Origin of the sequence: Rhizobium binxianense (assembly GCF_028994275.1) — a bacterium.
GTDB classification, from domain to species: domain Bacteria; phylum Pseudomonadota; class Alphaproteobacteria; order Rhizobiales; family Rhizobiaceae; genus Rhizobium; species Rhizobium binxianense.
Map to the genome: position 1 here is coordinate 3,044,500 of NZ_CP118713.1, position 114,560 is coordinate 3,159,059.

Here is a 114,560-nt window from a genome sequence, read left to right on the forward strand (position 1 = left end):
AAATCCGGCAAGCAGGCAGTCATTTCCAACTCCCGCCGCGCCACCTACGGCTACGACCAGCGCATCGAAGTGCATGGCGCCAAGGGCATGGCCGCAGCCGAAAACCAGCGCCCGGTCTCGATCGAAGTGGCAAACGGCGACGGCTACACCCGCCCGCCGCTGCATGATTTCTTCATGACCCGCTACACCGAAGCCTACGCCAACGAAATCGCCGCCTTCATCGCCTCGATCGAAAAGGGCACGAAGATTGCGCCTTCCGGCGCCGATGGCCTGGCAGCGCTGGCGCTCGCCGACGCCGCGGTGCAGTCGGTCAAGGAAGGCAAGCTGATCAAGATCGGCTGACGGTCCTCTCCCGACCGGAAGTCGTGCATGAGATGGCCGGGCACTCGCCCGGCCGTTTTGCGTTTGGTGGCGTTTTCCGTGAGGCCCGCAGTGGGGCCGACGCAATTCCCCTCCCCACAAGGGGGAGGGGCTTAACGCGCGGCCCTCGCCGCATTCATTCTTGAGCGCAGCATATGCAGCCGTCTTGTTGGTATGCGAGCCGGTGCCACAGCTTAACCCCTCCCCGTTACGGGGAGGGGTTGGGGAGGGGTCTTTTTCTGCCGCGACCTCTCGATTCCCTCTTCTCCCCACCCTCTCCGTGCCTCACCGGCCTCTCGCAGGACACCTCCCCCTCGCCCCGCCATTTCGCATTCAGCGATGCGTCCTCATTCCCCGCCCTGCACGCCCGTAATCACGATATCCTGGTCAATCACCGAGAGCGCCCGGTTGAGGTGGCCTTCGAAGACGAGGATCGGTTCGTCGGCGACCACGCGGATCTCCGGCATGCCTTCCATGCGGACGACATGCGACTGGCCGAGGCCCTCTTCGATGCCCTGGCGGAGGAGGTCGTAGTAGCGGGTGCCGGGGCCGGTGATGGCGATCGGCATGCGTTCGGTGAGGCTCAGCATGCGCGACAGGCCGTTGCCGAGCGCCAGCCCCGCCTGGCGGAAGGCGAAGGCTGAGGTGCGGTGGCCCTGGCGGGCGCGGGCGGCGATCTTGTCGAGTTCGGCGACCGGCACGAATTTGGCCGGAATGGTATCGAGCGGCACTTCGAAGGCGCTGCGCAGGATGGCGTAGAAGCCGGCATAGGCCTCGATGCAGCCGCGGGTGCCGCAGCGGCAGAGGCCGCCATTGGCCATGTGCAGCATGTGGCCGAAATTCGGGGCCGAGATCTCCTGGCCGGTCTGATTGCCGCGTCGGACGATGCCGAGGCCGATGCTGTGGCCGAGCGACAGGGCGGCGAGCGAGCGGAAATCGGCGCCCTTGGCGATCTCTTCGCGCGCACCGAGGGCGGCGGCGACGAGCAGCGTCTCGTTATCGAGGATCACCTTGGCCTGCCATTGCGGCCGGAGCGCTGATTCGAAATCGATCTGGTCGCTGCCGAAGATCGGCGACCACAGAAGCACCGGCTCGGTGGAATTGACCAGCCCCTTGCTGCTGATCGAGATCAGCAGCACTTTTTCTTGGCTGATCTTCGAACGATCGAGAATGCGTGAAAGGCCGGCGCGCACGCCTTCTACGAAGCGGGCCGCGCCCGAGGGGTCATGCGAACGCTCCTCGCTGAAGCGGTCGATCAGCTTGCCGGCATAATCCACCAGCGAATATTGCACCGCATCCGAAGAGATGATGACGACGATGAGATAGCCGCAATCGCGCCGCTGGCGCAGAAGCACACGCGGCCGGCCGCGGCCGCTGGCGGCCTGCTGCTCGGATTTTTCGATGATCTGAGCTTTTTCCAGCTCCGTGGTGATCGCCGAAATGGTGGCCGAGGAAAGGCCGGTGAAATCCGATATCTCGGTATGCGCCAACTGACCGTGGCGGCGCAGCACGGACAGCACGAGCACGCTGTTTCTCTGCCGGACCAGCTCCGTGCTCGACTTGGTCAGCATGAATGCCGCCCTCTCCTCCTGCTTGTTCACCCTTGCTTTCCACTGCATCTCCGGCCGCTGCTGCGCAAGGAAATTAAGCCGGCAGTCCAGTGTTGACAGCTGAAAAAATCTCTGACATCAAATTTCTCGACTGTCGAGAAAATAATCCGAACTTTCCTCGACAGCTTTACGCGGTGGCCGGAGGAAGCATGGGCTGGGCCGGTCGCAACTCACTCGGGAGGACATTATGAAGTCTATTTTGAAATTGATGGCCGGCGCTGCCATCCTCGTTTCCATTCATACCGCTGCCATGGCTGCCGATCTCGTCGTCGGCGTTTCCTGGTCGAACTTCCAGGAAGAACGCTGGAAGACCGACGAAGCCGCCATCAAGAAGGCTCTCGAAGCCAAGGGCGCCAAGTATATTTCCGCTGACGCGCAGTCCTCAGCCGCCAAGCAGCTCACCGACGTCGAATCGCTGATCTCGCAGGGCGCCAACGCACTGATCATTCTCGCCCAGGATTCCGACGCCATCGGCCCGGCGATCGAAAAGGCCGCTGCCGAAGGCATCCCGGTCGTCGGCTACGACCGCCTGATCGAAAATCCGGCCGCCTTCTACATCACCTTCGACAACAAGGAAGTCGGCCGTCTTCAGGCTGAAGGCGTCTTCAAAGCCAAGCCGGAAGGCAATTACGTCTTCATCAAGGGCTCTTCTTCCGACCCGAACGCCGACTTCCTGTTCTCGGGCCAGCAGGAAGTGCTGAAGGCCGCCATCGACGCCGGCAAGATCAAGAATGTCGGCGAAGCCTATACCGACGGCTGGCTGCCGGAGAACGCCCAGCGCAACATGGAGCAGTTCCTGACCGCCAACAACAACAAGGTTGACGCCGTCGTCGCCTCCAACGACGGCACGGCCGGCGGCGCGATCGCCGCGCTCGACGCCCAGGGCCTCGCCGGCTCCGTTCCGGTTTCCGGCCAGGACGGCGACAAGGCGGCGCTGAACCGCATCGCTCTCGGCACGCAGACGGTTTCCGTCTGGAAGGACAGCCGCGAACTCGGCAAGCGCGCCGCAGAAATCGCTCTCGACCTCGCCGGCGGCAAGGACATGAGCAAGATCGACGGCGCTCAGGCCTTCAAGGGCGGCCCGAAGGGCGTGGAAATGCAGTCTGTCTTCCTGAAGCCGCTTGCCATCACCAAGGACAATCTGAACGTCGTCATCGACGCCGGCTGGATTTCCAAGGCTGAAGCCTGCCAGGGCGTCAAGGCCGGCACGGTTGCCGCCTGCAAGTAAGCAGCGCCTGAACTGAACTGCCGGCGCCGCAGCGGAAAGACCGCTGCGGCGCCGGATGCGGACGCGAACTCCAACGACGAAGTTCCTCCGCCTCGCCGCGCCATCGCGGATTTTCATTCCCTGCCGGAAGGGTGTCGCGACGCCACGCGTGCGGTTTCCGGGAAGCATCGCGATGGTCAGTTGAAGAACAGACGCCGCCGCCGGCAGCCTTGAGCACGCCGGCGCATCCGTCCAAACACAATGGGGGAACGGCAAACCCATGGCCGAAATGGTAAAATCAACGACGTCAAGCGGACCGCGAACGGCGGAAGCCAGTCCGGTGGCCCGCTTCTTCCGCGCCACCGAGATCGACACGCGCCTGCTCGGCATGATCGGCGCGCTCGTCATCATCTGGATCGGTTTCCACATCATCACCGGCGGCCTGTTCCTGACCCCGCGCAATCTCTGGAACCTCTCGGTTCAGACGACCGACATCGCGATCATGACGACGGGCATGGTGCTGATCATCGTCACCCGCAACATCGACCTTTCGGTCGGTTCCGTGCTCGGCCTCTGCGGCATGATCATGGGCGTGACGCAGGCGAAAATCCTGCCTGAATATATCGGCTTCGACAGCCCTTTCACCTGGGTGATCACGCTGCTCATCGGCCTGATCGCCGGCGGCCTGATCGGCGCTTTCCAGGGCATGATCATCGCCTTCCTCAACGTTCCCTCCTTCATCGTCACGCTTGGCGGCCTGCTCGTCTGGCGCGGTGCCACCTGGCTCGTCACCAGCGGCCAGACGGTTGCGCCGATGGACCAGACCTTCCGCATCATGGGCGGCGGCGCTGAAGGCTCGATCGGCGCCACCTGGAGCTGGGTCGTCGGCATCGGCGCCTGCCTCTTCGTCATCGCCAGCATCATCGGCTCGCGCCGGCAGCGCCGCCGCTTCGGCTTTCCGCAGCGGCCGGTCTGGGCGGAATATTTCCTGGCGACGCTGAGCTGCGTGCTGATCCTCGGCGCCGTATCGATCGCCAACAGCTATTACTGGCCGATCAATATCGCCAAGAAATATGCCGAGACCAACAATATCCCCTGGCCGGAAACCGGCCTGGATATTCCCTACGGCATCGCCGTGCCGGTGCTGATCGCCATCGTCGTCGGCATCATCATGACCTTCATCGCCACACGCCTGCGCTTCGGCCGCTATGTCTTCGCGATCGGCGGCAACCCCGAAGCGGCCGAACTCGCCGGCATCAAGACCCGCTGGGTCACCGTGCGCATCTTCGCGCTGATGGGGGTTTTGGCCGCTATCGCCGCCGCGATTTCCACCGCCCGCCTCAACGCCGCGACGAACTCGCAGGGCACGCTCGACGAGCTCTACACCATCGCCGCCGCCGTGATCGGCGGGACGTCGCTGGCAGGCGGCACCGGCACCATCGCCGGCGCCATGCTCGGCGCGCTCGTCATGCAGTCGCTGCAGTCGGGCATGGTGCTGGCCCATGTCGACACCCCGCTGCAGAGCGTCGTCGTCGGCACCGTCCTTGTCGTGGCGGTCTGGCTCGACACCGTCTACCGCGCCCGTGCCAAGTGAGAGGAGCCCCAGATATGGCTGATCAACGCACTCCCCTCGTGGAACTGAAAAACATCTCGATCTCCTTCGGCGGCATTCACGCCGTGGACAATGCCTCGGTGGATCTCTACCCCGGCGAAGTGGTGGCCCTGCTCGGCCATAACGGCGCCGGCAAATCGACACTGATCAAGATCCTCTCCGGCGCCTACAAGCGTGACGGCGGCGAGATCCTGATCAATGGCGAGCCGGCCGACATCCGCAATCCGCGCGATGCCAAGAAATACGGGATCGAGACGATCTACCAGACGCTTGCCGTCGCCGACAATGTCGACGCCGCCGCCAACCTCTATCTCGGCCGCGAGCTGAAGACTCGCTGGGGCACGCTCGACGACGTGGCGATGGAAGCCTCGGCGCGGCAGGTGATGGGGCGGCTCAACCCCAACTTCAAGCGCTTCAAGGAGCCGGTGAAGGCGCTTTCGGGCGGCCAGCGGCAATCGGTGGCGATTGCCCGGGCGATCCTCTTCAACGCCCGCATCCTGATCATGGACGAGCCGACGGCGGCGCTCGGCCCCCAGGAGACGGCGCAGGTGGGCGAGCTGATCAAGCAGCTGAAGAAGGAAGGCATCGGCATCTTCCTCATCAGCCACGACATCCACGACGTGTTCGACCTCGCCGACCGCGTCTCGGTGATGAAGAACGGCCAGGTCGTCGGCCACGCCCGCACCGAGGACGTGACCAAGGATGAGGTGCTCGGCATGATCATCCTCGGCAAGGTGCCACCCAAAGCCATCCCCGGCCCCGGCGCCATGCAGATCTGACCGCAAGGCGACAAGCCCACGACAACCCACTCCGCCGCCCGCAAGGCCGGCGGAGTTTTTTATGCGTTCTCGGAGACTGACGGATAAAAACACGAGCCAAACCGCAAGCATCGGTATTTCTGAGAATTTCGCGATTGAAGCCGGCCGCAAGCTAGGCTAAGAACCACCCATCGGACAGGCGATTCAAACCGCCCTCGGCATGCACCCGTAGCTCAGCTGGATAGAGTGTTGGATTCCGATTCCAAAGGTCACAGGTTCGAATCCTGTCGGGTGCGCCATTTCCATTTGACAAATCGCTGCCCGCCCCGCCTTGGCTGGTGAATCCGCGTAGGTTCGCGCCTGAGCGCTTTGGTCTGGTAGTTTTTCCGCGATAGGTGTGAGCCTGAAGATTTAAACGGTGAGCTTGCCCCTGGCCTATTGATGGCGATCGTTGAAAGCGGTCGCGGCATCCGATGCTCGAAAATCTTTGGTTCGTTCACGACCCTGTGGATTGCGGTGGGCCCCCGGTATTCTATCGTCGCGGCAACGCGGGCGGAAAAGACTTGATACGGATGCTTTGCATCACGGGCTCTTTGGCACTCGTCCTCGCAGCCTTCCACAGCCGACGCTAAGACGCGATCAAGGCAATGGATCCGGTACACCCCGCCTTCGGTCCTAAGCGGCGGAAGAAACGGCCGGTAATTTCAGTGGGTCCCGGCTACAGCCACAAACGCTTCAAGAACGCAAATGCACGTCTAAATCAATCTCTCGCCTCATCTGCACAACTAGACCGAATCGTTTGCCAAGAAGACTATCGAGCAGTTCGACATGCTGCTCGGGGAATCCGAGGCGGATCGATACGTCATTACTGGGTGGATCGAAATGAGCGAACGGTGGTTGGGCGTGCAGGTTTCCGGCGCAGGCGTCATCCTGGTGGATGCCGAGGTCCCCGCGGATGGTCCAATCACGATCGTGCTCGATGACTCTCTGAAGCTGGCGAGCGGCGACCGCGCCAAGGCATTCTGCACAATGTACAGCCGCCTCCATGACTACGCCAAGGAGAAGGGCATCAAACGCGCGTTCATCAAGGACAGTGCAGTCAGCAAGGGCAGGAAGTCTGGTGGCAGTTGCTACCTAATTCCGCAGTTTTTCCCAATACAAGCGACAGGCAGTGCCCGATTACTAGACCCACGGCAGATGCGATAAGTTGCTGTGCGGGCCGATGCGCGCCGCTGCCCGCTTTGCATTCAGATCGATTTCGGTACGGCCTGAAGCGCCTCGGATTCCTTCAATTGCATCTCGAGATCAAGGCGCACTGCGAGCGTCCTGGAATCCTCGTCGCCATCAGTACGCTTTGTATCGCAGAGTTCGCAATCCTCTTTGGATGCTCAGGTGCGAAACAGGACAGGCAGAATTCGAACGACAGATGCCCGAGGGCAGCAAAGGTAATGGTGGCGTCGTCGAAGTCCGAAACAGACTGCTGCAGACGCGGCCGGCTAATTAACCGTCCCCCCGCTTGTTGCAAGCGACCCTTCAGGGCATTCCTCTCTGGCGGCTCCCCGAAGGCGGATGAAGTAGCAGCACCGTAGCGCTGTCCAGCGCGTCTTCGATCTCTTTCCCCAGCCCGGCAATGAGCTCCTCGTATTCGGAGCAGTGTTCGTCGCGGTGCGGGTGGTCCGACGCGCGCCACTTTACGAGTTCTCTCTGCGCTTCTGCAAAGTCGTCGCAGATCTCGCAGAAGACGTGGTCCCGTGACGCGAGTTCCTCGATCACCTTCGCCCGTACCGGAAAGTGCAGCGTGACAGCCGCAACGCCTTCGTCCATCGCCCACTCCCCTTCGCGGCACGTCTCGATCGACCTGCTTCCAGTGCATGTTCGCTGAAGATTGATCCTCCGGGCAGTATGTTACCGTAACATACGGATACGGACCGGCCGCGGCTCCAAGACTACGTAACATACCAGATGTTACGGGTAAGTCCGCGCGCGCTCGCATAGCTTTCTGCTCGGCTAGGACCGTTTCTGCAGATGCGGCTCCGTGCCAGGGGCGAACTGCAGCGGGGAAGAAGCGTGATCAGATTGAACTTTGTCGGCGACCGTCTACACGGGGGCATTTCACTACGCGTGCCTTCGTTTTTCGCCATAGCGATGTTGGTGGCAGTGGCAGGATGCGGCGGCCACCCGAAGAACGTGCTCATTCCGGTAGCCGACAGTTCGCCGCAATCGACGAAGGTGGATATGCTGGTAACCACCACCCGCAGCCGGTCCACCGTGAAGGGCGAGATGTTCAGCGGCGAACGTGCACTTGCCCCGGCTTTTGCCGACATCACGGTATCCATTCCGCCCGCGAGCGCCCGAAAGGTCGGGGAGGTCGCTTGGCCGAAGCGGCTTCCATCCAATCCCGCAACCGACTTCGCGACCCTGAAGGCCGATGAAATTACACGGGACGATGCCAGGAAATGGCTCAGCGCCTCAGTCAGAAAGAGCCGCGACGGAAGTGTCCTGGTATTTATCCATGGCTTCAACAACCGTTTCGAGGACTCCGTCTATCGATTTGCCCAGATCGTCCAGGATTCCGGCGTTCATAGCGCGCCGGTGCTCGTCACGTGGCCGTCGCGCGGCAGCCTTCTCGCTTACGGCTACGACCGCGAAAGCACCAACTACACACGCAACGCATTAGAGACGCTCTTCCAATATCTCGCCAAGGACCCGGAGGTAAAGGAGGTCTCGATCCTGGCGCACTCAATGGGAAATTGGCTGGCGCTAGAAGCATTGCGCCAAATGGCGATCCGAAATGGGCGCCTTCCCGCCAAGTTCGAGAACGTGATGCTTGCCGCGCCCGACGTCGATGTCGACGTCTTCCGCCAGCAGATCGTCGACATGGGGAAGCAGCATCCGAAGTTCACGCTGTTCGTCTCACGGGACGACCGCGCGCTTGCCGTCTCCCGCAGGGTCTGGGGCGACGTCGCGCGCCTCGGCGCGATTGATCCGGAACAGGCCCCGTTCAAGAAGGAACTTGCCGACAGCCAGATCACGGTGATCGATCTCACCAAGGTGAAGGCGGGCGACAGTCTGAACCACGGCAAATTCGCGGAATCGCCTGAAGTCGTTCGCCTAATCGGTGCGCGGATCTCCGACGGCCAGACCTTGACCGACAGCAAGGTCGGTCTCGGGGACACGATCCTCGCCGCGACAACTAATACAGCCGCCGCAGCCGGCAGCGCCGCCGGATTGATCCTTGCGGCACCCGTCGCCATCGTCGACGCCAACACCAGGGACAACTACGCCACTGAAGTCGAAGGTCTTACTGGAGCCTCCGGCCAGAAGGCGAAGCGGCCGACCTGCACGAGTGACGATGCTTCACGGACGACGTGCGTACGATAGCCCTCCAGCCGCCAATGTTTTCAAATCCGGGAATTACGATGGACGTTCTTTCGAAGCAGTCTCCGCCGAAGACCATCATTCAGGCCGTTGCTCTCCTGGGGGCAATGGCGTGGGGCGGGCTGCCGGTGGCGGCGCAGGTTGCCTCGCCTTCGGTTTCTCAGCCTGGCCAGCAGGCGGCGACGCCCCCGGAAAGCGTCCGACAATTTACTGACCTTCTCAGCAAGCCAGAGGTCCAGACCTGGATTCGAGGACAGGTGACCTCCCCTGTCTCCGCCGCGCCCCCTCCGGTCGCGCAAGCGAGCGACAAAGTCTCCTTCGCCGAGACTACGATGCGCCTTCGAAACCATGCCGCCGGTCTTCTCGCCGGGACGCAGGCCTTTCCCTCGGAGGCCGTGCGCGGCGCCGCCCTACTTGAGCGGGACGTCGAGGCGAATGGCGGAACGCGACCCATCTTCCTGGTGATCGCCTTCGTCGCAGCCGGACTGGCAACGCAATGGCTGTTCTGGTGGATCACCGCAGGATGGCGCACATGGATGGCCCGAGCATCTTTCTCAACGGTTCGCGAGAGGATCGTCGCCGTGGTCGCGCGTTCGATATGGGCGGCGGGCTACGTCCTTTCCTTCGGGTTCGGCAGCATCGGCTTCTTCCTTCTTTTTCAATGGCCACCCATCATCAGGGAGGTCGTTGTCGGCTACCTATTTGCCGTCGTCGTCTTTCGGCTGGCAAGTGCTGTGTTCGATGTGTTGCTTGCACCGCACCGGCTGGTCCAGAACCAGTTCCGCGTGGTTCCCGTTTCAGACCAGGCCGCCCGCTTCTGGGCGAAGCGCCTGAGCTACGCTGCCGGCTGGTATGCGTTCGGCTGGGTGACCATTCGTCTGCTTGGCACGCTTGGGTTTTCCGTGCCGTCCCAGCAGCTCGTAGCCTATGCACTCGGGCTCATCTTGCTCGCCATCGGCATAGAAGCCGTCTGGCGACGCCCGGTCGCGGACGACCCGGTCGAACAACCGCGCCACATCGGCCTGCGCGCCCGACACTGGTTATGGACCGCCTACTTCGTCGGCATCTGGCTGCTATGGGTGATTGGGGCCGTGAAGCTGTTCTGGATAGCGGTAGTCTGTGCGGCCCTTCCCGGAGCGGTCGCCCTCACCAAGGCCTCGGTGAACAATCTCCTGCGTTCGTCCGAACACGTTGAAGACGGTCACAAGCGAGGCACGGTGGTCTCCGTCGTCGTCGAGCGCGGCATCCGGGCAGCTCTCATTGTCGGAGCAATCCTCCTGCTCGCTGAAGTCCTTGAGATTCAGCTGACGGAAATGACCATGCAGGATTCACCCGTCGTCCGCCTTGTGCGCGGAGCGCTCAGCGCAGGAGTCATTCTGCTGGTCGTGGACCTTGCCTGGAATGTCGTGAAAGTCCTGATCGACCGAAGGCTTAGCGACACCGAAGCGGCGCTGGAATTTGGCAGTGAACGGGAGCGACGGCGCACCCGCTTGAGAACCTTGCTGCCGATCCTGCGTAACTTCGTGATGATTCTCTTCGCCGCCGTCGCAATTATGATGGCGCTGTCGGCGCTTGGCGTGGAGATCGGGCCGCTGATCGCAGGCGCGGGCGTCGTCGGCGTAGCGATCGGCTTCGGCGCGCAGACGGTGGTCAAGGACATCATCAGCGGAATGTTCTATCTGCTCGACGACGCCTTCAGGGTTGGCGAGTATATCCAGAGCGGCAGTTACAAAGGGACGGTCGAGTCCTTCAGCTTGAGATCGGTGAAGCTTCGGCACCAGCGTGGCGCAGTCTACATCGTGCCCTTCAGCGAGCTCGGAGCGGTCCAGAACATGAGCCGAGACTGGGCGATCGAGAAGATGACGATCACCGTCGCCTACGATGCCGACATCGAGAAGGCGCGAAAGATCATCAAGAAGATCGGGTTGGAGTTGTTTGAAGATCCCGAGTTCAAACCGACGACGATCGAGCCGTTGAAGATGCAGGGCATCGACAGCCTGGGCGATTCCGGACTTCTCCTCCGGATGAAGGTGATGACGCTCCCCGGTCAGCAGTTCACGCTGAAGCGCCGTGCGCTGCGAATGATCCATCAGGCCTTCAACGAGAATGGAATCAAGATCGCCGTGCCAACCGTGCAGGTTTCGGGCGGGAAGGACGAAGGCGTCGCCGCTGCCGCCCAGCAGGCGCTCGCCGCACACAATGCTGCGATCGCGGCCGGCACCCAGTGAAGTTTTTGCCAAGCAACTAAGAGATATCGGAGGAACGGGAATGAAAGCACTCACCATCCCAAGTCACCTGCTCGCGGCCCTGGCCTTGTTGATGCTTATCTTCGCGCCTCTCCTCGTGCCTTCGACTGCCGAGGCCCGACGTGGCGTAGCGGCATGCGGTCCGAGAGGGTGCGCGGCGGCGGCGTGCGGCCCGCGCGGATGTGCCGCCGCCGGTCGGACAGGACCAGGGTATCGTCCCGTCCATCGCCCGGCCGTACCCCCAGCATACAGACCTGCCCGAGGTGGGGTGGTCGTGGTCAGCCCACGTCGCTACTGGCGGCCGGGAGCAGCGATCGCAGCAGGCGCGGCCATCGGCTTCGTTGCAGGCGCCGCGGCAGTCTCTCTGGCGGGCACGCCACCTCAACCGGGCCAGTGCTGGTATTACACCTCGCCTGCCAAGACGACAGGGTTCTGGGACGTCTGCCCGCATTGAGAGCTCCCCAACGGAGCTGGACGGGCCAACGCGACCTCCTCCAGCCTCTGTTATATTCAGTGCGCCGCATATTCGTGGACGAGGACGTTTTCCGGGTGTACGGTTTTTCCCGCACAAGCCCCAACGCCAGTCCCGGACATCCGGGATCGCGGGCGGGCGGCGCATACGGGGAGAGGACCGTGACAGCATCGACCAGGGACGACCTGCCGTGCGTCGAAGAGGTTCGGGCACAGCTTCAACGCATACTTGCCGACCCCGAATTTCCAGCGGTCGGACGTGTCGCATCCTTTCTACGTTACGTCGTGGAGGAGACGCTCGAAGGCCGTGGCGGCCGCATCAAGGGCTACGCGATCGCCGTGGAGGTATTCGGTCGACGCGACACGTTCTCGCAGGACGATCCGGTCGTCCGCATCGAAGCCGGCCGGCTCCGCCGCTCCCTCGAGCACTACTACCTTCTCGGCGGCAAGAACGATCCGGTCAGGATCGACGTTCCGAAGGGTGGCTACGTTCCATCCTTTTCATGGAACGACCCGCCCCCGCAGAAACCCGACAACCAGCCACTGCAAGCGGAAGTTCCCCGGTCTCCCGATCCATGGTGGCGCGGGCGTCGTGCGGCCTTCGCAGGCGGCGGAACCGTTGCCGCCCTGGCCGCGCTTCTTATCGTCTTGGGTCTAGCCTCCCCTTCGCCGCCTGCAACCGTTGCCGACGCAGTGCCTGATCGTCCAACCCTCGTCGTCGCTCCGTTCGCCAATCTGGGCAACGATTCAAACGCGCAGCTCTATGCCATCGGGCTCACCGAAGAGCTGCTGACCGCACTTCCCCGGTTCAAGGAAGTCAAAGTCTTCGGCCGCGAGACGTCGAAGACGCTGCCCTCCGACGTCGACGCCTCGCGGGTGCGCGAAAAGCTCGGAGCACGATATCTTTTGGCCGGCGGCGTGCGCGCTTCGGGCACCCGGCTTCGCGTCACCGTTCGCCTTCTTGACACGTCGGACGACGCGATCGTCTGGTCCCAGGACTACGAGAACGATATCGCGTCAGACGACCTTTTCGCCATCCAGACCGACGTCGCACGAAGGGTCGCGACGACGATCGCGCAGCCATATGGCGTGATAGCGCAGGTCGACGTCGCGAACCAGCCGCCGGACGACCGTGGGACCTATGCATGCACGTTGCACTTCTACGCCTACCGGTCGGAATTGAGCGTCGACGGGCATTTGAAGGTACGCGAATGCCTGGAGACCGCAGTCGCCCGCTACCCTACCTACGCCACCGCCTGGGCGATGCTCTCGATCGTCTACCTCGATGAGGACCGGTTCAAGTTCAACGTCCAGAACGGAACCGACCCGCCGATGCAGCGCGCGTTGAGAGCCGCCCGGCGGTCGACGCAGCTCGATGCCGGCAATACGCGCGGCCTTCAAGCCCTGATGATGGCGTTGTTCTTCAACCGCGAATTCGATGATGCCATGCGGATCGGCGAGCAGGCCCTCGCCACCAACCCGAACGACACCGAGCTCATGGGCGAGTTCGGGACGCGGCTTTCCATGGGGGGCGATTGGGCGCGGGGCGCGGCCTTGCTCGACCGAGCCATAGCCCTCAACCCCGGAGGCGGCGGCTACTTCCACGGTACGCGCGCGCTAGCCGCCTATATGCTTCATGACAACGCCACCGCCGTGCGTGAAATTGATCAGGCCGACCTGCAGAAGTTTCCCCTCTTCCATGCAGTAGCAGCGGTCATTTATGCCGAAGCGGGAAAGACTGAGATGGCTCGGCGCGAAGGAGAGGCATTCGTCAAGATGCGCACGGACTTCCTGCCCAACGTCGCTTCGGAACTCGCGATTCGCAATCTGCAACCTGCCGACGCCGCCCGGCTGATCAACGGGTTCCGCAAAGCTGGAATGCCGGTTCCGCAAGATGTGGTCGCCAGCGCCACGCTGGGCGTGGCCGCATCAGACCTACAGCCCCGCTAGCCCGGGGAAGCAACTTCTTCACGCCTGAGGTCTACCTGACTGGATGGAGCCTCGCCGGTGCGGCTGGGGCCGACCTCGACTGAGACGTTGCGCTTGCCGTGGGTTATAAGTTCACGGACACCATATTGGCGTCGCGGGATATCGCCCCCTCGGAGTGAACTACGAAAAGTATGGATTCGTCTTCGACGTCGTCCAGCAGAGTCCGATCATCGGCGTCGCCATCCGTTTCTGACGACACTGACAGCGTCGTGCAATGGAGAGGTGCGACCGAGCACTCGAAAGCCGCCGCCTGGGAGTTCCTGCTTTGCGATCAGACCCTGGGGTCGTCTACCTTCCCTGAATCGTCTTCCCGGTGTTCCACGAGGTCAGGAGGCCCTGGGAGAGCCGCAGAGGATCACCCAGTCGACGTATGTCTCGGTCCTATGCTGCACGCTGTTCCCGCAGGTCTGCTACCGGTCGAGGGTTCGATGGGTGGCCGTCCGGGTTCCGTTCAACAACATGGTCGCCGCACATCTGATATCGTTCGTGGCCCGGCTGAGCTTCCTATTCGGCGCTTTCTTCTTGACGATCATCTTCGGCCCCCTGCCAGAACTCGGTGCATTTCCACCGCGGGGAGAGCGATCCCGAGCGGGGTGTCCATCGCTGCGGTTTGTTCGGCCCTATTGCTGTTCGCTCGAGCTTGAGAGATTTGGATGAGTCATCGAAAGGGAGGATCAGGTCGGTGAGAAGCCTCCACGAGATCGGAGGCGTCCCTCGTTGCGCCGCAAGCGGCGATAACGGATAGCACTTATGTGTTTCCGAAGATGCCGGCTCGCGACGCCTAGCGCCGCGGGCCGGCGTTTTTTCAATGTCCGGATAGAACCAGCGTCTGAACCGGGAGAAGCGTCGCCTGCATCCGCAGGATCATCGCATGCACGAGCCCGACGGCGTCGACAATGTGCAGAAGGAGCCACTTGCCCGAGCTGATGTTCGGATCGGCCAGCGCATCGTGATTGTTCGTATAGGCGTTCGCTATGCAACTGCTCCCCGGAGGAACGGCGTCGAGGCCGCCCTGGAAGAGTGGCTCCAGGAATACCGTCAGTGTTCCCGGCTGCCCCATCTGTTGGACGTCGACCAATTGGTCGGACGCCCGCAACTGTCCGGCGGCGATGACGTCCTGCACTTCGGTGACCACCATCGGGATGATGGTAAAGGGCTTTCCGATGCACGTCGCCTCGGCGATCATGCCGCGCTTCATGACCTGGGCCTCGATCTGCCCGAAGCCGGCGACAAGCGTCGTGCGGCCTGCGTTTTCCGGCACCAGAATTCCGGCGGGGCGCAGCATCGCGTTGACGACGTCGCCAGGCCGCAGTGTGAACTGCTGGACCGTGCCCGTCACGCCTGCCCGCACCGTCGTCTTGTCCAGTTCGACCTGCGCCTGCGCCTGAGCGGCTTCGGCGCTTGCCTTCTGGGCGGGGAGCAGGACGGCGATCTGCGTCTGCAATGTCTGCTTCTTAGCGAGGACGGCGTCGACCGCGCCCTTGCGGCTGTCGATCGTCGTGGCGAGTCGGTCGACTTCGCGCTTGGCGACGGCGTTGTTCGTCAGAAGCTCCGACTTCATCTCGTATTCGTCGACGGCGGTCTGATACGCGCCCTGCGCCTCCCTGATCTGTCCGTCGACGCCCGCCAGCTCGGTCTGGGCGACGGTCATTGCCGCGTCGGCTTCGGCGATGCGTCGACGAGCCGTTTCGAGTGCGGCCTCCTGCTCTGACGAGTCGAGGCGGAAGAGCGGGGTTCCAGCTTCGACCTTCTGGTTGAGGCCGACGAAGACCTCTTCGACCCGGCCGGTCGATTCCGGAAGGATGCTCACGGTTCTGAAGATCGCCGTGACGTTCTTGGTTGAAGGATGAAAGTAGAAAATCATCGTAATCAGCGAGACGGTCAGCACCAGGCAAGCCGTTATGCCCCATCGCAGTTCGTACCAAACGGTGTATAGGGTGATGTCATGTCCGATCCTCTTTCCCTGTGCGTAGCGGCGGAACAGATAGTCGGGGAAAATCGTCAGCAGAGAGCAAAGCAATAGTTCGAACATCTCAGATACCTTCCCCATGCACGGTAGTTTTGGCCGGCGCCATCGCAGGCTTGGCCGTATCGGCCGCCTCGAAGGGTTCCGTCATAAGCGCAGGATCGCCCGTCGTCGCGGCGTCGCGGCCGGAGAGCTTGCCAAGTGACTGAGCGATCGAATAGAGCGGCGAGGAAAAGTCCGGGATTTGCACGAACGCCAGTAGCAGGCCCGCGATCCAGAACAGATGATTATGGGTGAACAGAGAGATGAGCGCGAGAACTGCCACCACCTCCATCTGCACCTTGCTCGTACGATGGGCCATGCGTTCAGGAACGGCATGAAGTTGAAAATAGAGATTGCCGACCGCAAGCACAGCCACGACCAGGAAGATGATCACCGCGACGAACAGATAGTCCGTCTGTCCGGGTTGAGAAATGAACACAGGTAAATGTTCGATTGCGGCTGGATTGACTGCTGCGTCTGTCATTCGACCACCTCGACAAAGAAAACGGTTTAACTCGCATGCGTTTCAAAAACATGCGCGTTGCTGTGGTCTAGTGAACGAATGGAGATGGTGTGTAGTATGTTACAGTAACATACGGTTGGAGACGCCGTGGGAACTCGCCCGGAAGGCCCCCGTCGAAGCACGTTGGCGACCCTTACTGCGCATTGTTTGGCGCCTGATGAACACATCGAGGAAACTTTGCCGACGACTGTGGCACAGAAGTTCGGTTTCCAGTCGATGCAGAATCCGGCCACGCGATGCCGACGCGTCAGGATCTTGAACCGTAGCTAGCACTCAGCATCGTCGAACGTGGACCGAAGCGTTTCGAGGGTCGCAACTCGGCATCCTTGTCACCGATGGCATCGGTGCCAGGCTACTCAAGGGCCACATCATCGGCGACCATCAAGCAGAAGGCCGTCTTCATTATGCGAAGAGATGGCCGTTGCCACTCGCACGAAGATTCGGAAGGCGAGGAAAGAGAAGACGGGGTACGAAGACCTGCTCCGAGAACTCCATCACCTCGCTCAAGCTAACCGCGCCACCAGCGTCTGGACAGGAAAGCGGTTCCGTGGCATCAAAAAAGACATGAACAGCGCGTGCACCAATTCAAAGCTCCTACTCGCCATCATTCCGATGGTGGGTTAGCACGCGCTTGCGTTTTAAAGATGCAGCAACCCGCCGAAGAGGCGGGTTTTTTGTTGCCATTCCTCTTCGGTCGGAATTTCCGGACAGAAGGGAGTTCGCAATGCCGTATGATCCCAAGACGATCGAGCCGCGATGGCAGCGATACTGGGAGGAAAACCAGACGTTCAGGACGGAGGACGACCAAAGCCGTCCGAAGTATTATGTCCTGGACATGTTTCCCTATCCGTCCGGCGACGGCCTGCATGTCGGTCATCCGGAAGGCTATACCGCAACCGACGTCGTGGCCCGGTACAAGCGCATGATGGGCTTCAATGTCCTGCATCCGATGGGGTGGGATGCCTACGGGCTGCCCGCCGAGCGATACGCAGTGCGGACGGGCGTCCATCCAGCGATCACCACGCGGCGCAACATCTCGAATTTCAGGAAGCAGGTCCGGCGTCTGGGCTTTTCCTACGATTGGAGTCGGGAGATTTCGACCACCGATCCCGAGTTCGTACGATGGACGCAATGGATCTTCCTGCAAATGTATAAGGCTGGCCTGGCCTACCAGGCAGACGTTGCCGTCAACTGGTGCCCGGCACAAGGCACGGTCCTCGCCAACGAGGAAGTGAAGGACGGCCGCTACGTGGAAACCGGAGACCCGGTGGAGCGTCGCACGATGCGTCAGTGGATGCTGAAAATCACCGCCTATGCCGATCGCCTGCTCGCCGATCTGGACGAACTGGACTGGCCGGAAGGCGTCAAGGCGATGCAGCGCAACTGGATCGGCAGATCAGAAGGCGCTGAGGTGACCTTCGACGTCGAGGATGGAGAGAGTTCCCTGACAGTTTACACCACGCGTCCGGAAACGATCTTCGGCGCTACGTTCATCGTCCTGTCCCCTGAGCACCCTGCTATCGATGCCATCGCTTCCGCCGGCCAACGCGGAGAGGTCGACGCCTACCGCGCCCGCGCGGCGGCAATGAGCGTGATAGAGAAGTCGCAAGCTCAGTCGAAAAGCGGAGTGTTCACCGGAGCCTATGCGATCAACCCGGCGAATGGTTCGCGGATTCCGGTGTGGCTGGCTGACTACGTGCTGATGGCCTACGGCACCGGAGCAATCATGGCCGTTCCCGCCCATGACGACTGCGACCGCAATTTCGCGCAGGAGTTCGGGCTGCCGATCGTCGAAGTCGTGTCGGCGTCTGGCTCCCCCTCCGGCGATGTGCCGTCCGCTGCGCAGACTGGGGAAGGCTCGATGGTCAACTCCGGCTTCATGGATGGAATGGAGACGCAAACGGCGAGAACGGCAGCGATCTCATGGATGACCGAGCAAGGCGTCGGTGTGGAACGCATCGAGTATAAGCTGCGCGACTGGCTGTTCTCGCGGCAGAGATACTGGGGAGAACCTTTTCCTATCCTGCATGCAGCCGGCGGCAGTATCGTGCCCCTGCCGGAGGACGCCCTGCCACTGCTGCCTCCGGAACTCAACGAGTACAGGCCAACGCCGGACGGGGAGCCGCCGCTGGCACGGGCGGGCGATTGGGTCCGGACGGTCGATCCGAAGTCCGGCATGGACGCTCTGCGGGAAACCAACACGATGCCGCAATGGGCGGGATCGTGCTGGTATTACCTGCGCTTTGCCGATCCCTGGAACGGGACCGCGCCGATTGATCCAGAGAAGGAGAAATACTGGCTGCCCGTCGATCTCTATGTGGGAGGAGCCGAGCATGCGGTGCTGCATCTGCTCTACGCGCGCTTCTGGCACAAAGTCCTGTTCGACATCGGCGTCGTGACCTCCAAGGAGCCGTTCCGCAAGCTGTTCAACCAGGGAATGATCCTGGCCTTCAGCTACAAGGACGCGACCGGCAGGTACTATCGACCCGAGGACGCGGCCGAGCGCGACGGTCGCTGGTATGTCGGAGAAATCGAGGTCGAGCGCCAGGTCGAGAAGATGTCGAAGTCGAAGTTCAATGTCGTCAATCCTGACGAGGTGGTCGAACGATACGGCGCCGACGCCATGCGTCTGTATGAACTCTTCATGGGGCCATTGGACGTTGCCAAGCCGTGGCAAATGTCCGGCGTGGCCGGGGTCAGCCGCTTCCTCCACCGCGTATGGCGGATCGTCATTGGAGAGGATGGCATGGTGTCGAGCAAAATTATCGATGCGAAGCCGTCCCCGGAGATCGCCCGCGTTCTTCACAAGACGATCATGGCTGTCGGCAACGACATCGAGGCCCTGCGTTTCAACACGGCGATCTCAAAGCTGATGGAGCTGTCAAACGTATTGACGGGACTGGGCATCAAAGCCACGGTCGGCAGTCGAATCCTTCGTTCTGCTGCTGGCGCCGTTCGCGCCGCACATTGCCGAGGAACTCTGGAGAATGCTGGGACATCCGGAAAGTCTGTCGCATGAACGCTGGCCGACATACGACCCCACTCTCGCCGACGATGATATTCGCGAATTTATCGTCCAGGTCAACGGCAAGCTGCGAGGCAGGATTCAGGCTCCCTCGACGCTCGCCGCTGATGAACTCGTCAGACTGGCTGCGGAGGAGCCTGACGTTCGGTCGAGGTTGACGGGGAAGGCAGTGCTGAAGGAAATCGTTGTCCCTGGACGGCTGGTGAACTTCGTGCTTGCGCCATAGCATCGAGCCGCTCTGGAACGTGGTCGAGACTGTCGCCACCGCTTCGCGTGGAATCTGAAGATCCTGCTCAGCTTCTTCACGCATCATCGGAGGTGCGGCAGCAATCCGTCCCGTATCGACTCTATACTCGCCCCTGTCCTTGAGAGGTCATCGAGAAAAACTCTTTGTTTTCAATGTCACGAATTGCAGCCAGAGTTGGCGTTAGCACAGTGTTAGCGTGAGCCATTTATCGTTGCGACACCATTGGAAACCCGCCACGGAACATATCAAGGATCGGCTGCAACAGCGACAGGCAGAATGGTGACGGGCTCTGAAACGCCGGCTTACGGAGATGACATGAAACTGGTTCTAGGCAGCGTGATATTGGCGTCTGGCATACTGCTATCCAGCCCGTCGGGATTTGCCGCTTCCGGCGGATGGCAGTCGGATGGGCAAGGCACGAGATACTGGCACGTCACTCCACCGCCCGGGCAATGCAATATAAGCCAGGCGAGAAACCGGGCGCTTCGGGCCGGCATCTATCGCAGCGAGATTATACAGCAGGATGAGAATATCATCGTGCTCAGAGGTCTGGATGAATCAGGCGACCGGCGAACGATCGGTTTCGGCAACATCAGGGGATGCCCTGAGTTGGAAGGCTATGAGGATCCCTCGCACTTCTGAAGGCATGCTTAGAATTTGTTCAGCGAACTTTTCCAGTTCCGACCGGGGTGCGCATTTCTGTGCAAACGTCGCGCCTATACCGATCAGCGAGGCTGGCGGTTAGTAGCTACTTGCGGACGCCGGTTGCGATTGCGCCTCGGATGGGCCGCATCCTCAATTCGCCAAGCTTACACATCCGCTCGTTTGACCATAATCTGGCTCTACGCAGCCTGATGGATGCGGAAGTCCCCGCACGTCGTCGAATGTTTGGTGTGGGCGGGATTGTTCGTGTTGAAGTATCCAGTGCAAGGATTATCGGGCGCAGCCTTGAGCGGAATTGCCAGGCTCCTCTCGCGTGCGGAACGCTTCGCAGCGCAGACCATTCTGCCGGCTCTGTTTGCGCTGCCGGCACTTGTCGGCTCCGCATCATTTGCCTCGGCGGAAGATCGGGCGCTGAAGCTGTTCTTTACCCATACGGGCGAGAGGGCGACGATTACCTACAAGCGGGATGGAAAGTTCGATCCGAAGGGTCTTGCCCAGATCAATCGGTTTCTGCGCGACTGGCGACGGAACGAGCCGACCCGGATGGATCCGCGGCTGCTCGACCTGGTCTGGGAGGTGTATAAGCACAGCGGCGGCAAGGATTATATCCATATCGTCTCCGCCTATCGCTCTCCGGCCACCAACAACATGCTGCGCAACCGCTCGCGCAGCACGGGTGTCGCCAAGAAGAGCCAGCACATGCTGGCAAGGCGATGGACTTCTACGTTCCCGGCGTCAAGCTCGCGACGCTGCGGGCAACGGCCATGCAGTTGCAGGTCGGCGGTGTTGGCTATTATCCGACTTCGGGATCGCCCTTCGTGCATCTCGACCTCGGCAACGTCCGGGCCTGGCCGCGCATGTCGCGGCAGGAACTCGCGCGCATATTCCCGAATGGGCAGACGATGCATCTCCCGGCCGATGGCCGGCCGCTGCCGGGATACAATCAGGCGGTTGCGAGCTGCAAGAAACGCGGCGGCGCCAGCTCGATAGAGATCGCCAGCACCGCTGGAGAAGACGAAGATGTGGCGGGGTCGAGCAGGCCTGACGGCGACACTGGAGATAGCAAGCTGGTGACGGCGATGCTGCCGACGCCGAAAAGCCGCGCCTTGAATGCGCTGGCGCGCCAGACCGGCGCGGTCGAGCGGAATGAAAAAGACCTCGCTGGGGATGTTCCAGCTTTCCCGGTTCCGATACCGGCCATGCGCCCGGTCGCCATGACGCATGATGCGGGCGCGGACGACTCACTGGTGACTGCGTCGATCGGCCCGATCGAGGCGCTTCCGGAACGACGGCCGCCGGCATTGCCGGCCCACGCCCGTTTCCATCCCCTCGCAGCTGCACAGGAAAGCTCCGAGCGGGGCGCAGATATGATCGCCTCGCTGCCGATGACTGCATCCTGGGAAGAAGCGGGCTTCTTGGGATCGACCTCCGAGGCGGCGCTGATGAAATGGGCGCTGCATTCTCCGGGCGAGGCGATCGGGTTGAGCGCGCCTCGCGTCTCGCCCCGCACGGTTCATCGTCAGGCGAATGTTGCGACTTCGGGTGAGGCTGTCATTCCGGTCGCCGCCGCAGGACCATTCGATGCCGGCCGGTTTGTGTCGCCTCCGGAGGGTTGACGTCATCAGCGGTTGATCCGACGGCAATCGCTGCCGAGGTCAGCAGGCCGGGTTCTCGCTTTCTTTTCAGTCATCCGCGTCTGCTGGCGGATAGATTGGCGCGCCGGACGACGTCATCTTCGCCACCGTCCACCCCCGTCGGAGAGCGAGGTGACACCAATGACAAGCGATAAGGTGCCGAATAGCGGATGGGGCCGAAGCGTGCGAAGGTGCGAAACCGGTTCAGCGAAGACTATCGCGAGGCTTCCAGGCGGCTACCCCCGCGCAGAAGGTTCAGCCAGGCCCGCGACACTTTCTCCGCGCCAGTGCCGCCGATATGGCAATCGTCGTAGCGGTCATCCCCATCGAGCAACGCGTCAGAATTTACTCCCTCTCGGATACCATGGCCGCTTTTTGACAGGGCCAGCTGCGCCCGTACAATTGGATTGTCTGGAATATGCTCCTTGAAGCCGCCGTTGCTCGGTTCCAGGCATTTCGATGCGATCGAAATGTAAACGGGTGCCTCGACGCCGTGCTGACGCAGCGTGTCAACCATCGACATGAAATGGTCCTGGTAGGCCTGCGCAGTGGTGCCCAGAACGAGGTCCGCCTCTCCTTGCACCCAGAGGACGCTCGTTATTCGATAGTTGGAATCCTGAAGCTGTTTCATTGTATCGACCAGCACAGGATTGATGTCGCCACCGGGCGCCCACCGTGCGACCTCAGATCCGGAATAAGCGAGAGGCGCGAGGACGACGCTGTCATACTGTCCCGAGGCAATCAAATTGTTCGCAAGGAGCGTCCAGTATTCTCCCTTGGTATCGGTCGATCCAAGAAGTGGCGACGCTGCGACGAAGCACCGTTTGTCAAAGGCGTTGACGACGCGAGCGCCATAATGCGACCTGTGTCGTTGTCCACCGTCGTTGGCCGCGTTCGATTGGCCAAGAATGAGCAAGACAGCCGTTCGATCGGTTTGAGTGGGGCAGGTCACAGAGGTTTTTGATTCATCCCCGATGAGGCGTTCCTTGTCGTCGAAACTATATCGGCTTGGGGCCGCCGGCTTCTCTCCAACAACCGTTTTCCTCAGCGCGGAAAGTTGTGGCCACGGAAAGATCTCATGTCTCGCGCTCATGCCGCCGACGAAGTATATCGCGATTAAGGCGGCCCCGCCGACTGTTAGCGTCTTACGCATCTCGTTACCCTTTACTCCATCACCCGATAGCATGGAGCCTATTGGACTAATCAAGGCCGGTCCAGTTATGCAATAGGGGTAACCCAAGCATCACTCGATATTGACGTCATTCATCGGAGGGTTGACGTCATAGCGGTTGATCCGACGGCAATCGCGGCCGGGGTCAGCAGGCCGGGTCCTCGCTTTCTTTTCAGTCATCCGCGTCTGCTGGCGGATAGATTGGCGCGCCGGACGACGTCATCTTCGCCACCGTCCCCCCGTCGGAGAGCGAGGTGACACCAATGACAAGCGATAGGGTGCCGAATAGCGAACGGGGGCCGAAGCGTGCGAAGCTGCGAAGCTGCGAAAACCGGTTCAGGCAAGTCTATCGCGAGGCTTCCGGGCCGCGATCGCCGCGCAGAAGGTTCAGCCAGGCCCGCGACAGTTTCTCCGCGCCTGAGCCGCCGATATGGCAATCGTCGTAGCGGTCGTCTCCGTCGAGCAACGCGTCAGAATTTACTCCCTCTCGGATAGCGTGGCCGCTTTTTGACAGGGCCAGCTGCGCCCGTACCACCGCATTGTCCGGAATATGCTCCTTGAAGCCGCCGTTGCTCGGTTCCAGGCATTTCGATGCGATCGAAATGTAAACGGGTGCTTCGACGCCGTTCTGACGCAACGTGTCAACCATCGACATGAAATGGTCCTGGTAGGCCTCCGCAGTGGTGCCCAGAACGAGGTCCGCCTCTCCTTGCACCCAGAGGACGCCCGTTATCCGATAACCGGGCTCCTGAAGCTGTTTGACTGTATCGACCAGCACAGGATTGAGGTCACCGCCTTTCGCCCAGCGTGCGACCTCCGATCCGGAATATGCGAGAGGTGCGAGGACGACGCTGTCATACTGTCTCGATGCGATCAAATAATTGCCAAGCAGCGTCCAGTACTCTCCTTTGGTATCGGTCGATCCAAGAAGTGGCGACGCGGCGATGAAGCACCGTTTGTCAAAGGCGTTGACAACGCTAAGGCCATAATTTGACCGATGCCGTTGTCCCCCATCATTGGCCGCGTTCGATTGGCCAAGAATGAGCAGGACAGCCGTTCGATCAGTTTGAGTCGGGCAGGTCACGGGCGTTTTCGATTCATCGCCGATGAGCCGCCCCTTGTCGTCGAAAGTATATCGGCTTGGAGCCGCTGCCTTCTCTCCGCCAACCATTTTCCTCAGCGCGGAAAGTTGTGGCCAAGGAAAGATCTCATGTCTCGCACTCATGCCGCCGAGAAAGTACACGGTGATCAAGGCAGCCCCGCCGACTGCCAGCGTTTTGCGCATGGTCGTGACCTTTAATCATCATCCGATGACTCATCGAGGCTGGTCCAGCCACGAAGGTTCCTTGACACCAGCCACATCTGCTTGCTCGGGCACGATCCTTTGAAAAGAGGTCGTCGTGAAGATCGAGCCCGGTCGCTGCTTCAACTATAGCCCGGGCCAGTGATTGCAATCATCCGGTTGGGTGAGGGATCGCGCCCGCCAGTAATCCCGCGTGCGGCGACATGAAGAAAGTCCCTTTGCGCGTGGGAAGGCGATCACAGATTGGCGCGGCGAGGACAACGTGGGAGCGGGAGCACCGGTTATTCCTCTTCGCTGCCCTGATCATTTGGATCGACGGACACAGGATCTCTGTGTTAGGCAGCCCAAAAGCGCCACTCTTGCGCGCGACCAGAGTACGCTCTCGATATCGAAGGCAGGCGCTAGCATTGAAGGTTTACAGACCAGAGATTGATGGCTTACGGGCCATATCGGTGATCGCGGTTATTCTTTACCACGCCGCTTTCACGGTTGCCGGCCACACGTTGCTTCCTGGTGGATACATTGGCGTCGATGTATTTTTTGTGATCAGCGGCTTCCTGATTTCCCAAATTTTGCTGACGGAAATCGAAGCAACGGGGCGTATCGATTTTCTTAAATTCTATGCCCGGCGCGCGCGGAGAATTCTGCCGGCGTTGTTCGCAGTGATTTTCGCGACAATTCCCCTCGCCTATTATTTTTTGTTACCACTGGAACTCACAGACTACGCGAACTCCATAGGGTCGTCGCTCCTATTTGGATCGAATATCTATTTTTATTTTACCGCGGCTCAGTACGGCGAGCCCAATACCCTTCTCAAGCCTTTTCTTCACACCTGGTCGTTGAGCGTCGAAGAGCAGTTTTATATCGGCTTTCCGGTCTTATTGCTCCTCGTGCGCCGATACCTGAAATCAAGGTTTTTGCCCTGCGTGTTGCTCGCGGCATGCCTCAGCTTTGTATTGTGTATCGTGACGGTGCGGCATGATCCGCAACAGGCCTTCTACTCGCCGCTCACCCGGGCCTGGGAACTGCTGGCCGGAACACTTCTCGCCTATTACGAGGTCAAGCGTGGACGACCTCGCCCTCAGCCGTTGCTCGCGGCGGCCGGGCTTATCCTTGTTCTTGGTTCGCTTATCCTGTTTGGAAAGGATACGGTTCATCCTGGCCGGTTGACTTTGATCCCAGTCATCGGGACCTGTCTGGTGCTCGCATTCGCCGGTCAGCAGAACGCAGCCGGGCGCCTGTTGGCGTCTCGGCCTGCCGCACTCACCGGATTGGTGTCCTACTCTTTATATTTGTGGCACTATCCGGTCTTCGCCTTCTGGCGGTTGACAAGCCTGGATTTCAACAATGGTGACAAGCTTCTCGCCATCGCAATGACGGTCCTGGTCGCGGTCGTCAGCTTTGTCGTCATCGAAAAGCCCTTTCGCCACACCAGGAGAAGCCGCGCCCTCTGGATCACCCTGAGCTCATCCGTTGTCACCATCGCGGCTGCTGTCCTGTCAGCAATCACTATGGCCGGTTTTCCTCACAGGCTGGATGAAGTCTATCCACCTCTGGCGCAGGCGAACGAAGCACGGCTCGAAAGCACTTTTCTAAGCCTGAACGACAACATTCAAGCCGGGAAACCCATTATCTTCATCATCGGGGACTCGCACGCCAGAAACTGGTCGATCGCGCTGAAAAATTACATCGATACCGACCGATATCAAATCGTGGCACTCAGCTACTTGAACTGCATGGTCGAGATCAACAACGATATTGTTAAGGCCCCCTCTCGCGCCAGCATTTACGATAAATACTGCATTCCCTTTGAAAAATATATCAACGACAAATCATTGCTTAGGCGAACGAAAGCGATCTTCCTCACGAGCCTTCGGCCCTTCGAGTACACCGTCAACCCCTTCCGGTTCGAGCTTCTTTCCTGGATGAAAAGCCACTCGGATAACGCGCGCATTTTCGTTTTCGGAAATTATTTCCAGCTCGATGAATCGCACTCGTGCCTGGGGCTGATGTTTCAGAGAAAATCCGATGCCTCCATATGCCTGCGGGAAGCGAGCTATCCGCCGGCCAACCAGCCTTTGGCGCAACTGCCATTGTTCCCATCCGATCTTGCGTTCACCTACGTCGATATCGTTAAGCTTCACTGCGATTACGACAAGGAGAAATGCCTCACCAGCAGCAGGGGTGTTCCGTTCATCACAGACTGGAACCATATGACAGCGGAATTTCTGACGACCCTGATTGGTGACATTCTGGAAAGGAGAACCGCTGACTTGCGGGGCGACGGTCTCCTCGACTTCCTGGTACCGCCGCATGCCGGGCAATCCGAACGAACTGCAAGTTCTCAGCCGAAGGCTGGTGGCACGTCTTCCGCTTCTCCATCGAATTAAGCGGCCGGACACCGGGAAAGACGAGGATGCCAACATTGATGGGGAAGCTTGATTGAGTGACGATCGAATTCAACTGTGGATCGGTCTGTGCGTCGTGGGCGGCTTTTGCGCTTACAACTGGTATTGGTACATCCGATCCATCATTTTCTACCGGAAGAATGGCTTCGATTTCAGTAAGGATTTCGGGCCCGACATCTATTTTTCCCAATGGCAGCATGAGCGCTTCTTAGCAAAGCCGAAAGCAAAGTTCTTCTTCGCCATGCCCTTTGTGCTGGTGGTGACCTCCTTTATATCGATCTTCATGATTTTGAGTCTGATGGGAATTATCAAGCCTTGCATGGGTTGCAGCCGGTAGCGGTTGGGAAGTTAATCTAACTCATAGACCGCGACATTATCCTGCTCCTCCCGCAATCCCTTATATGAGGCGTGGCGCAACCGACCGCCCTCCGTCCAAGCTCGACAATCGATCTCGGCAATGAGCAATGCTGGAGCCAGATGAGATCCTTGCAGCGACCGGCATAGCTGACTCGCTTTCGCTTATCCGATCTCGGTCGTCGCCTAACCGCCGACCGGCGGGAAGGAAAGCTCGCGCATCCGCTTATTAGGAATTTATTGACCATAAGCTGGCTTTACTGAGCGTGATGGATGCGGAGTTCCCGCCCGTCGTCGAGTGTTTGGTGTGGGCGGGATTGGTCGTGTTGAAGTATTCAGTGCAAGGATTATCGGGCAGAGCCTTGGGTGGAATTGCCGCGCTCCTGTCGCGTGCGGAACGTTTTGCCGCGCAGACCATTCTGCCGGCTCTGTTTGCACTGCCGGCACTTGTCGGTTCTGCATCTTTTGCCTCGGCGGAAGATCGGGCGCTGAAGCTGTTCTTTACCCATACCGGCGAAAGGGCGACGATTACCTACAAGCGGGATGGAAAGTTCGATCCGAAGGGCCTTGCCCAGATCAATCGGTTTCTGCGCGACTGGCGACGGAACGAGCCGACCCGGATGGATCCGCGGCTGCTCGACCTGGTCTGGGAGGTGTACAAGAAGAGCGGCGGCAAGGACTACATCCACATCGTCTCCGCCTATCGTTCCCCCACCACCAACAACATGCTGCGCAACCGTTCGCGCAGCACCGGCGTCGCCAAGAAGAGCCAGCACATGCTGGGCAAGGCGATGGATTTCTACGTTCCCGGCGTCAAGCTTGCGACGCTGCGGGCGCTTGCCATGCAGATGCAGGTCGGCGGTGTCGGATATTACCCGAGCTCGGGATCGCCCTTCGTGCATCTCGACGTCGGCAATGTCCGCGCCTGGCCCCGCATGTCGCGGCAGGAACTCGCGCGAATCTTCCCGAATGGGCAGACGATGCATCTCCCGGCCGATGGCCGGCCGCTGCCGGGATACAGTCAGGCGGTGGCGAACTACAAGAAGCGCGGCGGCCCCAGCTCGATCCAGATCGCCAGCAGCGCGGGAGAAGATGAAGACGCGGGAACCTTGACTAGGCCGAGCGGCGACACCGGAGATAACAAGCTCGTGACGGCGCTGCTGCCCGCGCCCCGAAGCCGGGCATTGAATGCGCTGGCGCTGCAGACCGGCGCGGTCGAGCCGGATGAAAAACCGCCGGCTGGGGATGTTTCATCTCTGTCGATTCCGATACCGGCGATGCGGCCGCTCGCCCCCGCGCCCGACGCTGATGTGGATGACAAACTGGAGACTGCATCGATCGGCCCAATTGATGCGCTTCCAGACAAACCGGCGTCTGCATTGCCGGCCCACGCCCGCTTCGAACCCCTCGTTGTTGCACAAGGGGCCTCCAAGCAGGGCGCCGATATGATCGCCTCCCTGCCGATGACCGCTTCCTGGGAAGAAGCAAATTTCCTCGGATCGACGTCCGACGCAGCGCTGATGAAATGGGCGCTGCATGCTCCCGGCGAGGCGATGGGATTGAGCGCGCCTCGCCTTTCTCCCCGCACGGTTCATCGGGAGATCAATACCGCGTCAGGTGAAGATATCATTCCGGTCGCCGCCGCTGACCTGTTCGATGCGAGCCGGTTTGCGTCGCACCCGGAGGGCTGAGCTCCATCGTCAAGGCGCAATGGGTTGTGCCTGCGACGCCGATCAAGAGCGCTGAACATTGATTCTACTGACGAATTCCGCCCCAAGAGATCGCCGCGCGCCCGACATCCGTCTGCCGCCACCTTCTCCCCGCTTGCGGGGCGGAGGGACCATGCCGCGACGTCCGCTTTCTCACCTCACCCTCGCAGGGCACGTCCCCTCGCCCCGTTTACGGAGGTCCGAAGGACGGGGCGAGACCAGTGGCTCGACCCCGAATGAACTCTTCCGAATATGGCTGATCCGGCTCGACGACTGGCTCGGCTCTATATCGCCTTCATTGCCCAAGAGCCTCTCGGCATCGTCATACCGGCCAATAAAAACTATCCTAACGAGAATAGCGTCGCCTCGGCCTGTCAAATCTTGACCGCATTCTCGGCCGACGGAGTGCAATAGGCTTCTGTGGGACCCGGCAGAAGCCGGCTTTCAAGACGCACAAAGGATGCCATTCAGCTTGAAACGACGGTCGTGCTTTTCCCGATATCGGGTCGGACTTTGGCCCGATGCGCCAGCCAGCGACCGCATGATACAAACTCGTTTGAGTTTGACGGACATGCTGTGGGCGTAATTGGGCACAATTCATAGCAGCGAACGGGCCGCAGACATCGGAGAGGCAGCCCATGTTCTGCACCCGCAATGTCTCTCGACGCCGAACAGAGGATACCACCATAAGTAAAGGAATTAATAATTAACAGTAATGTTAGAGTATTTCCTGGAGTTTTTCTAGGTAATTGCCACATGTAACAGGTGATGCTAATACAGCATCCACCTCTTCCCCAAGTCACGAGGCGAATGTAATGAGAAGCGTATTGGTATCTGGCGGAGCTGGGTTCATCGGATCGCATTTATGTGACAGGCTTTTGCTTAGAACTGACATCGAAAAGCTGGTCGTTGTTGACAATCTTTGGACCGGACTTTTCGAAAATATCTCCCACATCAGGGACCCCCGTTTTCACTTCGTGAAATCGGACGTCGAGACGTTGCGGAGCTCTGAAAAATTCGACGAAATCTACCATCTTGCGTCCCCGGCATCGCCGCCCTGGTATATGAAGGAGCCGCAGAGGACGATTTCGGCCAATCTTCTCGGAGCATTCCGGCTGCTGGAGCTGTTGAAGAAGGGCGGGCGTTTCGGCTTCACCTCCTCCTCGGAAGTCTACGGCGACCCCTTGGTATCGCCGCAACCGGAATCCTATAAGGGCCAGGTCGACTGTACCGGGCCGCGCTCGTCCTATGACGAGAGCAAGCGGTGCACGGAGTCGCTGCTGTTCGAGATGCAGCGCACCCGCGGGCTCGACGTCAAGGTGATCCGCCCCTTCAATATTTATGGGCCCCGAACACGCGCCGACGACGGCCGCGCGGTCTCCAACTTCCTCACCCAGGCGCTTTCCGGCCGGCCTATCACCGTGTTCGGCGATGGCCTTCAGTCCCGCAGCTGGGGCTATGTCGACGATATCGTCGATGGCTTCGCCCGATATTTCTGGATCAACGAAACCGACTACAAGGGACCTCTGAACATCGGCAATGATCGTGAGATTTCGGTTCTCGAGGTCGCGCAATATATTTCCAAGCTCGCCGGCGGCGTGCCGATCGTCTTCAAGCCGTCACCGCCGCAGGACCCGACGAACCGGCGGCCGGACCTGACCAATGCGAACTACGTCATGCCCGAGTGGTCGTGCAAGATCTCCTATGAACAGGGCGTGGCCATGACACTCGACTGGTTCAGGCAAAAAATGACGGCGGGCGCGGCGGAATAGACCATCACGGCTTTGCGGGCCTCCCGTTTCGATGCCGGCGCGTTTGTTTTACGGTGCGATTGAGAGAGTGATGATGCAGGAACCCATTCCGTCCGATCTGAAGAGCATCCGTTTTCCCGTCCCCATCCACTATCTCGATCTCGCATCCGACCACGCCGATGCCGTTTCGCACGCCGTTTCCGACGGGCTCGTGGTTTTTCTCGCGGATGGTCTTCCCGTCGGGCAAGCCTATGTCGAAAAGCCCGAGACCGCGGCTGTCATCGCCGCGCGTGTCGTGCAGGCCGATACGCTCGAGCATGCGCGCCAGGTCGCGCAAACGCCGCTCAGCAATCGCGACGTCAGCATTCTGATCTGCACCAAGGACCGGCCGGAGGAACTGCGCCGGTGCCTAGCCTCGATCCCCGAACAATCGCTCCGCCCGGTCGAGATCATCGTCGTCGACAATGCCTCATCCGGCGATGCGACGCGGCGCGTGGTAGAGGAAGCCGGCGTCACCTATGTCCGCGAGGACCGGGTCGGGCTGGATCATGCCCGCAATGCGGCGGTTCGCGCGGCGAAAACCGAATTCGTCGCGTTCACCGACGATGACGTGGTCCTCCACCGGCAGTGGCTGGAGAACCTGATGAAGGGGTTCGATCAGCCTGAGATCGCCTGCGTCACCGGGCTGGTCCTTCCCGGGGAACTGGCAACTCCGGCCCAGTTCATCTTCGAAAAACATTGGAGTTTCGGCAGGGGTTATCTCAGGCAGGATTTCGACCGGGATTTCTATCGACTGCACGAACGTTACGGCGCGCCGGTCTGGACGATCGGCGCCGGTGCGAGCCAGGCTTTCCGCCGCAAGGTCTTCGACGAGATCGGCCTGTTCGATGTCCGCCTGGATATGGGCGCGGCCGGCTGCTCGGGCGATTCCGAATATTGGAACCGGCTGCTCCATCATGGCCATGTCTGCCGCTACGAGCCGACGGCGGTCTCCTGGCATTTTCATCGCAAGGATATGAAGGGGCTTTCCAAACAGATCCATCAATATATGAGCGGCCATATCGCAGCGCTCCTCGTCCAGTATCAGAATACCGGCAATGGCGGCAATCTCAGGCGCATCCTGGTTTCCTTTCCGAAATATTATGCCGGCCGGCTGCGCCGGCGATTGCGTAAGGGTGCGACCTCGAACGATTTCTTCTTGAAGCAGGAGATGCTCGGCAGCGTCAACGGCGCGCTCTATGTTCTCAGGCGATGGAAGATGCCGGCATGGTGACAGCTGCGACGCCGGATATATCCTTCCTCATCCCTGCCTATAACGCCGAGGATACGCTTGCCGAATGTCTCGCCAGTCTGCAGCAGCAGACGCGATCGAACTGGCAGGCTGTGGTGGTCGATGACGGTTCGAGCGATCGCAGCTGGGAAATTCTGCAGGGCATGGCGGAAACCGACAGCCGCATTCTCCCCGTCCGGCAGCCGAATGCGGGTGCGGCCGCGGCGCGAAACCATGCCGCACGCCTGGCGGCCGCGCCGCTGCTCTGCATGCTGGATGCCGACGATTGGGTGGACTCGCGCTATATCGAAAACATGCTGCCGGCGGCGGATGCAGCGCTGCCTGTGATCGCTCATTGCGCCTACCGCCGGGTGGCTCCGGACGGGCGGATGATGCCGGTGGCACAGGCCCCGATCCTGACAGGCGATCACGCCCGGCGCGAATTCTCCTCTTTTTGCGCGATCGCCATCCATACGGCCGTCTTTCCCAAGAGCCTTTTCGAGCGGATCGGAGGCATGGACGAGACCCTGCAGACCGGCGAGGAGTGGGAACTCTGGCTGCGCATGGCCTTTGCCGGCGCCGAATTCCGCCGCGTCGACCCATGCCTTGCCTTCTATCGCATGAAAGCGGGTTCGCTGTCCGGCGACCCGAGGAAACTGGTGCGTGACGCCGTCCGCGTGACCACGAAGGCGCAAGCTCTCAGGATTCAGCAAGGCATGTCGGCCGAAGGCCTGGAGGCCGGCTGGGTGACGCCGGCTTTCAGCCAGCTGCGCATGCTCGTCTGGGCCGCCTGCGCCAGGCTCGATCCAGCCGCCGACGTTGCAACCCTTGCGGCATTGCTGCCCGAGATCCCCGACGCCGCCGGACACGAGCGCTTTCTTGTCGACGTCGTCATGCATGGGCTGCGGACCGGCCTGCTCGCCGATCGGGACGAGGACCTCATCGATGCACTCGCCAAATGGCAGCCGACTTTCCTTTCGCTCATCCGCCTGATCGAGCGGCATTCCTTCCCCGGCACCGGCCGCAAGATCATCGAAACCCTCGGCTGGCGGCTGACCGCCGAAAACCCTTTGCGATCCTTCACGCTGGGCAATCTCCAGGTGATCAGCGTCGAGCTTGGCAGGCTTGCCAGAATCCCCAAAGCCGCACAGGCCGATACGCTCGTCATGCACGCCTTCTCAGGCAAGGAGCATGTCGGCTCTTTTGTCGGGCCGTTCTGGGGCGATCTGTCGATCCGGGCGCAGGTCCGGCTGATCATGCAGGAGATGCAGGCGGAAGAGCACCTGCAGACGCCGCGCTCGCTCGCCTATGCCGGTTCGTGGACAAGGGAGGCGCTGCGCGGCTACCGAGCCTTCGGCGATTTGATCATTCGCAGCGGCCGGCGCGGACGGCTCGAACGGCTTCTAGTGCGTATCGGCCGCGACGCCATTCTCACCGCTGCGCCCAGCGACAAACGGGATAACGACGCCCGGCTATCCGACCTCCTGCTGGATCTCGAACGCCGCCTGTCGCCGCCCGTCCGACATGCCGCCGGCGCAGAGCCGCACACAGACAAGCCGGCTGCCGCCGTTCATTCCGCAGAAGAATATTGGGAACATATCTTCGAACGCCCGGATCCCTGGAATTACCTTTCGGTCTACGAGCAGGTCAAATATGCGCAGACATTGAGCCTGATTCCGGAGGGAACCGAGACGGCCCTGGAACTTGCCTGCGCCGAGGGGATCTTTACCGAGAAGCTGGCGCCGAAGGTCGGCCGCCTGACGGCCACGGATATTTCCCAGCGCGCCATTGACCGGGCGGTCGAGCGGTGCCGCGGCCATGACAATGTCGAGTTCCGCGTTCTCGATTTCGCCAGACAAGATCTCCCGCCCGAGCAGGATCTCGTTATCTGCTCAGAAGTCCTCTATTACATGAAGGATGAGGAGATGCTGGCGGAGGTCTGCCGGAAGATCGCGGCTGCGGTGAAGCCGGGCGGCTGCCTGATCACCGCCCATCCCCATCTCCGCCGGGACGAACCCGCCCGCACCGGTTTCGATTGGGGCCATCCATTCGGTGTCGGCACGATCAAGCAGGTGCTGGCGTCACAGGCCGGGCTTGCCCTAGAGGAGACTGTAGACACCGCGCTTTACGCGATCCACCGGTTCCGAAAGGCCGCCGTGGCCGATCCCGTCCTCAGGGTCGAGCCGTATGGAACGCCGATCGATGTCGATGTCGCAAGACACATCATCTACGGACCGGCCGGCATAGCGCGCGAAGCGGCATGCACGACCGAGGTCACGGCCCAGATTCCCATTCTCATGTATCATCGGATCGCAGAGGACGGCCCCGCCGCGCTACGGCGCTTTCGCACGCCGCCGGAGATTTTCCGCAAGCAGATGCAGTTCCTTCGCCGCCACGGCTATTACGCCGTGACCACGCCGACCCTGCTCGATCTTTTCCACAGCGGCAAGCCGATCCAGGGCCGGCCGGTCATGCTGACCTTCGACGACGCCTATCTGGATTTCCGCACCGACGCCTTCCCGATCCTGGCTGAGAATGATTTCAGCGCCGAGGTCTTCGTCGTCACCGACAAGGTCGGTGGCCGGTCCGACTGGGATTCGGCCCATGGCGAGCCTGCGGGCCTGATGTCGTGGGCGGATATCCTGGAACTGCACAAAAAGGGTATCAGCTTCGGCTCCCACCTCGCATCCCATACACCGGCCAGCGCCATCGACAACGATGCCCTGCTGGCCGAGGCCATGCGCTCGCGCAATGCGCTGCAGACCCGGCTGACTGCCGCGGTGGATTCGATCGCCCTGCCCTACGGCGCGACGGATTTTCGGGTCCCAGGCATTCTGGAGCTGGCGGGCTATGGCATCGGCTTCACCACGCGACCGGCCACGGCGACCTTTTCCGATAATCTTTTTGCCCTGCCGCGCCTCGAGGTCCGCGGCGATCGTCCGCTCGAAGCCTTCCCCGAATTGATCGGTCTGCCGGGAGCCTTCATCGGATGACAACACCCTCAGCGCGCCCTCTGATCTCCGTCGTCATACCGGCTTACAATGCCGAGAAAACGCTTTTGGAAACGCTGGCAAGCATTTCCAACCAGACTTACGACAAGCTTGAGATATTGGTGGTCGACGACGGATCCCGGGACGGGACCTTCGATCTCGCGCGCGGCTACGGCCGGACCGATCACCGCGTCCGTGTCCTCAGCCAGGAGAACGGCGGCGTTGCTCGCGCCCGCAACCACGGCATCCGCGAAGCCAGCGGCTTCTATATCGCCCCGGTCGATGCCGACGACATATGGCATCCCGAGAAAATCGAGTTGCAGCTTCAGGCCTTGCGGAAATTTCCCGATGGATATGGAGTCGCCTACAACTGGTACGCGGCGATCGACGAGAACGGCATTATTTTCGGCCATTCGCGCCCGGTCATGCACGAAGGCAACATCTTCGAACCTCTGTTGCGGGAAAACTTCATCGGCAATGGCAGCACGCCGCTGATGCCGCGAGCCGAGATACTTCGCTGCGGTGGCTATGACGCCGGCCTTCGCGACAGCGGCGCCGAAGGCTGCGAAGATCTGAAACTCTACCTTGCCCTGGCCGAGACGCTGCCCTTCGCGCTTGTTCCCGATTTCCTCACAGGCTATCGCTTCACCAGGGGAAACATGTCCAGCAATGGCTATCGCATGCTGAAATCCCACGCCCTGGTGATGGCCCCGATCATCGCCCGCTATCCGCAGCTGACGCGTGACATCCGGACGGCCCAATTCCACACGACGCACTGGTATTTCAACAAGGCGCTCACCGACGGCGACTATGTCCAGGTCAAAAAGCTGGCGCCGATGATGGCGAGACAATATCCCGCGCAGCTCATCATCCACAGCGTGCAGCAGAGCTGGCGCAAGGCCAAACGCCACGGCATCCTGATCGCAAAACGCCTCCTCGGAAAACCCTTGCCGCGGCCGAGGACCCGCGTCGCAGGCGCGGCCATTCCGCAAACCGGAACAGCATTCAGCGATCGTTTCGGGTCTGCCGGGCCAGAGCTGAGCCCGACATCGTCGCAGGTGGCCGGCCATGAATAGGTATCGAAAACCCGCCTCCTCAAAACCGGCAGGCGCCTATAACCTCATCGTCGCGGCACGGTTCCGCGAGCTTCGGCAACTCGTGCCGGCGCTGCGGCTCAAGATGACGGTGATGATCATCCTGGGCATTCTCACTGGCTTCTCGGAGATGGTCGGCATCACTTTTCTGGTGAGCCTGGTCTTTCTTCTCGGGCAGCAGGGCCCCGTTTCCGGCTCCGCTGTTGCATGGCTTCCAGCATTTTTCGGCGGCATCGACCTTAGTCTTTCCAAGCCCGTGCTGATTGGCATCCTGATCGGCTCCATCCTCTTCAGAATTTTTCTGGGATTTGTCAATTCGCTCATATCAAGCACGGTCAGCCACCAAATCAACGACTCCATGCGGGAGCGTCTCTACGCCAAGGTTTTGACGATCCCTTTTCAGCGCTTTCAGAATTATGAGCGCAGCGACCTGATCAACGTGATCGTCACCGAATCCTATGCGGCATCGTCGGCGCATGCGAGCCTCGTACGGCTTGGGGTCAATTTCGGCACGATCGTGATCTTCGGCGCCGGCATGCTGGTGATGGCCTGGCCGATTGCCCTGCTCGCATTGGGCTTCGGCTTCATCCATAATTTCGCTTTGGGATCCTTTGCCGGCCCATATCGGCGTCTCGGCGCCTCCGCACTGGCGGCAGTGGAAGCCTTGACGCAGCTGAGCTGGACGACGCTGCAGACGTTGAAGGCCGTCAAAAGCTTCGGCCTGGAAAAACGTCACCAGCAGCTCTTCGAAACGCTTTCCAACGACGTCGGTCACACTTGGCGCCGATCGGACTGGATGGGGGCGACAACCTCGCTTCTGAGCGAAATCCTGACCTTCGGGGTCATCCTGACGATCATTCTGTCCTCGCAATTCCTGCCGGTGGATTTCAAGGCGGCACTCTCGGCCACCATCCTGCTTTACAGGCTCCAACCGCATATCAAGGGCTTCGACTCCCAGATCCTGCGCCTTTACGAAATGGAAGCGTCGCTGCAGAACGTGCTGTCGCTGCTTTCAGAAAAGGATGACGTCAAACAGGCATCGCAAGGGCAGCCGGTCACTCGCCTGGTTGAGGCGATCGCCTTCCACGATGTTTCGTTCATCTACGAGCATGCGAACACACCGGCAGTTCGCAATCTGAGCTTCTCGATACGGGCCGGCGAAACGACGGCCCTGACGGGGCCGAGCGGCTCCGGCAAGACGACGATCCTCAACATGATTCTCGATCTCAGCCGGCCGACCCAGGGCAAGGTAACGGTCGACGGCAGGGACCTTGCCAATATCGATCGCACCAGCTGGCTGCAACTGCTCTCCGTGTCGGGCCAGGATGTCGAGCTGATGGAGGGCACGGTTCTCGACAATATCCGGTTCCGTCGCGACATTCCGGAGGAAGATATCCGCTGGGCCGCCGACGTGGCCTGCGCCACCGAATTCATCGAAAATCTGCCGGAAGGCTTCGATGAATGGCTGGGCGACGAGGCGGTCCGGCTTTCCGGCGGTCAGAGGCAGCGTATAGGCCTGGCGCGCGCACTCGCCGGCCGGCCGCAAATCCTGCTGCTGGACGAAGCCACGAGCGCGCTCGATGAACATACCGAGATGCGGGTATTGTCAGCCATGAAGGAAGATCCCGGCAGAACCCTGATCGTCGTCAGCCATCGGCCGGCTGTCGCCCGACTGATGAAGAACCAGATCGATCTTCGCCCACTCCCACCGCCATCCACATCCACGTCCAGGCTCGGGTGACGACAATGGAGATGACAACGACATTGGGGATTTCCGTGGCGGTGGTGATCCCGGCCTATAATTCCAGGGACTACGTTGCCCAGACGCTCCAGTCCGTCATCAACCAGACCCACAAGGCGCTGGAGATCGTCGTCGTCGACGACGGGTCAACTGACGATACCGCGTCCATCTGTCGCCGCTTTGCCGCCGGCGACTCAAGGATCCGGGTGCTGTCGACGGGAAACCGTGGCGTCGCCGCGGCCCGCAATATCGGCATCGCGGCGACAAAGGCCCCCTATATCGCCTTCATCGATGCCGACGACTTGTGGCATCCGACTTATGTCGAAAGAATGCTTTCGGCGCTCCATCTCCTGCCCGAGACCTGGGGCGCAGTCTATTCCCTTCACCGCTTCATCGATCCCGAGGGATATTGCACGAAATCCGGCTCATCGCTGAACGCCCGGGATTCTATTCTCGCCCGCCATCTCGTCTTCCGCTTTGTCGGAAATGGCAGCGGCTTCATGGTTCGACGGGCTGTTATCGACAAGATCGGCGGCTACGATTCCAGCTATGCCCGTCAGGGCATCGGCGGATGCGAGGATTTTGATTTCGAACTCCGCACTGCCGAGCACTTCAAGATCGAGGCGGTACCGCTCGGCCTCGTGGGCTATCGTCTTCATTCGGCAGCCATGTCTTCGGACAGATCACGAATGGCGCGATCGCTTCTCGCGGTGTATGAGCAATGTATTGCGCGCAATCCGGAACTTCCGGCTTTCGTCGTCAGTTGCGCCCGCGCATCGGCACATCTTTACGCATTTTCCAAATTTGCCACTTTGAAAGATTGGCCCAGCGCCAGGGCCTCGCTAAAGCAGATCTATCGTCATAGCCCGCCGCTCGCGTGCGGCATCCTGGCCAAATTGATCCTTACGAAAGCCAAGCGAGCCGCATGCAGGGCCTTGTCCAAAGCCTGGCCGCTGCGGAAAGAAAAACACAAGAATCTCGAAAAGTTCGAAGAGATGGACCCGCTTCTCCCATTGGTCGGCGGTTGGTCCCGCTTTAGATCAAAAGCTTTGTTGCGACGCTTGTCGGAGATCGATCGGCGTGGCGGATGCTCGCCGGCAGTCTCATCGCAGGACGCGTGATACCGCGGCTCAGCGTATTGCACCCGGCAATCTTAATGAATGCTGTAACGACCTCGATATTTTTCATGACGAAACGCGCTATTTGAATAGAATAGCAATCAGTAGAAAAAGCCAATTGAGTCACAACAAGAAATAACCACCCAATAATGATCTGTGACAATCATAGTTTTTACTGTATTCATACCTGGGCACTGCGCATGCATTCCTACAGGAGGACCCGCCAGCCACCCCGGCGGGTCCTCAACCTTGCTTATGGCAGGTTGCCGCAAATGCGATCACCGTTATCGCTGCATCAGCACAAGCAAATCCTGTTGCGGATGGCGATATTGCGCGGTCGGGATCGGCTTGAGGAAAAAACCGATATCATCGGCAAGTGAGGATAGCAGGCGGTACTTCCTGCTCGATATCCCGGCCACCAATTCAACTCTTCCCTGAATGCATGCGGATCCACAATGAAATTGCGGCAAACAAGCAATTTTCATGAACTCGATATTATTATCCGATAACACTCGTAAGCATCGCCGCTACACGCAAGACAAATACATCTATCGATTAATGACTAGAAAAGATCAGTCGTCTTACAATTGATCTTTAAAATACAACCGCTGTCTGAATTTCATAAATTTACCTTTTGATAAATTTTTAATCAATATACCCGCGTGTTGACCGCGGGTTATTCTGATCTGTTATTCCGACAAACATCGGATTTACCTTCCGGGCGGGAGCAGAAAATCCACTCGGAACCATTTCCGCCTTGGCTACTCAGCCACCCCCACCTTGGTGAGATCGTCTCAACCAATGACCCAGAGATCCCCGAATGTTCATACACCAAGAAGCCTGCGTGCAATTCAACAGCACGCTGCCGGCGGAGGAAATGTTCCAGCCGCAATGTATTGATAAATCTGCGGATTCCCTGCTCTCTGTGACCTCGGCCAAGCAATTCAGCCGGCTGTATCCGGCCTGCCGTTTCAAGTCGGCATCCGGTCTTGCACCCGCCGACTGAAAGGCCCAAGGCGCAGGCATGCGTCGCCTTCTTTCACGAGCCTCCCGATACGAAACAGCCGATATGCGCGGGAAGCGGGCACAGTCCCGTTTCAACACGCCTGGAGGCATGTTCCAAGCTCTCACCTGTGTCGAAATGGTCGCACTCCCTCAGCGAATTAACCCTTCATAAAGCATTTGCTTGCTCAACTTATAATTTGTGTCATGGTCACTGTAAGTAGTGAAGGAGCCGACCTGATGAGTGATTTAGCATCGCAGATTCCGGAATTTGGTTATGATGAGCGCGTGATGATCTGCCGGAAACAGATCGAGAAGGCGGTCTATCAGTTCATTGCAAATACGAAGGTCGACGGATGCGATCCGGCAGAAGTCGCAATGGCCATCGCAGACATTGCCGACGATTACATTTTACTGCTGGCGCAGAAGCGCAATTTGACCCACTGAGATCACCGATCGGCCGTCGATCGGCCGATCATCCGGAAGCTATGCGAACTGCGAAACCGCCAACGCTTCCCTGCCGGGCGACGACGTCAGCGAGACCATTTGCCACTCGCTTCGAAACCGTCCATGGGTGGAATGTTGAACTGCTTCCGACAGGCACCCTGCAGCCGGCAACGAGCCTGGCTTGCCTAACCTATCAATCCAGGCCGAGAATGAAGCGCCGAAGCATGGGTATGCACACGGGGCTTCCCGCCCGTTACCTCGGGCGATGAAAACAAACGGCCTCAGCCTGATTGACTGCCCGGTCCGCATAAGTGCACGCAATAGCCCCGAAAATCGAAGCTGATTTTCGGGGCTATGCGCGGGTTTGAGGCCGCCGGAGCGTTCTCGTCGCGTTCGATCGGACGCGCCGTACTAATGACTTCTCACACTCACTTGCGGCACCGGAGAACTCAATTCGCCCAGTTCCCTGGTCAAACCCTCCCCCACCTCTTGCTTGACGGCCTCGAGCGCCAGATCGAGGCAATTCGTCGCGAACTCCAGTTTGACATCTTGAGCGACATGTCGCGCATAGGCGATCATCCGCGCCAGCGCGATGAGTTCGTCCAGACCGTCTTCCGCCCCGCGGTCTGCATTTATCTTGGCAACCAATGGCACGCCCATGCGCATTTCTCCCCATCAATGAAGGAAATCATACGCGCGCAGACGAGATCGAGCCCGTGAAAAAAGCGTGACACAACTCCCGGTGACATCGCCGTCGTCGTTTCAAAGCGTAGGTCGCGTCCGGAATGCGGTTTCATGCAGTTTCCAAGGCAGATCGGCACTAGAGCGGATGTCGCGGGCTTCCTGCACGGCTTTCAGCAATTCCAGCGCATCGATACGTTTTTGATCGACGAAATTCGAGACAAGTGCCGCCAGCAGTTGCGAACGAGCCGGCTCTTGTATCGCAGCGCATTGCTCGACGATCGCCCGCCACGTCCGCTTCTTGAAAAACATCGCGTATGCCGCATCTTCGAGTTCTTGGCGCAACCCCTCTGCCAGCAGGCCGCGATCCTCCATCGCATCGAGGGTGGCGCTGACATTGACGAGCGGTATCGTCAGCGGCTTGCTGCCGAGCGCCGTCGGCGCGTGCATGAGCGCGACGGCGGCATCGTCGACCAGTCGACCGGTGCGATAGTCCTCGAAAATGCGGCCGATCCCGATCATCCCGAACGGATGACATTCCGCCGCCCGCAAGGCGCCCATGCTGGCTGCCCCGAAAACGGCCACGCCAAGCGATAGAGCATGGAGAATTTCCTTATGCCGGACCGGTGCGGCATATTCGAAACCACCGTCAATCAAGCCGATGACATTGGCGCCTTGTTCCAGTTGAGCCAGGACATCGCCTTGCATGGCAGGCGGCAGGACGCGTATCGCCTCGCCGGCAAGCGACTCCGCATCGGGAAGGCTGGGACCCGCGAAAATGACCTTCAAAACCCCATCCCCTTGGCCAACGCTCTTGCTCCAAAACGCCGGGCGCGCTCCCCCTCCGGATTTTCGAGCTCCGGGATAATGACCTTGACGACGCTGAAGGGGAGCGTGTCCTCGCTGAGACGTATCGCGATGACCGAAGCGATCCCTCTGTTGCGCAGAGCGTCAAGCACGTGTTGCAGCAGGTCCGCCAGATCCTGCCGGCATCCAGCCACGCCGCCACGGCAAGGATCGGCAGCAGGCGGTGCGGCGACCGTATCGAAGGCCCGCCGCATCAGCGGCGGGAGGGATCTTGAGAAAGTTGCAGGAGAAATATCGTCCCTGGCGCCGCTGATATAGGTCAGGCGGGATTGCACGGCTTCCGTCACCGCCCGAATGGCCGCACGCACGGGAAACGGATGCGCTCCGCTGCCGCCGGTCACCTCGACGTGGCGAATGTCCGTCTCACCGTGAAGAGCCCTGGCGCGCAGGATGGTCTCCCCGGGGCCCAGCATGGCGGTGAAACAGGGGATGCCGATGTCGCTGGTGATATCGAACAGCTTGAGTGCCAATCCCGATCTTTCGATCTTGTCGATCAGCCCGGTGAGAGCGCTGTCCTCAAAGCCGCGGGGATCGACGCAGCCGGCATAAAGATCGGCTTCCCCGCCCACCTGCCACAGCACATGCGCGTCACGCTCGATACGCTCCAGGACGCCATGAAAGATTGCTTCCTCGACATTATTGCCCGAAGCCAGGCCATCCGACGACATCCAGTATTGCGCGTCACGCGTCCGGTCGAGCACCACCGCTTCGAAGGGAATGTGGATCTCGTCGCCGCTGAGGATATTGACGCCGGCAACCCATTCCGTCTCGTCATCCGGCCCGAGATCGGTTTTATGGACGGCAGTCAGGCAGCTCAACCTGTCGACCTCGCAGCCCATCGCCTGCAGGTGAGAAGAGGAACCATGAACGCGCTTGACGAAGGGCTCGCCGGCAACCGCCCGTTCGAGGGCTTCCATGACAGTGGAGATCTTGGCGTCCAGATCGGTCAGGCCCTTTCCCTGCGCAATCACGATCGACCGCGAATTTGGGGCATAGGCGCACCAGACAGGGATTCCGATGTCGTCCAATCCGGTATGTCGCGCCACCCTGGTAATGCCGAACCTGGTCAAAAAAGGTTCGACGCGGGAAAGAGTTTCCCCCGGCGACATGATCCTGTCGGAATAGGGAGCGCAGTGGGTCAGAATGCCGCCTCAGCCGTCGACCTGGCCGGAGGCTGCCCCTGCGCCGAAACGGCGACGGCGCCTGCCTCGCCGGATATCCCTGGAACAATGACAGTTCTCGCCAAGCAATGCCCCTACTGTCCAAAACCGGCCTTCGATAGGCCCTGCCGTTAAAGTCTTTTTCCAATAGCCCCAATAGGGGACGATGGCGAGCCACGTCTCGACGACAACCACCGGCCCAGCGCTTTCGGCGCATTGCCGATGAAAGAGCGCCCGTCTTCCATCGCCGATCATTGCGCAACGGCCGCGCGATGCGTGGGTCAGCGCCTTATCTTTCATCGCCCCACCATGGCCGCGATCAACCATAGATCGCCGAATGTCAGCAGATGAAGCAAGACCTGTCCTCAGCCGTTTACAACCGGATCCTGCAACTCACCGTCGATCTCCGACAATCCCGCGACCGCCAGACTTTTGGCCAAGGCCACCAGTTTTTGCCTGATATTCGGATCCTCGATGGCGATGAATGCCTTGTTGAGCGCCAGCCCTTCCTTCGAGGACAAAAACCTGTTCAATTCGCTGGTCTCGCCTTCGATCGGTCCGACACCGCCGTTCTCGAAGAAAAAGCCGATGGGCACGCGCAGAATCTCGGATATGCGCTGCAGACGGCTGGCGCCTATTCGGTTCGTTCCTTTTTCGTATTTCTGGATCTGCTGGAAGGTAATGCCCAGAAGTTCGGCCAGACCGTGCTGGGTCATCCCGAGCGTCTTTCGCCGAACTCTCACACGGTTGCCGACATAGACGTCGATCGAATTCGGGGATTTAGCCTTCATGTGAATAAGTCTCCCACTTTATCAGCATGCCCAGCCGTATAATGGAGAGTTTAAGCAAGAATGCAACTAAAAGTAAATATTTCGTAAGGATTTTTTTCAGCACTGCACAGGGGAAAAACAACCTGTGGATTATTACAGCCGATGCCCTTGGAGTGGGTTGCACAACCGCATTCTCTCGCCCGACGGAAGGCTTTCGAAACCAATGCTGCTCCGACGCCGTCTTTAAAGAGATTTTCGAGCAACGGCGATCATCGATTTGGCCAAAACGGGGATCCGTCCGACATATTCAAAACGCACATTGTCGAAGCCGGTTTCGAGCAACAGCGTGCTCAGGGTGCTCTTCGACCAGAACTTGATATGCCCATGATCCTTCAACGGCATGAAGTGATCATCCATCTTCCCCAACGCAGCCAGGGCAAGGTTCTTCAGATAACCGTGATAGGGCGTCGACATCACGGCAACGCCGCCCGGCTTGACGAGATCGTACATCGTCGCGGTGAATGTCCTGGGATCGTAGACATGCTCGACCACCTCAAGACTGATGACCGCATTGAACGTGCCATATTCGCTGGAAAGGTCGTCATAGGCCGAGCCGACTTTCAGCGGCAGTTCGGGATAATTGATGTTGGCCTTGGCGATACCATCGCTGGAAGGATCAACGCCGACGACATAGTATCCCCTCTCCGCAAGGGCCGCGGCTGCTCCGCCGGTGCCACATCCCAAATCAAAGACGTCGCGTTCCGCCGAACCATCGAAATGGTTCTCCAGCACATCGAGCACCGCGGGCAAGATGTAGGATTGCGCGGTTGTCGGTTTGGCGTGAACATAGGTGGTTGCGTCTAGCTCGACGGACATCTCGCTCCCCCCGGGCGATTATGCGGCAAACCCTATCAAAAAATACGTCGAAAATTTGATGGAATCCGCCAAATTGGAAGGAGAATCAAAATATAATCTATAGCTTTAAAATAATATATTAAACTTTAGCGCGATAAATTTTAGAAATAAGATATCACCCAAATAAAACTGATGCACGATCAAGAAATAAACAGAACAGTCGGCGATAATTTCTCCAGATTACAACAGACAGCAAAGACAACATCTCCGCGCATCACAAAGATACAAAAATAACAGCGACTGGCTCATGGCAGCAATAGTTACATCGTTCGCAGTCTGCCGCTGCGATAGTCCGGTGCCGCCTGAGCGATTCCCGATGGAGAGGGTGTCGCAGCGCCTCCGCCGAAATCGGTCTCCCCTTCTGGTTGCGAAGCACAAAGGCGCCCAATTGCCGACACGAAGCCAAAGATATTTAACGGATAAATGTATACTGCTGGGTTTAGACAGCCCGATCGAAACCCTTCTCGCACCGGAGAAGACAAGCTTGCCCGAGAATTCATCGTCCGCAAATGCCAAACAGCCGGTGGGAAAACCGAAGATCCCCGTGGTCTTCTGGCTGCTGCTGACGATCTCCCTCTCGCTGGTCATGGGGACGGTGCTTCTTTCCAACGATATGAAACACTTGAAGACGGTCGGCCATTATTTTGGCTTCGATCTCTTTCCCCCTGAAATCAAGCCGCCGCCGCCCAAAGCCCTCCCTCGCCCAACGCCCCCGGCCATCTTTACACTCCCTGGGCATATCATCGAGCCACCGATGGTACAGACCGCGTCGACTTTTCTGCGGACATGGCGGATATCCGGGCCGGCAATGTGCGCGGCGCTGCGCACCGCCGGCATGGAAACCAGTGATTGGGCGGCGGCGAGCTTTAATGCCGATACGTTCGAATGCTTTTTCGAGCATAGCCGCAAGCGGGAGAAGGATCAGCTTCCGAGCTCAGTCTTCGTCATCGTTCGCGGCGACGCCGCCGGCACGATCAACAATATGCGAGTGAAAATCATCAATCCTGAGACGGATCAGAATGGCCAGCTCGATCCCGGCATTCTGCGAATTTTCGAAACCATGTTGCGGCAACCGCAATGGCTCGATTTTCATGAGACGCTGAATGCGATCAAAAATCTCAGGGACATCAAGGAAGACGGCTTCGGAGCCAGCATCACTTTCAGCCGTGAGGTGCTCAACCCCGGACGCTATAATTTCACGCTGTCGCTGGATGCGACCTCGGGACCACAGAAAAGAACGAGAAATTATTTCTCCGGCAGAATATGGCTACCATCGCCGAACCCCACGGCCGAGACCGGCAGCCGACAACCGGAATCAGTATCGACGCCCACCGATGCCGGGACGCCAGCAGAAAGCCCGCAACATCGGTATTAAAGCATGTCGCGCAAAAGTGTGCAGCGGTTTTGCCAGGCAAAGCGTGAAACGCTTTTGCCGAGACATGCGTAAAAACAAAGAGCTAAAGCGCAAGGAGCGAATCTGAAATATCGCGACGCGCTTTAGGTTTCCGGCCGCGCACTACGCGCCGACTGGTCACACCATGTAACTTGCATCCTCGTGACGTCTGGCCAAAATCTTGTAAAGCTCTTTCAGACTGCCCGCACTCGGCCGTTCGGTGCTGTCCCCGCCCGCCAGGCGCCAGACACGCTCGACATTGAGATCCTGCGTGACTTGCGCAAGGTCGTCGTTCAGCGAGCGAATGACGATCTCCGATCGCTGCAACCGCCACGACATTCTGACGAGCGCAGCGACCAGGAGTACAATGATGCCGAGGAGGCCGAGGACAAGAGCTGCGAACTGCCAATCATCGAGAAAAGATGGATCGTTTCGAACAGTCGCCATAAAAAAAACGGCATTTTGCAATGCCATATGAAAACAGCTCATCAGATAGCTAAACCACTCTTCCATCACGAGCGCCCTCCGGAACGATTTATATCTTGGAGCAGGCCGGCAAGTCTAGCAGAGACTGACAATATCCCCTACGGCGAAAGTATATTTGAGGTTGCATTACTCTACTGAATTGAACGCGAATCCCGCGATGGATCATTGCCGACACGCTCGGCCCTTCAATTTCCAGCGCGGACATGAAAAAAGCCAACAGTGAGAGATAGAATGAAGAGAAGACGTTTCCTCGCCTCGGTTCCGCTCGCTTTGTTGTATGTCCGCGCGGGCCGGGCCCTTGCACAGGTGCCTCCGGCCAAAGGGCTGCGCGCCCTTGCCGACAGCAAGGCGTTCCGATTCGGATCGGCAATCGACCTGCAGAGCATCAACGATCCGATCGCTTCCGAGATCTACATCGACAACGTCAATTCGATAACGCCGCGAAACGAGCTGAAGTGGAATGCGACGGAAAAGCGGCCGGGCGTTTTCAGCTTCGGAAGCGCCGACCGGATGGTTGCGTTTGCGCGAAAAAACAACATGAGGGTTTATGGCCATACGCTGATCTGGTATCGCGTTCCGGAGTGGGTGTCTGATATCACCGACGCGAAGACCCTTCAGGTGGCGATGAACCGTCATATAAAACAGGTTGTCACTCGCTATAAGAACTCGATCGACGCTTGGGATGTGGTGAACGAGCCATTGGAATATGATGCGCCGGATCTGCGGGATTGTGTTTTCCGCCGCCTTCTTGGCGACGATTATATCCGTATGAGTTTCGACATGGCACATCAGGCCAATCCCGGTGCGACGCTGGTGCTCAATGAAACGCATCTGGAGAAAAAATCCGACGTGTTCGAACAGAAGCGGGTGCGCATCTTGAAAATCGTCGAGGATCTCGTCGCCCGGAAAACGCCGATCAACGCGGTGGGGCTGCAGGCGCATTTCCGTCCCGGCTTCGACCGGATCGACCCGGAAGGAATGGGGCGTTTCTGCGCGGCGCTGAAGGACATGGGTGTCGGCGTTTTCATCACCGAACTCGATGCGTCCTGCCACTTCCTGAACCGCGACAAAGGCTTTTCGCCAGCGTCATACGCCGATATTTTCGGCGACGTGATCACCGTGGCCGCCGAGCGTGGCGACTTGAAAGGCGTGACAGTATGGGGCATGTCGGAAAAATACGGCGAGCCCGATGAGAAGGGCACCGGTCCGGATGCGGCGTGCACGAAGCGCGTTAATCTTTACGACGAAAGCAATGCGCCGAGAAGTGCGGTTGATGGCATCCGACGGGCAATAGAGGCGATGTGATGCGCAAGACAACGGAGACATCGACAGATTCATGAGAAAAGCCGTTATTTACGTGGAAAAATTTTTGCCTGCCAGCCAGGCGTTTGTTCTCAACCAGGCGGTGGCATTTCGTTCGTTCGAAGCTGAAATTCTTGCCGGCTCGCGAATTTCTTCCGCCCATACCAAAAAATCCACCGTTCCGGTTCATGACATCCGTCGGTCCCCCATCGCACGCGCCGGAGAACTGCTTCTCAAAATCCCGCAGATCGGCCTTCCCTTCCTCTTTCCGGTGATCGGCAAAGCCGATCTCGTTCACGCCCATTTCGGCAAGAACGGTTATGTCATCGGGCCCTTGGCACGCGCCGCGGGCAAACCGCTCGTCACCACCTTCCACGGTTTCGACGCGACCTATGGCGGCGACCCGAAAAAGCCGGGCGGCTTCAATCAGGTGCGCTTCTTCGCCAAAGGCCGGAGCGAGATGGCCGGCTGGAACAGCTGGAATATCGCCGTTTCCGATTTCATCCGCGACCGGCTGCTGGCGCTCGGCTTTCGCGCCGACCGGGTCTTTCGCCATCATATCGGCATCGATCTCGATCTCTTCAAAATGGAACCCCGTCCCCGAAAAAAAGGATTGGTGGTTTCAATTGCTCGCTTCGTCGACTACAAGGGCCATCGTTTCATGATCGATGCGCTGTCCCGCGTGGCGGCTGCCGGCACTCCGGTCGAATTCGTCATGGTCGGACAGGGTCCGTTGAAGGAGGAAATCGAAGCACTGGCACGTCGTTCCTTGCCAAGCGTCACGATCCATGAAAATCTGTCGCAGACGGAGATAAGGGATCTGCTCGCCAGTGCTGAGCTTTATCTCCACGGAAGCGTGACCCTCGATAATGGTCACGCCGAAGCTTTCGGCCTCGCCAATCTCGAGGCGGAAGCCGTCGGAACTCCGGTCGTCGCATTTCGCTCGGGAGGCGTGGGCGAAGCGATAGAAGAGGGGAAAACTGGTTATCTCGTGGAGGAGCGGGATGTCGCAGGAATGGCGGAAGCGGTCGGAAGACTGCTCAACGACCAGGCCCTGTGGACAGCCTTCAGCGCGCGGGCACCGCTTCTGGTGGCCGAGCACTTCGACTTACGTCGTCAGACGGGGATGCTCGAGGACTATTACAGTTCCGTGCTAGACGAATTTTCCAGCCGGGGTCGGACTTGATGGTGCAGACAGGAAAAAAGCCGAAGTGGGGACTGAACGTATTTCGGCCGCTGCGCAACGGAATTGTGACGGCCAAATGGCTCTACTATACGAAGTTCTGGGGAATGGACATCGATCCGACGGCCAGCTTTTCGCTGAGCGTGCGGTTCGACAAGACCAATCCGAAGGGATTGCATATCGGCGCGGAAACCTATGTCGCCTTTGAAGCCGCGATCCTGACCCACGACCTGACGCGCGGGCTCTATCTTCACACGAGAATCGGCAAACGCTGCTTCATCGGCGCCCGCAGCATCATTCTGCCGGGTGTCGAAATCGGCGACGAATGCGTCATCGGCTCCGGCGCGGTGGTGACCAAGAGCGTTCCGCCACGCTCCCTCGTAGCGGGCAATCCGGCAAAGGTAATCCGCAGCGACATCAAGATCATTTCACGTTACGGACGCATGGCACGCGAGGACGAGACGATCTCGCAGAACGTGACGCACTTGCCGACTGGAGAAGCACGATGAAGATGTTTGCCTACCGAGGGAAACACGAAAATTTTGGCGACGAGCTGAACCATTGGCTTTGGGAGCGCTTGCTGCCCGGCTTCTTCGACGATGACGAAGGTCAGCTCTTTCTCGGCATCGGTTCGATCCTCTACGACAATTTCGACCCGAACATGCAGAAGATCGTCTTCGGTTCCGGTTATGGCGGATACACCAACCCGCCGAAGGTCGACAGCAACTGGACATTCTATTTCGTGCGCGGAAAGAAGACCGCCGAAGTCCTCGGCATAGATCCGAGCTACGCCATCGGCGATTCCGGCATCCTGACGCGCAGCTGCTGGGATGCCAAGAACATCGAGAAGCGTTATCCGGTCTCCTTCATGCCGCACTATGAAAGCGCCATGTACGGCAGCTGGGATAAGGTCTGCGATCTCGCCGGCATCCACTATATCGATCCGCGCTGGTCGGTGGAAAAGGTTCTGACCGAAATCAGCGCATCACATAAAGTCGTCTCCGAGGCAATGCATGGCTGCATTATATCGGACGCGCTGCGCGTTCCATGGCGGGCGATCCGGCCGATCGCGCCAGGGAACAGAGCCAAGTGGTACGACTGGGCGAGTGCACTTGATCTGGAAATCGATTTCGATCCGATCGGCCCGTCGAACCTCGTTGAAGCAGGAGCGTCGCTGGTGCGGAAAAACACCTACCTGCTGAAAAACATAACCTTCCGTCACCGCCGTATCCGCCAACTGACCGGCAACTATGTCTTCGGATCGACGGTCAAGACATTGCAGCGGGTGGCAGAAAAGTCGGGCCAACTCAGCACGGATGTGTCTATCGCAAGAGCGCACGAGAAAATGCTGGCCGAGCTGAATCGGCTGAAGCAAGATTTTTCCAAGAAAACGGCAAGCGCCCTTTGAGGTCGCAATCGGTTTCGTGACGAGGCAACAAGGCATGATGCTTTCTAACTCCATCAATATCCTCTGCGCCCGCGAGGAGCAGAAGCATTTTGGATCGGCATGCGGCCTGCTCAAATGGTCAAGGTCCTCGACATCAGGAGCGGTTCGCCCATGAGCAGCGTGACCGACCGACTGATTCAGGGCAGCATGTGGCTGAGTCTGTCCCGCGCCATCGTCAACGGGCTTTCGGCACTCAGCACCTTCGTCCTCGCCTGGTATCTCGTACCGGCGGATTTTGGTCTCGTCGCCATTGCAACGACGATCCAGGTTATCTTGAGTTCGGTCACCGAACTTTCGCTCAATCAGGCGCTCATCCGCCACGAGTCTCCCAGCGAAAGCCATTTCAGCGCGGTTTGGACATTGAGCGTGACAAGAAGCGCCGTCTTGGCGCTGCTGTTTGCCGCCGCGTCTTATCCGATCGCCGAATTTTATAACGAACCTCGGCTGACCAGCGTGATGCTTGCCCTGAGTTTCAGCCTGCTCCTGAGCGGTCTCGCCAATCCACGCCGCATCATGCTCCAGCGCGATCTGATCTTCTGGCAGGAGTTCGTGCTGAACGTCTCGCAAAAGCTGGTTGGTTTCATTGTGACAGTGGCAATTGCCGCGATCTATCAGAGTTATTGGGCGCTCGTTATCGGCACGCTTGCCTATCAGGTGACCAATATCATCGTGTCCTACACCGTCCTGCCGTTCTGGCCGCGCATAACCTTCCGCCATGCCCGGGAATTGTTTTCCTTCTCGGTGTGGCTGACGGCCGGACAGATCGTCAACACGCTGAACTGGCGGATCGAATATCTGCTGATCGGCAAGATGCTGGGCGCCACGCAACTTGGTCACTATACTGTCGGCAACACCCTGTCGACGCTGCCGACGCGCGAGGCGACGGCGCCGTTGAACCAGACGATTTACCCGGGCTTTTCCAAGGTCCGCAACGATCCGGTCCGGCTTGTCGCAGCCTATCAACGCGCGCAGGCGCTGCTGGCGGCGGTGGCGCTTCCGGCGGGAATCGGCATGGCTGTTGTCGCCGATCCGATGATGCGGCTTGCCCTGGGAGAGAAGTGGGTTCCGGCGATCTTCATCGTCCAGGCGCTCGCATCGGTGTTTGCGTTGCAGACCCTCGGTTCGCTCGTCCAGCCGCTGGGCATGGCAAAGGGCCATACCAAGCTGCTGTTCATCCGCGACACGCAGATGCTGGTGGTCCGCGTTCCCATCATCATCGCCGGCCTGATGATGGCCGGACTGCCTGGTGTCGTCTATGCACGTGTGGTGACGGGCCTGATTTCCACCGCGGTCAACATGCTTCTCGTCAAGCGTTTGATCAATCTGCCATTCTTCCAACAGCTCGCGGCCAACTTCCGCGCGCTTGCCAGCGTCGCCTTGATGGCCGCAGGCGTCTGGGGATTGTCGCATATCCTGAACACGCCGACCGACAAGACGGCGCTGGCCCTTCACCTGGCCATCCTCGTCGTCACCGGCGGCATTCTCTATGTCGGTTCCAGTTTTGTCCTTTGGCTTGCGATGAAGAAGCCAGATGGCCCGGAAACCGAAGTTCAGCGTATCTTTGTCAAGTTTCTGTCAAAAGCCAAACGTATTGCCGTACCCAAGTCGGCCTGAATTTAAACGAACATCAACAAGAGAGGCAGAATGACCAGCCAATCCAGATCTGAGCTGATCGCGAAACTCAATGGCATGATCCATGATTGCCTGAAGGACTATGTCTCGCGCGAGGAACCGCTCGCCATTCTCGACTTTCCGGACATCCGCAATTGCGGCGACTCGGCGATCTGGCTGGGTGAGATGGCCTATCTCAAGGATCGCTTCGGCAAGCGTCCGGACTATGTTTCAAGGCTCTACGACTTCTCCGCCGACGAGCTGAAACGGCGGGTTCCCACGGGCCCGATCTTCATTCACGGCGGCGGCAATTTCGGCGATATCTGGGTTGCTCACCAGGATTTCCGCGAAATGATCATGGAGCGTTTCCCGGATCGCCAGATCATCCAGTTCCCGCAGTCGATACATTATAGTTCGCCTGAGCGCATCGAGCAGTCCAAACGGGCAATCGGGCGTCACAAGAATTTCGTTCTGCTCGTGCGTGACGAAGAATCGAAGGAATTTTCCGAGAAACATTTCGACTGCACCGTGCGACTATGCCCCGATATGGCTTTCGCCATCGGCCCGCTTGCGGAAAGGGCGACGCAAATTCCCGTCCTCGCCATGTTGCGGGAGGACGCGGAACGGGTTGGCGGCACCGATCGCAAGATCCCTTCCGACATTCCGGTGGAGGACTGGATCACGGAGTCGAAAAGGAAGGTGAATATCGCCAAGAAGCTGGGGGTAGCTTCGGCCTATCTTGCATTGAAGCCGAGCGAAGTTGCCTTGCGCAGGCTCGACGCCGCAGCGCACAACCGCTTCGAACGCGGCATCAGCCAGATTTCGCGGGCTCGCGCCATCGTCACCGATCGCCTGCACGTCCATATCTGCTCGCTGCTGCTCGGCCGTCCGCATGCCGTACTGGATAATAGCTATGGAAAGATCCGCCGTTTCATGAATGCTTTCTCCGGCGGAACGGATCTTTCATACAAGGCAACCTCGCTCGAAGACGGGATCGAGTGGGCGCGTCACCAGGCGATCAAGGGGCGTATCGATAACAAAGAAGCTGTGGGCTTGCGGGCTTAAGGGGGTTATTGGATGCCACTCGTTACCTTCATCATCCCGGTCCGACATCAGGACAATGCCCGCGATTGGAGCAGGCTGAAGGCAAATCTCACCCAGACCGTGGCCTCCATTTCCAACCAGACTAATGGAGACTGGCGGGGAATCATCGTTGCGAATGAAGGGGCCGATCTGCCTGAACTACCGGAAAAGTTTTCTGCCGTCCGCGTGACTTTTCCGCCGAACGACCTGCATGAACTCGGAAAGGGCAGCAAGGAAGACTTCCTTGACGCCTTCCGCGTGGACAAGGGCCGGCGGGTTCTGAGCGGCATGCTGAACGCCGCCGACAGCCGCTTTTTCATGATTGTCGACGACGATGACTTCGTCAGCTCTCGGATCGTGCAGCACGCGTCCGAGAATCGGGACGCCAACGGCTGGACGATCGACCACGGTTACATCTGGGACGATGGCGGCAATTTCCTCCTCGGCCATGATGACTTCAGCCATCTCTGCGGCACATCCTTGATCATCCGTGCCGATCTCTACGATGTGCCGAACCGATTTGAGGATGCTTCGCTCGACTGGATCAAGTCGATGCTGGGCAGCCATGTCCGTATCGCCAAGATTCTGGCGCAACGCGGGGCGCCGCTTGCGAAACTCCCCTTTCGCGGAGCAGTATACCGGGTTGCGCATGGCGGATCGCATAGTCAGGCACCGAGCCTGCTGCGACAGTATTTCCTGAACCGCGGCGTGCTCACCAAACCGCGGCGCTGGCTACGCAATCTTCGTAAGCTGAGGGTACTCGGCGAAACGCATAGGCGCGAATTCTTCGGCAAGACGCGGTCGAACCCGGCGTAAAACCCATTCGCTCGAACATCGCACAGGCAGTCAAAATATGACGCTTTTCTCTTTCGACTTCACCAAGAGGGTTGTTCACTGATGTCGGATCTATTCGTCAGCGTGCTCTTTGCATCCTACAATGGCGCCAGCCGCCGGCTGCGCCAGATGTTGGATTCCTTGGTGCGCCAGGAGCTTCCCCATGATCGGTGGGAATTGGTTGCTATCGACAACAACAGCAATGACGGCACGTTCGACCTTTTGAATTCATATAGCGAGACGCTTCCGATCACCATCCTGCAGCAGCACAAACCGGGAAAATCCGGCGCGCTGAATTTGGGCTTGGATCGGGTAAAGGGAGATCTCGTCGTCCTCACCGACGACGATATTCGCGCCGAACCGAACTGGCTGAAAGCCATCGTCGACTGCGCCACCGCCCATCCGGGCTATGGCGTCTTCGGCGGCAGAATCGTCCCCGATTGGGAAAAGGAACCGAAGGACCGCTTTATCGAGTGGATTCCGATGGGATCGACATTTGCGATCGTCGATGAAACGCAAAGCGGACCGTGTGACCCGACAAAAGTCTGGGGCCCGAACACGATCATTCGGCGGGAGCTGCTGGGAACGAGCGTGCGCTACCGGGAAGATATCGGTCCTCTTCCGGGACCGATATTTGCCATGGGCGAAGATGCCGAGATCATCATTCGCCTGGCGGCAAATGGCGCCAAATCCTATCGATGCGCCGAGGCCGTGGTTCATCACTGGATTCCGGCATCGAGTGTCACCGAGCATTGGGTACAGAAGCGCGGCGAACGGCTTGGTTATGGCATGCCGGCACTCTTTCCCGACGAAGTGCCGGGAGGGGTAAGGTTAAGCGGAGTTCCGCTTCCGACCTGGATCGAAAGCGCGCAATGGGGATTGCGGGCAGCCATGCTCTATCTCTTGCCGCAATCGAAGAAGCGTTTTTGGGCGATCTGGAAATATTACTACATGCGTGGGTATCGCGCCGGAATTCGCCGATACGCGCCCCAGACGCTGGCGCGGTGATCGATTGGCCCAGGAGGCGGTAATTTGAAACTCTCGGTGCTCATCAACAACTTCAATTACGGGCGCTTTCTGCGCCCATGCATCGACAGCGTTCTGTCGCAGGCCTACCCCGACTTCGAAGTGATCGTGGTCGACGATGGCTCGACGGATGATTCCAGGGAGATTCTCGCCTCCTATGGCGAGGAGATCCTGTGCGTGTTGAAGGAAAATGGCGGCCAAGCCTCGAGTTTCAACGCCGGTTTTGCGGCCGCGAGCGGTGATATCCTGTTTCTCCTCGATGCCGATGACGCGTTTCTGCCCGGTAAACTTGCGCGGATAGCCGAGATCTACGATCGCAACGAGATCGACTGGTGTTTCGATCGGGTGACGACCAATGAAGGCGACCAACCTTCTGCGGAATTGCAACTGACATTGTTCGACAAGCGGGAAACGCTTCGCAGAGGCGGCTTCCCCTCGCTTCCCGTTCCGACATCGGGCCTGAGCTTCCGCCGCAGCCTACTGTCGCAGATCCTGCCCATGACCGTCGCCGCAGACGTCGTCCTCAGCGACAACTATATCAAGTTTGCCGCTGCCTATCTCGGCCGCGGCGCCATCGTCGAAACACCGCTGACGTTTCAGCGCATTCATGCGTCGAACCGCTATACGGGAACGAGCAGGGCAAAGACATTGCGCCCGCGGATCATGATTGCGACGGGACTGGAGCTGGCGCGTCGCTATGATGGGCTGCAGGCACTCGGCAAGAGCCTGGTGGCCGGCGGCATTGCCGAAACGACATCGCTGCTGAGGCTCCGGGGGGAAGCTCGCAGCGCGGTCGCCGGCGGTCCGTTCGGCGATGCTGCCGCAACCGAAGTGGCCTTGATGGCGGCGCGCAAGCGTTTGGGAAATATGCTGCGGAGAGGACAGTCGTGAACCAGCAAGAAACCTTCTCGCAGTCGTCCGCCGGCATGGCCGCGGGCGCCGCGCCGTTGAAGATCGCCGTCGGCGTGCTGACCTATCGGCGTCTGGACGGGATCGCCAAGCTGCTCGACGTCATGACGCGTCAGATCCGGCACCCGGCCCGCCCCTTTCATCTCACCATGGTGGTCGTGGACAACGATGCGGCCGGCAGCGCAAAGGCAACGGTGGAGGGCTTTGGCCAAACTGGCGCTTATGATCTGATCTACGTCGTCGAACAGAACCAGGGCATACCCTTTGCGCGCAACCGCGCGCTGGATTCAGCACCTCCCGGCACCGACCTTTTCTGCTTTCTCGACGATGACGAATGGCCGGTCGACGGCTGGCTGGACGCTATGCTGGAGACCCGCGAGAAAAACCGCGCCGATTGCGTCTACGGCCCGGTCCAGCCGGTCTATCCCGAAAACCCGCCGGAGTATTTCATCAAGGCCAGGGTATTCGAGCGCAAGAAGAACATGGACGGCCAGCGTATCGGTTATGCGGCTTCGAACAATGTCATGTTCGACTATCCGCTGATCCGCTCATGGAACCTTCGTTTTGAGGAGAAGATGCGCTTCACCGGCGGTACGGACTATCTCTTCTTCAATCAGGCCATCCGCCGCGGCATGCAGATTTTCTGGGCTGACAAGGCACTTGTCCATGACATCGTTCCTGCGAACCGGATGACCTGGAAATGGGTGTTGCAAAGACAGTACCGACTCGGCAATACCTTCGCAGTCAGCGAGGTTCTGCATGGCAACCTCAGGCGCCGGATTTATCGCGCCGCCTATGGCGCCACGAGAGTCGTGCTTGGACTGGTCATGCTGCCGGCGATCCTGATTTCACCCTATTGGGGCATGCGTGCCCTCACCCATGTTCTGCGCGGCGCCGGCATGGTCAACGGGATTCTCGGACATGCATACCAGGAATATAAGCCGAATGCGGCTCTCTGATATTGTTTGCAGGAGCATGTTGAGATGAGTTTCGAGGCTTCTTATGCCCCAAACCAAAACATCATAAGTGATTGGCCCGTCATGAACTTCAAGGCTTATACCAACCCGGCCAAAAATGATACAGTTCGACGGAACTATCGTGACGCAGCCGCTTTTCGAACAGAATTGTTTTTCACTCTTCTCATCGGTCAAATATAGGAGATGCCTGTCTATGACTGAAAAAAAATTGAAGGTTCTCGCCGCCTCCTCGGGAGGTGGCCATTGGGAGCAGCTGATGGCCATGCGCGGCGCATTCGAGGGCTGCGATATCGTCTTTGCAACGACCATCCCGGGCCTGCTTGCCAAATATGACATTCGCGACGGTCTGGTGCTTCCCGATTGCAGCCGCGACTCGATTACCATGTCGATCCGGTGCTTTTGCAGCGCCTTCTCCATCGTCATCAGACACAGGCCTGACGTCATCATCTCCACCGGTGCCGCGCCCGGACTTTTTTGCCTGCTTGCCGGCAAATTGACGGGCAAGCGGACGATCTGGATCGATAGCGTCGCCAACGTCGAGAAGCTGTCCCTGTCGGGAAAATTGGCTGGCCGTATCGCGACGCTCTGGCTTACGCAATGGCAACATTTGTCGCGGCCGGATGGTCCCCACTACGCAGGAGCTGTGCTTTGATCCTTGTCACCGTCGGAACGCAGCTGCCGTTTGATCGCCTCGTCAAGGCTGTCGACACCTTCGCAAAGGAATTGTCCAAGCCGGTTCTGGCGCAGATCGGCAAGGGCACCTACACGCCCCAGAATATGAAATGGATCAAAAATATCGAGCCCGCGGACTTCGATAAGGTCTTTTTCGATGCAAGCGTTATCGTCTCTCATGCGGGAATTGGCACGGTGCTGACGGCGAAACGGTTTGGAAAACCGATCATTCTCGTTCCCCGGCAGGCGTCTCTTGGCGAGCATCGAAACGACCATCAGCTCGCCACGGTAGGCCAGCTCGCCGGCCGGCCCGGCATCTATGTCGCGCATACCGACGAGGATCTCAGAAACTATCTTCTCGAAGATCTGGACAGTCCCTCGCACGAGGACCCGTCTGAGGTTGGACGGACTTCGCTGGTCAAATACCTCAAAGGCTATCTCGCGACAGTCTGAACCCAAGCCCCCTGCGCACGCGATCGGCAAGGCAGAGATCTTTCATTCTTTGCAATTGTCGCCGGCAATATGTTTGACAAGTTCCGGCACGATGATTTTGGAAGCAATGTCAGGCAGGGGATGGGCACCATCAGGGATTGCCGCGGCCAGAGCCCCCGGCGTCAGGCGCTGCCAGTTGGGCTGGTGGTCGACAAACTCCAGACCCCGTTCCTGCGCCTCCGCCTGATGGGCCGAGACGTAGCTGCCGACAAAGGGACGGATCAGTCCACGCAGTCCCGAAAACGGATTCATCGCCATGACGATGATCCGCGCTCGCGGCAGGCGCTGCCGAAGCTGGTCGAGGATGTCGCCGATATTCTTCCGGCTTTGCGCAAGCGACACGAACCGCTGCAATGCTGCATCGTTGGCGTAAAGCTCGATCAGAACGATATCCGGCTGCCCGGCAACGACGCGATCAACCTGGGTAAGAGCCCATAGCGACGTCTCGCCGCTCTTTGCAACGCTTTCAACTTTCACCGGTCTTTGCAGGCAGGCTGCAAGCCCCGTCTCCAGAGACGGCTGCCATCCCCCGCGGGCCGTCAAGGATGTACCGAAAGCCACTATTTTCAACGGCGGAAGGCCCTCGGCATAACTGTTCCTGGTCACTGAAAACATCGCGAAACAGGTAAAATACAAAACCAGCCCATAGGCCGGTCGTCTCACCCTTGGCACCGCTCGCCGGAGCCGCAAACCTATCATGAAACCTTGCAGCAGGCTTCGGACCATTTCGCGAAATGGCCGCACATCGCTGTTCGATCGTGACGAATAACTCACTACAGAACCGCGCTTTTTCTCAGACGCCCAATAGATGCTGTAACGCTTTAAATGACTGCATAATTTCTCAATCGGTTTCGATTTGAGAAATTATGCAGGAGAGCCCGACCGATGACAACGGCTTCCTTGAAGCCTCGGAGGTCTCAGCGACACGGCCGCCAATCACTCCTCACGAAATACGTGCTGCATCTGATCGGTCAGCGGCTTGGTGAGATAGGAGATAACGGTCCTGTCGCCGATCTTGATAAAGACTTCGGCCGGCATGCCGGGATAGAGCTTTATTGACTTCAGCTTGGCGATGCTCGCAGCCTCCGGCTTGACGCGAAGGGGATAGTAGCTGATGCCGGTGCGTTCATCCTTGACGATATCAGGCGCAATGGAGGTGATCTCACCGCGCACATCAGGCGTCGTGCGCTGATCAAAGGCGCTGAATCGCACATCGACGAATTGGCCGACGTGAACCTGATCGATATCGCGAGTAGCGACTTTCGCCTCAACCGTAAGGTCGTCATTTTCGGGAACGACGAGCATCAGCGTCTGGCCAGGATCAATGACGCCATTGACCGTGTGAACGGCAAGTTCGTGAACTCGCCCGCTCAGCGGCGCGGTAATATCGAGACGGCGGAGTTGATCGACCGCGGCCCCACGGCGCTCTTCATTTTCGGCGATCTTCGCCTCGACGTCGGTCAGGTCCTTTGCGATCTCCGAACGACGATCCTCATCCAGCTGGATTGACTGACGATCAATCTCGATCGCCTTACCTTCGGCTTCCGCTTTTGCGGCGATTTCCTGGCCACTGTTACCCTGGAGATCGGCGCGCGCGCGTTTGAGCGAATTCAGGCGCTGAAGTGTGACGAGCCCCTTCTTGTAGAGAGTGTCGACACCTTCAAGCTCCTGTTCGATCAGGCCGAGCGAATCGTTGGTGGCATTGATCTGAACGACCAATCCCTTGACCTGCTCGGCCAACTGATCCTTGCGTGACGCCAACTGGCTCTTCATTCCGATCAGCGCCGACCTGCGACTGTCGAACAGTTTCCGCTCGCCATCGAGAAGATCCCGCGCGGCCGTGTTGGATGATGTCAGATCGCTGATGTTTTCCTGGACCTCAAACGTATCGGCGCCGATCCGTTCCGCCTTGAGACGGGCGCGGCGCGCATAGAGCTGGGCGAGCGTGCTTTCGACGATCGAAAGGTTTGCTCTCGTCGACGTTCCATCGAGGCGTATCAGGACCTGCCCGGCCGACACGTGGTCATTTTCGGAGACAAGAAGTTCCGACACGATGCCGCCGGTCAGGTGCTGGATCTTCTTGACATCGCCGTTGACGACGACCACGCCTTCGCCGATGACAGCGCTCGAAAGCTCCGTCGTTGCGGCCCAACCGCCAATGCCGCACACGAGAGCTATCGACAACACGCCGACAATAGCGACATGACGATTGAGGGAACGTTTCGATTCGCTGATGATCTTGCTCACAATCTTCTCCCCCCGGCCTATTCGGCCGCATTCACGCCGTCGACGACGACTTTGAGCTGAGCCACGCGCTCTGCAATCGGCGTACGCGCCGCTTCCGGTCGGCTGACCCGTGCCAGAACTTCCTCCTTGGGACCGAACGCGATCATCCGGCCGTCCTGCATCATCAGCACGAAGTCGCACACTGCCAGAACGCCGGATCGATGGGCGATGACGACGACGATGCCGCCGCGTGCGCGCACGCTCATGATCGCGGCACTCAGCGCCCGCTCGCCTTCTTCATCGAGATTGGAGTTCGGTTCGTCGAGCACCACGAGGAATGGTTCGCCGTAAAGCGCTCTTGCAAGCGCGATACGCTGTCTCTGGCCGGCGGAAAGCGCTGCACCGCCTTCGCCGATTTCGGTTTCGTAGCCGTTCGGCAGACGAAGAATGAGATCGTGAACACGCGCCGCCTTCGCCGCGGCAACCACCGCCTCAGGCGACATCTCCTTCGCGAAACGGCAGATATTCTGCGCAACGGTCCCAGAGAAAAGCTCCACGTCCTGCGGCAGATAACCGATGTGCCGGCCAAGCGCGTCGCCATCCCACTGGTCGAGTGCTGCGCCATCGAGGCGAATGGATCCCCTGACGGTCGGCCAGATACCCATCATCGCCCGCGCCAGCGACGACTTGCCTGAGGCACTGTAACCGATGACCCCGAGTGCGCTTCCTGCTCTTAAGCCGAAGCTGACATCGGAAATGACCAGGCGTTGGCCCGCCGGCGGTCCGCTTGCCAGCCCCTCGACCGTCACCTGCTTGGAGGGCGCCGCAAGCGCGAGCGGCGCCGGGATTTCCGGAATGGCTTTCAACAGATTCGCAAGCCGCGCCCAGCTTTGCTGGGCGGAAACGAAACCGCGCCAATTTCCGATCGCGGCTTCCACAGGCGCCAGGGCGCGAGACGTCAGAATCGAGCCGGCGATGATAATGCCTGAGGAGGCCTGCCCTTGAATGACCAGGATCGCACCGGTCGCAAGCGTTCCGGATTGCAGGGCAATACGGAAAATCTTCGACAGCGTCGCATATCCGTTCCCGACATCCGATGCTTGCCGGTTGATGGTCCGGTATTCCCCGTTCTTGCGTTCCCAGATTTCCGCCATGGTGCCCGCCATGCCCATGGCGTGGATGACCTCGGAGTTGCGGATCGAGGTCTGCGCAAAGGCATTTCGCATATTGCCGGCTTCGGATTGCCGTTTTGAGAGCGTTCGCGTTCCCTGGTTGGTCATGAACGTCAGGACGGCGAGAACCAGCGATCCACCGATCGCGATATATCCGATCGCTGGGTGAAACAGGAAGCAGATCACGATATAGAAGGGAAGCCAGGGCAGATCGAACATCGCCGTCGGACCCATGCCGGACAGGAAGGTTCTGATCTGGTCGAAGTCGCGCAGCGGCTGCAGCCCGTCCCCACCGATCTTGACCTTCAACGGCGCCTTGATGAGCGCCCGGAACACCCGTCCATTCACCATCTCGTCGAGCGCACCGGCAACGCGCACGAGCATTCTGCTCCTGAGAACTTCGAACGCGCCCTGAAAGGCGTAAAGGGCTAACGCAAGTATTGCCAAAGCAGCCAGCGTCGGTATGCTTTTGGCGGGAATGACGCGGTCATACACCTCAAGCATAAAAAACGAACTTGTGAGATAAAGGATATTGATGAGCGCGCTGGCTATGCCAATGAAGACAAGACCTCCCTTGCATTTTCGCAAGGCTTTAGATGGCTCACTGACATCAGCTGCTGAACTCTGAAACACCAAATAATCCTCTCCTAGCACATCGCACGCAGGTAAATACGCCGCACACTGCAGTTACGGGCCATCAAGCCCGATCAATGACATAGTCGCATTTGGATTGTCGGCGCCGGCGCCGGATCTCCGCTTGCAAGCTGACGACTTATTATACGAATCCCACTGAAATATGGCCGAAAGTTCCAATTTCTAGCGCGCGAATTCAGGAGCTCTAACTTAACGCTACGATAAATATACCGGTTTAAGCAAGTGAAAATCCAAAACCGCCCAATAACGGCTCAAAGCACGGGCTGCCTCCCGCGCATAGAAACGATATTTACTGGGACATTAACTATACATTGAATATACAGTCTGCTTGTTTGCGAAAGACGGAAACATTTTGTCATCAGCCGTCCCCGACTCTTTTGATTTCGGCCGCCGACGGCAGCAGATCGCCCAGCTTAGACCTTGAGGCAAACAGGCAGACCGATCAGCAGCGACCGGCTGACGCTATCGCGGCAATTGTCTGTTTCAGTGCCATGTGTGGCTGTTATGGAATGCATCCACATTGATGCCGACGCTCAAGCTGTCCGTATCGATGTGCGAAGCGCCATCGGAGATCTTGTACTGGAAGGACTCAGTGACCTTTCCGCTAAGGCCGGCGATTTTCGCCGCATCAACCGTGTAGGTGTAGTCGCCGTCGCTCTCCACATGGATGACACCGTATTTTCCGGTCAGCGTCAGACCGTGTTTATCCACCGCACTATCACCGAAGCGACGAAGCAGCACGATCCCATTGGCCGCACTATCATTTTCAAGGAGATTGCCGTGATAGGCGCTGCCGGTGTCGGCCGAGATCTTCAGACTGTCATGCACTGCGACAATTTTAGCAGCGACGGCAGCAGGTGCCGTTGGCGTTTCGATTACCGGCGTCGGCGTGCTCGTCTGCGGCTGCGCCGGCACGTCCACATGCGGCTCGGCACTTGGAGTGGCGGGCGTCTGTTCACTGCTCGATGAGGTATTGCCATTCGTGCCGGCAGCACTGTCGAGCTCGGCCCGGGCTTGTTCGAGCGTCTCATTGTCGCTGACGGAGAACGTGTTCGCGACGGCAATAACGGCAGGCATCGTCAACGTCGACACTAGGCTGTCTACTATATTGTCGTGGAAAGAGCCCGATGCAGCTCTGTCGACCTTCAGCGCGGAAGAGGATAGATCATCAAAGACATTGTCATGGATATCGATATTTGAGCGAACATAGTCTGGATAACCCGCCGCGCTGATCGATACGCCCCACACACCGTCGTGAATATAGTTTCCGCTGATGTCGTAGTCCTTCGCATCGCCCTGATCACCAAGTCCGATGGCGTAGGACCATTTGTAGCCACCAAATCCGGAGATATCGTTGTCGTGGATGGAGATATTCGTGCCCGCCTGAGCACTTAACCCAAAGCCGCCGCCGACCAGCGTGTTGCCCTCGACCATAGCATTTACGGCCTGGACCAGCACGAGGACACCCTTGGCGCTGTTGGTTTCCGTCTGCTCCAGATGATTGTCCTTGACCAGGATATTGCTGCTGTTGTTGAGTTGGATGGCGTCCGCTGCTGCGCCCTGGCTGTTGGTCACGCTATTGTTGATCAGGGTGACGCCGTTGACCTTGTCCATCCAAATGCCGTCGGCATGCACACCGGTCAGCGTGCTGTTCTCAATCGTGATGTTCTGGCTGCTTTGGAAGCTGACTGAACCGGCCTTTCCGGAAAGGCCCGCTTTTGTCACCTCGACGTTGCGCACCGTCCAGTTCGACACATTCCCCGCATATATCGCGTTGGCCCCGGTGTCGGCGATCTTGATGTTCTCGATGACGATATTCGAAGCCTTGGAACCGTGAATACCGTCATTGCTGCTGTGAATGACCGGTGCATCGCCGATACCATAGCTGCCGATCGTAATCGGAGCGGTAATGCTGCCTGAATATTTCAGGTCGAACTGTTCGTTGAACACGCTTCCGGCAGCAAGGAGCAGGCTGTCGCCGGGATTCAGCTTCAAGGATTCGACTGCGGACAAAGTCGCAAAAGCGGAATTCTCGCCGGTTCCGTTATTGTGGTCGGACCCTGTCGCTGAATTCACGTAATAGACGGTCATGCTCTGATCTCCCGGTGCTATTGGAAATCTTAAGCGGGGACCTCTCTCCGTCGGCTAAAATGAAACACTAAAATGCCGGACATTCCGCAATAATTCTTGATTCTTGAAGAATAGGCATTTTTCACGCGATACACATTTCGCATGGCAGCGAACTTGTACCGTATAATTCACATCGATTACTCAGGCATCTGTGTTAACCAAGTTTATTTTTCAATTGATGACGCGCCAGCAGAATGGAGTTCTCGCCGATACATAAACTCCCGTGCTCAAGGGACATGACGGGAAAGTGACAGCGCAAAACACGAGGCACAATGCAGTTGCAATAATGTTACAAACAACAAAAAAATTCCACTCAACTATAGCTCAATCTGATTAGCCGAAATATGACATCCATATGAAGAATCGTCTCGCATTCTGATAAGTTTCTTCCTAATAAAGATTCTTATAGCTGGGAGAAATAACGCAAAAAGATTCTTATCATATGTTCTCACTTATTATTAACGTAATATTCCCTAGGCCTTTCATTATCTTATGCACACTTAACGTGTGCCATTATTGGAAGTTGCGCCACGAAATGCTCAACTTCTGTTGATTATGTTCTTGACTCTCCGCATTAGGAAATCCTTAATCGGGCCGCTCGCCAAAGGTCAGGGACGGCCGGCGAAGAATAATTCAAGGAGAGAAATCAATGGCAATTCATGCAACCGACGATACTGCAACATTTCTGGAAACCGACGCCATCTCGGGAAATCTGCTTTCTAACGATTCATCCGACAACGGCCACCTATTCCTGCGCGCCTTCGACCAACAGAGCGTTGGCGCCAAGCAAGGCAACAGCCAGATCACCGAAATCCAGGGCGACTACGGCACCTTCTTCGTCAAGCCGGACGGCAGCTACACCTATGTTCTGAGCGACGCCGCCAAGGTCGGCTTCACCAATGGCGAGTTGCTTCAGGAGAAAGTCTCCTACAAGATCTCCGACGGTAGCGGTCATACCGACGTCGGCCTGTTCACCCTGAATATTCAGGGCGTAACCCAGGTCAAGCCGATCGCTGTCGACGACCATTACAGCTTCACCGAAGGCAACCCCATCGGCGGCAACGCTCTGGATAACGACATTCCCGGCGACAACGGTCATCTCTTCCTCCGTCAGTTCGGCACCACGAACGTAAACGGCAATCCGAGCGCAACGACCGACGTCGCCGGCACCTATGGCACGTTCCATGTCAAGTCGGACGGCTCATTCACCTATGATCTGGCAGCAGATATCGCCCCAGGCGATCACGTCACGGAAACCATCCAGTACTACAAGATTTCGGACGGCCAAGGTCACACGGATGTCGGCGTTCTGACGCTCAATATCACAGGCACGGATTTTGACTCCAGCCCGAGCGTCTGATCATCAATAGTGCGACGCCCGGCACCTCAAGCAGCGGGCGTCGCTCTTTATTGAAGGTGCACCCTCCAAGGGAAGCCGGGCTGCCGCTATCAATAACTTCCAGGAACGATACGGCGTTCATCTCGGAGACTTTCAAAGAAATTTCAAGGCGCTTGGTGAAAGCCCGCTTGACCTTCTGAACTGCCTTGAAACGCTACAGGTACTATCACCTGCTGCAACGCTGTTGAAACCGTGCTGTCGCACCGTCTCCGACACTCGCCCAGGTTCGATCAAAGATTGGGCGAAGTTGTGGGCTGATCTCTTTGATCGTGGCATTGACCCTGCAACGATCGCCGAGTTTCAGCATGGTCGTGAGATCACTATCGAGCGCGCGCGTGGCTGCGGCAAGCGTTGCATCAGTGAAATCGTTCCAGAAATAAAACCGCGTCAGAACCATCGCTTCGTCGTGGGGCGCGAGCACGACCGAACGCTTCATCATTCCCGCAATCGCGACCGGCTCCTCGGCAATTGTCGACTGCACGGCCGCAAGACGAAGCCAAAAATTGCTGTTCGTCGGCATGCACGACAGTGCATACCGCAGATATTGACGCGCACCCGACGCCGCAACGGCCCATGCATCGTAATTGACATTGACGTTCTGCCGATCCAGTTGGGCCAGAACGAGGGTCACCCCGGTAGCCACAATGTCGGACCGGCAATAATGCCCGTCAACGACCTCGACACTGCGCGAAGCATATTTAGCCACGACATCATCAGCGACAGTACCGCCACGCTCAAGCCTTTCTGCGACGATCGACATACTGGCCGTTCTGATCGACGCGTACAGCTCCCGACCGGCCAGAACCGCAAAGACGACGGTAACGACAACAAAAACGATCCTGGAGCCCGAAACGAACCGACTGCGGAGCATCAGCTTTCAGTATAGTATCGCGAGTATCGCTTATAATAATACTCGCTCGAGCCGAATGTCCGGTAGAGTTTCATCTGCGACGGGTCGACCTTGGTCAAGACAGCACCGACGCATTTTGCATAGAGTTCCGGCTCGGATAGCAAGGTCGACTGCACGACCTTGCGCGATGTCTTTCCCCACTCGATAACGAAAACCACTGCATCGAGCTTCGAATTGATAGCGCGCGCATCGACGACCGGCGCTAGGGGTGGCAGGTCAACGATAATATAATCGAAGCTTTGACGCGCCGTTTCAAGAAGCTGATCCATGCCGCGTGACGCCAGGAGTTCCGACGAATGCGGAACACGATACCGCGCCACCGTCGGCAAGAATGCGAGCTTTGTCCTGGGATCGAGAAGGATCAGATCCTTGAGCGGACGGCCGTCGACGATCGCCTCGAGCAAGCCGGCCTCGGCATGGCGGCCGATCGCCCGGGTGGCACCGGGATTGCGCATGTCGCCATCGATAAGCAGGCAACGCGCTCCCTGCATTGCCAGAAGCTTGGCAAAATTGATGGACGTCGTCGACTTGCCCTCGCCTGGCAGGCTCGACACGACGCCGATAACCTTGCAGCGCTGATCGGCTGCACTGAGGTCGATGGCAATCTTGGCGCTTCGCAATGTTTCGGCAAATGCCGAGAGCGGATGCTCCTCGACATAGGTCGTCGTCTTCCCGCCCCTGGCGATGCTTCGCGGATTGCTTGGATCAACGAGCGTTGGATCGTCGACGTTATTTTCAACCAGCGGCATGACGCCGAGAGACTCGACATCAAGCACCTCCCGGACATCATCGCCGGTGCGGAAGAACCGATCCCGGAATTCGCGGAAGGCTCCTATACCGCTTCCGACTGCGCATCCGAGGAACATCGCAAAAGCGACGACGAGGGCCCTCTTCGGAGCACTCGGCTTCGTCGGGGTCTCCGCGGTCGTGATGATACGTGCGGCAGTGATCGGAAAGCTCTGCTGCTGAATAGCTTCCTGGTAACGCGTCAGGAAGCTCTGATAGAGATTCTTGTAGGTATCGCGCGTGCGCTCAAGCTCACGAAGCTGCACCTGCGTTTCGCCGGCGCTGGCGGCAACGCCCGTCGCCTGCGTCACGCTGTCGCGCAAGGAATTTTCCCGCGATTTCGCCACCTGCAGCTCGCTCTGGTAGCTCTCGGCAATGCGGTTCAACTCATCGAACATGAGTCTCTTATATTCTTCCATTTCCGCACGAAGCCGAACCGCCTGGACGTGATCGGGGCCGAGCCGTGCCTCGATTTCGGTTTCGAGCTTGGAAGCCTCCAGATATTTCTTGCGCAGGTCATTCGAAATGGAGCTGTCCAACACATCTGTGACGATCGCATCGGTCTGCTTGGCGTCGATAATCGACTTGACGCGCGCATATTTTGCCTCGGCCTTCGCCGTCTCGGCCTGTGCGTTGATCAATTGAGTGTTTATCTCGGACAGCTGCTGGTCACTGATCAGCGTACCGGAGCCGGCTTCAACCAGCCCATGCTCACTGCGGAATTTCTGAACCGCAAGGTCGGTGTCCAGCGCCTGCTGGCGCAGTTCCTCGATACGCTCCTGAAGCCATTGGCCGGCTCGGCGGGTCGCCTCGTATTTGGAATTGAGCTTGTCGACCATATAGACGTCCGCAATCGCGGCCGCGATTTGGCGCGCCATGTCGGGCGACTGCGAGGTATAACTGACGTCGAGAACATAGGATTTGCCGACGCGTTCGACATCGATATTGCCTGCGACGGTTTCGGCAGCGTTTCGCCGTCTCATTTCCGGATCGGGTGCGACGGCCGCGTCATCGGCAAACCATGATTTGAAATTCACCAGAGATTTCAGCGTCGCGACTGAAAACAGCGAATTCTGTTGTGCATTAAACACCGGATCGTCGACGAGTTTCAGCTTGTCGACAACAGCATAGGCGATCGTGTCGGACTTCAACAGCTCGACCTGACTGAGGACAGTGCCCTCGTCATCGTCCATCTGGCCGAAAGCGGCCAGTTGGTTGATCACCTGACTATCGCTGCGATCGATCAGCACGCTCGTATCGGCGGTATAGACCGGCACCGAAGTCAGGACATACACAATGCCGAGAATGGCGAAGACGAAAGCGCACACCGCGACCATCCGCCACTGTCGGCGGGCAATCGCGATGAGCTTGTCGAAATCGATGAAGTCAGCTTCGTTTCCCGTATCGCGGGAGGGGTCGATACGTGGCGTAAGTTTATCTGGCGATAGCAATTTCGATCTCCAACAAAGGCGTCAAGCGCTAAGATCTAAGGGCAATTCCAGCTATTGTATGACCGGGACACTCTGACTCGTCGATTGCGTCGGGTCGGTAGACGATTGTCCCCCCGCTCCCGTGCTGACGATCCTCGTCGTCGAGCTTGTAGACAAGCTGTCCCCGTCGCCCGCATTCGAAACCTTCAACGTACCAGCGGTCGTCGCGGCGCCGTCAAACGGCGTGCCGTCATCAGAGCCGGGGCCCGTCTGCCCAACCGACCCATCGTTGCCGATACCGGCTGCAGCGGCCGCAGCACTTGCGCCCGGGCCGAGCGCCGCGGTTCCGCCTTCGGCGAGGACCTTCGCAAAGGCGGCAAGCAGCGGCGCCAGATTGGGATCGGCGCTGGCCGCATCGGCGACAGCCTTTTCGATCGCCAGCTTGAACTGCGGGTCCGTCACCTGGCAGCTGTTTGCGGCCCGTGCAAGACCTGAGCCGATCGCCGCCATCTGTGTGGCATTGGCCTTCTTGGCCTGCTCGATCACCGGCAACAGCGCGTCGTTGCTGCTGCCGACCAGCGCGCGAACGCGCGATGACAATACCAATGGATCGGACATGTCGAGGAGCGCGGCGGGATTGGCCGTAAAGCCACTCACATCGACGGTCGTCAGGCTTGCCGGACCCAAGCAAGCTGCCGCAAAGGCGCTTGAACTCATGCCCGCAAACATTGCGAGGACAATTCCGCTATATGCAAGCTTACGATAAACAGCTGACCTTGCCATAACCACAGCTTCCTTCATCAAATCCACTATGTAGGCCGCCGGCATTGATCATTCGCGATCGATGCCCCTCGCCTATTTCAATCAATTTCCGAGATCCTGTATCGCGTTGCGCGTATCGTTCGCGTCATCCGTTACACCCGAAACAGTGGACGATACCGAGTTGACGATGTCAAGGAACTTGACCAGTTCAACAGAGTCCGAATTGGAAATATAGATAATATCCTTGTCTTCCATCTTGAACTGCTGGGCGGCAAACAAGGTTGCGGGATCACGCAGGTTGGCACGTACGATCACCGGAACCGCATCCCCTGCAAATCTCGTCGTGTCCACGTGCATCGCTTGAAGCGTTTTCTTGGGGACCTGGCGATAGAGCAGAACCTGAGCCGGATCGGCGCGGTCGTCGCGCAGGCCGCCTGCCTTTGCGATTGCCTCGCCAAGGGTCAAGTCAGACTCTTCGAAATCGAAGCGACCGCTGACGCCCGCGGCGCCGAGCGCAAGATAGGTGCGGCGCTCGTGATCGATCGAGATCGTATCATCCGGCGCAACATAGATATTTTCCGCCGGGTTCTTCAAGAGCGTGTTGTAGGCGACGGTTGCCGTCTTGCCGCGGCGCTGCAGCGTCACATTTGTTTCGATATTGTTGGTCGTCAACCCGCCCGCGGCGGAAATGACATCGAGAACACGTTCACCCGCCGGGCTGATCTCAATGCGCTGGGGATTGTTGACATCCCCGAGCACGGCAACCTGACTGGAGCGGCTTGTCGTTGTCGTAATAACCACCTGCGGCTCGATCGCGCGGCTCGCCAGGCGATCCTCCACATCCTGCTCCACGGTCTCCTTGAGCCGACCGGCAGCCGGAACGCGACCCGCATAAGGAATTGTGATCGTCCCGTTCCGATCAATAGTCTGGCTCGGCAAAGAGATATAATTGCCGGGTCGGCTGCCGGCGTCGGAGGGAATGAAGAGACCGCCGGACTGAGCTTCGAAGATGGCGACCTCAACGACGTCACCATACCCAAGCGGAATTTCGGGCGCCCCGCCTCGACCGCCGCCAAAGCCCTTGAAAGAGGTGGGCTGGGGAGACGTAAAATACGGGAGAACGTTCTTGCTGAGATCAATCAGGGCGTAGTCGATGCCGACACGACGCTCTTTCGTTGTCACTTTCACCGCCGCATCGCGATCAACATCCTTGTGATCGGGGCCGGATCTTGGCAATGACGTGCAGCTTGCCAATATAGTGGTTAGCGCTACAACAATGGCGACGCGTGTACTAACGATACGAGAACAACCCATAGAATAACCTGTGTTGACGCCCCTGAAGCTACTGCCCCGCAATCTGACAAAATACAAGACAATCCCCGATCAATAACACTGAATGCCGATTAACATTCCCCTAACTGTGGCAGGCTGGCAACGCCAAGCCCTTTAGGAAGCGGAAAACGACCCAGGCCGACTTTTCTGGCGCCGCAACAATCCGAAGACTGTACCCGCTATAAAATTTCTTGCGTTTCAGAGTCAACAGCTCGCACCTGCACAATCGCTATTTTCCAAAAATCTTCATAAAATCCATCCATTTAGAATTTAATTGGTTAGCGACCGCTCATATGCCATGTCCACCTCCCCGCTGCTCCGTCCAAGACTGATCGCGACAACTGCACTGAGGAAGGCTGAATAAAACACGGCAAAACCCGGTATCTGCAGCGAGAAATCCACCGCCGCATGAAGGGCGACCAAAACCGTCGCGGCCAAGCCAAGAACAACATAGTGCCTCAGGCGCCGTCTTTGCGCGAGCCCGCGCCGGAACACGCTGGCAAGCACCGAGAAAACAAGGATCGCCGCAATCGGGAATACTATTCCGAGGCCCAGAAATCCTTCGAGATAGAAATTATGAGCCCGGTCGAAGATCCCGAAAATTCCGCAGGCCGGATCGCGGTAGGCAGAAAATACGGTCCGGAAGGTTCCAAGACCGGTCCCAGTCAACCAATGATCCGAAATGGCACGCCATATGCCCGGCAGGATGCAGAACCGATCATCATCCTCGAGCCGCCGCTCTTGTGCGCGCAAAATCGCCTGGCCGGCAAACATCGTCAGCAGCACGACGACGAACACAATCGCCGAGAGCAGCTTCAGCATCGAACGCCATCTTGGCACCGGTTTCAGATGACGCCTCGAGCCGTTCCAATGGATGACAAGCCACGGAAAATAGATGAGAGCGGCAACAAAGGTCGCAAATATCCCGGCGCGCGAGCGGCTCAACATCAGCGCGGTGAAGCATGCGCACAAGAGCAGGGCGTAGATCCACGATCTCAGGAGAAGCGTGTTTCGGCCCGGCTCGCCGGGCGGATGGTTTGAATAGGAACGGGCGATGTCTCTGACCAGGGTCAGCATCAGCAGCGTCCCAAGCCCAAGGAAGGTCGCGGCGGTATTGCGGTTGACGAAGACCGCGGTCAGGCTGTCGAGGTAGGCGTGTTTCTCGACGACGATCAGGATGCGGGGAAACAGCGAAAATTGCAGCAGGCCGAAAACTGCGATGATGCCTGCAGAAAGCCCGAGACCGTTAAGCACTGTCCTCGCGCGCTGATCGGTATCGCATAAGAGAAGCCCGGTCAGGAACGTGACGAAGGGCAGCGCCACCCAGAGGATCGAGGCGAACGTGTCGGCCGGTTCGACGGAGATCGCCGCGTAATTGACGCCCGCCAGGTCACGCGCGACATCCCAAGCGGGATTTGCCAGCCACCGCGAAGGCAGTTGGATCGTCTGAATAAACATCCATCCTGTCAGAACGATCAGCAGAAACAGGACGATGCCGAATACCCCCCTGCTCTGTCTCGGCTCTCCGAACAGCAGTCCCGAAATAATGGCGAGAGCAAACATTCCGATCGCCGCGAAGGCGAAGGCCAAGGGTGTAACGCTTCCGAACGGTATGAGCGTCAATATAACGAGGCCGATGAAGGCAAAAAGCAAAACCTCTCGCAAGACCCGCTTATTGATGAGGTTGGAGAACATGTGAATTCGTTTACCAGAGAAGGCGGCGACCAAAGCCATTGCAACCGAAGAGTTTAATTTACTCGTACTAACATAAGTTGAACATCAAGCACTTGCGTGCTAAAGTGTAACAGAATTCCACATTGTTTAAAATTGTCGCGAAAGGTTTAAGCCAATCGAGACAAGGCCCGGCTATGCTCCCTCCAAGCAGCAGAAACGGGACAGATATTCTGCGCCCAATACTTGGCAGATCATCAGATCGCCATGCCATTGACCGAGAAAAAAGGCAAGCCTGATCTCAATCGGTTGCCCTGAACGGGGATTTAACAGATGAAGAAAACGTTCGTTACATTTTTGGCGCTGACCCTTACAGCGGGCAATGCCTGTTCGGCATTTGCCGCCGGTCCCGCGGGTTTCGCCCGCGGCCTGAACGGTAGTTCGGCGGTCAGCTATATCTCCGAAAAAGGCAAGATCATCCCACCCTTCGCCCAGGTATTGTTCTGCGCCCAGAACCCGGCCGAATGCCGTGACAACAATGGGCTCTCGGTCGTTGCGCTCACCGACGAGCAGATGCTGCAGCTGAAAAACGTGAACAGCACGGTCAATCGGACGATGATCGGCCGCAACGACTCCAGCAGCGAACTGAACGGCGATGTCTGGAAGGTGAATGTTCGCAGCGGCGACTGCGAAGATTTCGCCTTGACCAAGCGCAGTCGGCTGATCGCGATGGGTTGGTCGTCGCGCGCTTTGCGAATCGCAACGGCATATACACCCTCCGGTGAAGGACATGCGGTCCTCGTGGTCAGGACCGACAAGGGTGACCTCGTGCTCGACAACAGGAAAAGCAGCATCAAGAACTGGCGGGATACCGATCTGCGCTGGGACAAGATTCAATCGGGGACAGACCCCTATGTCTGGTACCGGCTGTAGAGGCTTGGCCTGCGGGAACACCAAACTCGGTCTTCCGGAATTGACGTCGAGCCGGCTCTGACGAACGGCTCGACTTGTCACATTGCCCACACAAACCTATGTTTCTTGCTGTCGAGGGGGTAGCGGGCAACGCGTTGTCGTGCCCCCGGTTCGATGTTCGATGTGGGTATCAAGCGATCTTCGATATTGTCTTTTCACCCAGATTCAGTATGACCAACGTCATGCTGCGACGCAGCATGACGTTCTACTCCAATGATTTGAGGGAAATATGCGCATCACGATGATTGGATCAGGCTATGTCGGCCTCGTTTCAGGCGTTTGCTTCGCGGATTTCGGCCACGACGTCATCTGCGTCGACAAGGATCTGAGTAAGATCGAAGCCCTTCGCGAAGGCCGCATTCCGATCTACGAGCCGGGTCTGGAGCAATTGGTCGCCGAAAATACCAGCACTGGCCGGCTGTCGTTTTCGACGGATGTCGGCGAAAGCGTCCGTAGCGCCGACGTCGTGTTCATCGCAGTCGGCACGCCATCGCGGCGCGGCGACGGCCACGCAGACCTCTCCTATGTCTATGCGGCCGCGCGCGAGATTGCCACCTATGTGGAAGGCTTCACCGTGATCGTCACCAAGTCGACAGTGCCGGTCGGCACCGGCGACGAAGTCGAGCGCATCATGCGCGAAACCAATCCTGTGGCGGATGTCGCCGTCGTTTCCAATCCGGAGTTCCTGCGCGAAGGCGCGGCGATCGAGGATTTCAAGCGTCCCGACCGTATCGTCGTCGGCCTGAATGACGACCGGGCGCGCGAAACCATGACCGAGGTCTATCGTCCGCTTTACCTCAACCAGGCCCCCTTGGTCTTCACCACCCGCCGCACGTCGGAACTGATCAAATATGCGGCCAATGCCTTCCTCGCGATGAAGATCACCTTCATCAACGAGATCGCCGATCTCTGCGAGCGGGTCGACGCAAACGTCCAGGATGTTTCGCGCGGTATCGGTCTCGATGGCCGTATCGGCGCCAAGTTCCTGCATGCCGGGCCGGGTTATGGCGGCTCGTGCTTCCCCAAGGATACGCTTGCCCTTGCCAAGACGGCGCAGGATTACGACGCGCCGGTCCGTCTGATCGAGACGACGATCTCGATCAACGACAACCGCAAGCGGGCGATGGGACGTAAGGTGATCGCGGCCGTCGGCGGAGACATTCGCGGCAAGAAGATCGCGATTCTCGGCCTGACCTTCAAGCCGAACACCGACGACATGCGCGACAGCCCGGCGATTGCCGTCATCCAGACCCTGCAGGACGCCGGCGCCCGGGTGGTCGGCTACGATCCCGAAGGCATGGAGAACGCCCGCAAGGTGATCGAGAACATCGAATATGCGAGCGGCCCCTATGAAGCGGCCGCCGGTGCGGATGCGCTTGTCATCGTCACCGAATGGAACCAGTTCCGCGCGCTCGACTTCAATCGCCTGAAGCAAGCGATGCACGCCCCGGTCCTGGTCGACCTGCGCAATATCTACCGCAGCGACGAGGTCCGCAAACACGGCTTTACCTACACCGGCATCGGCACCAATCTCTATCAGGAATCGACAAACACCTGACAGGTCCTGGTAAATCGGTAATCATCCTGACGCCGCGGAGCATAAAGCCCGCGGCGTTTGCTTTTGAGCATGGCGCCGAAAAGCGTATACGGTTCCGGGCGGCACGCCTAATTAAGGATCCCGACCCGCGTTCCCTTGATCGTCAGCACGGTTAACCGGCCCGTCGCCGAAACCGCGGTGTCGATACCGATGCGTTGCGGGCCGAAGGTCGGGATTCGCCCCGGGGTATGTCCATGGATCACCAGGACGGGAAGCTGCGGCCCCTCATCCAGGAAGGGTTGGCGGATCCACATCAGGTCGCTGTCCTTCTGCCTCTTGAGGTCGATGCCCGGTTTGATGCCGGCATGGACAAAGACCACCCTTCCCATCCGCAGCATGATCGGCAGCGATTCCAGGAACTGGATATGCCGCTCGGGGATCATATTGCGAATGACGCGCGCAATCATTTCGCTTCCTGCCGCCGACTGCAGCAGATGTTCGATATCGATACCGTACGAGTGCAGCGTCTCCGTCCCGGCAAAGCCGAGCCATTCAAGAATGCGCGCCGGTTTGCGATAGAGGTTCACCAGCTCCGCGTCGTGATTGCCGCACAGAGCGAAACGCTGAAATCCCGGCGGCGGGGTCCTGCTGAGGAACTCCAGCACAGCGCTTGAATCAGGCCCGCGGTCGACATAGTCGCCGAGCATGACGATCAGTTTCGGCCCCGGAATGCGCGCGGCATCCTCCTCGATGCGGCGATGTGCCTCGATGAGCTCGTTATAACATCCGTGGATATCGCTCATCGCGTAGACCGCAGCGAATTCGCCTTCGGCAAACGTCAGCCGAGCGCGTCCTTTGCGGTTGCCGGCCAATATCGGTATCTGTTGCCGCCACGGCCCGAGATAGTTAAACATATAACCCATTTATGAGATCCGACAGCACGTAAGCTTGTCGGAGAAGCTCCATTTTCTACCCATCCCGCACGGGCATGAGGCCCAGTGTTCAAAAAGAAGTTGGCCTGATCACGGCCTTATCGAAATTGTAACCGGAACCGGTTGCCAGATTCGCAACGATATAATCCTTCGTTATCTGCTGCATCGGCTGTGAACCGAGGCTGTTTCCGATGTCATCAATGGCTGCCGGAACGCTCTCTCCTACAGGACACCGAACCTTCGCGTCGGATCAGCCAGTTCTCACATCGTCATCTTCGGGGAATCTTGGCATGCAGATCGGCTTTCGGAGATACGTCGGCTCGCGTTCCCGCGACAGCGAATCTACTATTGCGAGAAACGGCAATTTGTATTCAGTCATTTTGAAAGGGGTATCACGATTAATATTGCGCTGTATTTTGGTATATGAGGGTTAATTCGGCGTTAAACCGTAATGTTCGCTCCATCAGCAGCTGTATCGGTCACCAGTTCTCGGAGCTGAAGAATTTCCGGCAATCGGATTTCCACAGGCGACACCGCCGAAAAAGCTGTATAAATCAACTATAACGAGAGCCTGTAGAAAAAAATGAACGTTTAAGCTTATCATGCTTGACGCTACTGCGGCGGCGCATGATGATGGCGTATTGCGAGCGTGAATGACATTCTTCACCAGAAATCTCAGATCCCAAACTGCGGGGTGCAAAGTGGAAACTGCGGTTGATTCGAAACTTATCGAGGCGATCACCTACGACGAAGACAGCCGGCATCTACGGGTCTACCTGACAAACGGTCAGAGGCGAGAATATGAAGGCGTTCCCAAAGGAGTGGTCGTCGGTTTGACGATGGCCGAATCCCCGGGGAATTTTTACATGAAGGCCATCCGGGGCAAATATCCTCCTCGCCCCTGATCTCCTGGCCATCAACGACGATAGGGCCATTGGTTCAAAAAGATACGGAACCGGCATTTGCCGGTCCCGCCAACCCGTCTCAAACCGACCGGTGCGCGTCAATCACCGCCGAAGAAATCGCGGACCGCATTGATCTCGAGCGGGGCAATCTCATGGCCACCGGGATGCCAAACCATCCGCACCTCCGCCCCGCGGTTCTTCAGATGCGCCGATAGCGCCTCGGTCATGGCGACGGGAGCGATCGGATCCCGCTGGCCGGCCGTCACCAGCACCTTTCTCCCCGCAAGCGTTGCCTGGGCTTCAGGCTGAAACGGAATGAGCGGGTGCATCAAAACCGCGGCATCGAAGATGCCCTTCTCGATCAGCACATTGGCAAGAATGTTTGCACCGTTCGAAAAACCCAGGCCGAAAATCTCGGAAGCCTGGTGCTTGTCACCGAATGCCTTGACATAGGCGGCCATCTTCTCCGTCGCCCGTGAAAGGTCGGCCATGTCGTAGACCCCCTCTCCTGTGCGCCGGAAGAACCGCGCCGCGCCATATTCGGAAACGTCGCCGCGCGGCGAGAGAACCGTTGCTTCGGGCAGCAGGCGCCGGCCGAGATCGAAGAACTGGTTCTCGTCGCCACCGGTGCCGTGCAGCACCAGCAGGATCGGCTTATCAGGCGCACCGGCATGCAGCCGGTGCACATATCCAGTTTCGGTCATATCGCCTCTCCTTACGCTTCGAGCGGCTGCAGGTGCTGCTCGAGCAGCGCTCGAAGATGGGCGTGCTGCTGCGGCAACTTCAGCGCTTCGCCGAGATGGGCCGTATCCTCGTCCCGGTCGAAGCCTGGCTCATTGGTCGCGACCTCGAACAACACGCCGCCAGGCGTGCGGAAATAGATCGCCCAGAAATAATCGCGGTCGATCACCGGCGTGACCTGGAAGCCGGTGTCCATCAACGCCTTGCGCACTTCGAGCTGCTTCTCGCGATTCTCGACGGCGAAGGCGACGTGGTGGACAGAGCCGGCGCCGGGAAGCGCCCGGGCAATGTTCGGCATGGTCTCGAGATCGATGAGATGCGCGCCGTTGCCGTCAGGCCTGATCAGCCGCTTGACGCCGTCCCTTTCCTCTCCGACCTCATAGCCCATGAACTTCAGGAGTTCGGCGGTGGCGCCCTCGTCCCGCAGCCGCATGGCCACGGAGTGAAAGCCGCGAATGGCATGGTCCTCGCTGATTCCTCCATGTGTCCAGGCCTGGCGGGCATCATCCTTGACCTCGACGAGCGCAAAGCCGTCGCCATCGGGCCCAGAGAAATTCAGCCGCTTTTCGCCGAAACTTTCCTCGGCCTTCAGGCCGCCGACACCAAGCGTGGCAAACCGATCGCTCCAGAAGCCGATCGAGCCTTGTGGAACGGAAAACACCGTCGTGCCGACTTCGCCGGTGCCGGGACGGCCCTGCGCCATCTTCGGGAACGGGAAATAGGTCATGACTGTGCCGGGTGCACCGGTCTCGTCACCATAATAGAGGTGATAGACATCAGGCGCGTCGAAGTTCACCGTCTTCTTGACTCGGCGCAGGCCGAGCGCATTGGTGAAAAACTGGTTGTTGGTGCGGGCGTCCTCCGCCATCGACGTGACGTGGTGCAGACCCTTGATTTGATCGAGCATGTGAGACCCCTTTCATGCCCGCCGTTGCGGGCTTTCGATGAGGCTAAGATGCGCGCTGAAGCGCCCACAGAACAGACCCGCAGACCAAAACGCATTGTCTTCTTTTAGTGAACGAACACAGACTTGCGTTCACATCTAAAGCATGTCGCACAAAACTGTGCAGCGGTTTTGCGATAACGACATGCGTAAAAACAAAGAGCTAAAGCACGTGGAGCGAATCTGAACGATTGCGACGCGCTTTAAGCATCATCGGGATTAGCCGGCAATTGCCAGTCGATCGGCGCGCGTCCACGTGACTGCAGGAAGGCATTCGCCTTAGAAAAATGCGCGCAGCCGAAAAACCCGTTATGGGCCGAAAGCGGCGAGGGGTGCGGCGCCTTCAGCACCAAATGCCGTGTCGTATCGACGAAGGCGGCCTTGCGCTGGGCGTAGGAGCCCCAGAGCATGAAGACGACGGATTCGCACTCGTCGTTGACCTTGCGGATGACGGCGTCGGTGAATTTCTCCCACCCCTTGCCCTGATGGGCCGCCGCCTGCCCTTCTTCGACGGTCAGCACGCTGTTTAGCAGCAGCACGCCTTGCCTTGCCCAATGTTCGAGAAAACCATGGAGCGCCGGCGCGATGCCGAGATCCGTCTCCATCTCCTTATAGATATTGACGAGCGAGGGCGGTATGCGCACGCCCGGCCGCACGCTGAAGCACAGCCCGTGGGCTTGCCCCAGCCCGTGATAGGGGTCCTGGCCGAGAATGACGACCTTGACGCTGGAGATCGGGGTGAGGTCTAGGGCGCGGAAATATTCACTACCCCGGGGGAAAATCCGCTTGCCGACCTGCTTCTGCGCGACAAGAAAGGCTTTAAGTTGCTGCATATAGGGGCTTGAGAACTCCCCCGCCAAGGCGGTCTTCCAGCTCTCTTCGAGACTGACTGATGTATCGCTCATCCAGCAAACCCTTCGCATATGACGAAACAACGGACACACGGTTCTAACAAAATCGATCTACGCTGCAATGCCTGTCGGCAATGGGTCTACGCCTTTAGAATCGGCGAAAGAAGACTACGAGAGGCTGTCCGAGGCATCGTCGTTCGTGTTTAACTATATGACGGCTTCGGTATTTACGCCGGCAGGCGGCCTGAGTAGAACCTTGATCGTAAACCGGAGACATCTCTTCAAATGAAATTCGGCACGAGCGGCCTTCGCGGACTTTCAGTGGATCTCAAGGGACGCGCCTCTGCGCTTTATGCGACGGCGTTCGGCAAATATCTGCTGCAGACCGGGAAGGCGCAGCTCGGCGATACCATTCTGATCGGCCGCGATTTTCGCGATTCGAGCCCGGATATCTCGGGAAATTGTGCCGGCGCACTCGCCGCGCTCGGCTTCCGGCTATTCGACTGCGGCAATGTGCCGACACCGGCGCTTGCCCTTTATGGCCTCGAAAGCAACGCCGCATGCCTGATGGTCACGGGCTCGCATATTCCGGCGGACCGCAACGGCATCAAGTTCTATCGCCCGGATGGCGAAATCGACAAATCGGACGAGGCCGCAATCACTGCATGGGCGGCCGAGATCGAACGAACGGGCGAGGCCGTTGCAGAGGCACCGGCCAAGACCGAAAATCATGAGGCGATCTGCCGGCAGCTCTTTTTCGAACGCAATGCCGCCCTGCTGCCGCAAGGTGCGCTCTCCGGCTTGAAGATCGGCGTCTACCAGCACAGTACCGTCGCCCGCGATCTGCTGGTCGACGTTCTCGCCCATTACGGCGCCGAGATCACCGCTCTCGGACGTTCGGAGAGTTTCATTCCCGTCGACACCGAAGCCGTTTCCGACGAGACGATCACGCTGATGAAGCGCTGGACGTCCGATCACAAGTTCGATGCGATCGTCTCGACCGATGGCGACGGCGACCGCCCGCTGGTCGCAGACGAAACCGGCACGCCGCTGCGCGGTGACCTTCTCGGCCTTGTCGCAGCCAATTTTCTCGGCGCCGGCACGGTGGTAACACCAGTGACCTCCAATTCGGGCATCGAGGCCGCGGGCTCTTTCGCCGTCAGGCGCACCCGCGTCGGCTCGCCTTTCGTCATCGCCGGCATGGAAGAGGCGGTAGCGGCCGGCGAAGACCATGTCATGGGCTTTGAGGCCAATGGCGGGCTGCTGACTGCAACCCCTTTCGATATCAACGACAGAGCCGTGCGAGCCTTGCCGACACGCGATTGTTTTGTCCCGATGCTCGCGATCCTGTCGCTCGCTGCCATTCGCAGGCAGCCGCTTTCTGCCCTTGCCGCCTCCTATCACCTGCCCTTTGCCGCCGCCGATCGCCTCGAGAATTTTCCGCTGGAGACGAGTGCCGCGCTGATGGAGCATCTGCGCGCTTCGGAAGAAAATCTCTCGGCTTTCCTGCAGCCGATCGGCGAGGTAGCGACAAAATCCGACATCGACGGACTTCGCGTGACGCTAAGGGATGGCGGGATCATTCATTTCCGCCCGTCCGGCAATGCGCCGGAAATGCGCTGCTACACGGAGGCCGGCAGCGAAGCTGCAGCCCTGGACCTGCTGAATACAGGGCTCAATCGAATAAGAGACTGGGCAGGCGCCCGGCAACATGCGACGAACAAGCCGTTTATTTCAAGGAACCCGCCTATGACGCAGAAAATCGTTCCCGTGATCATGGCCGGCGGCAAAGGCACGCGGCTCTGGCCGCTTTCCCGTGCCACCGCACCGAAACAATTCATCCAGTTCGTCGGCGACAAGACGTTGTTTCAGGAAACTCTCGAACGCGTTTCCGATCCCGAACTCTATGAAGCCCCCATCGTCGTCACCAATGAGGAATTCCGCTTCCTGGTCGCCGAACAGGCTCGCGAACGCGCCATCCCGCTCGCAGCGGTCCTGCTCGAACCTGTCGCCCGCAACACGGCCGCAGCGGTAGCCGCGGCCGCAACGCTTGCCGCCGATCTCTTCGGCAAGCACACGATCATCCAGATGCTCGCCTCGGATCACGAGATCCTTGCCGATAAGAGCTATTTTGATTGCATCCGCATCGCCCGCGATGCCGCTGCCGACGGCAAGCTCGTAACCTTCGGCATCACCCCGACGGAGCCGGCGACGGGTTACGGCTATATCGAGATCGGCGATGCCCTCGAAAACGGTGCGCACAAGGTCAAGCGCTTTGTCGAAAAGCCGGCACAGGAGAAGGCCGAGCAGATGCTCGCCGACGGCGGCTTCTACTGGAACTCAGGCATCTTCATGTTCCCGGTGACGGAACTCATTGCCGAACTGCAGGAATACGCGCCCGATGTACTGAAGGCGGCCAGCAAGGCCGTTTCGAAAGCAAGCCGCGACCTCGATTTCACCCGCCTCGACGCCGACCATTTCGCCAAAAGCCCCGATATCTCCATCGACTATGCAATCATGGAAAAGACGTCCAAAGCCGCCATCGTTCCCTCGCCGTTCAAATGGTCTGATATGGGAAGTTGGGATGCCGTCTGGAAATCAGGCGCCCGCGACGACAACGGCAATGTCGCCGCCGCAAACACCACCGTCGTCAATACCCGCAACTCGCTCGTCATGACCCATGGCGTGCATCTTGCCGTCCAGGGCATGGACGATGTCGCCGTCATCGCCAGCGAAGACGCCGTCTATGTCGGACCGCTCAAAGACAGCCAGAATGTCGGACAATTGGTCAAGATGCTGGCCTCTACGTCCGCCACGGCGAAATTCGCCGAAACCCATCCGACATCCTATCGCCCCTGGGGCGGCTATACCTCCATCTTCAACGGCGATCGTTTCCAGGTGAAGCGCATCTTCGTCACGCCGGGCAAGAAGCTATCGCTGCAAAAACACCACCATCGCTCCGAGCACTGGGTCGTCGTCAAGGGAACGGCCGAGGTGACGGTCGGTGAGAGCGTTCGGATGCTGCGCGAGAACGAAAGCGTCTATATCCCGCTCGGCGAAGTCCACCGCCTCGCCAACCCCGGCAAGATTCTTCTCGAACTCATCGAGGTTCAGACAGGCTCCTATCTCGGCGAGGACGACATCATTCGTATCGTCGACGAGTTCGGAAGAACGTGACGTCGCGGCCGGATCGCGGGTCAGGCCCAAACAATGCGCCGGCTTTTCCGGCGCGACCGCCATCGCTGTTGAAGTCGCTATCGGAATTCGCGTAGAATGGACGCACCGAAAGACATGACCGGAGATATCCCCCTGATGCGTACGCTGCCCGCCCTCGCCGGAGTTCTTGCAATCATGGGACCGGGAATGGCGTTTGCCGAAACCGCAAAAATGCGAACCGCAAGCGAAGCCGAAATTCGCGAGCATTTGCCGGGCACGTCGGAACTGAAAGAAAGCAGCAACGGTTACGAATATCGTAAGGGCAACGCCAATGGATATAAAATAACCAATGGCCAAGTCTGCGTCCGGTTTCCCAACAAGTCGACCGACTGCGTCAACGTGAAAACCGACGGCGAGAAATTTCAGATGATTGACAAAAAAGGCGGCAGAACGAGATTTTGACTTTGCCGGGGCAGGTTGCCTGCCTGGGCAAGTCACCTTGTCCAGGCAAGCTCACCATGCCCCGGCAAGTTTACCTTGCCGGTGAAGTTTCGCCATCCTTGTCGAGAACGAATTCAGCGATCAGGCCTGAATGGTTCGAGCCAAGATTGTCATCGAGACGTTTCAGCGACGTCAGATGAAGCGGCGCGCGGGCAAATATGTGATCGATGGCGATCCCGAGCAAGCCGGCGCCGACTGGCCATGTTGCCGGTTCCGGCACGATCGTTTTCAGTTTCTGTTCGCGCAGGAAACCCTGGATGCTCGGGGCGATCGCCGCGGAGTTGAAATCACCTGCCAGCACCAGAGGGCCGTCGATCGAACCCAGCGCTTTGCCGAGATCTTCCAATTCCGCCATCTGGAAATCATCGAAGTAGGGTTTGGTCAGGTGCGCCGAGACCAGATTGATGGTTTCGCCGTCGAACTCGACGCTCGCTATCACAAGCCTGTCTTTTCTGAGGCTGCCCATGCTTGCGACCTGCCGACTGACGAACGGGCGTTTGGACAGCACCAGCGTATCGCAGTTATCCTTCCCGTTGTCGCAGCCGATGTGATAGGGGTAGGCCTTGAACAGCTGCTGCAAATGGAATGTCAGCGGCTTGGCTTCGAGCAGATTGACGACATCGGCATTCGAAGCGATCACCATGTCGGTGATTGCAGTCGAGTTTTTCCAGTTGTCGATCGCGACATTGAACGACATCAGACGAAAAAGCGGCGGCCTGTCTGCGCCTCTGTCGTCCTCCGAAAACTCGCGCTGCATGATGACGCCGTGAGTGATGAGAAGAAGCGATGCAAACAGAAGGACGAAGCCGTAGATCCGTCTCCTGACAGCCAGAATGATAAAGCTGGCGATCACAAAAAGGACGCCGAAATGAACCTGAAAGCTATAGAGGAAGGACAGCAGCCAGAAGTTCGTCACATAGCGCAAAGATACGATCGCCATGGCAACGGTCAGAAACGCACAGAGAATCCAGTAAATTATCTCTCTCATCGATCCTGACCTGCTTGCAGATGACCCGCCGGCCATAACATGCAGGCCTCCATGCCGCAATGCAGCATAATAGCCGATGGCCGCGGCCGGCCTTCAGACGCGCCGCCCTCTCTTTCAAAGACCTATCGACTCGGCCTCTTCTTATCTTGTAAGTGGGGGGCACGTGAGACGGAGTCGGCTCTTTGCCGTCGGCAAGGAGTCGAGAAAAGGTGGGAATGCGCTACTTCATTACAGGCACTGCCGGCTTTATCGGTTTTCATCTGGCCAGGCGCCTGCTGCAGGAAGGGCATGACGTCACAGGTTTCGACGGCCTCACTCCCTATTACAATGTCAAGCTCAAGGAGATGCGCCATGCAGCACTCTCCCAGTTTCCGGCCTTCAGACCCGTCATATCAATGCTCGAGGACCGGCCGGCGCTGGAAGCGGCTGTTCTGGCGGCCAAACCCGACGTCCTGATCCACCTCGCCGCCCAGGCCGGTGTGCGCTACAGCCTGGAAAACCCCGAGGCCTATCTTCGTTCGAACGTCGAAGGCTCGTGGAACATCATGGAAATCGCCCGGCGCGTCGAAGTCCGCCACCTGATGCTGGCCTCGACATCGTCGATCTACGGCGCCAATGCGACCGTCCCCTTTCATGAGACCGATCGCGCCGACGAACCGCTGACCATCTATGCCGCGACGAAGAAATCGATGGAACTGATGGCGCATAGCTACGCCCATCTTCACAAGATTCCGACCACGGCCTTTCGTTTCTTCACGGTGTATGGTCCGTGGGGCCGGCCCGACATGGCACTGTTCAAATTCACCAAGAACATGCTCGAAGACCAGCCGATCGAGATCTACGGCGAAGGCAATATGAGCCGTGATTTCACCTATATCGACGATCTGATCGAAGCGATCGTCAGGCTGTCGGCAATCGCCCCGGGCGAGGATAACCGTCTCGACAACGCGGCTGTTGAAACGCTTTCGCGCCAGGCGCCCTTTCGCGTCGTCAATATTGGCGGAGGCCAGCCGGTCAGCCTGATGGATTTCGTTGAAACGGTGGAGAAGGCGCTCGGCCGTCCTGCCATCCGCAAGATGCTGGCGATGCAGAAGGGGGATGTGCCGCGCACCTTCGCAGCCCCCGACCTGCTCGTGGCACTGACGGGATACAAGCCGGATACGACCTTGGATGTCGGCGTCAAGGCCTTCGTCGACTGGTATCTCGACGTCCGCAGCGAACTCGGCGCCTAGATCCGGATGACTCTAGGCCGGATCGACCTAGAATCTAGCTAGGTATCAGCGGAGAAACGTAACCGCTTGTACGGCCTCAACCGCTGTCGAAAACACGTAATCGACGACAACGTTAAGGCTCTGTGAATAGGTCTTGAGTCGGTACCCCTCGCCTTCGATCTCGGCCGGACTGCGCAGAACGAACGGAACGCCCAGGCGCACGAAACCGGCACGTGTCGTCAACGGAACCTCGGGCGAATGACCGATGGCAGAGGTGTACATCAGGTCGCGGCCAAGGCTGGCGGGGCCGATGGCGAATGCTGGCCCGGCAGCGACGGTGATGGTCAGAGTCAAGGCGATGGCGGCGAGCGTCTTGTGCATGTCGAAGTCCCCGTTTTGCGGATCGCCGGGCTTTTGCTTCGCCCGGCTCCAAACGATCGATGCGTCTGTCCACGCCTCGGCCGCTTTCATGAGACCACTCTACACGTCAGTATTTTCAGGGCTTTTAAGCCGATCGGTCAAATTTTACGAAATTTGATTTTCTCGGAAAAGCCTCGGGATCCACAGGGAAAAAGGTCGGCCGGCCCGGCGGGCCGCGGAGGCAATGTCGGCGAAACGTGCCGATAACCGGGCGCTGGATCGCAGTCTACAGAATGCGATCCAGTTTCTTATTGATGTGCAGGTTCGGCATCAATCCCGCACTTTGCGCAGCATGATAGGATTCCCGCGCCGCATCGAACGAGATCGACCACATGATGGCGCTGAGCAGCAGCGCGATGATATAAATTTGGATACGCATCGCATCGGCGATACGGAAAGAGCAAGGCAGTTTTGTGTCAAAAAATGACCGTGGAAATAGAAAAAAACGCCAAGCCTTTTTTGCCCTGCAACATTGACACCAGACACATTAGTGTCGCGAAAATTAGTGATAGTGCATCGCTACCTGTTAGCAGCCAACCCCGAGGCTTGGTTTTCTTTTTCCCGCCCTGAGAACCCTGAGAGGTCCGTCGTCACGGGCCTCTTTGCCTTTATCGCCTGGCATTTCCCGTGGGCAGCTGAATTCTCCGATACGATCGACGTTGAGGGCTGAACGGCACATCACTCTCGGCTGATCGCCCTCCTTCGCCAGCGCAGGTCGGTCTGCAGCACGAAATATATCAATCGATTGACTTATTTTCTGTCCAATGTTATGAAATTGTCATGAACCAGGAACATGACGCCCAACTTCCGCCAGTTTCCGCCCGCGCCGAGATCGCGCGCCAGAAGATGCTGACCGCTGCTCTCGACGTCTTCGGGCGCTACGGCTTCGACGGCGCCTCGACGCGCCAGCTGACCGAAGCCGCCGGCGTCAACCTGCAGGCCATCCCCTATTATTTCGGCAGCAAGGAGGGCCTCTACCTCGCCACCGCCGAATATCTGATGGCACGCATCGACACGCATGTCGGTGACATGAGGGCGCGCATCGGCATGCATCTGTTGGCGCTCGACGCCGCCGGCGAACGGCTCGCCGAAGCCGAAGCCCGTCGCTTCCTCACCGAAATTCTGCAGACCATGGTGACGCTTTTCGTCGGCAAGGAATCCGAATCCTGGGCGCGCTTCCTGATCCGCGAGCAAATGGAGCCGACCGAGGCCTTCACACGGGTCTATCAGGGCATCATGCGGCCGATGATCGAGATGGGCCGGCGGCTGATCGGCGCCATCCTCTGTGAGGACCCTAGCTCGGAGCATGTGCGCCTGCGCACCTTCAACCTTCTCGGCAGCATCCTGGTCTTTCGCGTCACCCACGCGGCCGTGCTCGCCCAGATGGAATGGGATGCCATAGGCCCGGAACAGGTGGAAACCCTGCGCCGCATCGCCGCCGAATTGGTCGATCTCCTCGGTCCGCCGAGAGGAGGTTCAGTATGAAACGCACGTTTCCAATCGTCATCCTGCTCCTCCTCACGGCGGGTGCCGCCGGCTGGTGGTACGGCCTGCCCGAAAGGCTCGGCTGGCTGCCCGAGGCCCGCCGCGAATTCGTCCTTTACGGCAATGTCGATATCCGCCAGGTCTCGCTCGGTTTTCGTGTCAGCGGTCGCCTTTCCGAACTGCGCGTCGACGAGGGCGATGTGGTCAAGAGCGGAACGGTCCTGGCGAAGCTCGACGCCGCACCCTATGAATTCGCCGTCCGCTCCGGCGAGGCTAATGTCGCAGCACTTCGGGCGACATTCGACAAGCTGAAGGCCGGACCACGGCCGACCGAGATCGCCCAGGCGCGCGCCGCCTATGACGAAAGCCTCGCGGATCTGCAGAATGCCAACCTCGCCTATGACCGCGCCCGCCAGCTTCGCCCGCAAGGCACGATTTCCGAAGCGAGCCTCGATCAGGCGACCGCCGCAAAGGCGATGGCCACCGCGCGTTCCCAATCCGCCAACGAGGCGTTGAAGCTGCTTGAGGAGGGTTCGCGCGTCGAAGATATCGCCGCCGCCGATGCGCAGGTGAAGGCAGGCGAAGCGACGCTCGCCTCGGCCCGCACCTCGCTCGCCGACACGGAACTGCGCGCGCCGAATGACGGCGTCATCCTCTCGCGTGTGCGGGAAACCGGCGCGATCGTCTCGCCGGCCGATACCGTCTTCGTGCTGTCCCTGACCGAGCCCGTTTGGGTGCGCAGCTATGTCGCCGAGCCCGACCTCGGCCGCATCCATCCCGGCATGAAGGTTTCCGTCGCTTCCGATACGGCGCCCGACAAGCCCTATCAAGGCACGATCGGCTTTATCTCGCCGGTTGCCGAATTCACCCCGAAATCGGTGGAGACGCCGGAACTCAGGACCGATCTCGTCTATCGCCTCCGGATCGTCATCGACAGACCCGGCCCGGACCTGCGCCAAGGCATGCCGGTCACCGTGCACCTGTCCGCGCCGACGGCAGGCGGACGATGAGCACCGCCGAAACTGCCCCCCAGGCAGGTTGGGACGACAGGCCGCTCGTCCGGATCGACGGCGTCACCAAGCGTTTCGGCGATGCGCCCGCCGCACTCGACGCCGTCTCGGGCACAATCGGCGGCGGCGCGATCACCGGTCTCGTCGGCCCTGACGGCGCCGGCAAGACGACGCTAATCCGCCTGATGACCGGCCTGATGCTGCCCGATACCGGCGCGGTGGAGGTTCTCGGCTTAGACACCAGGAAGAATGCCGCCGGCATCCAGGCAGCGATCGGCTACATGCCGCAGCGCTTCGGCCTCTATGAGGACCTCTCGGTGCAGGAAAACCTCGATCTCTATGCCGATTTGCGCGGCCTGCCGAAGAGCGAACGCGCCAGCGCCTTCGACGAACTGCTTGCCTTCACCGATCTCAAACGCTTCACCGGCCGGCTGGCCGGCAAACTTTCCGGCGGCATGAAACAGAAGCTCGGCCTTGCCTGCGCGCTTCTGAAAAAGCCGCGCCTGCTGCTGCTCGACGAGCCGGGCGTCGGCGTCGACCCGATCTCGCGCCGCGACCTCTGGAAGATGGTTGAGAACCTGACGAAAGAGGGCATCGGCGTGCTTTGGTCGACCGCCTATCTGGACGAAGCGGAAGCCTGCGATCATGTGCTGCTGCTCAACCAAGGAAAGCTGCTCTTTTCGGGAAAACCGGCTGATATGACCGGCCGCGTCAACGACAGGGTCTTCCGGGTGACGGGCATGACAGGGCGCCGCCGGCAGGTGCTCGCTGGGCTTCTGCAAGCCGATGGCGTCATCGACGGCGTGATCCAGGGCGAAGCGATCCGCCTCGTCGTTGCCAAGGACAAGAAACCGGATATCGGCTCGGTCGGCGATGGCGCGACGCTCACCCCTGCCCCGCCGCGTTTCGAGGATGCCTTCATCGACATGCTGGGCGGCGGCCCCGGCGGCCGCTCCAGGCTTGCCGAGGCGCAGGCGCCTCTGAAGGCCGCGGGCGACCCGCCGGTGATCGAGGCCAAGGGACTGACCAAGCGTTTTGGCGATTTCACCGCCGCGGATAATATCAGCTTCGAAATCCGCCGCGGCGAGATCTTCGGCCTGCTCGGCCCGAACGGCGCCGGCAAGTCCACCACCTTCAAGATGCTCTGCGGCCTTCTGAAGCCGACCGGCGGCGAAGGCCGCGTCGCCGGTTTCGACCTGCGCCGAGATGCCGCCGAAGCCCGCAATCAGCTCGGCTACATGGCACAGAAATTCTCGCTCTACGGCGACCTCACCGTCATGCAGAACCTCGAATTCTTCTCTGGTGTCTATGGGCTTCGCGGAAAACATCGGCGCGAGCGCATCGATCTCATGGCCGGCATCTTCGATTTCGGCCGCCATATCGGCCAGCCGGCCAAGGATCTGCCACTCGGCCTGAAGCAGCGGTTGGCGCTCGCCTGCGCCGTCATGCACGAGCCGCGCGCCCTCTTCCTCGACGAACCGACCTCCGGCGTCGATCCCATCACTCGGCGCGAATTCTGGACGCATATCAATGCGCTTGTGGAAAAAGGCGTCACCGTACTCGTCACTACTCATTTCATGGATGAGGCGGAATATTGCGACCGCATCTCGCTGATCTACCGCGGCCGCTCGATTGCGCTCGGCTCGCCCGATGAATTGAAGGCCCGGGTCGCGACCCAGGAGCAGCCGGACCCAACGATGGAGGACGCCTTCATCGCGCTCGTCCAGCAATCGGAAGCGGAGAACGCTGCATGAGCGCCTCCTCCAACCGATTGCGGCGTCTTTCAGCCCTGGTGCGCAAGGAAAGCTTTCAGGCGATCCGCGATCCGAGCAGCATCCTCATTGCCTTCGTGCTGCCGCTGATCCTGCTCTTTCTTTTCGGCTACGGCGTTTCACTCGATACGACCCGCACGCGCATCGGCCTTGTGACCGAGGAGATGACGCCGCTGACGCAGGACCTCGCGGCCAGTTTCCAGGCCTCGCGCTATTTCGATGTCGCCATGGGACGCGACCGGCGTCTGTTCGAGGAAGACCTCGTAATCGGCAAGGTGCGTGGCATCGTCGTCATTCCGGCCGACTTCACCACGCGCTACACCGCCGGCAACCGCCCCTCTCTCCAGGTGATCGTCGACGGCTCCGATCCGAACACCGCGAATTTTGTGCAGAATTATGCTCAGGGCGCCGTCGCCAACTGGGAGCGGCAGAGGCAGGCGGACGTCGCCTTGCGTAGTCCTGCCATCTCGGTCGAGCAACGCTTCTGGTTCAATCCGGAACTGACCAGCCGCAATTTCCTCGTGCCGGGCTCGATTGCCATCGTCATGACCCTGGTCGGCACGCTTCTGACCTCGCTCGTCGTCGCCCGCGAATGGGAACGCGGCACCATGGAGGCGATGATGGCGACGCCGGTGACGGCGGTCGAACTGCTCGCAGGCAAGATCCTGCCCTATTTCCTGCTCGGCCTCACCTCAATGACGCTCTGCGTGCTGCTTGCGGTCTTCCTCTTCGGCGTGCCGTTCCGCGGCTCCGTCGCCGCCCTCTATGCGCTGTCGACCGCCTTCCTGATCCCGGCACTCGGCCAGGGCCTGTTGATCTCGACGGCAACGAAGAACCAGTTCCTTGCCTCGCAGCTGGCACTGATCTCGGCCTTCCTCCCGGCCTTCCTGCTGTCGGGCTTCCTTTTTGAGATCAATTCCATGCCTGTTGTCATCCAGTGGATCACCTTCATCGTGCCGGCGCGTTACCTGATCCCAAGCTTGCAGACCGTGTTCCTCGCCGGCGACATCTGGCCGATGTTCGGCCGGGCCATCTCCGTCATGCTGACGATCGGCGCCATCATGTTCGTGCTTGCCGCCCGCAGCACCAGAAAAAGGATCGGCTGAGATGTGGACGAGGCTCTACGCCCTGATCGTCAAGGAATTGCTCGCCGTGCTGCGCGATCCCAAGGGCCGCGCCATCCTCATCGGCCCGCCGATCGTCCAGCTTCTCGTCTTCTCCTATGCCGCAACGCTCGAAGTGCGCAATGTCGATGTCATGATCCTCAACCGCGACAGCGGCAATTGGGGTCAGGAACTGATCCAGCGCATCGATGGCTCGCCGACCTTCCGCAACATCGAGATCGCCGTCAGTCAGGCGGACGTCCAGGTGGCGATCGATACCCAGACAGCCATTGCGGCGATAGAGATCGGCCCGGATTTCTCGCGCAACATTGAAGCGGGAACGCCGGCCGACCTGCAGGTCGTGCTCGACGGCCGCCGTTCCAATGCCTCGCAGATCGTCGCGGGCTATCTCTCGCAGATCGGCGGCGCCCTTGCCGCCGAGACGCCGGCAGGCAGGCGCGCCGGCGCCGGGATGGTCTCCTCCGTGCCGCGCAACTGGTTCAACCCGAACCTCACCTACCAATGGTTCATGGTGCCGAACCTCATCGCCAGCATCGCGCTGCTGATCGGCCTGATCGTCACGGCGCTGTCGATCGCCCGCGAGCGCGAACTCGGCACCTTCGACCAGTTGATGGTCTCGCCGCTGCGCATGCATGAGATCCTGATCGGCAAGCTGATCCCGCCGATGATGATCGGCCTCTTCCACATCACCGTCTATATCCTCGCCGCCGTCTTCCTCTTCGAGGTGCCGCTGCGCGGCTCGCTCTTCCTGCTTTACGGCAGTGCGATCTTCTATCTGGGCTCGGTCGCCGGCCTCGGCCTCTTCATCTCGGCGCTGTCGATGACGCAGCAGCAGGCGATCCTCGGCGCCTTCCTGTTCATGGTCCCGGCCATGCTGCTCTCGGGCTTTGCGACACCGATCGAAAACATGCCGGGATGGCTGCAGCCGATAACCCTGATCAACCCGCTGCGCTATTTTCTGGTGATCGTCAAAGGCGTTTTCTTGAAAGATATCCCCTTGAGCGAGGTGGTAAACCAGACGATCCCCCTGGCGCTGATCGCCACCGTCACGCTCACCGCTGCCGCCTGGCTCTTCCGCCGACGGCTGGAATAAGGCCTTCCGACCCACGCTTCGGCCGCCTCACAGAATGTGAACCGGGCTTCCAAAGCGTGACTCTCTCCTGCCGGAACCCCGGACTGGCGTGGTCGTTACCCAAACGCAACCCCAGTTAAGGAGAAGCAAAATGTACAAGATCCTACTTGTCTCCAGCGCCCTTGCGCTGTCGTCGCTTGCCACCAGCGCTCTCGCTGACGGAGCCGTAACGGGTGCAGCCGGTGGCGCCATCACCGGCGCGATCGTCGGTGGTCCTGTGGGTGCTGCCGTTGGCGGTATAGCCGGCGGTGTCGCCGGTGCGGTCGTCGATCCGCCGCCGCGCGAGGTCGTGACCTATGTCCAGCAGCAGCCGGCCCCCACCGCCTCGGTGGTCGTCCAGGAACCGATCGTCGTCGGCAAGCCGCTTCCGGCTGATGTCGTCGTCACCCCGGTGCCGGACAATCCGAAATATGCCTATACGGTCATCAACAATCAACGCGTGATCGTCGAGCCCCGCACCCACCGCGTGGTGCAGGTGATTGAATAATCAACCTGCCGAGGCCGTCTGCTGCGGCCCGGCCACCTCCGGCCCCGCTTCGGCGGGGCCTTTTTCGTGCCGTTGCGAAAACGCCTTATGCTTGTCGCCGGTTAAGCCCTGTAGGCGACGAGCACGGCGCCTCCCGCAATCAGAATGACGCCAAGCCAGTTCGGAAACGTGAGGCGTTCGCCGAGGAACAGCACCGCAAAGATGGACACGAAGACGACGGATAGCTTGTCGATCGGCGCGACGCGGGCGGCATCGCCCAGCTTCAGCGCTCGGAAATAGCAAATCCAGGATGCGCCGGTGGCAAGGCCTGAGAGCACCAGGAAGAGCCAGCTCCTGCTCGACACTGAGGACGGTTCCTGCCAGTTGCCTGAGATAGAGACCATCATTCCCGCCGCCAGCAGGATGACGATGGTGCGAATGAAGGTCGCGAAGTCGGAATTCACGTTCTCGACGCCGACTTTGGCGAAAATCGCCGTGAGTGCAGCAAAGCCGGCGGAAAGAAGTGCCCAAAGCGGCCAGCTTGTCAGAAGGCTTTTCATGCTGCTTGCCCTGTTATGCCCCAGATCTACCAGAGGCAGGAAAATGAGAATATAGAATGCCTTATAAAGATATGCGGCGAGGAAACCGCTCACGACCTTCCTATCGTGAGCGGTTCGATCCCTCCATCAGACCTTCAGCTCGCGTCGTTCGCGCTCGGTCACCATGGCGAGGTCGAGCACCTTCTGCAGGTTGGCGGCGTGGCGGAAGTTCGGGTCCGGCTGAATGCCGCTTGCCACGGCCTCGGCAAAACGCTGGTAGTTGGTCGCCACCGGTTCAACTTCGATCTGCGTCCAGGTGGCAGTTTCGACACCCTCGCCGAGGCAGCCATGCAGCTCGGAACCGCTGGGACGATGGATGACCTCGAGGCTGCCCCTCTCGCCATAAATGCGCAGCTTCAGCTCGTTCAGATGCCCTGTCGCCCAGCGGCTGGCGTGGATGACGCCGAGCGCGCCATTGGCGAAATCGACAGACATGGTGAAGCTGTCATTGGCATCCAGCAGATATTCGCCGATCTGGCCGCCCGGCGCCTTGTTGAAGGTCTTCAGCCGCGCAAAGACGTGGTCGATGTCGGTCGCCGCGCCATAGGCGGCAAAATCGAGGATATGGATGCCGACGTCGCCGAGCACGCCGTTCGAGCCGTGGCCGGTGGAAAGCCGCCACAGCCAGGTCGATTCCGTCCGCCAATCGCCCCAGGCACGCGACACGAGCCAGCTCTGGAGATAGGAGGCTTCCACGTGCCTGATCGTGCCGAGTTCGCCTGATAGCACCATCTCACGGGCGCGCTGCAGCGGCGCGACATTGCGATAGGTCAGGTTCACCATGTTGATGACGCCGGCCTTTTCGGCCGCCTCCGTCATCTCAAGCGCCTTCGCATAGTTCTCCGCCAGCGGCTTTTCGCAGAACACATGCTTGCCTGCAGCAATCAGCGCCATCGTCGTCGGGTGATGGATCCGGTCGGGCGTGACGTTCGTCGCCGCATCGAATTCACCCCAGGCGATCGCCTCCTCCAGCGAAAGAAAGCGCTTTTCGATGTTGAACTTGTCGGCGAAGGCCGAAAGCCGCTCAGGATCGGTGTCGACGGCACCGACCACTGTCACGCCGTCGATGAGGGGGAAGCGGGCAAGCTGGTTTTTCGCCATCACCCCCGTGCCAAGAACGAGTAGTCGCATGGATGCTCCTCAGCGATAACCGGCTTCGCCGGCCTGGTGCAGTTTCGGGCCGCGTTCGACGATCGGCTCCAGTGCTTTTTCTACCGGCACATTTGGTGCGTCGGTAATGCCGGTCAACGCCGCTTCAGGGTTATAGGCCCACTTCACCCCGTTGATCAGCACCTTCTGAACATTGGCGTCGTGATAAGTCGGATAGGTTTCGTGGCCGGGGCGGAAATAAAAGATGTTGCCGGCGCCGCGTCGCCAGGTCAGGCCTGAGCGGAACACTTCGCCACCCTGGAACCAGGAGATGAACACCGTTTCGAGCGGCTCCGGCACCGAGAACTGCTCACCATACATTTCTTCGTTCTCAAGCTCGAAATGCTCGCCGATACCGGCGGCGATCGGATGGCGCTGGTTGATCGTCCACAGACGCTCACGCTCGCCCGCCTCGCGCCATTTCAGCGCGCAGGGCGTCCCCATCAGCCGCTTGAAGATCTTGGAAAAATGGCCGGAATGCAGCACGAGCAGGCCCATGCCCTCCCAGACGCGTTTGGCGACCCGCTCGACGACGACGTCGGAGACCGCGCCGTGGTCCTTGTGGCCCCACCAGGTCAAGACGTCGGTTTCGGCAAGGCGGGCTTCGCTGAGGCCGTGTTCCGGCTCCTGCAGCGTCGCCGTCGTCGCCGAGATAGCGGGATCTGTATTCAGCGCGTTGGCGATCGTCGCATGCATGCCCTCGGGGTAGATTCCCCGGACGATCTCATTGGTATTCTCGTGAATATTCTCTCCCCAGACGACGGTGCGAATGGCCATGATGTGCTCCTGTGGAACCTGGAAGTATCGATAGGCGGGAAAGCAGAAGAATTCAAAGCGCTTTGGAAAACGGCGCTGGCCGCGCCTCAGTCTCCTCCGCGTCCAAACAACACATAGCCCTTTGTCAGTATTTTGACAAAGGGGAAAATTTGACGGCGGAGGAGCAAAAATCCCCCTGGCAATATCACAGCAATATCAATGCGAAACGGATTTCGAAAACAGATTGACGACCATGACCCCCGTGATGATCAGTCCGAGCCCGACGACGGCCGGCAGGTCAAGGCGCTGCTTGAAGAAGACCAGGCCGACCGAGGAAATCAGCACGATTCCCAAAGCGCTCCAAATCGCATAGGCGATACCCACCGGGATGCTTTTCAGCGTCAGCGACAGGCAATAGAACGCGGCCGCATAACAGGCGACGACGAGAACCGTCGGCCCGATGCGGGTGAACTGCTGCGACAGCTGCAGCGCGGTCGTGCCGATGACCTCGAGCACGATGGCGGCAAACAGCAGCCCGTAGACGGCGGCCTGGCTCATGGCGAATCCCCTTTTGGACTATTTCCCGGTCAGTTCGACAAGGCGATCGATGAGATCCCGCCTCCGAACGCCGTCGATATCATGGCTTTCCAACGTATCTGCGAGCCACAGGCCGTCAGCAGCGAAGCGCACGACCTGGGCGTCGAGCGAAGAGTCGGTGCCGATATATTCCTCCGCCCGCGCCTGCACCCACTGGCGCCATCGAAGACGCAGCCGGGGTTCGGCAAGAAGCGCTATCGTCACCTGCGTCCAGCCCTTGGAATCGTCGGGACGATCCTTGAGGCCGGATACCGCCCGGAGATAGGCGCGGGTAAAGCGGCCCTGCGGCTGCGGATCGCCGCGCATCAGTTCCCCAATATCGGCGTCGAACTTTTCGAGCAGGCTCTCGAACAGGGCATCGAGCAGCGCATTCTTCGTCGGGAAGTGATGCAGCAGCCCGCCCTTGCTGACGCTGGAGGCGGCGGAAACCGCATCGAGCGTCACGGCGGCCATGCCTTCGCTGGCGGCAAGGCGCGCGGCAACCTCCAGCAACTGCTGGCGCACGAGAGCCGGTTGTTTCTTGCGATGGTGAGCGTTCGACATGCAGATAAAAGATACCGTCCGGACGGTTTTGTCAAGAAGAATCGATTGGAACCCCTGTGCTGCTGGGATTATGCCCGTAATGCCGCGGCAGCTTGATGACAGTTGCGATCGTTTTCCGAGAGGTGCATGAAGGGGTGAGGATAGATGGTATTCAGGGATGGTTTCGTGACGGAGAAAGTCACCACACTCTACGAGGCGATCGGCGGCGATCCCATCGTGCGGGCGCTGACGCACCGCTTCTACGAATTGATGGACAGGCTACCGGAGGCGAGAAACGTGCGCGCCGTGCACCCGCCGAGCCTTGTGAGCAGCGAAGAGAAATTCTACGAATATATGACCGGTTACCTCGGCGGCCCGCCGCTTTATACCGACAAGCGCGGTCATCCGCGTCTGCGCAGCCGCCATTTCGTCGCCGAAATCGGCCCTGTCGAGCGCGACGAATGGCTGCTCTGCTTCCGCCGCGCCCTGGACGAGACGATATCAAGCCAGGCGCTGCGCGATCTGATCTGGCCGCCGGTGGAGCGGCTCGCCTATCACATGCAGAACAAGGCCCCTGACGACAAGGACGATAAGGGTTGACCATGAGCTTGAACGCGCGCCTGGAGCCGGTGCTCTATCTCTTTGCTGGCCTGTTCGGCGTGGCCGGTGTGGGGCTCGCCGCCCTTGCCGCCCATGGCGGCGGCGAGGCCAATCTTGCCGCATCCGCATCCGCCATGTGCCTTGCCCACGCCCCTGCCCTGCTGGCATTGGCTCTCGGCACCGCCAGGCTCAAAACCGCCTGGCTGGCCGGTTTCCTGATGATCTTGGGAACGCTGCTTTTTGCCGGCGATCTCGTCACCTTGCGCTTTGCCGGCTCCGGCCTCTTCCCCTATGCCGCCCCGACCGGCGGCTGGGCGATGATGCTGGGTTGGCTGGTTGTGGCGGCAGGCGCTGTGTTCCGGGTCAGGGCGTGAGATAGTTTTGCTGATCGCTCAAGCCCTCTCCTCCCTCATACCTGTACCTGTCACAGGAATGAGGGTGTGCGTGGGGCCAGGACGAATACAAAATCAAGATTTCAGCCAGAGCTAAGTCGCGCCGCGTCGACCGCAATCAAATGCCGGCGACCACATTAAAACCTTCGAAAACCGGCGGTCCCTTATACATCGCCTTGCGGTCACCGGCATTGCGGTGCGCCGCGCGAAAACTCTCGGACTTCGTCCAGTTCTGAAAATCAGCTTCGCTTTTCCAGACCGTGTGCGAGGAATAGAGCGTATAGCCCTCCTCTTCGTTGACCTTGCCGCGCAGCAGGCGGAATTCGACGAAACCTGGCACCTCGGCGAGACTGGAATCGCGATTGCGCCAGACCGTCTCGAAATCATCTTCGCTCCCGGTTGCAACCTTGAAGCGGTTCATTGCGATATACATGAAATCTCCTTACGCCTTCCTCTTGCCCGCCCGTGCCGCACGCGCGGGAAAGGCGAGAATATTATCGCCGTTTGCCGCCGCCGGGCCAAGTGGTCTTGTTGCGGCTTCCCCGGGCATGCGCGCTTCCCAGGTCGGGAACAGCGTCACATTCTGGTAGATCTGCTGGCGTTCGGCATGCTGCTGGAAAAGTTCGTAGAGCTCGGGCACGAGGCCCTCGCCTGTTTGCGCAGCGAGCTTATGCAGGCCGATCATGGTGAAGCCGTCGGGGCGCTGGTCGTTCATCGGGCATTGTCTCGTTCGTTCATCGTCTGCAGCGCACGCTCCAGGCTGGACTTGCTGCCGTTGCGCAGCGGGATGAAGGCCTTGCCGAACTTCTTGCAGCCGGTCTTCACCCGCAGGCAGGCATCGTGGCTGATACAGTCGATCGGGCAGAACACGCAGTCGACCGAGGGAAGCACGGTATCGATACGGGAAACCGCTTCGCGCAAGCCGCCATCGTGATGGATGAGCTCGGCGCCGAAATTGCTGCAGATCTGCCGAAGATGCGCCACCTGACAGTCACGGCCGCCGACATAGAGGAAACTGCGGCCATCCAGTTTGGATCGCCCGGAGGATGCCTGAACAGCGCCCTCGGCCGCGCTGTCGCGGACCTCCCGGTTCGAACCCTTCTTGCCCTTGCGAGCCATATACCACCCGTTCGCTCGTTGATCGTCACATGATTCCTGCGTGTGCGAGCGGACCTTATTAAACTTGATTTTTAGAGTAAAGTATAAAGTTGATTATTTTCATCATATTTTACCGAGCTGTCACTTGCACCGGGAAACTGTACGAGCGCGAGGATCCGGCCCAGTCATTAGGCATTGCGGGAAGATTACAGGAAGCGATCCGAGACAAAACGGCACCATCCACCTCGGCCAAGCCCGAACCTCGGACAATGCCCGACGCGGTGATATCTCCGTTGCGATTGATCGTGATGCGAACATTCAAGGATGCAGAATCGCGACGATATCGCGATTCAATCCGGTCAACGCAACGGAACAGTCGCGAGACGATCTTGCCCTTGTAATTGGCTTCGGATGCACCGCCCGATCCACTCCGTCCGCCCGCCGTGCGTGAATTATTGTCGGAGTTGGCGTCTGCCTGCCCGTCCGCGGCGCCCCTGCGTGACTCCTGTTTAGCCTCCCCTGCTGAACCCTGTGCCTTCTTTGGGGGCTGCTTTCTTTCGACCGGCTTCTTTTCCGCGGGCTTTTCCAGCTTCGGTTTTGGTTGTGACGTGGCGATCTCTGTCGGCGGTTCCGGCTCGGGAGAAATCGCGGCCGTTTCGACAGGCTTGATCTCTTCCGGCTCGGATTGCAACGCGGTTGCGGCGGGTGGTTCAGCGAATGTTACCGGTATCTCCGGAGACTGCTCCGGCACCACTGTCGACATTGGCTGTGCAACTGAAGTTTCCGCAGGGGTTTGCGACACGAGCACCTCTGGTTCAGCAGTCGTCACCGTCTCCGCTGACTGGCGCGTCACCTCCTGCGTGGGCTGAACGGCCTCAACCGGCTCTGCATCAGTCGGCTGGACAGTTTCCGGTTGGACGGCCTCCGGCTGCATTTCCGCTGTTTCCACCGGCTTGACCGTGTCGGGTTCGACAGCTTCCGGAACAATTTCTTGCTGTATGGTCACCTCAGTCTCTCCGGCGGCGCTCTGATCGGCGTCAGAACTGCCGAGCATCACGACGCTAATCGCTTCGCCTGCCTCCATCAGTGTCTCATCCGGTGCCGTAGGGAAAACAATGATCAATACAGCGGCCAGCGTCGCGTGGAAAATCAGCGAACTAACGCAGGCAAGCGCCACCCGTCGCCGCACCGGCTTCTTCTCGTCTTCCTGCTTTTCCACCGCCGCATCCATCGGCGGTGCAGGAACGGAGGCTATGGGCTCGGCTTCCGGATGGTCGGGAAAAGAGGGTATCTGCGCAAAACGCGCATAGTGGACCACGGCCTCGCCAGCCGGCTGTCGCTGCACATTGCGCAGGTCGGAAAGCTCGTGGCCCGGATGCATGTTATTGTCGTTCAGACTGCCGTCAGCGTCCGGCTCCCCGATGAGCACCTGTCTCGATCTGGACTTCGCTGAAATTGCCATTTGTATGCCTCGGACTGCCTGAAACATTTCCGCCGGGAATCGTTCCCGGCGTATCCTTAGCCCTCGAAGGGAACTGATATCTGCGAACGGGTGACGAGACCCTTCATGCATTCGCCCGCCGCCGGGCCGTCACAGACCGGCGTGTCGTTGATGAGGATGCGCGTGACCGTCTCGCACTTCACATTCGGCATATCGAACTGGCGCACACGCTTCTTGCCCTGCGGCAGATCACGGAAATCGAGCACGGTGATGCGGTCGACGGCATTCTTGTCGTTGAAGAAAGCGAGCTCGAAGGAGATCTTGTTGATCGGCGCCTGCAGATTGTTCTCGGCGACGAAGGTCATCATGCAGCCCTTTTGCGATGGCGCCAGAGCGTTGAGTTCGACATCCAGCTTGGCGCTTGCCGCATCCTGTGCCTGGCATACGCTTGAAACCGCCATCACCATGCCGGCCGCAATAGCCACAAACCTCACCGTCATCATCTTCTCCGCCATTGTCGCGAACCGCCGCCGGCGGTCTCAAATCAGCAATCTCAAAAACTTGACTTTATTAGTCTCCTATTGCGTCTTTAAAAAACTATGAGTAAGAAAGTCAAGATAAATGTCATCACAACCGGGGACCCCTGCCCCCGGCCCCACGGAATTGCCAAACCGAAATGATGGTTGAAAAGCCAGATAACTTTAAGCACGTGCCGCTGCAGAGCGAGCCTGCCGCGCAGCACCGGATCGTCGAAAGCGCGGATCTTTTCCGCGGCACGAACGAGATCATGATTAGACACGACGGCTTGGTCTATCGCCTGAAGATCACTCGACAGGGCAAGCTCATTCTCAACAAGTAGGGTAGGACATGACCGAACAGACAAGACCGGCGCCAGCCGAAATCCGTGCGTTTCGCGCCGAGAATCCGAAGATGCGCGAGCGCGATATCGCCGCCCGGCTGAAGATTTCCGAGGCAGCCCTTGTCGCCGCCGAAACCGGCATCAGTGTGACCCGAATCGATGGCAGCGCGCTGAAGCTTCTCGAACGCGTGGCCGGTCTCGGCGAAGTGATGGCGCTGTCGCGCAACGAAAGTGCCGTGCACGAAAAGATCGGCATCTTCGAAAACATCAAGAGCGGCGTGCAGGCCGCCATCGTTCTCGGTGAGAATATCGACCTGCGCATCTTCCCGAGCCGCTGGGAACATGGTTTCGCCGTCTCCAAGAAGGATGGCGACCAAGTGCGCCTCAGCCTGCAATATTTCGACAAGGCGGGCAGTGCCGTACACAAGGTGCACCTGCGCCCGAATTCGAATGTCGAGGCCTATCACGCAATCGTCGCCGAGTTGAAGCTGGAAGACCAGTCGCAGGACTTTGTCGAGGCTAACACCTTAAATGCCGTCGACGAAACCGCCGACGTCAGCCGGGACGAGCTGCGCGACAATTGGAGCAAGCTCACCGATACGCATGAGTTCTTCGGCATGCTGAAGCGTCTGAAGATCGGCCGTCAGGCGGCCGTGCGCAGCGTCGGCGACGACTATGCCTGGAAGCTCGACAATACAGCGACGGCTGAGATGATGCCTACCTCGGTGAAGTCGGGCCTGCCGATCATGTGTTTCGTCGCCAATAACGGCATCGTCCAGATCCATTCCGGCCCGATCTTCAACGTCCAGGCCATGGGCCCGTGGATCAATATCATGGATCCGACCTTCCACCTGCATCTGCGCCAGGATCACATCGCCGAGACCTGGGCCGTGCGCAAGCCGACCAAGGACGGCCACGTCACGTCGCTGGAGGCTTACGATGCCGACGGTGAGATGATCATCCAGTTCTTCGGCAAGCGGCAGGAAGGTTCCGACGAACGCGCCGCGTGGCGTGAGATCATGGAAAACCTGCCGCGGGCAGCCAGCGTGGCCGCATAAGGATCATAAGCTATGACGATGCGTAACAATCTGCCCCGGATCCGCCCCTGGCAACTGGCCCTGACGGCTGTTGTCATGGCACTGCCGCTGATCCCATCGGCGCCGACGGTCAAAGGCTTCACCTTCGTCCGCGCCGCCCATGCCGAGGAAAAAAAGCTCGACACGTCGCGGCTGGTTTCGGTCGGCGGCGACGTCACCGAGATCGTCTACGCGCTCGGCGAGGAAAGCCGGCTGATCGCCCGCGACACGACGAGCCTTTATCCCGAGGCGGCATTGAAGCTGCCCGATATCGGCTACGTGCGGGCGCTCTCGCCGGAGGGCATCCTTGCGATGAACCCGACCGCAATCATCGCTGTCGAGGGTTCCGGGCCGCAGGAGGCGCTGACCGTGCTGAAAAATGCCAGCGTGCCCTTCGAGATGGTGCCGAACGCCTTCACCCGCGACGGCATCATCGCCAAGATCGACCGGGTCGGCACGCTGCTTGGCGTGCCAGACAAGGCGAAGGCGCTGGAAGAAAAGATCGCGGCCGATCTCGACGCGGCGATCGCCGATGCCGAAAAGCGTCCGGAAGCGGAACGCAAGCGCGTTCTCTTCATCCTCAGCGCCCAGAACGGCCGGATCATGGCATCGGGCACCGGCACGGCCGCCGATGGCATCGTCAAGCTCGCCGGCGCCATCAACGCCGTCGGCGCATTCCCAGGCTACAAGCCGCTGACCGACGAGGCGATCATCGAGGCCAAGCCCGACATCATCCTGATGATGAACCGCGGCGATGGCGCCGGCACCAGGAACGAGGACCTGCTGGCGCAGCCGGCGATCGCGCTGACGCCGGCAGGCGAGAAGAAAGCGATCATTCGGATGGATGGCGTCTACCTGCTCGGCTTCGGTCCGCGCACGGCAGCCGCCGCGCGGGATCTCAACACGGCGATCTACGGGGGCTGATCATGACCCTGCCGCAAGCCATGGAACGAGGGCGACACTTCCCGATGGCGGACGTTCGGGCAAGCCGGCAGGCGGGCGACAGGACGCGGCTCGCCTTGCTGGTTATCGCCCTGCTCGTCGTCGGCTCGGTCTTCTCGATGCTGTTTTCCGTGACGACAGGCGCTTCGGATGCCTCGATCCTCGACGTCATCAGCAACATGGCCCGCTCCGAGAGGGCGCTCAGCACGCGTGACCGGATCATCATTTTCGATATCCGCCTGCCGAGGGCGATCCTCGGCTTCCTGATCGGCGCCTCGCTGGCGGTCTCCGGCACGGTGATGCAGGGCCTGTTCCGCAATCCGCTGGCCGATCCCGGCCTCGTCGGCGTCGCCTCCGGCGCAAGCCTCGGCGCAGTCACCATCATCGTGCTCGGCGGCAGCCTTGCAGCCCCGCTCACAGCACTGCTCGGCATTTACGCCCTGCCGGCGGCGGCCTTCGGCGGCGGCCTCGTCACGACGCTGCTGCTCTACAGGATCGCCACCCGCCACGGCCAGACCTCGGTGGCGACGATGCTGCTTGCCGGCATCGCGCTCGGCGCGCTCGCCCTCGCCATGACAGGCCTGCTGATCTACATGGCCAACGACCAGCAGCTGCGCGACCTGACCTTCTGGAGCATGGGCTCACTTGCCGGCGCCACATGGACGAAGATCGCCGCCGCCGGCCCGATCATCCTGTTGTCCTTCACCGCCCTGCCCTTTATGGCCCGCGGCCTCAATGCCATCACCCTCGGCGAGGCCGCCGCCTTTCATGTGGGCGTGCCTGTGCAGCGGCTGAAAAATGTCGCGATCGTCGGCGTTGCTGCGGCGACCGGCGCTTCCGTCGCCGTCAGCGGCGGCATCGGTTTCGTCGGGATCGTCGTCCCGCATATCCTGCGCATGGCGATCGGCCCCGACCATCGTTTCCTGTTGCCGGCCGCAGCACTGCTCGGCGGCTCGCTGCTGATCTTCGCCGATGTGCTAGCCCGCACTCTGGTCGCCCCGGCCGAGCTGCCGATCGGCATCATCACCGCAGCGGTCGGCGGGCCGTTCTTCTTGTGGATCCTGCTGCGGCAGCGTTCGCGCCTTGCCCTGTGAACGATGTTGGGAGTGACGTTCATATGATCGAAGTGTCCGGCGTCTCCGTGCGCCTTTCCGGCAAGGCCATCATCAGCGGCGTCGCCTTCACGGCAAAGGCGGGCGAGCTGACGGCGATTGCCGGGCCGAACGGCTCCGGCAAGACGACGACGCTGAAGGCGATATCAGGCGAGCTTGCCTATGGCGGCTCGCTGCGCATCGGCGGCGACGAAGTGAAGGAGCTGAAACCCTGGCAGCTTGCCGCCATTCGGGGCGTGCTGCCGCAGGCAAGCACGATCTCCTTTCCCTTCACCGTGCGCGAGATCGTCCGCATGGGCCTGACATCAGGCCTCAACCGCAATCCCGACAAATCAGAGCAGACGGCGGCCGCAGCCCTTGCCTCGGTCGACCTGACCGGCTTCGAAGGCCGGTTCTATCAGGAACTCTCCGGCGGCGAGCAGCAGCGCGTGCAGCTTGCCCGCGTGCTTTGCCAGATCGCCGAGCCCGTCGTCGACGGCAAGCCCTGCTGGCTGCTGCTCGACGAGCCAGTCTCGAGCCTCGACATCAGCCATCAGCTGACGATCATGACGCTTGCTCGCGATTTCTGCCGGCGCGGCGGCGGCGTCATCGCCGTCATGCACGACCTCAATCTAACGGCTCTCTTTGCCGACCACATCGTGCTGATGAAATCCGGCTGCCTCGCCGCCGCCGGCAGCATCGGTGACGTGCTGACCGACGAAACCATGCTCTCGGTGTTCGGCTGCGCACTCCGGATCAACCAGGTGCCGGCCGACGGCACCCCCTTCCTGCTTGCCCACAGCGCCGTTTCCCGCCCCTGAGCCCGCCTGCACGGAACTTTTGACCGTGCGACACGTTTTCGGCAGTGATCTGGGTCAATGCCGGGCGATATGATTCATGCAACGGACGGTGGTGACCCCAGTGCGAATTAGGCGGGCTTGCGCGCGCCCCAGCCAATGGAGACAGCCATGAGCTATTCTATCTTCCAGTCCGGCCGCAGCCGCCGCAACGGCACCTTCCACAATTTGGAATCCGGCATCGAGGAGCAGATCGAAGCGTTGCGCGACGAACTCGCGGAACTGACACGCCTCGTCGGCAAGAGTTCGCGCCACCAGGGTGAAAAAATCCGCAGCCAGGCCGGCGCCGGTTATGAGGAATTGCTCGGCCGCAGCGAGGATCTGCTGCGCGAATTGCAGCGCGGCTATGAGCGCGGTACGACGGAAATGCGCGCGACCGTGCGCAAACATCCGCTGGCAACGATCGGCGCCGCTGCCGCTTTCGGCCTGGCCATCGCTTTCCTCGCTCGGCGCTGAGGACGCGCGATGCTGTTTTCGATCCTCAGTGTGCTGACGGGCGCAAGCGTGCATCGGACCGTTGCGCGCGCCAAGCGCAATAGCATCTTCATCGCGCTTGCCGCACTTTTTCTCCTCACCGCCTATGCGCTTGTTGTCACCGCCGGTGCCATCTGGCTCGCCGGCATCTACGGCGCGTTCGGCGCCGTTCTTTTCCTGGCCGCGGGCGCGCTGCTGATCGCCATCATCGCGCTGGTGGTGATGGCGGTTATGAATGTCAGGGAGAAGCGTCGCGCCCGCGAACGCCGCGCGGCGCTTGAATCCTTCGCAACTGTCGGCCTCGGCCTTATCCGCGCCCAGCCCCTCCTGACCGCCGGCGTCCTGGGCGCCATCGTCGCGGCCAATCTGGTGGGCTCGAAGCGTGAGGATTGATGAGGGACTTACTCCGCCTCACGTGCCAACGTGAGATTAGGCAGGTACGCCCACCCCAGCCTCCCTCATTCCTGTGCCTGTCACAGGAATGAGGGAGGTATTGCTTTGACTAGCCAATCCGTTGCGTGGATTTGCCTCCTTCTCCCGATCCTACAAACCAAAAAGCCGGCGCCCGTGAGGGCAACCGGCCTTCCTCCCAAACAAACCCTTCTCAGAACGCAAAAGCCTTCGACGTCAACGGCGCCGAGGTGGCGTCAGGCCCAAAGTCCGCCTCGCCTGAAATCTGCAGCAATTCCTGCAGCCGCTGGCGGGCGCGGTTGACGCGGCTTTTGATGGTGCCGACGGCGCAGCCGCAGATTTCGGCGGCCTCCTCATAGGAAAAACCCGAGGCGCCGACGAGGATGATCGCCTCGCGCTGGTCCGGCGGCAGCTGGTCGAGCGCCTTCTTGAAATCCTGCAGATCGAGTGCGCCATATTGCGAGGGGTGCATCGCCATCGATTCTGTGAACAGCCCGTCGCTGTCCTGCACCTCGCGGCCGCTCTTGCGCATCTGGCTATAGAGTTCGTTGCGCAGGATCGTGAAGAGCCAGGCCTTCATATTGGTGCCCATCTCGAAATGATCCTGTTTGGCCCAGGCCTTCATGATGGTGTCCTGGACGAGATCGTCGGCACGATCATGCCGTCCGATGAGCGAGATCGCGAAGGCGCGAAGACTGGGGAGTGCCGCCAGCAGTTCCCGCTTGAAGCTGGGTTGCGCTTTATCTTCCATGCGGATGATCCTATTCGGCCATTTTGGCGGAAGCCATCATTTCGGCATGGTCGAGCTTTTCGAGAAGGTCGAGAAAACGATCGGGGATCGCTTCATCCTGTGCGGCCGCATAAAGCGACCGCAGCCGGACACCGATCTGATTGTTCGGGTCCAGGATGTCGCTTGCCCGCAGCTCCAGCTTGCGCTGATCGGCTGCTTCTTTCTTGCGTGTCGTCATCAATTCGTCTTCTCGCCGGTTGTCTGTTGGGGCGTGCATGGGATCAATCGTGATTTCAACCATCGACATCGAGCCTTCGATTGTCGATGTCGCTGGGATTTTTTGCTTCATGGGTCAAAACGCTACGCCCTTCCTTGTCGGCTGGAATAATGCGGCGCGACAAAAAAAGTTCCTGCCGTTCCGGAACTTTTTTATCAAGGCGACGTTAACCGGTCATTGGAGCCAATGCCGGCCTGCATACGGGAGCCCTTAATGACACTTTCCACTCGAATCGCGCCGCACCTTCCTTATCTGCGCCGCTATTCCCGCGCCCTTACCGGCACTCAGACTTCGGGCGACGCCTATGTCGCCGCCGTACTCGAAGCCATCATCGCCGATCTCACGATTTTCCCGGATACGGCGAATGACCGGGTGGCACTCTACAAACTGTTCACGCAATTGTTTGGTTCCACCGCAGTCCAGATTCCAGAACCGACATCGCCCTATGCCTGGGAACAGCGCGCCACGCTGAACCTGTCGAAGGTTTCACCGGGCGCCCGTCAGGCCTTCCTGCTTGCCTCCGTAGAGAATTTCCGCGTCGCCGAGATCGGCGAAATCCTGGAACTCGACGAACAGGACGTCATGCGTCTGCTCGACATGGCCTCGCAGGAGATTTCCCGTCAGGTCGCGACCGATATCATGATCATCGAGGACGAACCGCTGATCGCCATGGATATCGAGCAAATGGTCGAAAGCCTCGGCCATCGCGTCACCGGCATTGCCCGCACGCATGCCGAGGCCGTCGCGCTCTACAACAAGACCAAGCCGAGCATGGTCCTGGCCGACATCCAGCTTGCCGACGGCAGCTCCGGTATCGACGCGGTCAACGACATCCTCAAGACATCGAGCGTGCCGGTGATCTTCATCACCGCTTTCCCGGAAAGGCTTCTGACCGGCGAGCGCCCCGAACCGACTTTCCTTGTCACCAAGCCCTTCAATCCGGACATGGTCAAGGCACTGATAAGCCAGGCTCTCTTCTTTAACGAATCGACCAGAGTGGCCGCCTAAGACGCAATTCTTCGGCCCGCGGAACCAAATCGCCAAAACAGGCGTTCCGGTGCTACCGGGACGCTCCGGTGGTTTTAACGGTTTTTGCAGCGCTTTGTTCTAGAGTTGACAGGCGGAGCCTCGAGGGGCGCTCCCTTCAGCGAGGTTCAAGATGTCACAGGGAAAGGCGGCCGAGTGAACAGGACTGAGCCATTGTCCGGCGTGCCTTTTACCTTCGAAGGCAAAGCGGCAATGATGGAACGCGCGCTCGGCAGCGCCGGTATTTCAATCCTCTGCCAGGACGCCCGGCTTTCGATCTTCTACGCCGAAAATCTGCCGCCGTATTTCGCGGCACTCTTCGCACCCGGCGGCAGCGACGCCGCTCTTTTCGGCGACGCGCATGGACGATATCTGACGGCGCTGAAACACAAGGTGCTGGAAACCGGCATCCCCAACAATGCCGAGGTCGAGATCCCCATCGACGGCGAAATGCGCACCTATGAACTGAAAATCCAGCGAACCGGTGAGCACGGCAAATATGGTCTTCTGTCCGTCATGGCTGAAGTCACCGAAAGCCGGCATCGCGAAAAGGTGCTGAAATCGCTGTTGCGCGAACTTTCGCACCGCTCGAAAAACCTCCTCGCCATCATCCAGGGCATCGCCACGCAGACGGCGCGCAACACGCTCTCTCTCGACAGTTTCCTCGGCAAGTTTCGCGGGCGGCTGCAATCGCTTTCCAACTCGCAAGATCTGATCACCGATTCGAGTTGGCGCGGCGCCTATCTCTTCGAGCTCGCCGAAAAACAGTTCGCTCCCTACTGGCCGGAAACATCGGGCTCCATGCCGATCTATGGCATCAATGCCCATCTGACCCCGAATGCCGCCGTCCATCTCGGCCTCGCCCTTCACGAACTGATCGTTAACTCCGCTTCCTACGGCGCGATATCGGGCGGCGGCGCCTCGATCACGCTGAATTGCCGGGAAGCCATGATCGGCGAGAGGAGGGCGATCGAGGTCGCCTGGGCAGAGGTGCTGCAAGATCAATCGGAAATCCACGAATTCAGCGACAACAGCTTCGGCCGCACCGTGCTGGAGCGTGTCGTGCCCTCGTCGGTCAACGGCAAGGCGGAGTTGAGCCTCGTTCCCGGCCGCATCGAATATCGTCTGACCATTCCGGAAACCGAATTCGAAATCTTCAAGCGCGTGTGAAAGTTCAACAACCCATAACGGAAAAACAGCCGGTGCGAGGGCGGCGCACCGGCTGTCTTCACTCACCGGGAGGGGACCGTGAGTACGTCCGGATAGTGGGTTGGGGGCGCGCATGTTGGGTCGATGCGATCACCATCCGGATATCGCAATAACGACGACATCAAATATTGGTTCCCCGGCGAACGAAAAAAAATCAACTTTTTTGAATCTTTTTTCGGATCCTCTTGTCCCGCCCCACGCCCAGCCATTTCGCTGACCCGGTACCGTAAAAATTACTTCATGAAAACAATAGGGTATCCGAACTCGCGCAAGACATGGTCGTCAAAATTTTACCGTTTGATAAATTTTTAAACCTGAGTTACCTTTTCCTCACAGGCCGTTTACCAATAATGAGGGAACTTCAATGGAACGACTGGAAACCGGGATTCATGCCGGCCGGCTGTCGCCTGCCGAGTATGAGGCTAATTTTTCCGATCTTCATCCGCGCCTCGACAATCACGAAGCGCTGGTCGCCGCCGACCGCTGTTATTTCTGTTATGACGCGCCGTGCATGACGGCCTGTCCCACCTCGATCGACATTCCGCTGTTCATCCGGCAGATCTCGACCGGCAATCCGCTCGGTTCGGCAAAGACGATCTTCGATCAGAACATCCTCGGCGGCATGTGCGCCCGCGTCTGTCCCACCGAAGAACTCTGCGAACAGGCCTGCGTGCGCAACACGGCCGAAGAGCGGCCCGTCGAGATCGGCCGCCTGCAGCGTTATGCGACCGATGCCGCCATGCAGACCGGCCGGCAGTTCTACGCCAGGGCCGAACCGACCGGAAAGACGATCGCCGTCGTCGGCGCAGGGCCGGCGGGTCTTGCCGCAGCCCATCGCCTGGCCGTGAAGGGCCATTCCGTCGTCATCTACGATGCCAGGGAAAAATCCGGCGGCCTCAACGAATACGGCATCGCCACCTATAAGACGGTCGACGATTTCGCCCAGAAGGAAGTCGACTATATCATGTCGATCGGCGGCATCGAAGTCCGGCACGGCGCTCTTCTCGGCCGCGATTTTTCGCTCTCCGATCTGCAGGCGCAGTATGACGCCGTCTTTCTCGGCATCGGCCTTGCCGGCGTCAACGCGCTGCGCATCGACGGCGAGAACCTTGCCGGCGTCGACGATGCCGTCGATTTTATCGCAGCGCTCCGCCAGGCCGAAGACAAGAGCGACATCGCCGTCGGCCGCCGGGTCGTCGTCCTCGGCGGCGGCATGACGGCGATCGACGCTGCCGTGCAGGCGAAGCTGCTCGGCGCCGAGGAGGTGACGATCTGTTACCGCCGCGGCAAGGAGCAGATGAACGCCTCCGAATTCGAGCAGGATCTGGCAAGCTCCAAGGGCGTCATCATCCGCCACTGGCTGGCGCCGAAATCGATCCTGTCGCAGGACGGTAAGGTTGCCGCCATCGAGGTGGAATATACGAAGCTGCTCGACGGCCGCCTTATCGGCACCGGCGAAACCGGCGTGATCGCCGCCGACCAGATCTTCAAGGCGATCGGCCAGAGCTTTGACGCCGCGGGCCTCGGTTCGCTGCGCATGGAATCCGGCCGTATCGCCGTCGATGTCGAAGGCCGCACGTCGCTCGACGGCGTCTGGGCCGGTGGCGACTGCGTCTTCGGCGGTGACGATCTCACGGTTTCCGCCGTCGCCCACGGTCGCGATGCGGCTGAATCCATCCATCGCACCCTGTCCGCAGCAGCCGCTCCGGCTGTCGCGGTTGCTTGAAGGGGAGAATGAACAATGGCTGATCTCCGCAATAATTTCGTCGGCATCAAATCCCCGAACCCGTTCTGGCTGGCGTCTGCGCCGCCGACCGACAAGGCCTACAACGTCGAGCGCGCCTTCAAGGCCGGCTGGGGCGGCGTGGTCTGGAAGACACTCGGCGAGGAAGGCCCGCCCGTCGTCAACGTCAATGGCCCGCGCTACGGCGCGATCTGGGGCGCCGACCGCCGCCTGCTCGGTCTGAACAACATCGAACTCATCACCGACCGCGACCTCTACACCAACCTGCGGGAAATGAAGCAGGTGAAGATGAACTGGCCGGACCGGGCGTTGATCGCCTCGATCATGGTGCCTTGTGAGGAACAGGCCTGGAAATCGATCCTGCCTCTCGTCGAAGAGACCGGCGCCGACGGCATCGAGCTCAATTTCGGCTGTCCGCACGGCATGTCGGAGCGCGGCATGGGTTCCGCCGTCGGCCAGGTGCCGGAATATATCGAAATGGTCGTGCGCTGGTGCAAGCAGTACACCCGCATGCCCGTCATCACCAAGCTGACGCCCAACATCACCGACGTCCGCCGTCCTGCGCGCGCCGCCAAGGCCGGCGGCACCGATGCCGTCTCGCTGATCAACACGATCAACTCGATCGTCTCCGTTGATCTCGACAACTTCGCCCCCAACCCGACGGTCGGCGGCAAGGGCAGCCATGGCGGTTATTGCGGCCCGGCGGTGAAACCGATCGCGCTCAACATGGTCGCCGAGATCGCTCGCGATCCCGAAACCTACGGCCTGCCGATCTCCGGCATTGGCGGCATCACCACCTGGCGGGACGCCGCCGAGTTCCTCGTTCTCGGCGCCGGCAACGTGCAGGTCTGTACAGCGGCGATGACCTACGGCTTCAAGATCGTCCAGGAAATGATCACGGGCCTTTCCGACTGGATGGATGAAAAGGGCCACAAAAGCCTCGACGACATCACCGGTCGCGCCGTGCCCAACGTCACCGACTGGCAGTATCTCAACCTCAACTACATCGCCAAGGCGAAGATCGATCAGGACGCCTGCATCAAATGCGGTCGCTGTTACATCGCTTGCGAAGACACCTCGCATCAGGCGATCACCAACGTCGTCAATGGCTTGCGCCACTTCGAGGTGATGGACGAGGAATGCGTCGGCTGCAATCTCTGCGTCAGCGTCTGCCCGGTCGAGAACTGCATCACCATGGAGCAGCTTCCCGCCGGCACCCTCGACAAGCGCACCGGCCGCGTGGTCGACCCGAATTACGCCAACTGGACGACGCACCCGAACAACCCGATGGCCCGCCAGGCGGCGGAGTGACGGCTTTGCAACGCCGCGGATCGATCCGCGGCGTTGCGCTGAGCCTATGATGGATTTATGGCGACCATGCTGCACGATCGCAGCGTGTCCACGAAGAGGAGGCAGCCATGGCTCGCAAACACCTCACCGACCTCAGCTTTTGAGGTCACGTCGAAACGGCGTAAATCCTTCCCGTCCGAAGCCCGGGTCAAGACCGGTTCGCAAATCGTTCATGGGAACGTCGAACTGATCGAAAAACTCGGACGCAACGATCCCTGCCTTTGCGGCTCCAGGAGGCGGTTTCAAGAATTGCTGCCTGCAATCCGGCCGTTATGACGGTATCGAACGGGACTATTATTTTTAGAGACCGTGAGTGAAAGAGCCGGCGCCCTTTGCGGAAGGGCGCCGTCTCCTAACGTGGTCAGACCGGCAGTGCCGGATCACAGCTTGAAAGTCTTGACCTCGTTGCCTCGCTCGATGGTGCGGTTGGCGATGAAGCGTCCGGCTTTGGCCGCCTCCTGCCTCCCCACTTCGAGATGGCGCAACATCGCTTCAAGACGACGCAGCGCCAGAGCTTTGTTGCGGTGCTGGGAGCGTTCGTCGCGCGCCGTCACCACGAGACCGGTCGGCCGATGCAGAACACGAACCGCGCTATCGGTCGTATTCTGATGCTGCCCGCCCGGTCCGCCGGCTCTCAGCGTTTCGAAACGCAGATCAGCCGGATCGATCGTCACCTCGCCGCCCTCAGTCTTGGCATCGATGCGTTGAACCGCAACGTACCAATTCTGCCGTTTGTGACCGGGACGCGCCGGGCTCTTGAAGGTGAAGCGGATCGTGCCGCAATAGTCGCTGGCGATCTGCGCCGCCCCGGAACCGTCCAGGCTGACAATCGCCGACTTCGCGCCGTGTTGATCCGGCATCGGGCCAAGACTGGCTTCGAAAGCGCAGCCCAACCCGAGCGCCTCGCGCTCGAGGATGCCGAGAAGGGCGGAGAGCGCGATACGGCACTCCACCGGGCCATTGCCCGATGTCACGAGAAGATCAATAGCGCTCATGACCGCGCCCTCCTTCCCTGCGATGATCGGGCTTGCGCCGGCGCTGTTCGACCTCCGCTTCATCGACCGCCTTCTTGAAGGTGACGAGCGGCCGCAGGCGGGCAAGCCCGACGGTCAGGCCCTCGCGCTCGAGATCGCCGATGACCTGCCCGGAATCCTTGTAGGCCGACGACGCCTCCTCGACGACCAGAGCACGGTCATCGCAGATGGCGACCCCGCCCCAGGCATTGCGCAACAGCTGTTCGCGTTCCGAGCGGTTGCGGCCGACACGCCCATGCATCGTGGCCCGGTCATATTTGCGACCGGCTCCATGGGAGATGCCGCCGAGCGAACGGCTGACGCCATCGGTCGCAACAACCACATGGCTGAGGCTCGCCCGCGATCCCGCAATCGGTGCGAGTTCGCCCGGTGCAACGGCCGCAGCGCCCTTGTAATGCACAAATCCGCGATCGCAGCGGCGAACGAGATTGTGCGGTATGTCGGCGACGAGGCTGAGATCGGCGCGAAGTGCGGCTGCGGCCCGGACTGCGATCAGCCGCCGGTTCAGCGATGCCCAGGCAACACAGCGGTCATGACTCGCAAGCCAGGCACCGCCCGCCTCCGAGCCAGGCTCGAGACCGGCGACCAGCCTCGGATGAGCCACCACCGCCTCTGAAAAGACGGCAGCGCCGAGGGCCCGCGAACCGGAATGAACCAGCAGATAGAGCCGCTGATCATCGAGACCTGCAGCGCGTCCGCCCTCGGCAAGATCTTCCACGGCCTGCAGCTCGCAAAAATGATTGCCGCCGCCGATCGTGCCCAGGGCACCGGGTACCAGATCGGCAGCCAGACCGGCTTCTACAAGCATTTCGGAAGCATCTCCGATCGCCTGCATTTCAAGCCGGCGCAGTCGTTCCGCCGCCTTGTCGATCTTCAGCTTCCGCAATGGCAGGTCGAGAGCGAAGAGCGACATGCCGCAACCAATATCGTTTCCGATCAGCAGCGGGTGCAGCCGGGACGACAACAATGCCACGCCGGTCGCACCGTATTTGCCGGGGTGCAGATCCGGAAAGGCGGCGATTTCCAAAACGCCCGGCAGGCGGGACATTTCGTCGAGCTGGTTTAAGGCGGCGCCTTCGATCCAGGCCGAACCGGAAAAGAAACGATTGATGACCGCCGGATGAGCCGCCGACGTCATCGGGGAGCTTCCGCTCCCGATAGAATTGCCCATGATAATGAACTCTGGATATGAGTGGTCTTTCATCGCTTGATACGGCGATGTTCAACCGGCATGCATCAGCTTCTTGGCTGACTTAAGCCGAAACCCTCTCGGGGCGTGCGGAGATATTCGTCATAGTGGCGCTCCCTTTCCAGAAACAATCGAGAGCGCCCTTTAGGCGAAACGAGAACTCAATGCAAGCATGAAGCGCGTTAGTTGCCGAATGACTTCCTATAACCGCTCGGGCTCGTCCCCAACCGCCTGCGGAAATGATGCCGCATCGTCGCGAGCGTGCCGAAGCCGCTGGCGACGGCGATATCGTCGAGCGAAACCGCAAGTTCCCTCTCCAGCAGATCGCGGGCATGGCGCAGCCGCTCCATCAGCAGCCATTCGCCGACGCTGAGACCCGTCGTCGCTTCGAAGCGCCGCTGGAAGGTGCGCATGCTCATGCCGGCTCTTTTGGCAAGCAGGCTGATCGGCTGCTGCTCGGAAAGGCTTTGGCGCATCCATTCAATCAACGGCCCCAGGCGGATGCCCTCACGTTCCTCGGGAACCGGCGCGTGAATGAACTGCGCCTGCCCGCCTTCGCGGTGGGGTGGCACGACGAGGCGGCGGGCGACGCTGTTTGCCGCTTCCGAACCGAAATCGCCGC

The 114,560-nt window shown here is 59.6% G+C and carries 104 protein-coding genes, 1 tRNA gene and 6 pseudogenes (2 of these 111 only partly in view); 68 read left to right on the forward strand and 43 right to left on the reverse strand.

Annotated features, from left to right (window positions below):
- Positions 1-342: the final stretch of an inositol 2-dehydrogenase gene (gene iolG, locus PO860_RS15115; protein WP_273884532.1), read on the forward strand. It extends 651 nt beyond the left edge of the window; 342 of the gene's 993 nt are visible here — the last part of the coding sequence; its start codon lies off the left edge, out of view; its stop codon occupies positions 340-342.
- A 365-nt stretch (positions 343-707) separates the two neighbouring features.
- Here the strand turns inward: iolG and PO860_RS15120 are convergent, their stop codons facing one another.
- Positions 708-1,931, reverse strand: coding sequence for an ROK family transcriptional regulator (locus tag PO860_RS15120; protein WP_272782237.1), 1,224 nt, complete (start codon positions 1,929-1,931; stop codon positions 708-710).
- Between the two features lie 226 nt (positions 1,932-2,157).
- Here PO860_RS15120 and xylF point away from each other — a divergent pair, with 226 nt between their 5' ends.
- From xylF to PO860_RS15145, 5 genes are all read left to right on the forward strand, one after another.
- On the forward strand, positions 2,158-3,198 hold the full coding sequence (xylF, locus tag PO860_RS15125; RefSeq protein WP_183607912.1) for a D-xylose ABC transporter substrate-binding protein: 1,041 nt from the start codon (positions 2,158-2,160) through the stop codon (positions 3,196-3,198).
- A gap of 259 nt (positions 3,199-3,457) precedes the next feature.
- Complete coding sequence (locus PO860_RS15130) at positions 3,458-4,771, forward strand: sugar ABC transporter permease (protein ID WP_183607911.1); 1,314 nt, start codon at positions 3,458-3,460, stop codon at positions 4,769-4,771.
- Positions 4,772-4,785: 14 nt separating this feature from the next.
- Entirely contained in the window at positions 4,786-5,568 is a 783-nt protein-coding gene (locus tag PO860_RS15135) for an ATP-binding cassette domain-containing protein (RefSeq protein WP_003581354.1), read from the forward strand.
- 201 nt (positions 5,569-5,769) lie between these two features.
- Positions 5,770-5,846, forward strand: a tRNA-Arg gene (locus tag PO860_RS15140).
- A gap of 529 nt (positions 5,847-6,375) precedes the next feature.
- Positions 6,376-6,753 (forward strand): hypothetical protein, encoded by a 378-nt coding sequence (locus PO860_RS15145; RefSeq protein ID WP_183607910.1) that lies wholly within the window; start codon positions 6,376-6,378, stop codon positions 6,751-6,753.
- Positions 6,754-7,080: 327 nt separating this feature from the next.
- Here the strand turns inward: PO860_RS15145 and PO860_RS15150 are convergent, their stop codons facing one another.
- A complete protein-coding gene (locus PO860_RS15150; protein WP_275037885.1) occupies positions 7,081-7,371 on the reverse strand; it encodes a hypothetical protein in 291 nt (96 codons plus the stop codon).
- Positions 7,372-7,692: 321 nt separating this feature from the next.
- Between PO860_RS15150 and PO860_RS15155 the strand changes: the two genes are divergently transcribed.
- The 5 genes and pseudogenes from PO860_RS15155 to PO860_RS15175 form a co-directional block, all read left to right on the forward strand.
- Positions 7,693-8,928, forward strand: a complete 1,236-nt coding sequence (locus PO860_RS15155) for an alpha/beta hydrolase (RefSeq protein WP_183608346.1) — start codon at positions 7,693-7,695, stop codon at positions 8,926-8,928.
- Between the two features lie 38 nt (positions 8,929-8,966).
- The gene (locus tag PO860_RS15160; protein ID WP_273884533.1) at positions 8,967-11,153 is read left to right on the forward strand and encodes a mechanosensitive ion channel family protein; all 2,187 of its coding nucleotides are present in this window, start codon (positions 8,967-8,969) and stop codon (positions 11,151-11,153) included.
- 40 nt (positions 11,154-11,193) lie between these two features.
- A complete protein-coding gene (locus PO860_RS15165; RefSeq protein WP_183607907.1) occupies positions 11,194-11,625 on the forward strand; it encodes a hypothetical protein in 432 nt (143 codons plus the stop codon).
- Between the two features lie 179 nt (positions 11,626-11,804).
- On the forward strand, positions 11,805-13,592 hold the full coding sequence (locus PO860_RS15170) for an adenylate cyclase (RefSeq protein WP_273884534.1): 1,788 nt from the start codon (positions 11,805-11,807) through the stop codon (positions 13,590-13,592).
- A gap of 2 nt (positions 13,593-13,594) precedes the next feature.
- A pseudogene (locus tag PO860_RS15175) lies at positions 13,595-13,824 on the forward strand (hypothetical protein); the annotation flags it as partial.
- A gap of 612 nt (positions 13,825-14,436) precedes the next feature.
- Here PO860_RS15175 and PO860_RS15180 read toward each other — a convergent pair.
- Together PO860_RS15180 and PO860_RS15185 are read right to left on the reverse strand one after the other, a co-directional pair.
- Entirely contained in the window at positions 14,437-15,663 is a 1,227-nt protein-coding gene (locus tag PO860_RS15180) for an HlyD family secretion protein (RefSeq protein ID WP_275037886.1), read from the reverse strand.
- A gap of 1 nt (position 15,664) precedes the next feature.
- Entirely contained in the window at positions 15,665-16,123 is a 459-nt protein-coding gene (locus PO860_RS15185; protein WP_272781842.1) for a hypothetical protein, read from the reverse strand.
- Positions 16,124-16,886: 763 nt separating this feature from the next.
- Between PO860_RS15185 and leuS the strand changes: the two are divergent.
- The 3 genes and pseudogenes from leuS (at position 16,887) to PO860_RS15200 (ending at position 21,713) form a co-directional block, all read left to right on the forward strand.
- Positions 16,887-19,413 (forward strand): annotated as a pseudogene (leuS, locus tag PO860_RS15190) (leucine--tRNA ligase).
- Positions 19,414-19,749: 336 nt separating this feature from the next.
- Positions 19,750-20,076 (forward strand): hypothetical protein, encoded by a 327-nt coding sequence (locus tag PO860_RS15195; RefSeq protein WP_126908466.1) that lies wholly within the window; start codon positions 19,750-19,752, stop codon positions 20,074-20,076.
- Between the two features lie 216 nt (positions 20,077-20,292).
- Positions 20,293-21,713, forward strand: a pseudogene (locus PO860_RS15200) (peptidoglycan L,D-endopeptidase MepK).
- A 232-nt stretch (positions 21,714-21,945) separates the two neighbouring features.
- Here the strand turns inward: PO860_RS15200 and PO860_RS15205 are convergent.
- Positions 21,946-22,884, reverse strand: a complete 939-nt coding sequence (locus tag PO860_RS15205) for a sialate O-acetylesterase (RefSeq protein WP_272781839.1) — start codon at positions 22,882-22,884, stop codon at positions 21,946-21,948.
- 364 nt (positions 22,885-23,248) lie between these two features.
- Positions 23,249-24,187 (reverse strand): sialate O-acetylesterase, encoded by a 939-nt coding sequence (locus PO860_RS15210; protein WP_273884537.1) that lies wholly within the window; start codon positions 24,185-24,187, stop codon positions 23,249-23,251.
- A 425-nt stretch (positions 24,188-24,612) separates the two neighbouring features.
- Between PO860_RS15210 and PO860_RS15215 the strand changes: the two genes are divergently transcribed.
- Together PO860_RS15215 and PO860_RS15220 are read left to right on the forward strand one after the other, a co-directional pair.
- Positions 24,613-26,595, forward strand: a complete 1,983-nt coding sequence (locus PO860_RS15215) for an acyltransferase family protein (RefSeq protein ID WP_273884539.1) — start codon at positions 24,613-24,615, stop codon at positions 26,593-26,595.
- A 52-nt stretch (positions 26,596-26,647) separates the two neighbouring features.
- Positions 26,648-26,950: a hypothetical protein gene (locus PO860_RS15220; RefSeq protein WP_273884541.1), complete on the forward strand. Its 303-nt coding sequence runs from the start codon at positions 26,648-26,650 to the stop codon at positions 26,948-26,950.
- Between the two features lie 11 nt (positions 26,951-26,961).
- Here the strand turns inward: PO860_RS15220 and PO860_RS15225 are convergent.
- A pseudogene (locus tag PO860_RS15225) lies at positions 26,962-27,083 on the reverse strand (non-homologous end-joining DNA ligase); the annotation flags it as partial.
- Between the two features lie 153 nt (positions 27,084-27,236).
- Here PO860_RS15225 and PO860_RS15230 point away from each other — a divergent pair.
- From PO860_RS15230 to PO860_RS15275, 10 genes and pseudogenes are all read left to right on the forward strand, one after another.
- Positions 27,237-28,658, forward strand: a complete 1,422-nt coding sequence (locus PO860_RS15230) for a peptidoglycan L,D-endopeptidase MepK (RefSeq protein WP_273884670.1) — start codon at positions 27,237-27,239, stop codon at positions 28,656-28,658.
- A gap of 303 nt (positions 28,659-28,961) precedes the next feature.
- Positions 28,962-29,090, forward strand: a pseudogene (locus tag PO860_RS15235) (class C beta-lactamase); the annotation flags it as partial.
- A 401-nt stretch (positions 29,091-29,491) separates the two neighbouring features.
- Entirely contained in the window at positions 29,492-30,448 is a 957-nt protein-coding gene (locus tag PO860_RS15240; protein ID WP_273881262.1) for an NAD-dependent epimerase/dehydratase family protein, read from the forward strand.
- A 73-nt stretch (positions 30,449-30,521) separates the two neighbouring features.
- Entirely contained in the window at positions 30,522-31,700 is a 1,179-nt protein-coding gene (locus tag PO860_RS15245; RefSeq protein ID WP_183608344.1) for a glycosyltransferase family 2 protein, read from the forward strand.
- Positions 31,694-34,690: a trifunctional glycosyltransferase/class I SAM-dependent methyltransferase/polysaccharide deacetylase gene (locus tag PO860_RS15250; RefSeq protein ID WP_273884542.1), complete on the forward strand. Its 2,997-nt coding sequence runs from the start codon at positions 31,694-31,696 to the stop codon at positions 34,688-34,690. The genes PO860_RS15245 and PO860_RS15250 overlap by 7 nt, the downstream gene beginning before the upstream one ends.
- Entirely contained in the window at positions 34,687-35,763 is a 1,077-nt protein-coding gene (locus PO860_RS15255; protein ID WP_183607896.1) for a glycosyltransferase family 2 protein, read from the forward strand. Before PO860_RS15250 ends, PO860_RS15255 begins: the two co-directional genes overlap by 4 nt.
- Positions 35,756-37,522, forward strand: coding sequence for an ABC transporter ATP-binding protein (locus tag PO860_RS15260; RefSeq protein WP_183607895.1), 1,767 nt, complete (start codon positions 35,756-35,758; stop codon positions 37,520-37,522). Before PO860_RS15255 ends, PO860_RS15260 begins: the two co-directional genes overlap by 8 nt.
- Positions 37,519-38,643 carry a glycosyltransferase family 2 protein gene (locus PO860_RS15265; RefSeq protein WP_183607894.1) on the forward strand — a complete coding sequence of 375 codons (1,125 nt, stop codon included), beginning with the start codon at positions 37,519-37,521 and terminating at the stop codon, positions 38,641-38,643. The genes PO860_RS15260 and PO860_RS15265 overlap by 4 nt, the downstream gene beginning before the upstream one ends.
- A gap of 841 nt (positions 38,644-39,484) precedes the next feature.
- Positions 39,485-39,646: a hypothetical protein gene (locus PO860_RS15270; RefSeq protein WP_272781831.1), complete on the forward strand. Its 162-nt coding sequence runs from the start codon at positions 39,485-39,487 to the stop codon at positions 39,644-39,646.
- Positions 39,647-39,882: 236 nt separating this feature from the next.
- The gene (locus PO860_RS15275) at positions 39,883-40,089 is read left to right on the forward strand and encodes a hypothetical protein (RefSeq protein WP_088672922.1); all 207 of its coding nucleotides are present in this window, start codon (positions 39,883-39,885) and stop codon (positions 40,087-40,089) included.
- Positions 40,090-40,500: 411 nt separating this feature from the next.
- Here PO860_RS15275 and PO860_RS15280 read toward each other — a convergent pair whose 3' ends face one another.
- From PO860_RS15280 to PO860_RS15300, 5 genes are all read right to left on the reverse strand, one after another.
- Positions 40,501-40,749 carry a hypothetical protein gene (locus PO860_RS15280; RefSeq protein WP_097620743.1) on the reverse strand — a complete coding sequence of 83 codons (249 nt, stop codon included), beginning with the start codon at positions 40,747-40,749 and terminating at the stop codon, positions 40,501-40,503.
- A gap of 102 nt (positions 40,750-40,851) precedes the next feature.
- A complete protein-coding gene (locus tag PO860_RS15285) occupies positions 40,852-41,559 on the reverse strand; it encodes a TfuA-like protein (protein WP_275037887.1) in 708 nt (235 codons plus the stop codon).
- Complete coding sequence (locus tag PO860_RS15290) at positions 41,556-42,746, reverse strand: YcaO-like family protein (RefSeq protein ID WP_273884544.1); 1,191 nt, start codon at positions 42,744-42,746, stop codon at positions 41,556-41,558. Before PO860_RS15290 ends, PO860_RS15285 begins: the two co-directional genes overlap by 4 nt.
- Positions 42,747-43,162: 416 nt before the next feature.
- Entirely contained in the window at positions 43,163-43,588 is a 426-nt protein-coding gene (locus PO860_RS15295) for a helix-turn-helix domain-containing protein (RefSeq protein WP_183607890.1), read from the reverse strand.
- Positions 43,589-43,810: 222 nt separating this feature from the next.
- Positions 43,811-44,443 carry a class I SAM-dependent methyltransferase gene (locus PO860_RS15300; RefSeq protein WP_275037888.1) on the reverse strand — a complete coding sequence of 211 codons (633 nt, stop codon included), beginning with the start codon at positions 44,441-44,443 and terminating at the stop codon, positions 43,811-43,813.
- Positions 44,444-44,966: 523 nt separating this feature from the next.
- Between PO860_RS15300 and PO860_RS15305 the strand changes: the two genes are divergently transcribed.
- Complete coding sequence (locus tag PO860_RS15305) at positions 44,967-45,857, forward strand: DUF6030 family protein (protein ID WP_273884546.1); 891 nt, start codon at positions 44,967-44,969, stop codon at positions 45,855-45,857.
- A gap of 156 nt (positions 45,858-46,013) precedes the next feature.
- Here PO860_RS15305 and PO860_RS15310 read toward each other — a convergent pair whose 3' ends face one another.
- Positions 46,014-46,388, reverse strand: a complete 375-nt coding sequence (locus tag PO860_RS15310) for a hypothetical protein (protein WP_273884547.1) — start codon at positions 46,386-46,388, stop codon at positions 46,014-46,016.
- 204 nt (positions 46,389-46,592) lie between these two features.
- Here PO860_RS15310 and PO860_RS15315 point away from each other — a divergent pair, with 204 nt between their 5' ends.
- The 12 genes from PO860_RS15315 to PO860_RS15370 all read left to right on the forward strand — a co-directional run bounded on the left by PO860_RS15315 (position 46,593) and on the right by PO860_RS15370 (position 57,858).
- Complete coding sequence (locus PO860_RS15315; RefSeq protein ID WP_273884548.1) at positions 46,593-47,666, forward strand: endo-1,4-beta-xylanase; 1,074 nt, start codon at positions 46,593-46,595, stop codon at positions 47,664-47,666.
- Between the two features lie 31 nt (positions 47,667-47,697).
- A complete protein-coding gene (locus PO860_RS15320) occupies positions 47,698-48,849 on the forward strand; it encodes a glycosyltransferase (protein ID WP_183607885.1) in 1,152 nt (383 codons plus the stop codon).
- Positions 48,849-49,355: an acyltransferase gene (locus tag PO860_RS15325; RefSeq protein WP_273884671.1), complete on the forward strand. Its 507-nt coding sequence runs from the start codon at positions 48,849-48,851 to the stop codon at positions 49,353-49,355. The genes PO860_RS15320 and PO860_RS15325 overlap by 1 nt, the downstream gene beginning before the upstream one ends.
- Positions 49,352-50,254, forward strand: coding sequence for an exopolysaccharide glucosyl ketal-pyruvate-transferase (gene pssM / locus PO860_RS15330; RefSeq protein ID WP_273884551.1), 903 nt, complete (start codon positions 49,352-49,354; stop codon positions 50,252-50,254). The genes PO860_RS15325 and pssM overlap by 4 nt, the downstream gene beginning before the upstream one ends.
- Before the next feature lie 150 nt (positions 50,255-50,404).
- Entirely contained in the window at positions 50,405-51,907 is a 1,503-nt protein-coding gene (locus PO860_RS15335; protein WP_273884552.1) for a lipopolysaccharide biosynthesis protein, read from the forward strand.
- Between the two features lie 30 nt (positions 51,908-51,937).
- Positions 51,938-52,969 (forward strand): polysaccharide pyruvyl transferase family protein, encoded by a 1,032-nt coding sequence (locus PO860_RS15340; RefSeq protein ID WP_183607881.1) that lies wholly within the window; start codon positions 51,938-51,940, stop codon positions 52,967-52,969.
- A gap of 12 nt (positions 52,970-52,981) precedes the next feature.
- Positions 52,982-53,803 (forward strand): galactosyl transferase, encoded by an 822-nt coding sequence (locus tag PO860_RS15345; RefSeq protein ID WP_273884553.1) that lies wholly within the window; start codon positions 52,982-52,984, stop codon positions 53,801-53,803.
- Between the two features lie 81 nt (positions 53,804-53,884).
- Positions 53,885-54,829 (forward strand): glycosyltransferase family 2 protein, encoded by a 945-nt coding sequence (locus PO860_RS15350; RefSeq protein ID WP_183607879.1) that lies wholly within the window; start codon positions 53,885-53,887, stop codon positions 54,827-54,829.
- A gap of 24 nt (positions 54,830-54,853) precedes the next feature.
- Entirely contained in the window at positions 54,854-55,738 is an 885-nt protein-coding gene (locus PO860_RS15355; RefSeq protein ID WP_183607878.1) for a glycosyltransferase family 2 protein, read from the forward strand.
- Positions 55,735-56,715 carry a glycosyltransferase family 2 protein gene (locus PO860_RS15360; RefSeq protein WP_183607877.1) on the forward strand — a complete coding sequence of 327 codons (981 nt, stop codon included), beginning with the start codon at positions 55,735-55,737 and terminating at the stop codon, positions 56,713-56,715. Before PO860_RS15355 ends, PO860_RS15360 begins: the two co-directional genes overlap by 4 nt.
- Positions 56,716-56,926: 211 nt before the next feature.
- A complete protein-coding gene (locus tag PO860_RS15365) occupies positions 56,927-57,385 on the forward strand; it encodes a glycosyltransferase family protein (RefSeq protein WP_183607876.1) in 459 nt (152 codons plus the stop codon).
- Positions 57,382-57,858 (forward strand): glycosyltransferase, encoded by a 477-nt coding sequence (locus PO860_RS15370; protein ID WP_183607875.1) that lies wholly within the window; start codon positions 57,382-57,384, stop codon positions 57,856-57,858. Before PO860_RS15365 ends, PO860_RS15370 begins: the two co-directional genes overlap by 4 nt.
- Positions 57,859-57,900: 42 nt before the next feature.
- Here the strand turns inward: PO860_RS15370 and PO860_RS15375 are convergent, their stop codons facing one another.
- The 4 genes from PO860_RS15375 to PO860_RS15390 all read right to left on the reverse strand — a co-directional run bounded on the left by PO860_RS15375 (position 57,901) and on the right by PO860_RS15390 (position 64,040).
- Positions 57,901-58,596, reverse strand: a complete 696-nt coding sequence (locus PO860_RS15375) for an SGNH/GDSL hydrolase family protein (protein WP_183608343.1) — start codon at positions 58,594-58,596, stop codon at positions 57,901-57,903.
- Positions 58,597-58,833: 237 nt separating this feature from the next.
- Entirely contained in the window at positions 58,834-60,144 is a 1,311-nt protein-coding gene (locus tag PO860_RS15380) for an HlyD family type I secretion periplasmic adaptor subunit (protein ID WP_183607874.1), read from the reverse strand.
- Between the two features lie 17 nt (positions 60,145-60,161).
- Positions 60,162-61,928, reverse strand: coding sequence for a type I secretion system permease/ATPase (locus tag PO860_RS15385; protein WP_183607873.1), 1,767 nt, complete (start codon positions 61,926-61,928; stop codon positions 60,162-60,164).
- Positions 61,929-62,432: 504 nt separating this feature from the next.
- The gene (locus tag PO860_RS15390) at positions 62,433-64,040 is read right to left on the reverse strand and encodes a right-handed parallel beta-helix repeat-containing protein (RefSeq protein ID WP_273884554.1); all 1,608 of its coding nucleotides are present in this window, start codon (positions 64,038-64,040) and stop codon (positions 62,433-62,435) included.
- A 688-nt stretch (positions 64,041-64,728) separates the two neighbouring features.
- Between PO860_RS15390 and rapA2 the strand changes: the two genes are divergently transcribed.
- Positions 64,729-65,439: a calcium-binding lectin RapA2 gene (gene rapA2, locus PO860_RS15395; protein ID WP_183607871.1), complete on the forward strand. Its 711-nt coding sequence runs from the start codon at positions 64,729-64,731 to the stop codon at positions 65,437-65,439.
- 205 nt (positions 65,440-65,644) lie between these two features.
- Here the strand turns inward: rapA2 and PO860_RS15400 are convergent, their stop codons facing one another.
- The 5 genes from PO860_RS15400 to PO860_RS15420 all read right to left on the reverse strand — a co-directional run bounded on the left by PO860_RS15400 (position 65,645) and on the right by PO860_RS15420 (position 72,393).
- The gene (locus PO860_RS15400) at positions 65,645-66,349 is read right to left on the reverse strand and encodes a hypothetical protein (RefSeq protein ID WP_183607870.1); all 705 of its coding nucleotides are present in this window, start codon (positions 66,347-66,349) and stop codon (positions 65,645-65,647) included.
- Entirely contained in the window at positions 66,349-68,625 is a 2,277-nt protein-coding gene (locus PO860_RS15405; protein ID WP_183607869.1) for a polysaccharide biosynthesis tyrosine autokinase, read from the reverse strand. The genes PO860_RS15400 and PO860_RS15405 overlap by 1 nt, the downstream gene beginning before the upstream one ends.
- A gap of 51 nt (positions 68,626-68,676) precedes the next feature.
- A complete protein-coding gene (locus PO860_RS15410) occupies positions 68,677-69,387 on the reverse strand; it encodes a sugar transporter (RefSeq protein ID WP_183607868.1) in 711 nt (236 codons plus the stop codon).
- Positions 69,388-69,468: 81 nt separating this feature from the next.
- Positions 69,469-70,680 carry a polysaccharide biosynthesis/export family protein gene (locus PO860_RS15415; RefSeq protein WP_183608342.1) on the reverse strand — a complete coding sequence of 404 codons (1,212 nt, stop codon included), beginning with the start codon at positions 70,678-70,680 and terminating at the stop codon, positions 69,469-69,471.
- A 288-nt stretch (positions 70,681-70,968) separates the two neighbouring features.
- Positions 70,969-72,393, reverse strand: a complete 1,425-nt coding sequence (locus tag PO860_RS15420; RefSeq protein ID WP_183608341.1) for an O-antigen ligase family protein — start codon at positions 72,391-72,393, stop codon at positions 70,969-70,971.
- A gap of 309 nt (positions 72,394-72,702) precedes the next feature.
- Here PO860_RS15420 and PO860_RS15425 point away from each other — a divergent pair, with 309 nt between their 5' ends.
- Positions 72,703-73,302, forward strand: coding sequence for a transglutaminase-like cysteine peptidase (locus PO860_RS15425; RefSeq protein ID WP_272781822.1), 600 nt, complete (start codon positions 72,703-72,705; stop codon positions 73,300-73,302).
- Between the two features lie 268 nt (positions 73,303-73,570).
- On the forward strand, positions 73,571-74,899 hold the full coding sequence (locus PO860_RS15430; protein WP_183607866.1) for a UDP-glucose dehydrogenase family protein: 1,329 nt from the start codon (positions 73,571-73,573) through the stop codon (positions 74,897-74,899).
- Between the two features lie 107 nt (positions 74,900-75,006).
- On the opposite strand, the gene PO860_RS15435 is transcribed toward PO860_RS15430, so the two are convergent.
- Positions 75,007-75,801 carry a metallophosphoesterase gene (locus tag PO860_RS15435; protein ID WP_183607865.1) on the reverse strand — a complete coding sequence of 265 codons (795 nt, stop codon included), beginning with the start codon at positions 75,799-75,801 and terminating at the stop codon, positions 75,007-75,009.
- Between the two features lie 662 nt (positions 75,802-76,463).
- On the opposite strand from PO860_RS15435, the gene PO860_RS15440 reads away from it, so the two are divergent.
- Positions 76,464-76,715 (forward strand): KTSC domain-containing protein, encoded by a 252-nt coding sequence (locus tag PO860_RS15440; RefSeq protein WP_097620712.1) that lies wholly within the window; start codon positions 76,464-76,466, stop codon positions 76,713-76,715.
- Positions 76,716-76,813: 98 nt separating this feature from the next.
- Here PO860_RS15440 and PO860_RS15445 read toward each other — a convergent pair whose 3' ends face one another.
- From PO860_RS15445 to ung, 3 genes are all read right to left on the reverse strand, one after another.
- Positions 76,814-77,419, reverse strand: a complete 606-nt coding sequence (locus PO860_RS15445) for an alpha/beta hydrolase (RefSeq protein ID WP_273884556.1) — start codon at positions 77,417-77,419, stop codon at positions 76,814-76,816.
- Positions 77,420-77,430: 11 nt separating this feature from the next.
- Positions 77,431-78,363: a VOC family protein gene (locus tag PO860_RS15450; protein ID WP_183607863.1), complete on the reverse strand. Its 933-nt coding sequence runs from the start codon at positions 78,361-78,363 to the stop codon at positions 77,431-77,433.
- A 239-nt stretch (positions 78,364-78,602) separates the two neighbouring features.
- On the reverse strand, positions 78,603-79,304 hold the full coding sequence (gene ung / locus PO860_RS15455) for a uracil-DNA glycosylase (protein ID WP_183607862.1): 702 nt from the start codon (positions 79,302-79,304) through the stop codon (positions 78,603-78,605).
- A gap of 231 nt (positions 79,305-79,535) precedes the next feature.
- On the opposite strand from ung, the pseudogene PO860_RS15460 reads away from it, so the two are divergent.
- From PO860_RS15460 to PO860_RS15470, 3 genes and pseudogenes are all read left to right on the forward strand, one after another.
- Positions 79,536-80,957: pseudogene (locus PO860_RS15460) on the forward strand (phosphomannomutase); the annotation flags it as partial.
- A gap of 42 nt (positions 80,958-80,999) precedes the next feature.
- Complete coding sequence (locus tag PO860_RS15465; RefSeq protein ID WP_183608340.1) at positions 81,000-82,427, forward strand: mannose-1-phosphate guanylyltransferase/mannose-6-phosphate isomerase; 1,428 nt, start codon at positions 81,000-81,002, stop codon at positions 82,425-82,427.
- Positions 82,428-82,562: 135 nt separating this feature from the next.
- Entirely contained in the window at positions 82,563-82,868 is a 306-nt protein-coding gene (locus PO860_RS15470; RefSeq protein ID WP_183608339.1) for a hypothetical protein, read from the forward strand.
- A 70-nt stretch (positions 82,869-82,938) separates the two neighbouring features.
- On the opposite strand, the gene PO860_RS15475 is transcribed toward PO860_RS15470, so the two are convergent.
- Complete coding sequence (locus PO860_RS15475; RefSeq protein ID WP_275037889.1) at positions 82,939-83,895, reverse strand: endonuclease/exonuclease/phosphatase family protein; 957 nt, start codon at positions 83,893-83,895, stop codon at positions 82,939-82,941.
- A 215-nt stretch (positions 83,896-84,110) separates the two neighbouring features.
- On the opposite strand from PO860_RS15475, the gene PO860_RS15480 reads away from it, so the two are divergent.
- Positions 84,111-85,127 (forward strand): NAD-dependent epimerase/dehydratase family protein, encoded by a 1,017-nt coding sequence (locus PO860_RS15480; RefSeq protein WP_183607860.1) that lies wholly within the window; start codon positions 84,111-84,113, stop codon positions 85,125-85,127.
- 45 nt (positions 85,128-85,172) lie between these two features.
- Here the strand turns inward: PO860_RS15480 and PO860_RS15485 are convergent, their stop codons facing one another.
- A complete protein-coding gene (locus PO860_RS15485; protein WP_275037890.1) occupies positions 85,173-85,577 on the reverse strand; it encodes a hypothetical protein in 405 nt (134 codons plus the stop codon).
- 133 nt (positions 85,578-85,710) lie between these two features.
- Here PO860_RS15485 and PO860_RS15490 point away from each other — a divergent pair, with 133 nt between their 5' ends.
- The 7 genes from PO860_RS15490 (at position 85,711) to PO860_RS15520 (ending at position 92,536) form a co-directional block, all read left to right on the forward strand.
- Positions 85,711-85,953 carry a hypothetical protein gene (locus PO860_RS15490; protein WP_183607859.1) on the forward strand — a complete coding sequence of 81 codons (243 nt, stop codon included), beginning with the start codon at positions 85,711-85,713 and terminating at the stop codon, positions 85,951-85,953.
- 353 nt (positions 85,954-86,306) lie between these two features.
- Entirely contained in the window at positions 86,307-87,011 is a 705-nt protein-coding gene (locus tag PO860_RS15495; RefSeq protein WP_275037891.1) for a CerR family C-terminal domain-containing protein, read from the forward strand.
- A complete protein-coding gene (gene hlyD / locus PO860_RS15500) occupies positions 87,008-88,021 on the forward strand; it encodes a secretion protein HlyD (protein WP_275037892.1) in 1,014 nt (337 codons plus the stop codon). The genes PO860_RS15495 and hlyD overlap by 4 nt, the downstream gene beginning before the upstream one ends.
- A complete protein-coding gene (locus PO860_RS15505; RefSeq protein WP_275037893.1) occupies positions 88,018-89,775 on the forward strand; it encodes an ATP-binding cassette domain-containing protein in 1,758 nt (585 codons plus the stop codon). Before hlyD ends, PO860_RS15505 begins: the two co-directional genes overlap by 4 nt.
- On the forward strand, positions 89,772-90,899 hold the full coding sequence (locus PO860_RS15510) for an ABC transporter permease (protein WP_275037894.1): 1,128 nt from the start codon (positions 89,772-89,774) through the stop codon (positions 90,897-90,899). The genes PO860_RS15505 and PO860_RS15510 overlap by 4 nt, the downstream gene beginning before the upstream one ends.
- Before the next feature lies 1 nt (position 90,900).
- Complete coding sequence (locus PO860_RS15515) at positions 90,901-92,010, forward strand: ABC transporter permease (RefSeq protein ID WP_272781815.1); 1,110 nt, start codon at positions 90,901-90,903, stop codon at positions 92,008-92,010.
- A 130-nt stretch (positions 92,011-92,140) separates the two neighbouring features.
- Positions 92,141-92,536 (forward strand): DUF1236 domain-containing protein, encoded by a 396-nt coding sequence (locus tag PO860_RS15520; RefSeq protein ID WP_183607853.1) that lies wholly within the window; start codon positions 92,141-92,143, stop codon positions 92,534-92,536.
- Between the two features lie 101 nt (positions 92,537-92,637).
- On the opposite strand, the gene PO860_RS15525 is transcribed toward PO860_RS15520, so the two are convergent.
- The 5 genes from PO860_RS15525 to PO860_RS15545 form a co-directional block, all read right to left on the reverse strand.
- The gene (locus PO860_RS15525; RefSeq protein WP_183607852.1) at positions 92,638-93,075 is read right to left on the reverse strand and encodes an EamA family transporter; all 438 of its coding nucleotides are present in this window, start codon (positions 93,073-93,075) and stop codon (positions 92,638-92,640) included.
- Positions 93,076-93,201: 126 nt separating this feature from the next.
- Positions 93,202-94,245, reverse strand: coding sequence for a Gfo/Idh/MocA family protein (locus tag PO860_RS15530; protein WP_272781813.1), 1,044 nt, complete (start codon positions 94,243-94,245; stop codon positions 93,202-93,204).
- Positions 94,246-94,254: 9 nt separating this feature from the next.
- Positions 94,255-95,040 (reverse strand): ThuA domain-containing protein, encoded by a 786-nt coding sequence (locus tag PO860_RS15535; protein WP_183607850.1) that lies wholly within the window; start codon positions 95,038-95,040, stop codon positions 94,255-94,257.
- 195 nt (positions 95,041-95,235) lie between these two features.
- Positions 95,236-95,577 (reverse strand): SMR family transporter, encoded by a 342-nt coding sequence (locus tag PO860_RS15540; protein ID WP_183607849.1) that lies wholly within the window; start codon positions 95,575-95,577, stop codon positions 95,236-95,238.
- 18 nt (positions 95,578-95,595) lie between these two features.
- Positions 95,596-96,159 (reverse strand): TetR/AcrR family transcriptional regulator, encoded by a 564-nt coding sequence (locus PO860_RS15545; RefSeq protein ID WP_183607848.1) that lies wholly within the window; start codon positions 96,157-96,159, stop codon positions 95,596-95,598.
- A gap of 165 nt (positions 96,160-96,324) precedes the next feature.
- On the opposite strand from PO860_RS15545, the gene PO860_RS15550 reads away from it, so the two are divergent.
- Both PO860_RS15550 and PO860_RS15555 read left to right on the forward strand, forming a co-directional pair.
- A complete protein-coding gene (locus tag PO860_RS15550) occupies positions 96,325-96,738 on the forward strand; it encodes a group II truncated hemoglobin (protein ID WP_272782231.1) in 414 nt (137 codons plus the stop codon).
- Positions 96,739-96,740: 2 nt separating this feature from the next.
- On the forward strand, positions 96,741-97,112 hold the full coding sequence (locus tag PO860_RS15555) for a DUF423 domain-containing protein (protein WP_272781812.1): 372 nt from the start codon (positions 96,741-96,743) through the stop codon (positions 97,110-97,112).
- Between the two features lie 136 nt (positions 97,113-97,248).
- Here the strand turns inward: PO860_RS15555 and hmuQ are convergent, their stop codons facing one another.
- The 5 genes from hmuQ to PO860_RS15580 all read right to left on the reverse strand — a co-directional run bounded on the left by hmuQ (position 97,249) and on the right by PO860_RS15580 (position 100,169).
- Complete coding sequence (hmuQ, locus tag PO860_RS15560) at positions 97,249-97,563, reverse strand: heme-degrading protein HmuQ (RefSeq protein ID WP_183607845.1); 315 nt, start codon at positions 97,561-97,563, stop codon at positions 97,249-97,251.
- Between the two features lie 9 nt (positions 97,564-97,572).
- Entirely contained in the window at positions 97,573-97,845 is a 273-nt protein-coding gene (locus tag PO860_RS15565; RefSeq protein ID WP_272781811.1) for a hypothetical protein, read from the reverse strand.
- Positions 97,842-98,249 (reverse strand): DUF2325 domain-containing protein, encoded by a 408-nt coding sequence (locus PO860_RS15570; protein WP_272781810.1) that lies wholly within the window; start codon positions 98,247-98,249, stop codon positions 97,842-97,844. The genes PO860_RS15565 and PO860_RS15570 overlap by 4 nt, the downstream gene beginning before the upstream one ends.
- Before the next feature lie 109 nt (positions 98,250-98,358).
- Entirely contained in the window at positions 98,359-99,690 is a 1,332-nt protein-coding gene (locus PO860_RS15575; RefSeq protein WP_273884559.1) for a TonB C-terminal domain-containing protein, read from the reverse strand.
- A gap of 56 nt (positions 99,691-99,746) precedes the next feature.
- A complete protein-coding gene (locus PO860_RS15580) occupies positions 99,747-100,169 on the reverse strand; it encodes a hypothetical protein (protein ID WP_272781808.1) in 423 nt (140 codons plus the stop codon).
- Between the two features lie 176 nt (positions 100,170-100,345).
- Here PO860_RS15580 and hemP point away from each other — a divergent pair, with 176 nt between their 5' ends.
- From hemP to PO860_RS15615, 7 genes are all read left to right on the forward strand, one after another.
- On the forward strand, positions 100,346-100,528 hold the full coding sequence (gene hemP / locus PO860_RS15585) for a hemin uptake protein HemP (protein ID WP_012758649.1): 183 nt from the start codon (positions 100,346-100,348) through the stop codon (positions 100,526-100,528).
- Between the two features lie 8 nt (positions 100,529-100,536).
- Positions 100,537-101,586 carry a hemin-degrading factor gene (locus PO860_RS15590; protein WP_275037895.1) on the forward strand — a complete coding sequence of 350 codons (1,050 nt, stop codon included), beginning with the start codon at positions 100,537-100,539 and terminating at the stop codon, positions 101,584-101,586.
- A 12-nt stretch (positions 101,587-101,598) separates the two neighbouring features.
- On the forward strand, positions 101,599-102,528 hold the full coding sequence (locus tag PO860_RS15595) for a heme/hemin ABC transporter substrate-binding protein (RefSeq protein WP_273884561.1): 930 nt from the start codon (positions 101,599-101,601) through the stop codon (positions 102,526-102,528).
- A gap of 2 nt (positions 102,529-102,530) precedes the next feature.
- A complete protein-coding gene (locus PO860_RS15600) occupies positions 102,531-103,640 on the forward strand; it encodes a FecCD family ABC transporter permease (protein WP_273884562.1) in 1,110 nt (369 codons plus the stop codon).
- A 23-nt stretch (positions 103,641-103,663) separates the two neighbouring features.
- Positions 103,664-104,458 (forward strand): heme ABC transporter ATP-binding protein, encoded by a 795-nt coding sequence (locus PO860_RS15605; RefSeq protein ID WP_273884563.1) that lies wholly within the window; start codon positions 103,664-103,666, stop codon positions 104,456-104,458.
- A 147-nt stretch (positions 104,459-104,605) separates the two neighbouring features.
- Positions 104,606-104,950 carry a DUF883 family protein gene (locus PO860_RS15610; protein ID WP_097621243.1) on the forward strand — a complete coding sequence of 115 codons (345 nt, stop codon included), beginning with the start codon at positions 104,606-104,608 and terminating at the stop codon, positions 104,948-104,950.
- Positions 104,951-104,959: 9 nt separating this feature from the next.
- On the forward strand, positions 104,960-105,361 hold the full coding sequence (locus PO860_RS15615) for a hypothetical protein (protein WP_273884564.1): 402 nt from the start codon (positions 104,960-104,962) through the stop codon (positions 105,359-105,361).
- 211 nt (positions 105,362-105,572) lie between these two features.
- Here PO860_RS15615 and PO860_RS15620 read toward each other — a convergent pair whose 3' ends face one another.
- Both PO860_RS15620 and PO860_RS15625 read right to left on the reverse strand, forming a co-directional pair.
- Positions 105,573-106,130: an RNA polymerase sigma factor gene (locus tag PO860_RS15620; RefSeq protein WP_007630757.1), complete on the reverse strand. Its 558-nt coding sequence runs from the start codon at positions 106,128-106,130 to the stop codon at positions 105,573-105,575.
- Between the two features lie 10 nt (positions 106,131-106,140).
- Positions 106,141-106,347 carry a NepR family anti-sigma factor gene (locus PO860_RS15625; protein ID WP_024319398.1) on the reverse strand — a complete coding sequence of 69 codons (207 nt, stop codon included), beginning with the start codon at positions 106,345-106,347 and terminating at the stop codon, positions 106,141-106,143.
- A gap of 252 nt (positions 106,348-106,599) precedes the next feature.
- On the opposite strand from PO860_RS15625, the gene PO860_RS15630 reads away from it, so the two are divergent.
- The 5 genes from PO860_RS15630 (at position 106,600) to PO860_RS22350 (ending at position 111,991) form a co-directional block, all read left to right on the forward strand.
- Positions 106,600-107,394, forward strand: a complete 795-nt coding sequence (locus PO860_RS15630; protein ID WP_003581798.1) for a response regulator — start codon at positions 106,600-106,602, stop codon at positions 107,392-107,394.
- A gap of 192 nt (positions 107,395-107,586) precedes the next feature.
- The gene (locus PO860_RS15635) at positions 107,587-108,582 is read left to right on the forward strand and encodes a sensor histidine kinase (RefSeq protein ID WP_183608337.1); all 996 of its coding nucleotides are present in this window, start codon (positions 107,587-107,589) and stop codon (positions 108,580-108,582) included.
- Between the two features lie 403 nt (positions 108,583-108,985).
- Entirely contained in the window at positions 108,986-110,347 is a 1,362-nt protein-coding gene (locus PO860_RS15640; RefSeq protein ID WP_273884565.1) for an NAD(P)-dependent oxidoreductase, read from the forward strand.
- 15 nt (positions 110,348-110,362) lie between these two features.
- Entirely contained in the window at positions 110,363-111,676 is a 1,314-nt protein-coding gene (preA, locus tag PO860_RS15645) for an NAD-dependent dihydropyrimidine dehydrogenase subunit PreA (RefSeq protein ID WP_272781803.1), read from the forward strand.
- Positions 111,677-111,742: 66 nt separating this feature from the next.
- Complete coding sequence (locus PO860_RS22350; protein ID WP_183608336.1) at positions 111,743-111,991, forward strand: SEC-C metal-binding domain-containing protein; 249 nt, start codon at positions 111,743-111,745, stop codon at positions 111,989-111,991.
- 104 nt (positions 111,992-112,095) lie between these two features.
- On the opposite strand, the gene prfH is transcribed toward PO860_RS22350, so the two are convergent.
- The 3 genes from prfH to ftrA all read right to left on the reverse strand — a co-directional run.
- Positions 112,096-112,710 carry a peptide chain release factor H gene (prfH, locus tag PO860_RS15650; protein WP_183607832.1) on the reverse strand — a complete coding sequence of 205 codons (615 nt, stop codon included), beginning with the start codon at positions 112,708-112,710 and terminating at the stop codon, positions 112,096-112,098.
- Positions 112,697-113,887 (reverse strand): RNA ligase RtcB family protein, encoded by a 1,191-nt coding sequence (locus PO860_RS15655; protein ID WP_246718296.1) that lies wholly within the window; start codon positions 113,885-113,887, stop codon positions 112,697-112,699. The genes prfH and PO860_RS15655 overlap by 14 nt, the downstream gene beginning before the upstream one ends.
- Positions 113,888-114,120: 233 nt before the next feature.
- A protein-coding gene (ftrA, locus tag PO860_RS15660) for a transcriptional regulator FtrA (protein WP_272781802.1) crosses the window boundary here: on the reverse strand, positions 114,121-114,560 show its final stretch. 562 nt of this gene lie beyond the right edge of the window; only the last 440 of its 1,002 coding nucleotides appear in the window; the start codon falls outside the window, past its right edge; its stop codon occupies positions 114,121-114,123.

What these genes read in the sequence shown, in the direction of transcription:
- PO860_RS15515 (WP_272781815.1), top strand. Translation starts at nt 90,901, where the DNA reads ATGTGGACGAGGCTCTACGCCCTGATCGTCAAGGAATTGCTCGCCGTG.
- hmuQ (WP_183607845.1), bottom strand. Translation starts at nt 97,563, where the DNA reads ATGTATATCGCAATGAACCGCTTCAAGGTTGCAACCGGGAGCGAAGAT.
- PO860_RS15615 (WP_273884564.1), top strand. Translation starts at nt 104,960, where the DNA reads ATGCTGTTTTCGATCCTCAGTGTGCTGACGGGCGCAAGCGTGCATCGG.
- PO860_RS15640 (WP_273884565.1), top strand. Translation starts at nt 108,986, where the DNA reads ATGGAACGACTGGAAACCGGGATTCATGCCGGCCGGCTGTCGCCTGCC.
- PO860_RS15620 (WP_007630757.1), bottom strand. Translation starts at nt 106,130, where the DNA reads ATGGAAGATAAAGCGCAACCCAGCTTCAAGCGGGAACTGCTGGCGGCA.
- PO860_RS15280 (WP_097620743.1), bottom strand. Translation starts at nt 40,749, where the DNA reads ATGGGCGTGCCATTGGTTGCCAAGATAAATGCAGACCGCGGGGCGGAA.
- PO860_RS15150 (WP_275037885.1), bottom strand. Translation starts at nt 7,371, where the DNA reads ATGGACGAAGGCGTTGCGGCTGTCACGCTGCACTTTCCGGTACGGGCG.
- PO860_RS15570 (WP_272781810.1), bottom strand. Translation starts at nt 98,249, where the DNA reads ATGGCTCGCAAGGGCAAGAAGGGTTCGAACCGGGAGGTCCGCGACAGC.
- PO860_RS15185 (WP_272781842.1), bottom strand. Translation starts at nt 16,123, where the DNA reads ATGACAGACGCAGCAGTCAATCCAGCCGCAATCGAACATTTACCTGTG.
- PO860_RS15600 (WP_273884562.1), top strand. Translation starts at nt 102,531, where the DNA reads ATGACCCTGCCGCAAGCCATGGAACGAGGGCGACACTTCCCGATGGCG.
- PO860_RS15390 (WP_273884554.1), bottom strand. Translation starts at nt 64,040, where the DNA reads ATGACCGTCTATTACGTGAATTCAGCGACAGGGTCCGACCACAATAAC.
- PO860_RS15245 (WP_183608344.1), top strand. Translation starts at nt 30,522, where the DNA reads ATGCAGGAACCCATTCCGTCCGATCTGAAGAGCATCCGTTTTCCCGTC.
- PO860_RS15595 (WP_273884561.1), top strand. Translation starts at nt 101,599, where the DNA reads ATGACGATGCGTAACAATCTGCCCCGGATCCGCCCCTGGCAACTGGCC.
- PO860_RS15340 (WP_183607881.1), top strand. Translation starts at nt 51,938, where the DNA reads ATGACCAGCCAATCCAGATCTGAGCTGATCGCGAAACTCAATGGCATG.
- PO860_RS15580 (WP_272781808.1), bottom strand. Translation starts at nt 100,169, where the DNA reads ATGACGGTGAGGTTTGTGGCTATTGCGGCCGGCATGGTGATGGCGGTT.
- PO860_RS15520 (WP_183607853.1), top strand. Translation starts at nt 92,141, where the DNA reads ATGTACAAGATCCTACTTGTCTCCAGCGCCCTTGCGCTGTCGTCGCTT.
- rapA2 (WP_183607871.1), top strand. Translation starts at nt 64,729, where the DNA reads ATGGCAATTCATGCAACCGACGATACTGCAACATTTCTGGAAACCGAC.
- PO860_RS15530 (WP_272781813.1), bottom strand. Translation starts at nt 94,245, where the DNA reads ATGCGACTACTCGTTCTTGGCACGGGGGTGATGGCGAAAAACCAGCTT.
- PO860_RS15425 (WP_272781822.1), top strand. Translation starts at nt 72,703, where the DNA reads ATGAAGAAAACGTTCGTTACATTTTTGGCGCTGACCCTTACAGCGGGC.
- PO860_RS15440 (WP_097620712.1), top strand. Translation starts at nt 76,464, where the DNA reads ATGACATTCTTCACCAGAAATCTCAGATCCCAAACTGCGGGGTGCAAA.
- PO860_RS15130 (WP_183607911.1), top strand. Translation starts at nt 3,458, where the DNA reads ATGGCCGAAATGGTAAAATCAACGACGTCAAGCGGACCGCGAACGGCG.
- ung (WP_183607862.1), bottom strand. Translation starts at nt 79,304, where the DNA reads ATGAGCGATACATCAGTCAGTCTCGAAGAGAGCTGGAAGACCGCCTTG.
- PO860_RS15310 (WP_273884547.1), bottom strand. Translation starts at nt 46,388, where the DNA reads ATGGAAGAGTGGTTTAGCTATCTGATGAGCTGTTTTCATATGGCATTG.
- pssM (WP_273884551.1), top strand. Translation starts at nt 49,352, where the DNA reads ATGAAGATGTTTGCCTACCGAGGGAAACACGAAAATTTTGGCGACGAG.
- PO860_RS15655 (WP_246718296.1), bottom strand. Translation starts at nt 113,887, where the DNA reads ATGACGTCGGCGGCTCATCCGGCGGTCATCAATCGTTTCTTTTCCGGT.
- PO860_RS15135 (WP_003581354.1), top strand. Translation starts at nt 4,786, where the DNA reads ATGGCTGATCAACGCACTCCCCTCGTGGAACTGAAAAACATCTCGATC.
- PO860_RS15490 (WP_183607859.1), top strand. Translation starts at nt 85,711, where the DNA reads ATGTCGGCGAAACGTGCCGATAACCGGGCGCTGGATCGCAGTCTACAG.
- PO860_RS15345 (WP_273884553.1), top strand. Translation starts at nt 52,982, where the DNA reads ATGCCACTCGTTACCTTCATCATCCCGGTCCGACATCAGGACAATGCC.
- PO860_RS15365 (WP_183607876.1), top strand. Translation starts at nt 56,927, where the DNA reads ATGACTGAAAAAAAATTGAAGGTTCTCGCCGCCTCCTCGGGAGGTGGC.
- PO860_RS15230 (WP_273884670.1), top strand. Translation starts at nt 27,237, where the DNA reads ATGGATGCGGAGTTCCCGCCCGTCGTCGAGTGTTTGGTGTGGGCGGGA.
- PO860_RS15205 (WP_272781839.1), bottom strand. Translation starts at nt 22,884, where the DNA reads ATGCGTAAGACGCTAACAGTCGGCGGGGCCGCCTTAATCGCGATATAC.
- PO860_RS15485 (WP_275037890.1), bottom strand. Translation starts at nt 85,577, where the DNA reads ATGAAAGCGGCCGAGGCGTGGACAGACGCATCGATCGTTTGGAGCCGG.
- PO860_RS15295 (WP_183607890.1), bottom strand. Translation starts at nt 43,588, where the DNA reads ATGAAGGCTAAATCCCCGAATTCGATCGACGTCTATGTCGGCAACCGT.
- PO860_RS15180 (WP_275037886.1), bottom strand. Translation starts at nt 15,663, where the DNA reads ATGTTCGAACTATTGCTTTGCTCTCTGCTGACGATTTTCCCCGACTAT.
- PO860_RS15290 (WP_273884544.1), bottom strand. Translation starts at nt 42,746, where the DNA reads ATGTCGCCGGGGGAAACTCTTTCCCGCGTCGAACCTTTTTTGACCAGG.
- hlyD (WP_275037892.1), top strand. Translation starts at nt 87,008, where the DNA reads ATGAAACGCACGTTTCCAATCGTCATCCTGCTCCTCCTCACGGCGGGT.
- PO860_RS15475 (WP_275037889.1), bottom strand. Translation starts at nt 83,895, where the DNA reads ATGAGAGAGATAATTTACTGGATTCTCTGTGCGTTTCTGACCGTTGCC.
- PO860_RS15400 (WP_183607870.1), bottom strand. Translation starts at nt 66,349, where the DNA reads ATGCTCCGCAGTCGGTTCGTTTCGGGCTCCAGGATCGTTTTTGTTGTC.
- PO860_RS15410 (WP_183607868.1), bottom strand. Translation starts at nt 69,387, where the DNA reads ATGGCAAGGTCAGCTGTTTATCGTAAGCTTGCATATAGCGGAATTGTC.
- PO860_RS15260 (WP_183607895.1), top strand. Translation starts at nt 35,756, where the DNA reads ATGAATAGGTATCGAAAACCCGCCTCCTCAAAACCGGCAGGCGCCTAT.
- PO860_RS15165 (WP_183607907.1), top strand. Translation starts at nt 11,194, where the DNA reads ATGAAAGCACTCACCATCCCAAGTCACCTGCTCGCGGCCCTGGCCTTG.
- hemP (WP_012758649.1), top strand. Translation starts at nt 100,346, where the DNA reads ATGATGGTTGAAAAGCCAGATAACTTTAAGCACGTGCCGCTGCAGAGC.
- PO860_RS15210 (WP_273884537.1), bottom strand. Translation starts at nt 24,187, where the DNA reads ATGCGCAAAACGCTGGCAGTCGGCGGGGCTGCCTTGATCACCGTGTAC.
- PO860_RS15155 (WP_183608346.1), top strand. Translation starts at nt 7,693, where the DNA reads ATGTTGGTGGCAGTGGCAGGATGCGGCGGCCACCCGAAGAACGTGCTC.
- PO860_RS15240 (WP_273881262.1), top strand. Translation starts at nt 29,492, where the DNA reads ATGAGAAGCGTATTGGTATCTGGCGGAGCTGGGTTCATCGGATCGCAT.
- PO860_RS15120 (WP_272782237.1), bottom strand. Translation starts at nt 1,931, where the DNA reads ATGCTGACCAAGTCGAGCACGGAGCTGGTCCGGCAGAGAAACAGCGTG.
- PO860_RS22350 (WP_183608336.1), top strand. Translation starts at nt 111,743, where the DNA reads ATGCTGCACGATCGCAGCGTGTCCACGAAGAGGAGGCAGCCATGGCTC.
- PO860_RS15325 (WP_273884671.1), top strand. Translation starts at nt 48,849, where the DNA reads ATGGTGCAGACAGGAAAAAAGCCGAAGTGGGGACTGAACGTATTTCGG.
- xylF (WP_183607912.1), top strand. Translation starts at nt 2,158, where the DNA reads ATGAAGTCTATTTTGAAATTGATGGCCGGCGCTGCCATCCTCGTTTCC.
- PO860_RS15160 (WP_273884533.1), top strand. Translation starts at nt 8,967, where the DNA reads ATGGACGTTCTTTCGAAGCAGTCTCCGCCGAAGACCATCATTCAGGCC.
- PO860_RS15565 (WP_272781811.1), bottom strand. Translation starts at nt 97,845, where the DNA reads ATGAACGACCAGCGCCCCGACGGCTTCACCATGATCGGCCTGCATAAG.
- PO860_RS15450 (WP_183607863.1), bottom strand. Translation starts at nt 78,363, where the DNA reads ATGCTCGATCAAATCAAGGGTCTGCACCACGTCACGTCGATGGCGGAG.
- PO860_RS15625 (WP_024319398.1), bottom strand. Translation starts at nt 106,347, where the DNA reads ATGACGACACGCAAGAAAGAAGCAGCCGATCAGCGCAAGCTGGAGCTG.
- PO860_RS15480 (WP_183607860.1), top strand. Translation starts at nt 84,111, where the DNA reads ATGCGCTACTTCATTACAGGCACTGCCGGCTTTATCGGTTTTCATCTG.
- PO860_RS15495 (WP_275037891.1), top strand. Translation starts at nt 86,307, where the DNA reads ATGAACCAGGAACATGACGCCCAACTTCCGCCAGTTTCCGCCCGCGCC.
- PO860_RS15590 (WP_275037895.1), top strand. Translation starts at nt 100,537, where the DNA reads ATGACCGAACAGACAAGACCGGCGCCAGCCGAAATCCGTGCGTTTCGC.
- PO860_RS15510 (WP_275037894.1), top strand. Translation starts at nt 89,772, where the DNA reads ATGAGCGCCTCCTCCAACCGATTGCGGCGTCTTTCAGCCCTGGTGCGC.
- PO860_RS15195 (WP_126908466.1), top strand. Translation starts at nt 19,750, where the DNA reads ATGAAACTGGTTCTAGGCAGCGTGATATTGGCGTCTGGCATACTGCTA.
- PO860_RS15445 (WP_273884556.1), bottom strand. Translation starts at nt 77,419, where the DNA reads ATGACCGAAACTGGATATGTGCACCGGCTGCATGCCGGTGCGCCTGAT.
- PO860_RS15470 (WP_183608339.1), top strand. Translation starts at nt 82,563, where the DNA reads ATGCGTACGCTGCCCGCCCTCGCCGGAGTTCTTGCAATCATGGGACCG.
- PO860_RS15525 (WP_183607852.1), bottom strand. Translation starts at nt 93,075, where the DNA reads ATGAAAAGCCTTCTGACAAGCTGGCCGCTTTGGGCACTTCTTTCCGCC.
- PO860_RS15610 (WP_097621243.1), top strand. Translation starts at nt 104,606, where the DNA reads ATGAGCTATTCTATCTTCCAGTCCGGCCGCAGCCGCCGCAACGGCACC.
- PO860_RS15335 (WP_273884552.1), top strand. Translation starts at nt 50,405, where the DNA reads ATGAGCAGCGTGACCGACCGACTGATTCAGGGCAGCATGTGGCTGAGT.
- prfH (WP_183607832.1), bottom strand. Translation starts at nt 112,710, where the DNA reads ATGAGCGCTATTGATCTTCTCGTGACATCGGGCAATGGCCCGGTGGAG.
- PO860_RS15545 (WP_183607848.1), bottom strand. Translation starts at nt 96,159, where the DNA reads ATGTCGAACGCTCACCATCGCAAGAAACAACCGGCTCTCGTGCGCCAG.
- PO860_RS15555 (WP_272781812.1), top strand. Translation starts at nt 96,741, where the DNA reads ATGAGCTTGAACGCGCGCCTGGAGCCGGTGCTCTATCTCTTTGCTGGC.
- PO860_RS15605 (WP_273884563.1), top strand. Translation starts at nt 103,664, where the DNA reads ATGATCGAAGTGTCCGGCGTCTCCGTGCGCCTTTCCGGCAAGGCCATC.
- PO860_RS15430 (WP_183607866.1), top strand. Translation starts at nt 73,571, where the DNA reads ATGCGCATCACGATGATTGGATCAGGCTATGTCGGCCTCGTTTCAGGC.
- PO860_RS15350 (WP_183607879.1), top strand. Translation starts at nt 53,885, where the DNA reads ATGTCGGATCTATTCGTCAGCGTGCTCTTTGCATCCTACAATGGCGCC.
- preA (WP_272781803.1), top strand. Translation starts at nt 110,363, where the DNA reads ATGGCTGATCTCCGCAATAATTTCGTCGGCATCAAATCCCCGAACCCG.
- PO860_RS15540 (WP_183607849.1), bottom strand. Translation starts at nt 95,577, where the DNA reads ATGAGCCAGGCCGCCGTCTACGGGCTGCTGTTTGCCGCCATCGTGCTC.
- PO860_RS15250 (WP_273884542.1), top strand. Translation starts at nt 31,694, where the DNA reads ATGGTGACAGCTGCGACGCCGGATATATCCTTCCTCATCCCTGCCTAT.
- PO860_RS15145 (WP_183607910.1), top strand. Translation starts at nt 6,376, where the DNA reads ATGCTGCTCGGGGAATCCGAGGCGGATCGATACGTCATTACTGGGTGG.
- PO860_RS15420 (WP_183608341.1), bottom strand. Translation starts at nt 72,393, where the DNA reads ATGTTCTCCAACCTCATCAATAAGCGGGTCTTGCGAGAGGTTTTGCTT.
- PO860_RS15315 (WP_273884548.1), top strand. Translation starts at nt 46,593, where the DNA reads ATGAAGAGAAGACGTTTCCTCGCCTCGGTTCCGCTCGCTTTGTTGTAT.
- PO860_RS15275 (WP_088672922.1), top strand. Translation starts at nt 39,883, where the DNA reads ATGAGTGATTTAGCATCGCAGATTCCGGAATTTGGTTATGATGAGCGC.
- PO860_RS15415 (WP_183608342.1), bottom strand. Translation starts at nt 70,680, where the DNA reads ATGGGTTGTTCTCGTATCGTTAGTACACGCGTCGCCATTGTTGTAGCG.
- PO860_RS15575 (WP_273884559.1), bottom strand. Translation starts at nt 99,690, where the DNA reads ATGGCAATTTCAGCGAAGTCCAGATCGAGACAGGTGCTCATCGGGGAG.
- PO860_RS15435 (WP_183607865.1), bottom strand. Translation starts at nt 75,801, where the DNA reads ATGGGTTATATGTTTAACTATCTCGGGCCGTGGCGGCAACAGATACCG.
- PO860_RS15465 (WP_183608340.1), top strand. Translation starts at nt 81,000, where the DNA reads ATGACGCAGAAAATCGTTCCCGTGATCATGGCCGGCGGCAAAGGCACG.
- PO860_RS15375 (WP_183608343.1), bottom strand. Translation starts at nt 58,596, where the DNA reads ATGATAGGTTTGCGGCTCCGGCGAGCGGTGCCAAGGGTGAGACGACCG.
- PO860_RS15300 (WP_275037888.1), bottom strand. Translation starts at nt 44,443, where the DNA reads ATGTCCGTCGAGCTAGACGCAACCACCTATGTTCACGCCAAACCGACA.
- PO860_RS15535 (WP_183607850.1), bottom strand. Translation starts at nt 95,040, where the DNA reads ATGGCCATTCGCACCGTCGTCTGGGGAGAGAATATTCACGAGAATACC.
- PO860_RS15320 (WP_183607885.1), top strand. Translation starts at nt 47,698, where the DNA reads ATGAGAAAAGCCGTTATTTACGTGGAAAAATTTTTGCCTGCCAGCCAG.
- PO860_RS15255 (WP_183607896.1), top strand. Translation starts at nt 34,687, where the DNA reads ATGACAACACCCTCAGCGCGCCCTCTGATCTCCGTCGTCATACCGGCT.
- PO860_RS15505 (WP_275037893.1), top strand. Translation starts at nt 88,018, where the DNA reads ATGAGCACCGCCGAAACTGCCCCCCAGGCAGGTTGGGACGACAGGCCG.
- PO860_RS15630 (WP_003581798.1), top strand. Translation starts at nt 106,600, where the DNA reads ATGACACTTTCCACTCGAATCGCGCCGCACCTTCCTTATCTGCGCCGC.